Genomic DNA, 115,343 nt, shown 5'->3' with positions numbered 1-115,343 from the left:
AATACATATATGATGTATGTTTAAAAAGTGAAATAAAATTTGATAAATATCTTGATTTAGCCTGTGGTACAGGTAATTTAACAGAAAATTTGTGCACTAAGTTTAAAGATGTGTGGGCAGTGGATATGTCAGAAGATATGCTCTGCGAGGCAGAAGAAAAGTTTAGAAACAAAGGCTTTAAGGCAAAATTTATTTGTCAGGATATATCTAAATTAAGCCTAAATATGAAGTTTGACTTAATTACGTGTTGTTTGGATTCTACAAATTACATAACGTGCGAAAATGATTTGAAAAGTTATTTTAGTCAAGTTGAAAAATCTCTTGAGGATGATGGATTGTTTATATTTGATATAAATTCATGTTATAAATTAACCAAAGTTCTTGGAAATAATACTTTTGATTTTGATAATGATGAAGTTGTTTATGTATGGGAAAATAGTTTGGAAGAAGACATTGTAAATATGTATTTGATGTTTTTTATAAAAAAAGAAGATAGTATTTATGAGCGATTTGATGAGGAGCATCAAGAACGAGCCTATAGTGAATTGCAATTAGACAAATATTTAAATGCAGTAGGACTTTCTGTTATAAAGAAAGTAGATTGTTATGAAGAAAAAGATATAAATGATCATACAGAAAGAATAACTTATATTGTAAAAAAGACAAGAAATATTAAGTAAAATGGAGGCTTTTTTATGGCAGATAAATTAATAAGAGCTGTTGCTAAAAATGGAGAAGTGAGGATAGTCGCAGCCATTACAACAGAACTTGTAAACGAAGCAGTAACTACACATAAATGTGCACCTACAGCATCAGCAGCGCTTGGGAGAATGCTTACAGCTGGATCTCTTATGGGATCAATGCTTAAAGGTGACAAGGATGTTTTAACTTTAAAAATAAATGGTGGAGGAATAGCTAAGGGTGTAACTGTAACTGCGTATAGTGATGCTCATGTAAAAGGATTTGTAGGTAATCCTAATGCTGATTTGCCAGCTAATAATCTTGGTAAGCTTGATGTGTCAGGTATAATTGGAAAACAAGGTAATCTCAGCATAGTAAGAGATATGGGACTTAGAGAGCCATACGTTGGCCAAGTACCTATTTATACAGGGGAAATAGGCGATGATATTGCTTACTATTATGCATCATCTGAACAAGTACCTTCAGCAGTTGGATTAGGAGTGTTAGTGGATAAAGATTTATCAATAAAGGCAGCAGGTGGATTTATAATACAGATGATGCCAGGAGCAGATGAACTTGCAGCAGATTTGATAACATATAGACTTCAAGAAATACCATCTATAACTGAATTCATAAGTGATGGAAAATCAATTGAAGAAATTTTAGAATTTATATTTGAAGGTATGGACTTAAAAATATTAGATGGAAGTTTAGTACCAGAATATAGATGTGATTGTTCAAAAGAGAGAGTTGAAAGAGCACTTATGAGTATAAGTATGAGTGATTTAGAGGAAATATATCGTGATGAGAAGCAAGAAGAAGTAGTATGTAATTTTTGCGATAAAAAATATACTTTCACACATGAGGATATAGGTACACTTATTGAAAAAAAGAGAAAAATTAAGTAAAAGAGTATTGACATGCCAAGATAAGTAATATATAATATTATTTGTCTTGGCAATAGTTTATTGTTAGATATGATTGTGGGCGCTTAGCTCAGCTGGGAGAGCATCTGCCTTACAAGCAGAGGGTCACAGGTTCGAGCCCTGTAGTGCCCACCACAATTTTATGGCTTGGTAGCTCAGCTGGTTAGAGTGCTGGCCTGTCACGCCAGAGGTCGAGGGTTCGATCCCCTTCCAAGTCGCCATATTAATTATTGGCCAGATAGCTCAGTCGGTAGAGCAGAGGACTGAAAATCCTCGTGTCCCTGGTTCGATTCCTGGTCTGGCCACCATTTTGCGGGAGTGGCTCAGTGGTAGAGCGTCACCTTGCCAAGGTGAACGTCGCGAGTTCGAATCTCGTCTTCCGCTCCAATTTTGGCGCTATAGCCAAGTGGTAAGGCAGAGGTCTGCAAAACCTTTACCCCCAGTTCAAATCTGGGTGGCGCCTCCAATTATATAATAGTGTTTTAAAAGTAGCTTATACAGTAACTTGTAAGATGGTTAACTGTATAGGCTATTTTTGCAAATATAGCTTTATTTTAAAGTAGCCTTCTAGAGTAAGTTTATAAGGGTATTTTTATAATAAATTTAATATTTGAATTTATTTTGAAAAATATTGGTATACAGGCATAGCTTGGGTATATTTCATTTAATTTAATAGCGTATTTTTGCTAAAATGGAGCAAACTTATATCGTAATGAAAATTACAAATATTTATTAAGAGGAGGAGTTAACTATGTCATCAAGAAACAGTAATTTAGTACCTGAAGCAAGAGAAGGATTAGATAAATTTAAAATGGAAGCAGCAAAGGAAGTTGGAGTAAATCTTAAACAAGGATACAATGGAGATCTTACTTCAAGAGAAAATGGTTCAGTTGGTGGCCAGATGGTTAAAAAAATGGTTCAAAGTTATGAAAATGGCTTAAAATAATTAAAAAATATTAAAAAATTTAAGATGATTTTGTCAATAAAGGCCGATATGACTTGTTGTCATATCGGTTTTATTTTAATGCTTTGTTTTAAAAATATAATATGCTTCCCCTATCTATTAGTTTACTATCTCTCAAATAAAGTGGCTTTAAGTTATACTTTTTTATAAAGGAAAGTACTTCAGCTCCATATTTGTAATTTTCTAAATTACCGTAAAAGGCTATGGTGTTGTTATCTAAAATACCGCAAGTGCCTCCAATAAATCCGTAGTCGAAATTAGTGAGTTCAATATCACCATTAGGTAAAAGAAGAACATCTAGTCCATTTTTGCTTGCAGCTTGTGATATTCCAGTGTCACTAGTAATTATAGCATTATCGCTTATTATTGCTGTAGAGCATTTTGTATAACCTTGCTTTACGTTAATTAAAGATTTATAAGAAATTTTTTTATAAAGATTATCATCAGTATATTTAAGGTTATGTATAAAAAAGTTTTTTAAATTTACAGCATTGAGTATGATATCATAAGGATATTTGTTTTTAACATCATTTTTAGATTTTATTATATTTAGGTTTAGTTCTTTAAGCTGTTTAATAAACTCGTAAGGCATATTTTTATATACAACAGCAGTATTACTGTTGAGCATACATAATTGAATATCGGGATGACCAGAAATCGCATTATATACGTCTTTGCATGGAGGGACGGTTAATACGTTATATCCATTTTCTAATAGTACATTCTTTTCTTTTATATCTATTCGATAGTCTACAATTACATTTTTCAAATAAAACACCTCCATAAGATTATAGTATAGATAGATTTTAGTTACAAACTAAATAAAATTTTATAGTATTTGACCAATCTTTAAAAGCTGTGAAATCAAAAAAATAATTAAAATTTTTTATAAGGGTGTATAGACTTAAATTTTAAACACATACTAACATTACGAAAGGAGTGCTGAAAATGCTTCTTGAAACTGTAGTATATAATGATAATTTGGATAATATAATAAGCAATATAAATGAAATTAAATATACTTTTGAGAACAGTGATATAACTATTGGAATATCAGAAAGTGTAGAAAATAATTTACATTATGTTAAAATAATATGCAGTGATAAAGATTATAATGAAAAGATAAAAAGTAAATTTTACGTATATTTTAGTGAAGAACTATATAAGTACATTGCCAATGAGTTTTGCAAAAACAAATTAATGAGTTTAGTTAAGGATTCTTACTTTTTTTTAAATGCTGATGAAATTGATGATGTATGTAAAAGATGTAGTGATATTATATTAAATTATACAGTTATCAATGATAAAAATATTTCTTATATTAATATGATAAACAGCATAATAAATAAGATTATTGAGTGCATAAAAGAAAATGATGAAATAAATATAAATGGATTTACAACTTTTAGAATGAAGAACATAGAGAAAGATTTCTCTGATATTATAGATAAAGTTATAGAAAATTATATGGTTGAAAAAGAGTATGATGAATTTATAAAGCTTTTAAAATATTTTGTTGATATACAAGACAGTAAAGTTGATGAACTTAATATATACGTTGATAAAGAAGGAAAATACTTGCTCCAAGACATGAATGGAAATAATGTAGAAAATAAAATGATAGATGAATTATGTGATGTAAATGTTAATGGGGTAAACGTAGATGATGTGCTTATAAGTGGATTAATAACACTTTCCCCTAAAAAAATAGTTATACACTGTAAAGAAAGTTTTAATAATAAGGAAATTATTCAAACTATATTAAATGTATTTGAAAATAAAGTTTTTTTCTGTGATGATTGTAAAATGTGCAGAAAACTAAAAAATAGCTTGATTAGACAATGATTGGAAAGCATATTGACTTATAATAATTTTTGTAATATAATATGCATAACATCTAGATGTTATGCATATAGTTAAAGATTATGATAAGGAAAAGTAAACAAATTACAGTTAAAAGAGATAGAAATCCAAGGCTGAAAGATTTCTTTGATATGAGTTGTTGAAAACCACCTTAGAGTTATATGCTGAACTAAGTAAGCATTTTCGCATATCTGCGTTATGGATTTGAGTGAAAGGTAATACAGGAAAGCATTTGTATTGTACTGCCTTTAAATTGGGTGGAAACACGGTAAGCTCGTCCCATATGGGGATGTGCTTTATTTTTTTGCAAAAATAAATAAATTTATAATTAGGAGGAAAAAACATGATAAAAGTAACACTTAAAGATGGAAAAGTAATGGAATTTGAAAATCCTGTTACTGCTGCTGAAGTTGCAAAAGCAATAAGCCCTAGTTTATATAAAAAAGCAATTTCAGTTAGAATTAATGGCAAAAGGGATGAATTAATGACAACCATTAATGAAGATAGTAACCTTGAAATACTAACTTTTGATGATGAAGATGGAAAATGGACTTTAAGACATACTGCTTCACATATACTTGCGCAGGCAATAAAAAGGTTGTATCCAAATGTTAAATTAGCTATAGGACCGGCAATAGCAGATGGATTCTATTATGACTTTGATGCTGATTTTTCATTTACAGAAGAAATGTTCCCTAAAATAGAAAAAGAAATGGAAAGAATAATAAAACAAAATATAAAACTTGAAAGATTTGAACTTCCAAGAGAAGAAGCAATAAAATTTATGGAAGAAAAGGAAGAACCTTATAAGGTTGAACTTATAAAGGATTTGCCAGAAGGCGAGACTATTTCTTTCTATAAACAGGATGATTTTACAGACCTTTGTGCAGGCCCTCATGTTGAATCTACTGGAAAAGTAAAAGTTATTAAGATTCTTTCAGTTGCAGGTGCTTACTGGAGAGGAAATGAAAAAAACAAGATGCTTCAGAGAATATACGCAACAGCATTTACTAAAAAAGAGGATTTAGATGCTTATCTTAATATGCTTGAAGAAGCTAAAAAAAGAGATCATAGAAAAATAGGTAAAGAACTTGATTTGTTTAGTATACATGAAGAAGGTCCGGGATTTCCATTTTTCCATCCAAAGGGAATGGTTGTAAGAAATATTCTTGAAAACTATTGGAGAGAAGTTCATACTAAGGCAGGATATGATGAAATAAGAACTCCTATTATTTTGAATGAAGAATTATGGCATCAATCAGGGCATTGGGATCATTATAAAGAAAACATGTATTTTACTAAAATTGATGATGAGGATTATGCTATAAAGCCAATGAACTGTCCAGGTTCAATTCTTGTATATAAAAATGGAATTCATTCTTACAGAGAACTTCCAATAAGACTAGGAGAACTTGGTCTTGTTCATAGACATGAAAAATCAGGAGCACTTCACGGACTTATGAGAGTAAGATGTTTTACTCAGGATGATGCTCATATATTCATGACAAGAGAACAAATTACCGAAGAAATATTGGGAGTAGTTAAACTTATAGATTCCTTTTATAAAGTGTTTGGATTTGAATACTATGTAGAACTTTCTACTAGACCAGAAGATTCTATGGGAAGCGATGAAGATTGGGAAATAGCTACAAATGGCCTTATTAATGCTCTTAAAGCTGCAAATCTTGATTATAAGGTAAACGAAGGAGACGGAGCTTTCTATGGACCTAAAATTGATTTCCACTTAAAAGATTGTATAGGAAGAACTTGGCAGTGCGGTACTATACAGCTTGACTTGCAGATGCCTGAAAGATTCGATCTTAATTATGTTGGTGCTGATGGTGAAAAGCATAGGCCAGTTATGGTTCATAGAGTTGTATTTGGAAGTATAGAAAGATTTATAGGAATATTAATAGAACATTATGCAGGGGCATTTCCAACATGGCTTGCTCCAGTGCAGGTTAGAGTTCTCAATATAACAGATACACAAGCTCAATATGTTGATCGTATAGTAGAACAGCTTAAAGATGCAGGGATAAGAGTTGAGAAGGATATAAGAAATGAAAAGATAGGATATAAAATAAGAGAAGCTCAACTTCAAAAAATACCTTATATGATTGTTATTGGAGATAAAGAAATGAATGAAGGTTCTGTAGCTGTTAGAAGTAGAAAAGATGGCGATTTAGGAGCTATGAATTTAGATGATTTCATATTTAAAATTAATGCTGAAGTTAAACAAAAAATAAATTCATTATAATGTTTGACAAATTATAATACTAATGATATAATAAATTCTGTGTTAAGTAGGAACTAGCCGTTTCTCACCTTGCAGCACAGCTAGTAAGGTTATATATGTTAATTATTGTTTAGTATATTACAGAACGGCTTTTTGACCGTTCTGTTTTTATTTTAATGTTGATATTTTAATATTACATAGTTTTCGGAGGTGAAAGTCATAAGTAAGAATAAAAATTTTCTTGTAAATGGAGAAATAAGGGAAAAGCAAGTTAGAGTTATAGGTGATGATGGTTCGCAATTGGGTGTTATAAATACACGTGATGCTTTAAAAATAGCAGAAGAAAAAGAACTTGATTTAGTAGTTATATCGCCTACTGCAGTTCCTCCAGTTTGTAGAATAATGGACTTTGGTAAGTTCGTATATGAACAAACTAAAAAGGAAAAAGAAAACAAGAAGAATCAAAAAGTAGTCAACATTAAGGAAATAAGATTAAGTGCAACTATTGAAGAACATGATATTGAAATTAAAGCAAACAATGCTTCTAAGTTTTTGAGTGCTGGAGATAAAGTAAAGGTTACAGTACGTTTCAAAGGAAGACAAAATGATTATTCCTTTAAAGGAAATGGTATTTTAAATAATTTCTTTAGTAAAGTTGAAGAAGTTGCTGTAATTGAAAAACCAGCAAAATTAGAAGGTAGGAATATGACAATGGTACTAGCACCTAAAAAAGCATAGAAATAGGAGGAGATACATTATGCCAAAAATGAAGACTAATAGAGCAGCTGCTAAAAGATTTAAGCTTACTGGAACTGGAAAGTTAAAAAGAGCTAAGGCTTTTAAGAGTCATATATTGACAAAAAAATCTGCAAAAACTAAGAGAAATTTAAGAAGTGCTACTTATGTATCAGAGACACAAGAAAAAACAATGAAAAAGTTGTTACCATACCTATAGTAGGAAAGGTTTTTAAGGAGGTTTACTAAAATGGCTAGAGTAAAAAGGGCGGTTAATGCTCGTAAATATCATAAGAAAATATTAAAGCTTGCTAAAGGATACTATGGTGGTAAGAGCAAGTTATTTAAAACAGCAAACGAAACTGTTATAAGAGCACTTAGAAATGCTTATGTTGGTAGAAGATTAAAAAAGAGAGATTTTAGAAAACTTTGGATAGCTAGAATAAATGCTGCTACAAGAGTAAATGGTCTTTCTTATTCAAAATTCATGAATGGAATCAAACTTGCTGGAATAGGCATGAATAGAAAAATGCTTTCAGAAATAGCTATAAATGATCCAAAAGCTTTTTCTGAATTAGTTGAAATAGCAAAAAAACAAATTAGTGCTTAATTAAAGTGCAGCCACAGGGCTGCATTTTTGCTAATTATACCAAACTCCATAAAAATAAAAGGGCTTGATGATATGGAAGTAATAAAAAGTAAAGAAAATAGTCTCATAAAAGAAGTAAAAAAGTTAAAAGAGAAAAAATACAGAGATTTAAATGAAAGTTTCTTAATAGAAGGATTTAGATTTGTAGAAGAAGCTCTCAAATCTAATTTTGAAGTGAAATATGTGTTCATTTGTGAGAGACAAAAAGAAAAATTTGAGAAATTAGGGTTTGAGGGTTTAATACATAAAAGTACTAAAAGTTTTATGGTTTCAGATAGTGTTTTAAATGCTATAAGTAGCACGGAGACACCTCAAGGCATAGTTGCTGTAGTTAAAAATAGAATAAGTGATATACAAATTAAAAATGGTTTTTATGTGCTCATAGATAAGGTGCAGGACCCTGGAAACATGGGAACGATAATAAGAAGTGCAAATGCATCAGGAGCGCTTGGTGTAATAATTACAAAAGGGACTGTGGATACATACAATAATAAAACTTTAAGATCAACCATGGGATCTATATTTAAAATTCCAATTATTTTTGAAGATGCTAGCTTCGATATAGTAAAAAAATTAAAGAAAAATAATTTTAAATTAATAACAAGTTCTCTTAATACCGATTATAATTTTTATGATATAGATTTGACAGATAAAGTTATAATTGCAGTTGGAAATGAAGGAAACGGAATAAGTAATGAAGTATTAGAACTTGGTAATATTAGCGTGAAAATACCTATGCCTGGAAATGCTGAATCCTTAAATGTTGGGGTTGCTGCTTCTATAATGATGTTTGAAGCTGTAAGGCAGATTAAGATGAAAAAATTATGTTTTAAATAAATGCAAAAGTCAACACTTATTTAAAGCAAATCTAATAAAAAGCTTGAAAAATATAAAATTGGTGTTATAATACATATTAAAAGTTAAAATATACGAAATTTTGATAGAGAGAGTAAATTTAAAATAGCTTTAAGGGAGAAAAGATCACTGACTGAAAGTCTTTTTAAGCAATTTTTATTTTGAAGTTCACTCTGGAGTTCTGTTTGGGAAATATGTTTATAAAGGGTTATCAAGGTGAAGCTTAATTTATACATGTTCCAAGATGCTAAGTTTCATGGCATTATGGTGTGTATATGTAAATTAATAGTTGAGCTGGTGTAATCTCATAGAGTAGCAAACAGCGGTAGTTCCGTTAAAGAATCAAGTGGGTTTATCCAATTTGGGTGGTACCGCGGAGTTATTCCGTCCCTTTTTATTTAGGGGGCGGTTTTTTTATATTTTAATTTCCAAAAAGTTATAAAGGGCAATCAAGGTGAAACTTAATTTATACATGTTTGAAAATGACAATTTCCAAGGAATTATGATGCATATATGAATTAATAGTTGAACTGATTTCACTAGGAAGGGAGAAAATATTTTATGAAAGAAAAATTAGAAGCAATAAAAAATAGCGCTCTTGAAGATTTAAAAAAAGCTATTAGTAAAACTGAAATTGAAAACATAAGAGTAAAATATCTTGGAAAGAAGGGGGAACTTACTCAAATACTCAGAGGAATGGGAAGCTTAAGTGCTGAGGAAAGACCTGTAGTTGGAAAATTAGCTAATGAAATAAGAAGCAGTCTCGAAGGTTTTATATCAGAAACTTCAAATAAAATAAAAAAAGCGGAAAAAGAAAACAAATTAAAGGATGAAGTTATAGATATATCTATGCCAGGTAAAAAAAAGTTTATAGGGCACAGACATCCAACAGATTTAACGTTAAAAGCAATTGAAAGTATATTTATGGATATGGGTTTTGTAATTGAAGAAGGTCCTGAAGTAGAATATGATAAGTATAATTTTGAAATGTTGAATATACCTAAGAATCATCCAGCAAGAGGAGAGCAGGATACGTTTTATATAAATGATGATATGGTTTTAAGAACACAAACCTCACCAGTACAAGTAAGAACTATGCTTAATGAGAAACCTCCTATAAAAATGATTTCACCTGGAAAGGTTTATCGTTCTGATGCTGCAGATGCAACTCACTCACCAATATTTTATCAAGTTGAAGGATTAGTTATAGATAAGGGAATTAGATTCTCCGATTTAAAAGGGACGCTTGAAATGTTTGCAAAGAAAATGTTTGGAGAAAATACAAAAATGAAATTTAGACCACATCATTTTCCATTCACTGAACCATCTGCTGAAGCTGATGTTACATGCTTTGCCTGTGGAGGAAAGGGATGCAGAGTATGTAAAGGAGAAGGCTGGATAGAATTATGGGGCTGCGGAATGGTCCACCCTAATGTCTTAAGAAACTGCGGAATAGATCCTGAAGTTTACAGTGGATTTGCATTTGGTCTTGGACTTGATAGAATAGTTATGTTAGATCATCATATTGATGATATTAGACAACTTTATGAAAGTGATATGAGATTTTTGAATCAATTTTAGAGGAGGATTAGAAGAATATGAAAGTACCTTATAAATGGCTTAAAGATTACGTAGATGTTGATATAAATGCAAAAGAACTTGGAGATATACTTACTCTTTCTGGTTCAAAACTTGAAGAAGTAATAACAAGTGGAGAGGAAATGCAAAATGTAGTTACTGGTAAAATACTAAAAATAGAGCCTCATCCTGATGCAGAAAAATTAGTTGTATGTCAGGTTGAAGTTGGAAAAGAGGAACCAATACAAATAGTTACAGGAGCTAATAACATGTCAGAAGGGGATATAGTACCTGTGGCTCTTCATGGTTCAACACTTCCTGGAGGAGTTAAAATAAAAAAGGGTAAATTAAGAGGAATAGTATCTAATGGAATGATGTGTTCAGCAGAAGAAATAGGGGTGACAGAAGAAAATCCAGTACATGGTCTTATGATTTTAGATAAAGATACAAAAGTAGGAAAAGATATAAAAGATGTTCTGGGACTTGACAATCCTGTTTTAGATTTTGAAATAACTTCGAACAGACCAGATTGCTTAAGCATAATTGGTATGGCTAGAGAAACAGCAGCAACACTTAATATTAAATATAGAAAACCTAAATTTGATTTTAATGAAACAGCAGAAAATAATATTAAAGATAAATTAACTGTTGAAGTTAAAGATAAACTTTGCAAGAGATATATGGCACGTGTTGTTAAAAATATAAAAATAGAGCCTTCACCAGCATGGATGCAGGAAAGACTTACTCTTGCAGGTGTAAGACCAATAAACAATATAGTTGATATAACTAATTTTGTTATGATTGAGCTTGGTCAGCCAATGCATGCTTTTGATAAGAGAATGATAAGTTCAAATAAGATAGTAGTTGAAAGAGCTAAAGAAGGAGAAAAGTTTACAACTTTAGATGGAACTGAAAGAACTTTAAGTAAAAATCAGCTTATGATAAAAAATGGAGATAAAAGTGTTGCTATTGCTGGAATAATGGGAGGTTTAAACTCAGAGGTAACAGAAGATACAAATGAAATAATATTTGAATCAGCTAACTTTGATGGAACTAATATAAGAGTATCTTCTCAAAAATTAGCACTTAGAACTGAAGCATCTGGAAGATATGAAAAAGACCTTGATCCTAATCTTTGTGAAGAAGCTTTAAATAGAGCATGTAATTTAATACAGGAACTTAACGCAGGAGAAATTGCAGAAGGCGTTACAGATATATATCCTGAAAAGATTACAGAACACTATGTTGAAGTAGATTATAAATGGATAAATGAATTTTTAGGAACAAAACTTTCTAAAGAAGAGATGAAGGGATATTTAGATAGATTAGAACTTGATACTGAAATAAATGGTGATATACTTAAGGTACTGTCTAGAACTTTTAGAAGTGACATAAATATAAGAGAAGATATTGCAGAAGAAGTTGCTAGAATACATGGTTATAATGTCATTGATTCTACAGTTATACAGTCACCAAGTATAAGGATGGGAAAAAGTAGGAAGCAAATAATAAAAGATATGGTTGTTGAAAGTTTACTTGCTTCAGGACTAAATGAATCTATAAGTTATTCATTTATAAGCCCTAAAGTTTTTGATAAAATTCTTATTCCAAAAGATAGTGAGCTTAGAAATGTTGTTAAAATAAGAAATCCATTAGGAGAAGATTTTAGTGTAATGAGAACTACTACTCTTCACTCAATGATGGAAGCTCTTCAGAGAAATTACAGCAGAAGTAATGAATTTGCAAGATTGTTTGAAATTGGAAAAGTTTACATACCAGCTTCAAATGAATGTAAAATTCCAGAAGAAAAAAATGTGATAACTGTAGGTATGTACGGAAACGTAGATTATTTTGATCTAAAAGGTGTAATTGAGAATTTGCTAGAAATACTTGGAATAGAAAATGTATCATATGTTAGAGAAAGTGAAAATCCAACTTTCCATCCAGGTAAAACTGCTTCAGTTATGCTTAAAAATAAATGTCTTGGTATTATGGGAGAAATACATCCAGATGTAGCTGAAAACTATGGTGTTGAGGAAAGATGTTATATAGCAGAGATGAATCTTGACGAACTCATAGAAAATACATCAATCACTAAAGAATACAAGCCAATTCCTAAATTTCCAGCTGTAACAAGGGATATAGCAGTTCTTGTTGATGAAAATATATTAGTGCAGCAAATTGAAGATATAATAAAAAGACAAGGCAGCAGCATACTTGAAAGTTATAAGCTCTTTGATGTTTATAAGGGGAAACAAGTTCCAGAAGGTAAAAAGAGTGTAGCATACTCGATTACTTATAGAGATGAAAATAAAACACTTACAGAAAAAGAAGTTGAAAAAGTTCACAATAAAATTGTAAATACTCTTGAACATTTAATTGGTGCAGAATTAAGATAATAATAAGAAAGTGAAAGTGTTATAAAATTACTTTCACTTTCTTATTTTCCAATACTTAATTATGTGTTAAAATAGTTATAAAAGACTTTTCAGATATATAGTTTTTAAAAAGTTAAGTTTCATGTACTAAGTAAAGAGTTTAACTATATATAGAATTGAAGGTGTTATATATGAATTTAATTACCATAAAAATAAATGGTATGGAATATTGTTTAAGAGGAGAAGAAAAAGAAGAGTACTTAAGGACAGTAGAAAAATATGTTGATAAGAAAATTAAAAATATAATAGAAAATAATGAAAAGTTAAGTACAGCAGATGCTGCTATTTTGACTGCACTGAATGTGGCAGATGATATGTTTAAGACTGGCTATGAAAATGATGAATTAATTGACAAAATTGAAATTTATAAGAAGCGAGAAAGTGATTTGAAAATCGAGCTTCAAAAAGCAAGAGATGAAATTGGACAAATAAAGAAAAAAAATCAGATTGAATATAATAAACTAAATGAAAAGTTGTTAAAGTCTAATAATGAAAAAAATGAACTTTTGACTGAGGTCAAGGAACTTAAGGGTTTAAAAGGAAAAGATACACAAGTAGAAGAACTTACAGAACAGCTTGCAATTATGGAAAACGAAATAAAGAAGTACAAGGGTATGTATGATAAAGTTTCTAGGGAAAATAAGGATCTTAAGTTTACAATACATAGTTTAAAGTATAAGGTTATAGATTTAGAAAATAAGTACCTTGAAAATCAAATAGATTTAGCAAAGACAAGAAAACAAATTGCTGAAAGTCTAAAGGAAAATGCAAAATGATAAAAGCCTATTCAAATGAGTAGGTTTTTTATTTTTTGGTGTTAATGTTGATATTATTTTCATAAGATAGAATGAATAATTATTTTAGGTGGGTTATTATGATATATCTTGATAATGCTGCAACTACTTTTCCAAAACCAGATACGGTTTATGAAGCAGTTATAGAATGTATGAAAAATTATGCTGCAAATCCAGGAAGAGGTTCATACGATATGGCTGTTAAGGCGGCTAAAAAAGTAATGGACACAAGGGAAGAAATTGCTAAACTATTTAATGTACCAAATTTATTTGATATAATTTTTACATCAAATGCTACAGAAGGACTTAATATAGGGATAAAAGGTATACTCAAAAGAGGAGATCATGTAATTACTACTGTTATGGAGCATAATTCTGTACTTAGACCTATAAATTATCTTAGGAAAAAATCTGTAAAAAGCAGTATAGTTGGGGCTGATAAGTATGGTTTTGTAAATCCTAAAAACATAGAAGGGCAAATAAGGTCAAGCACAAAAATGATTGTAGTAAATCACGTTTCAAATGTAACTGGAAGTATTCAAGATATAGAAAGAATAGGAGAAATTGCAAAGAAACATGGAATAATTTTTATGGTTGATGTCTCTCAAAGTGCAGGAACTATAGATATAGATGTAGATAAATGCAATATAGATATTATGGCACTTCCAGGACATAAAGGACTTTTGGGACCACAAGGTACAGGAGTATTGTATATAAAAGAAGGTTTAAAGGTTTCAGAGTTTAAAAGTGGAGGAACTGGCAGCAATTCTTATTCAATGCGTCAGCCAGAGTTTCTTCCAGATAAGTTTGAAAGTGGGACATTGAATACTCCAGGTATTGCAGGCTTGTACGCTGGCGTTAAATTTATAAAAGAAACTGGAATACAAAATATAAAAAAACATGAATTTGAACTTACTGAAGCACTTTTAAAAGAATTGAAACTTAGGGATTATATAATTTTGTATGGAAAAGAAAATATGGAAGATAGAAGTGCCGTTGTTTCATTTAATATAGATGGTATAGATAGTTCTGACACTGCGGCTATGCTTAACTCAAAAGGTATAGGAGTTAGAAATGGATACCATTGTGCTCCTTTAGTACATGAGGTTATTGGAACTAAAAATAAGGGAACTGTAAGGATAAGTCTAGGATACTTTAACACTTTTGAGGAAATAGAACAAGTTGTAAAAGCCTTAGATGAAATTCATGGAGGGATAGATTAATATGAAAGATATGGAGGAATGGATAAGGGATTATGGGATTAAAACTGGTATGACATATGAAGAAATTGTAAAAAAAGCATTAGAATTTTACAAAGAAAGCATAGATAGTAATATGAGTATCAGTGATTATAAAGCAGGAAAAGAATTGAGAAGTTTTCTAAATAAAATAAAGGACATATATAGTGGGACCAGCAGTAGAGTTGCTGCTAATATCAAAGGTGAAAATGTATCACAAAATAAAATTAATAATAATAGTAATAGTAGTAATTCTGATTCAAAAACCAAAGTATTACCTAAGGAAGGTCCTAAGATTAGTTGTGAAGTTATAGAAAAATCGGATGAGAAGGAAAGTTACTTAAAAGGAATACAAAATTTAAATCCAGATTTAATGAATATAATATTAAGTGAAAAAACATATGTTTTAAAGATGCTTCAAAATAAGGCTACTTATGCAACCGCTATAATAAGTTTTGAAAAAGATGAAAAAGATTTTCAGCAGTATGCATTCATACATTACGTAGATTTCTCAGATAACAAATATAAGAAACTTTATTCAAATATAGAAAAAGAAATAGTTGAAATAGCTAAAAAAAACAATGTTAATAATATTGATAGAATAGTAAATGGTGAATATATTGAACAATTTAGAAGTATAGGGTATAAGGAAATGTATAAAAACTATAGTATAAAATTGAATATTGAAAATAGCAGATTAAGAGGAATAAACGAATATGCAAAAAATAGCCGAAACCATGTAAGCAGTAAATGTGTACCAATTTTCAAAATGTGTCCTAAGCGTTTTAAAGAAAATGAAGATCCTAATAGTCTGTACAAGTTTTCAACAAGTTACGGTAAGTTTTACGCAAAAATAACTGTAAAAAATGAAAAATGTTATGCTAAATTGTACTTGGATGAGAACAAAATAAACAGAATAGCATACCTTAAAAATGTATACTACACATTTGTTAATGATTTGTATAAAAATGGAATAAAAATAGTATATACATTAGTAGGTGAAAAGCATATAAATATATTGAAGAGCAACTGTGATGTAGCCATAATAAAGGAATGGACATGGATAAGAAAATCGTTATAAATTTAAGGGGCTGGTATATTGCGTGAAACAAAAGTTTTAGAGAATGAATATCTAGCGGTTTTTAAATCTCAAAATCATGCAATTTATTTATATGGAATATTAGGTAAAAAGGGAATAACAACTAAGATAATTCAAACTCCATGTAAAATTTCTACTTCATGTACTCATAGTATTAGATTTAAGGAAAAATATATGGATACAATAATGGATGAGATAAAAAACAGCGGGATAAAAATAAGAGGTATATATAAAATAACAAATTATAAAGGAAAAAAAGATTATGAAAAAGTTTATTAGATTAAAGATGGTTAAGTACCATCTTTTTTTGTAACAATTTTTTAAAATTACGTATAATGTATACTAGTTAAGGTATATAAGACATTTTAATGATGAGAAGTGATAGAAGATGATATTTAAGATAGAAGATGAAAAAAGATGTATTTTGGATTTGCGTAAAAAATTTCAATATTGTACCAAGCCAGGTGTTTCTATAATAGTTCCAACTAATAAAATAAAGTATATAAAAAATATATTTATGAATTATTTAAGATGCAATTATGAAAATAAAGAATTAATAATAATACTTAACAATAATGAGTTGAATATAGATGACTACATTAAAGAGGCCAGGAAATATGAAAATATTAAGGTATATCAGCTTGATGAAAATATAAGCCTTGGATATTGTATGAATTATGGTGTAGAAGTTTCAAAATATAGTTATATAGCTAAAATTGATGATGATGATTATTATGGTGAAAATTATATTCTAGATGCTGTAAATACTTTTAGATATGTTGATGTTGACATTGTAGGTAAAGCTTCATATTTTATTTACTATGAAAAGTATAATTCTATAGGAATAATGAATGCAGTATACAATAATAAATATACTCCTTATATTGCAGGTTCAACTTTTATTGTAAAAAGAAAAGTATTTGAAAAAGTTAGATTCAGAGATCTAAATTTAGCTGAGGATTCAAGTTTTGTAAATGACTGTATAAAAGCTAATATGAATGTATATTCTGGTAATAGATATAACTATGTTTATGTAAAGCATAAAGAACTATCAGACCATACATGGAAAATAGGGGCTAAGGATTTATATAGAATTACAAAAAAGATAAATTGCAACAATAATTTGAGTATTGTAACAGTATAGAAGGTGAATGCTATGAAGACAAGCATAATTATTTTAACCTATAATGGATTAAAATACTCTAAAAACTGTATAGAGAGTATAAGAAAATATACTGAAAAAGATTATGAAATAATAGTAGTTGATAATAATTCTACTGATGGCACAAAAAATTGGCTTAGTATGCAAAGGGATATAAAAGTAATATATAATAATGAAAATTTTGGATTTCCAATAGGATGCAATCAAGGGATAAGAGCAGCATGTGGTAATGATATTCTTTTATTGAATAATGATGTTATTGTAACTCCTAATTGGCTTAAAAATTTGAGAAAATGTTTATATAGTAGTAAAAACATAGGAGCTGTAGGACCGATTACAAATAAATGTTCTAATAAACAAAGTATAAATTTAAGATATGATTCAATAAATGACATGATAAAGTGGTGTAAAAAATACAATATATCTAATCCAAGTAAATGGGAAAACAGAAGTAAGCTTGTAGGATTTTGCTTCTTTTTTAAAAGAGAAGTGATTAATAAAATAGGTCTTTTAGATGAGAGATTTTCACCTGGAAATTATGAAGATGATGATTATTCCTTAAGAATTAGGAGGGCTGGTTATAAACTTGTGTTATGTAGAGATACTTTTATATATCATTATGGTGGAGTATCTTTTTTCAGATATGATTACTTAAAGCTTCTTAACATGAATAGAGATAAATTTGAAAAAAAATGGGGAGCAAAATATGATGTAATATTTAATGAATATTAATATATATTTGTAAAATGTAAGTATACTTATGCATAACATGTAAGTATGGGATGTGTAAGGAGAGATGAGAATATGATTAATGTAACTAAAACTTATATTCCTTCACTTGATAAATACAATGTCTATTTAAAAAGGATCTTTAGCGGTGGTGTAGTAACAAACAATGGTCAATTTTTAAAAAAGCTTCAAAAGGAATTAGGAGATTATCTTGGAGTTAAAAATATATTGCTAGTTCAAAATGGAACATTGGCGCTGCAAATAGCATATAAGCTTTTAAAACTTACAGGAGATGTAATAACAACACCTTTTACATTTGTAGCTACTGTAAGTAGTCAGGTATGGGAAGGATTAAACCCTAAGTTTGTCGATATTAATAGTGAAACTTTAAATATAGATGAAAAATCAATAGAAAAGAATATAACACCAAAGGTGTCAGGGATTGTTCCAGTTCATGTATTTGGAAATGGATGCGAGGTAGAATATATAGATAAAATTGCCAAAAATTATGGGATTAAAGTTATATATGATGCTGCTCATGCTTTTGGTGTTAAATATGAAAATAAAAGTATACTAAATTATGGTGATATCTCTATAATGAGTTTTCATGCTACTAAAATTTTTCATACTATAGAAGGTGGCGCACTTGTAATTAAGGATGATGAACTTTATAAAAAAGCTTGCCTCATGATTAATTTTGGCATAGATGGAGTAAATAGTATAAGTGAGCTTGGAATAAATGCAAAAATGAATGAATTAGAGGCTGCAATGGGTTTATGTATTTTAGATGATATAGATAAAATAATTGATAATAGAAGAAAAGTATATGAATATTATATGAATCATTTAAAAGGTAATATAATTTTTCAAAAACACAATGAAAAATCTTCGCTTAATTATAGTTACTTTCCAATTATACTAAATAGTGAGGAATGTGTAATTAGAGTGATGAAAATGCTTTCAAGAGAAAATATAAATCCAAGGAGATATTTTTATCCAAGTTTGAGCACTTTATCATATGTCAGAGATAATGCAAATGTACCAGTAGCAAATGATGTATCTAGGAGAATTCTCTGTTTGCCTTTTTATGATTCTATTGAAATTAAGGAACTTAAAACTATAGTAGATATAGTAAATAAAAATATATAAAAATAGATTTGATACGGATTGATTTTAATGTTTTATGGAGGGTAATAAAAGTTGAAGAAAATACCTTGTATCGTTTTAGTTTACTATAATGTTGAAATTATAAAGGAATCGCTAGATTTTTTGCTTAAATGTAGCAATGAACTTGAATTTTTTATAATTGAAAATAAAAGTATAAATACAGAAAACAAAATAAAACCCTATTTAATGAGCCTTTTAAATACAAAGCAAATTTCTATGTATATAGAATTCATGGATAATATAAGTAATAATGCTGTGGAAGAGTTTTTTCAAGCGGATTTAATTGATTTGCATAAATACAAGAATATAGTTATAACAGATGGAGATATAAAAGGTAACTCTTTAGAATGGTTAGATGAAGAAAGAAATATTTTAAACAGGCATAGTGAAGTTTTAGTCTGTGGTGTAGATCTTATAAGTGATAATTTACCCTTGAGGCAATTTAAAGATGCAGTAAATTGGATACCAAAGCCCATAAATATATGCCATGATTATATTGAGTGTCCCACAGGTGCTCATCTATTATTTATGAAAACAGAAGATTTAAGAAAATTTTTAAAGTATATGAATGATAAAAAGTTAAAATTTAGAGACTCTGTAATGTTAGATTATTGTTATAATGTTTTAGGAAAAAGATGGGCAAAAACTAAAGTCAATAAGTTTATTCATTTAACCTGGAATATATATTCTAAGTTAAACAATCCTTATACAAAATACAAACTATCTAAATCACATGATGAATTTTGGAGTCATGATAAATATTGTGATTTTGTTGTGCATACATTAAATAGTGATAAATATATGAAATATAAGGTGATAAAAAATGAATGAAAATATAAAGGTAAGTGTACTTCTTATAACCTATAACAATTCTGAGTTTGTAAAGCAGGCTATTGAAAGCATTTTTATGCAAGTTACTAGTTATAAATTTGAAATTGTTGTAACTGATGACTGTTCTAAGGATTCAACTTTAGAGGTTATAAAACATTATAAAGGCATGTATCCAGAAAAAATAAAGATATTAGATAATAAAAAAAATGTAGGAATAACTAAAAATTATGAAAGAGGATTTAAGGCGTGCAGTGGAGAATACATTGCTCTTTTAGAAGGTGATGATTATTGGGTATCTCCGTATAAACTTCAAATACAAACTGATTTTTTAGATTCTCATAAAGAATATTCGGGAGCACTTAATAGGTACGTAATGTATGATATGGATAGCAATGTATCTAGAAAAACGTATTCCTGTAATAATTTTAAATATATAACTATAAGAACTGAGGATTTGATAAGATCAAATTTAATTGGAAATTTTTCATCATGTATCTACAGAAATGAGGTTATAAAAAGGTTAGACCCAGTGCTTTTTGATATGGAAGTGTATGATTGGATGTTTAATATTGCAATATCTCAAAAAGGACCTATAGCATATTTACCAGAGGTTACTTCTGTTTATAGAATTCACAGTAATGGGGCATGGAATGGAAAAAGTGGAGAGGATAAAATAAAATCAATTATAAAGTCTTGTGATGACTATAATAAATTCTTACGTTACAAGTATAATGATTATTTTTTAGCTAGTAAAGCATCGTATGAAAAGCAGTTACAAGAATTTAATGGTAAGTCTAAAAGTGGGGACTAGAATATTAAAAAGGATATTATGTATCCTTTTTTATTTAATATTGTAAATTATAAAAATCTACTAGCATAACATATAACTATAAGAATAATTTCATAAAGGAATATTTTTGAAATTCAAGGATGAAAAGGTGATAAATGTATGGATAATAATCCTCTTGTAAGTGTGCTTATAGCTACTCATAATAGACCACAATATTTTGAGTTATCTCTTATAAGTGCATTAAGTCAAAGTTATGCAAATATTGAAATAATAATATGTGATGATAGTACAGATTATCGCACAAAAAATATCGTAGAAAAATATATGAAAGTATATAAAAATATTAAGTATTTTTTCAACGGAGGGCAATTGGGTGAACGTGGATTAATTAATATGCACAAATGCTATAGTTTAGCCAATGGTGAATTCATTAATTATTTAAATGATGATGATATATTTGATAGATATAAAATAGAGAAAATGATTCAATGTTTTTATATATATGAAAATATTAAACTAGTGACTTCGCATAGGGGAATTATAGATAAGAATGGGAATTTGCTAGCAGATATTGACGTAACAAAACCGATAGCAAATATGAATCAACCTATAGCTGGGCTCCATGCTATAGGAAAATTAATTCTGCAAGGGAATTTTATAGGGGAACCTACTACAGTTTTATTTAGAAAAAGAGATGTAAGTAAGTTTGGATTGTTAAATGGCAGACAATTTTATGCATTAGTTGATATAGCTACATGGATATCTTTACTTTTAACTGGAAACTTTGTGTATATGAGTGATACTTTAAGCTATTTTAGAATACACGAATCACAAAATACTATGTCACAAGAAATAAGAATAAAAATCTTATTGGAATCTTTGATTTTAGTAGATTATGGCTACAGTATAAGTGTTGTTCCTGCAGATTTTTATTCTCGCTTTTATTCTGAGTGGACTTTACTAGTTAAACCTCTTATACCTATAATAACTTCAATTGAATGTTTTAAGCAATACTGGCCACTACTAAAGAAATTAAAAATGATATAAATTTACTATAGGGTGATAATATGAGTTATAAATTGAGTATATTAATAATAACCTATAACCATGAAAAACACATTGAAAAAGCAATTGAAAGTGTGCGAATGCAAAAATTTTTCTATGATTATGAAATTATAGTGGCTGATGATTCTTCGACGGATAATACGGTAAATATAGTTAGTCGATATAAGGCTATATTTGGAGATAAATTAAAAATATTTAGTAACCCTCAAAATTTAGGTATAACTAAGAATTACAAAAGCGCTTTTAGCAAGTGCAGCGGAGATTTTATAGCTGTTTTGGAGGGCGATGATTATTGGAGTAGTGATATGAAGTTAAAACTTCAAATGGATTTTTTAATAAATCATCCAGAATGCTCAATGGTTTTTAACAAAATTATTGCTGCATTTCCTAATAATTTAAATATACCAATACAACAATTTCCTGATAATGTTATGTATTTACTTTTTAATACTTCTGACTTGGTAAAAAATAACTTTATTCAAAATTTTTCGGGCTGCATGTACAGGGCAAGTGTCATCAGAAATATAGATAATTCACTTTATGACATGCTTGTTTATGATTGGATGATAAATATAGTTGTATCACAATATGGATTAATAGGTTATCTGCCGCAGTCAGCGTCTGTTCATCCTATATTAGATTCTGGTACTTGGAGTGGTAGATCAGAATTTGAGCAGCTAAATACTACTTTAAATTGTATAGATAAATACAATAGTTTTCTTGGATATAAGTATAATAAGGAATTTATAGAAAACAAAAGTAAAATCTGTCGTAGGATTAATGAAATTAAAATAAAAGCAATTTAATAACAAATCTATTTTATTGAAATTTATGTGTACCATAGATATCTTAGTGTATAAGGTATCTTGGTACAATTAAACTTTAAATTTTATTGCATTTATTTATAGAAGGGGAAGGTTATGGAATTTAAGAAAAAAGGAAAAAACGTAACCATATATGAAAAAGCTATAATAATACACCCAGAGAATATTGAAATTGGAGACGATGTTATAATAGATGATTTTGCATTTATATGTGCTAATAAAAGCGTTAAAATAGGCAGCAATATTCATATAACCAGCTTTATCAGTATAACAGGAAATGAAGAATTTGTAATGGAGGATTTTAGTGGGATAGCAAGTGGTACAAGAGTTTTTACTAGTAATTATTATTTTAAGGATGATAAATATTTTGAATACTTTTCAGCTCCTGTTAGACTTGGTAAATTTTCTATAGTTGGATCTAGCAGTGTTATTATGCCGGGAGCTATTTTAAGCGAAGGAACTTTTATTGGGGCTAACAGTCTTATTGAAAGTAATACTATTACAGAACCATTTTCCTTATATGTGGGTACACCTATAAGAAAAGTAAAGAATATGAATAAAGACAAAATATTAAAACTTGAGAAGCTTTATAAGATGAAATATAAAATAAATGAGGTTAAAAAATGATGGTGAGAATATGAGAGAAAAAAAATTAGTTGTAATAGATGATTTTTTCCCGAGCATCGTAAGTAATTTCAGAATAACAGAATTTAATTACTATATGTCAATGTTTCCTAACTGTGAGGTTTATTCTGCATTAATTGGAGCTGGATTTTTGAGCGCATATAATGAATATGTGAGAATTTATCCGCAGTTTGCTGGAAGAGTAAAGCAATTTAATCCATATGTAATGCCTAAGTGTTCTCTTTTCTATACTATGTTTTTAAATAGTGCTTATTTTCTCGTGCCATATTTTGAAAGAGAAAATACACCATTTTTATTTACACTTTATCCTGGAGGTGGGCTGCATTTAAATGATGCAGTTTGTGATAATAAGCTTAGAAGAATATTTTCTTCAAATGTTTTTAAAAGTGTAATTGTAACTCAAGAAATAGTGTATAGGCATATTGTCGATAATAAGCTTATCTCACCGGATAAAATTGATTATATTTATGGTATTGTGGATGATTCAGAATATTTTAGAGTTAATACGCAGAGAAAGAAACAGTATGGAAGGGATAAAAGTACCTTTGATATTTGTTTTGTTGGAGGAAAATATTCTGAAAGAGGGGTGGATAAAGGATATGATACTTTCATAGAAGTGTGTAAGAGACTTAAGAATATATCCGATAAATTTAGATTTCATGTGGTAGGAGGATTTAATAGAGGAGATATTGATGTATCAGCACTAGGAGGAAATATTACTTTCTATGGATATAAAGCAAAAGATTTTTTTGTTAGCTTTTACCCTGGTATGGATATAATTTTAAGTCCTAATATACCTTTTGCAAGATTAGACGGTGAATTTGATGGATTTCCAACAGGATGTTGCGTTCAGGCAGCTTTATGTGGCACGGCTGTATTTTCAACAGATTTATTGAATTTAAATAGAGATTTTGTAGATCGCAAGGAGATAGTAATTGTAAAAAGGAATCTAGATGATATAGTGTCTAAGATAATTTACTATGCAACTAATATGAAAGAACTATATACCTTATCTGAAAATGGAAGAAGTAAATTTATGAAAGTATTTGATACAACAAATCAAGTAAGTAGAAGAATACAGGTATTAAAAAAATATTTGTAATTATTTCAAGGATAAGAAAAAAACAAGCTTTTTAAAAAGGAGGAATAGTATGAAATTTAGAAGTATAGGTAAAAACGTAAAAATATACAAGAGTGCAAGGATAATACACGCTGGCAATATAGAAATAGGAAATAACGTAATTATAGATGATTTTGTATTTATTGTAGCAAAAAAAGGTATAAAAATAGGAAATAATGTTCATATAAAAAACTTTGTAGGGATAACTGGAGATGGGCTTTTGAAGATGGAGGATTTTACGAGTATATCTCAAGGAACGAAAATATTAATGAGTTCAGATGATTATACTAATTCCTATTTAACTAATTCTACTGTTCCTGATGAATTTAAAAATGTATATTCTGCACCAATAACGATAAAAAAGTTTTCCGTAATAGGGGCTAATTGTGTAATACTTCCAGGAGTAACTTTGAGTGAAGGAACCTTTATAGGACCTAACAGTCTTGTAAAGGTAAATACTATTACGGAACCTTATTCATTGTATGAGGGGACTCCAATAAAAAAGGTAGGAGAAATGAGTAAAGAAAAAATACTCTATTTAAAAAATATGTGCAAGTAAAGTTTTTAATTAAAGATGTTTATTCTTAGTGCTAAATTAAGCACATATTTTTTTTACAATCATAATATATGAATATAAGATTAAATATCATGCTATAAGCATGTTTACTATAAGCTTATGTAAGGAGGGAAATGAATAATGTCAAAGTGTTCTTACACAGAAAAAACAAAAGATGAATGTATTATTGCAAACAAAGTGTATGATCAATGTAGACAGCAAGATTGTATTGAAAAATTGGCATATAGTGCATTAGCCCCGGAAGAACCAATTAATCCACCTAACAACGCAGCAGCAGTTATTATAGTTCCAAATACTTTTCGTATTGGTGGGATTTTTTTAGTAAATAAATCTCCTAATTTACTTAGAAGAGGATATTATGATATTGAATTGAAATTTTCGTTTCAATATGAATTGCAGTTTAGAGATGGAAGTGGAAATCCAATAGGAGCTAATGTTCCTGCAAGAAGCTTATTTAACAAAAAGGTTAGTTTATTTGGTTCTACTGGAACTGATGTCAATGTTTATAGTGATTTTGGTGGATTTTCAAATCTTCAAGTAGCACCATTTGTTCTTGTTGAGGCAAGTTCATATCCTCTGGAAGCAACGCTTGGATATACAATACCTATCACCAGTGGAGATAATGCGCCTGTGCCTAATTCTGTTAATGTAACTATAGGATTATTTACTATCATTAAATTATTTAGACTTGTAAATTTAGTTGTTCCTTCTACTGGTTTCTGTAAACCTAAAAAATGCGAAGAAATTTCTGAAGATCCATGCGAGTATTTTAACAATTTAAAATTTCCATTTGATATATTTGATCCTCCACAAAAGGAAGATTTCTTTGGAAATGAAGATGACGATGAACAAGATGATGATGGAGAAAGTACACAAGAATACTTAGAAGAAGATTTAGGTAATGAATAATAAAAATTAAATAATAAAAACTTTACTGCCATTAAGAAATTAATATGGCAGTTTTTTACTTTTCATATTAAACATTTGTATTAATTCTAACTTTATGTATAATTAAATGTATAAATGAAATTGAACAGGAGGATTCCTATGAAAAAAGTTGAACTATTAGCGCCAGCAGGAGGAGTGGAAAGCATTTATGCAGCTGTTCAAAATGGTGCAGATGCTATTTATTTAGGTGGAAGTAGATTTTCTGCAAGAGCATATGCATCAAATTTTACCGATGCAGATATGGAAAAAATAGTGGATTATTGTCATGTATATGGAGTTAAAATTTATGTAACTGTAAATACTTTAATAAAGCAGGATGAAATGAAAGATGTTATGGATTACATAAAATTTTTATATAAAATAGGAGTGGATGCACTCATAGTACAGGATGTTGGGGTTGCAGCACTTATAAAGAAAAATTTTGGTGACTTTGAAATTCATGCTTCCACTCAAATGACAATACACAATGCTGAGGGAGCTCTTTATTATAAGGAATTAGGCTTCAAAAGAATAGTACTTTCAAGAGAGCTTAGTTTAAAAGAAATAAAGTACATATCAAAAGACCTAAATATTGAAACTGAAATGTTTATTCATGGAGCTCTTTGTGTATGTTATTCTGGTCAATGTCTGATGAGCTCTGTAATAGGTGGGAGAAGTGGAAATAGGGGCAGATGTGCACAACCTTGTAGACTTCCATATACTCTTATAAATGAAAATACTATGGAAAGCAAGAAAGGATATTTTTTAAGTACTAAAGATATATGTACTTTAAAAGATATAGAGGCCATAATAAGTTCTGGAACATCATCTCTCAAGATTGAAGGTAGGATGAAAAAACCAGAATATGTTGCTGGAGTTGTATCAGCTTATCGTAAGGCAATAGACAGTGTATATTCAGGTAAAAAATACAATGCTGAAGTTGAAGAAAGAAAGCTTTTAAAGCTATTTAATAGAGAAGGGTTTTCAAAAGCATACCTGTTTGGAAATATAGGAAGTAATATGATGGCGTATAATTTTCCTAAAAATACAGGAATAAGATTAGGAAAGGTTTTGAATGATGGTAATGTGCTGTTAGAGGAAGAAATTAATTTAAAGGACGGCATAAGAGCTGGAGACAAAGGTGCAGTAGTAAGCAAAATAACGAAAAATGGGAAAGAGGTTTTGGAGGCAAAAGAAAAAGATAAAGTTAGATTGTATCCAGAATTTTATAAAAAGGGTGATATCATATATAAGACTTCTGATGAAAAGTTTTTAACCGAACTATCAGGAAGTTATGAAGATAAATATAAAAAGAAAATTGATACGGATGTAGTAGTAGCTTTTAAGTTATCAACACCAATGCATTTAAGAGCTGTTTTAAATAAAGAAATATATGTAGAATATTTTGGGGAAAACGTAGAAAAAGCACAGAGAAAACCAATAACAAGAGAAAAGCTTGAAGAAAACTTAAGAAAAACTGGTAATACACCATTTGAAGTGAAAGATATAAAATTTGAAAATTACGAGGAAGGTTTTTTACCAATATCCTATATAAATTCGGCCAGGAGAGAATTAGTTGAAAGACTTCAGAAATCTATAACAGAAAAATTTAAGCGAAAAACAAAAGATAAGATAGACTTCAATAATGAAGTTAGCAAGGGAAAAGATAAGTTGCCAGAATTTATGATTGGAATATGCTTTGAAAATCAATTTAATGCGGCTATTAAAATGGGCTTTAAAGATATAATTATTGATATGTTTTCTAAAAAGTCACCTAAAAATTTGAATTTATATAATGCTAGGAAACATGCAAACTTATACTTAAAAATCCCCAATATAATAAAGAACGAATTTATTGATGTATGTAAATTAATAGATGAAAATATAGATAATATAAAAGGAATAGTGACAGCAAATGCAGGTATAATAAAGAAATATGGTAGTAGGATAAATATTATTGGAGATTATAAACTTAATATATTTAATGCTTGGGCTGCTTGCTTTTATAAAGATTTAATGGGAATATGTATAAGTACTGAACTTTCAAGGCAAGAAATAAAAAGTATAAGTGAAAAAAGGTTGGTGGAAACTCAATTGCTTGTTTATGGTAAGATTGAAACTATGGTGAGCGAATATTGTCCTATTGGCAGTACCTTTGGGGGCAAATGCTCTGATAGGCAATGTATAGGGGCATGTTTAAATGGGAAGTATGTTTTGAAAGATAGAAAGGGAGTTCCTTTTAATGTGCTTACTGATAAATGTTGCAGAAGCCATATATATAATCCGATACCATTGAATCTTTTAGATAAAATCGAGGAGATAAAAAATATGGGTGTTGATTCTCTTAGAATAGATTTTATTGATGAAAGCGAAGAAGAGGTTAAAAAAGTACTTGGATTTATTAAAAAGAAAGAAAGCTATATTGAAATGAAGAATTATACGAGAGGCAGCTATAAAAGAGGAGTTGAATAAATTGAACGAGAAATCACTCAGAGTTCTTGAGTATTACAAAATAAAAGAAAAAATTAAAACTTATACAATGACAAGTTCTGCTAAAGAAATTGTAGATGAACTTAGACCTTACAGCAACTTATATGAAGTTAAAGAGCATATGGAAGAAACAAAGGAAGCTTTATCACTTACTATGAAAAAAGGAACACCTCCTTTTGAAGGTGCCTATGATGTAAGAGAAGCTGTAGCTATGGCAGAAAAAGGATTTTCATTGATGCCAAGTCAGCTAATTAGAATTGCAAATATGTTAAGGTGTGGAAGGCGATTTAAAGAGTATATAAGCCATAAGGAAGGGGAGGAACAGCACAGGGTTATTGAAGATATATGCGAGGGAATAGTCTCTCTTAAAACTATAGAAGATGCTATATTCAATGCCATAATAGATGAAGAAGAGATTTCTGATAAAGCAAGTCCAGCTTTGTGCAGTATAAGAAGATCTCTTAAGGATAAAAATTCATCTGTTAAAGACAAAGTTAATTCTATGCTTAGAAACTATTCAGCTTATCTTCAGGAAAATTTATATACCATAAGAAATGATAGATATGTAATTCCTATAAAAGCTGAATGTAAAGCTCAGGTTCCAGGGCTTGTCCATGATCAAAGTTCAAGTGGTGCTACATTATTTATAGAGCCAATGGGACTTGTAAATTTAAATAATGAAATAAAAGAATTAATGCTTAAAGAAAAAGCAGAAATTGAGAGGATTTTAAGAGAGCTTTCAGCAAAAGTGTATGGAAGTATAGTTACGGTTAAAAATAATGAAAGAATTGTAACAGAACTTGATTTTATATTTGCAAAGGCCAAATATGCTAGTAGTATTAATGGAGTTGCACCTCATATAAATGATAGCGGAGTTATAGATATAGTTTATGGAAGGCATCCTCTTATAGATCCAGAAAAAGTAGTACCTTTAAGCATATACCTTGGTAGGGAATCTAATTCTATTGTCATAACAGGACCAAATACAGGTGGAAAGACCGTTACGTTAAAAACAGTTGGACTTCTAGAACTCATGGCTTTAAGTGGAATTATGATTCCTGCAAAAGAAAACTCTACAATTAGCTTTTTTGAAGAAGTTTATGCGGATATAGGTGACGAACAAAGTATAGAACAAAGTTTATCTACTTTTTCCTCTCATATGAAAAACATAGTGGAAATTATAAATAATGCAGACGATAAATCACTTGTCTTGTTTGATGAACTCGGTGCAGGAACTGATCCAACAGAAGGTGCAGCTCTTGCAGTTTCAATACTTGAGGATTTAAGAAAAAGAGGCTCAAGATTAGTAGCTACAACACATTATAGTGAACTTAAGGCTTATGCCCTTAAAACTGAAGGAGTTGAAAATGCATCTGTAGAGTTTGATGTTGAAACTTTAAGACCTACATATAGACTTCTTATGGGAATACCAGGGAAATCAAATGCTTTTGAAATTTCCAAAAGGCTTGGTCTTGCAGAGTACATAATTAATAATGCCAGAGAGGGAATATCAAAAGATTCTCTAAAATTTGAAGATCTAATACAAGATTTGCAGGAAAAAACCGTTAAAGCTGAGGAAAATTCAAGAAGAGCTGAGATGTATAAGAACGAAGCAGAGGAACTTAAGTTTAAGTATGAGGAAAAACTTTATTCTATAAAGGATACAAGGGAAAAGGCTCTAATGGAAGGCAGAAGAGAGGCAAAAAGAATCATAGCTGAAGCAAAAGAAGAGGCAGATGCAATACTTAAGGATATGAGAGAACTTGAAAAAATGGGTTATTCTTCTGAAGCTAGAAGAGAACTTGAAAATTCAAGGAGAAGACTTAGAGAAAATCTTGATGCTGCAGAGGAAAAGCTAGCTAGAAAAAATGAACTTAAAGGTGAAGGACTTAAAAAAGTAAAAGAAGGTGAGGAGGTATTTATACCTTCTTTAAACATGAAAGGAACAGTTATATCCCAGCCTGATAGCAAAAATGAAGTCCAAATTCAGGCTGGAATTATGAAGATAAACGTTAAACTTGAGGATTTGAGAAAAGGCAAAAATGAAGGTAGCAAAACAGATAAGACCATAAAGCGCAGAGAAGCAAAATTGAATTTAAGGGCTGTGGCTACATCAGTGGACTTAAGAGGCATGGATGCAGAGGAAGCAATGTACAGTGCTGACAAGTATCTTGATGAGGCATGCATGGCAGGGCTTAATGAAGTCACGGTTATTCATGGTAAAGGCACAGGTGCACTTAGAAATGCAATAACTGACATGCTTAAAAATCATCCACATGTAAGAAATTATAGACTTGGAAATTATGGTGAAGGCGGAACAGGTGTTACTGTTGTAGAGCTTAAGTAAGGTGGTGTAGAGCTTGGATAAAAAAATATTATTGGTTTCGGCTTGTTTATGCGGCATAAATTGCAGATATTCTGGTGACAGCAGTGCTGATGAAAAGATAATGCAGCTTTTAAAAGATGGCGAGGTTCTGCCAGTATGTCCTGAACAGCTTGGAGGACTTGAGACTCCAAGAAAAGCTTGTGAAATTATAGGGGGAGATGGAAAAGATGTTCTGCAAGGTAATGCAATGGTTATTAATAAAGCTGGAGAAGATAAAACGGTTGAGTTTGTAAAAGGTGCCAATGAAGTTTTGAATATTGCAAAAATAGTAGGCAGTGAAAAGGCAATTCTTAAGGCTAAAAGCCCTTCTTGTGGATGCGGAAGAATATATGATGGTACTTTTAGTGGAAATAAAATAACTGGCAATGGTGTGACCGCGCAGCTTCTTCTAGAAAATGGAATAGAAGTAATAACAGAGGCAGAATACAGAGGACGGTGAAGGGTTTTAACTTCACTGTAATTTGCACCATGTCATCTGTACTCTGGTGTTAAGGTGTATAAAAATCCGAATAAATGCCAATAATACATGAATAAGGAGGCATTTATATGGAAAATTTAAAAGCAGAAATTAGAAATAAACACGGAAGATCTGTAAGTAGAAAGGAAAGAAGTTCAGGTAAAATTCCAGGAGTGTTGTATAGTAAGAATGTTGGAAATATAATGTTCGACGTTGATGAGGCTGAACTTAATAATAGAATAAGCATTACAGGTGAGCATGGATTTTTAAACATAGCTTTAAATGGAGAAAATTATAAGGGATTAATAAAGGAAATTCAAAGAGAACCCGTTAATCATAAATTAATTCATATTGACCTTGAAGATTTAAATGGCAGCGGTAAGATTGTAAGTGAAATCCCTGTGATTTTTGAGGGAGAAGATGCAATAAAATCGAAGGGTTGTGTAACTCAAAAGTTTAAAAATAGTATAAAGGTAAAATGTACAGGAGATAACTTACCTAATAACGTGGTTTTTGATATTTCCAATATGACTTCAGGGGATAGCTTAAGAGTATGTGATTTTGAGTTTTCAAAGGAAATAGCAGTAGTAGATGAATTAGATACTATTCTCTTATCAGTTAGTGACTCAGGAAAAAATTATGGTGATGTTGAATTAGAGGATAATGATTCTATTAATGATTAAAAATCAGTGGAATTCTATAAAAGATGAATTCCACTGATTTTTATTTACAAATTTTAAATTTTTACCATAAAATAATTTAAAAAAATTTTTTTTATAGTATAATAATGGTATCTAGATAAAATATCTATATATATTTATAGCAAATCTTTAGGAGGGAATAATATGACTTATAAAGAAAAATACAATTTATGGTTGGATTCTAAATATGTTGATGAAAATGGGAAAAATGAATTGAGAAGTATTAAGGAAGAAAAAGAAATAGAGGATAGATTTTATAAGGAATTGGACTTTGGCACAGGTGGACTTAGAGGAGTAATTGGTATGGGAAGCAATAGAATGAATGTATACACTGTTGGCAAAGCAACTCAAGGTTTAGCTGATTATCTTCATAAGCATTATACAGGAGAAATTTCAGTAAGCATAGCACATGATTCTAGAATAATGTCAAGGGAATTTGCGGAGACAACAGCAGCTGTTCTATGTGCTAATGGCATAAAAACTTATCTTTTTGATTCGTTGAGACCAACTCCTATGTTGTCGTTTACTGTAAGGCATTTTGGAAGTAAAGCAGGGGTTGTTGTTACAGCTTCACATAATCCAAAGCAGTATAATGGCTATAAAGTTTATAATGAAGATGGAAACCAGTTCACTGATGCTGGGGCAGAGGAAATATTTTCATGCATACAAGCTTTGGAGGGCTTATCTAGTGTTAAAACTATGGATTTAGAAGAAGCTAAGAATAAAGGACTTTTAAATATCATAGGAGAAGAAGTAGATAGAGTTTATATTGGTAAAGTAAAAGAACTTACGATAAGAAAAGATTTGGTGAAAGATTATGCAAAAGAGCTTAAAATAATATACACACCTATACATGGTTCGGGTAATATACCGGTAAGAAGAGCATTAAAAGAACTTGGATATGAAAATTTATCAGTAGTAAAAGAGCAAGAGTTACCAGATGGAAACTTTCCTACAGCTCCATATCCAAATCCAGAACAGTCTTCCGTTTTTAACATAGCTTTAGATATGGCGAAATCTATAGAGCCAGATCTTATATTTGGAACAGATCCTGACTGTGATAGAATAGGAGTTGTTGCAAAGGATGGAAGTGGTGAGTATAAAGTTTTAACTGGAAATCAGACTGGGGTGCTTTTGACTCATTATATAATATCATCTTTAAAAGAACTTAATAAACTTCCTAATAATGGAGCTGTTATAAAAACTATAGTTACATCAGAAATGGCTGCTAAAATAGCTGAACATTATGGAGTGAAACTTATAGATGTGCTAACTGGTTTTAAATATATAGGCGAAAAAATAAAAGAATTTGAAAGCACAGGATCCAATACATACTTGTTTGGATTTGAAGAAAGCTACGGTTGCCTTGCTGGAACTTTTGTAAGAGATAAAGATGCAGTAATTGGGGCAGTGCTTATATGCGAAATGGCATTATATTATAAGAAAAAGGGCATGAATCTTTATGATGCACTTAATTCTCTTTATGAAAAATACGGTTTTTATAAAGAAACATTAGTTTCCAAGGAGCTTACTGGAAAAGAAGGACAAGAAAAAATCAAAAAAGCAATTGAACATTTAAGACATTCTAAAATTGAAGTGGTGGATAATGTTAAGATAGTTAAAAAATTTGATTATAAACTTAGAATTGAAAAAAATCTTATTAATAATAGTGAAAGTGAAATAAAACTACCAGTATCTAATGTGCTTAAGTTCGTTCTTGAAGATGGATCGTGGTTTGTTGTAAGACCTTCAGGAACAGAACCTAAGATGAAAATTTATATGGCCGTTGTGGGAAAGAGTTTGGATGATGCTGATAAAAAAAGCCGTCAATTTTCTGAAACTATAATGAATATTATTGATGAAGCTACTAAATAAATTGAAAAAATAGTTTTGATATAGTATATTATTTAAAATGGAAGGTGAAAATCACCTTCCATTTTAAAATTAGAGATATGGTGGTGTATTAATGAGTATAGAACAAGAATTTAAAGAAAAAGTTTCAAAGCTAATATTCCTTGAGTTTAAAAGTGAAAGTGTTTATAAAATATTTAAAGTAAAGTCATCAGAAAATAAGTATTTTCCTTTAAGAGCTGAAAGGGTAATAGATAAAGTTAAAAATAGAGAAAAATTTAAGGATATTCCACTGTCCTTTTTTGTGGAGGGCATGTTTTATGTGTTAGGCGGTGATAAAGCTTTTAAGTTTAATAATTTATATACAAAAATATTGAATGAAAACCTTGAAGAATTTACTAAATATATCAAGGGCATAATATTAGATGAAGTGAAAAATGAAAAATATGAAGATGCATATATAATGCTTAAGGGGCTTATGACAGTTGAAAAAACTAAAGAAAATTTTGATAAGCTAATAGCCTTAAGTGAAACCATAAGAGACAAAAAAGCTGAATTTAAAGAGGAAGAATTATCTATTATAGATGAAGCCAAAAAAATTGAAAATTATGCAAGCCCATATTTGTATGAGGCATTTATAAAGAATGAAAACAAAGATTATGAAGGTGCATGGTATTCTATTAATACTTACATAGAATACGGTGGAAAAGTAGATGAGAAAATCTCAAAATTTAAACATTCCGTTGAAGATGTAAGAAATTATGAAAAAGCTAAGGAAATTATATATGAGAAACCTAAAGATGCACTTAAGATGTTTGTCAAATTAATTGATGAATTTCAAGATGATGCTATTTTGTTTTATTATATAGGTATGACATATAGAATACTTGGAAATTATGAAAAGGCTATATATTATTTAAATGAGGCTTTAGCTCTTGATAATAACATAGTTGAGATTTTTAATGAACTTGGGGTTAATTATGCAGCACTTAATGATTTTGATAAGGCTATATCATATCTTAGAAAGGCTTTTGAGGCTACAAAATCTATAGAGATTTGCACTAATTTAGTTATGTGCTATTTAAATAAAGGGGATAAAGAGCAGGCCAGATTGCACTATGAAATAGCAAAAAAGATGAAACCAGATGATGATGTAGTTAAAGAATTAAGTGCAATGTTTGATTAAGCAAATAAAACTAACTTTTCATTGTCATAAAATGATATAATAATTTAAAGAAGCAAATAACTGCATAAATTATTTGTTTCATATTAATATTCGAAGGGAGTATGCAATTATGAAAGTTAAAAAAGCTATTATACCAGCAGCAGGTTTGGGAACAAGATTTTTGCCAGCAACAAAGGCACAACCAAAAGAAATGTTACCAATAGTGGATAAACCTACTATACAATATATAATAGAGGAGGCTGTAGCTTCTGGAATAGAAGAAATACTTATAATAACTGGAAGAAATAAAAGGGCAATAGAAGATCACTTCGATAAATCAGTAGAGCTTGAAAACGAACTTGAAAGCCATGGAAAAGAAAACTTGTTAAAATTAGTTAAGGATATATCAAATATGGCAGAAATTTATTATATAAGGCAAAAAGAGCCTAGGGGACTTGGACATGCAATTAATTGTGCAAAGACTTTTGTAGGTAATGAGCCGTTTGCAGTTATGCTTGGCGATGATGTTGTAGATGCAGAGAAGCCATGTTTAAAACAGCTTATAGATTGCTATGATGAATATAAAACAACTATATTAGGAGTTCAAAAGGTAGAACATAAAGAAGTCTATAAATATGGTGTTATAAGTGGAATGCATATAGATGGAAATGTTTACAAAGTAAAAGATTTAGTTGAAAAACCTAAAGTGGAAGAGGCTCCATCAGATATAGCTATTTTGGGTAGGTACATAATAACACCTGAAATATTTAATATATTATCTAATACAAAACCAGGTAAAGGAGGAGAAATACAACTTACAGATGCTCTTAGAACTTTAATGCAGTCTGAAGCAATGTATGCATATGCTTTTGAGGGAAGAAGATATGATGTTGGAGATAAGCTTGGATTTTTAGAAGCAACTGTTGAATATGCATTAAAAAGGGATGAACTAAAAGATAATTTTGCTAACTATTTAAATAGCTTAAAAAATAATAGCAAATTTGAAAAATTTTTTAAAAAGGATATAAAATAGGCTTATTAATTAAAGAATTGTATCAAAATAAAATAGATGTCAGTTTTGATACAATTTTTTTTTATTGGTAAATTCTTAGCCTTTAGCAATAAATTCAAAAAAACACTAATTAAGGATTATAAAATGTAATTTATTTAAATAATATAAAAATTATTAGTTAATATTTTATAAAATGCTACGATATGCTATAATGTATACGTAATCCTGTCCTTTTGTGAAGGGAGGTGAATGATATTAGCAGATTAAGGAAGGTAGTAATTGTAGTTGTATTTGCTTTTATAATTATAGCATTGCAACAAAATGTACAAGCAGCAACCAGCTCACAAACAGGACAAGCCAATACTAGTAATCCTAAAATTGTTTCTGTGACTAGAAGTTCGAATCAGGTATTTCAGAATGATGCATTGAAACTAGGAGTGGTATCTAACACTTCTTCCAGCGTACAATATAGATTTTTGATATATTCATATGATACTGGAAGTTGGAAAGATATATTTAATGGATATTCAACCCCTGTCTCTGGAAGCCAAGAATATGATGTTAATGTAAATAATTTAGCTGTTGGCAAGTATAAAATTTCTGTTTGGGTAAAAGCTGCTGGAACTACAGGTACTATTAATAATTCACTTGGACTAGGAAGTTATGATGATTATTATGCTTTTGATGAAATATGCAATCCTAAAGTAACCGTTGAAAGTTTACCTTCGCAGGTTTATCAGGATGATGATGTTAATTTAACAGTCCAAAGTGATATTACTGGAAAAGTACAGTATAGAGTACTAGTTAATAAACTAAACACTAATGAATGGATAGACAAGAGTAATGGATATTCTTCACCTGTTGATGGAAATACGCCATTTAATATTAATATTGGTAAGTTTAATGATTATGGTGATTACAGAATATCAGTATGGGTTAAAAGGTATGAAAGAGATGGAATGTATACCAATAGTTTGGGATTAGGAAATTACGATAATTACTATTGCTTTAAGCAATGTATCAGTCCTGTTCCTCAAATTAAAGATGCACAAGTTGATAACATGACGATAGGATCAAATCCTAATATAAAACTATTGTCAAATGTAAGTGAGAAAGTGCAATATAGAGTTTTTATAAATGATTCAAGTGGCAGTTGGGAAGATGTTACTGGTGGATATACTTCATCAGTTGATGGAGATAATTATTATGCTACTAAATTAAGCAAGACATTAAGCTCTGGAAAATATAAAATATCAGTATGGGTTAAAAATGCTGGAACTGTTGGTAGGATATCTAATAGTCAAGGATTAGGAAATTACGATAGCTACTATGTTTTGGAAAAAGTTTGTAGTCCTACACTTAATGTTACTGCAACCCCATCATCATTGATAGAGGGTGATACGCTTAAATTAAATGTTAGTGCCCCACAATTAGCTAATGCACAATATAGGGTATTAGTATCACCAGCCTCAAGTAATACATGGACTGATGCTACTAATGGATATACTTCCGCAGTAAGTGGAAGTGATTCTTATGAAATTTCAGTAAATCCACCTTTTGCTTCAGGTAAGTATAGAATATCAGTATGGGTTAAAGAAGCAAATACACAGGGGAACATACAAAATGCTCAGGGACTTGGAAGTTACGATAATTATTATTGTTTTACGGAATTTGTTCAGCCAAAGGCAGGTGCAAATACTCAGTACACACAAACTAATTATAATTATACTTTACAGCAGGTTCTAAATATGGAGCTTAATCAGCAGGCAGTATATGAAAATTCAAATGGACAATGGGTAGCTGCTGATAGTAATACTATTCTTAAATATTTAGATCCAGCAAACTATATAAATGATCCTTTTGGGCGATTTGAGTTTTTAAAATTAACATATTATGATGGAATTTCAGCTGATGATATAAATAATGTACTTAAGGGCAAAGGCGTGCTTGAAAATAAAGGAGCCGTATTTTTGCAGGCTGCAGCTGACAGCAATATAAATCCTATGTATTTAGTTTCGCATGCTTTACTTGAAACGGGAAATGGAACGTCAAATCTTGCAACTGGAATTGTGGTAAATGGAGAAACAGTATATAATATGTTTGGAATTGGGGCATATGATGAAAATGCAGACTATTATGGTTCACAATATGCTTACAACCAAGGGTGGTTTTCTGTTGACGCTGCAATTAAAGGTGGAGCTAAATTTGTATCAAGTTCATATATAAATAATCCTCAGTATAATCAGGATACTTTATATAAGATGAGGTGGAATCCTAATAATCCATCCCATCAATATGCAACAGATGTAAAATGGGCAATTAATCAAATATATAATATTAAATCATTATATGATCTTTGTCCGACAGCAAAATTGATTTTTGATCTTCCTATTTATAAGTAAATTTACTTAATGATGCATAATAAAATCCACTTTGTTATAAGTGGATTTTATTTTTAGCATAAAAAACATTGAATAATTTTAAAAATAGTGTAAAATTAAATTTGTCAACAAAGATTAAGGAAGTGTGTATATGCGTAAGGAAAATAGATTTTTTGTTATAAGTGATATTATAATGGTTACAATGTCCCTATATATAGCGTTACTGCTTAAATATGATTTTATGGTGGATACTAGGTATATAAAGTTATTTAAGGTATCTATAGTTCCAGTAATTGTTTTTATGATCATATTTAATAGGATTTTTAATCTTTATAATAATATGTGGAAGTATGCGTCCATAGACGAACTTCTATCTATAGTTTATTCAGTGTCTTTGACTAATATAGTGTTTATTGTTTACAGCTATATATTAAGTCATATGAAGATTACTCAAACTGTATTTTATAGATTTCCATATACAGTTCATGTTATTTTTTGGATGCTTTGTATAATACTTTTAGGAGGAACTAGATTTGCCTATAGAGCATCGTATGAAAGTAAGAAAAATAGAGAGTGCATCAGTGAGAATAGAATAAGATTGCTTATAATTGGAGCTGGTGATGCTGCAGCGACGCTTATTAAAGAGATTAAAAGGAGCAAAAAGTTAAATTATGATATCATTGGACTTATAGATGATGATGATGAAAAATTGGGAAGACTTATATATGGCGTGAAAGTAGTTGGCACTAGAAATGACATAGAGAAGTTTTGTGAAGAAAATTCAATTGGAGAAATTATAGTAGCTATGCCATCGGCACCTGAGAAGGATAGAAAGGAAATCTTTAATATATGCAAAAATACTAAGTGCAAGCTTAGAACTTTTCCAAGCATAAGCGACATAATAGATGGAAAGTTTAATATGAGAAAAATAAGGGATGTAAGTATTGAAGATTTACTTGGGAGAGATGAGGTTAAGTTAAATACAGAAAATATAGAAAAGTATATAAAAGGAAAAAATATTTTAGTTACCGGTGGAGGTGGCTCCATAGGTTCAGAATTATGCAGACAAATATCTAAGTTTAATCCTGCTACTCTTGTGATTTTAGACATATATGAAAATAATGCATATGATCTTCAGATGGAATTAAATTATACTTGCCCTAAATTAAATAAAGAGGTAATAATTGCTTCAATAAGAGATAAAAAGAGACTTGACGAGATATTTGAAAAATTTAAACCTGATGTAGTTTTTCACGCAGCAGCTCACAAACACGTTCCTTTAATGGAAGTAAATCCAATGGAGGCTATTAAAAATAATGTACTTGGAACTTTTAATGTGTTAAAATGCTGTGATGAATATAATGTTAAAAAATTTGTTCAAATAAGCACAGATAAGGCAGTAAATCCTACCAATATAATGGGAGCAACAAAAAGATTTTGCGAACTTATGGTTCAAGCTTTTGATAGAGTTAGCAAAACTGAATTTGTTGCAGTTAGATTTGGAAATGTCTTAGGAAGTAATGGTTCAGTAATTCCTCTATTTAAGAAACAAATTGCACACGGGGGTCCAGTTACAGTAACTCATCCAGAAATCAATAGATTTTTTATGACTATACCAGAAGCAGCTCAACTTGTTATTCAAGCTGGTGCTATGGCAAAAGGTGGAGAGATATTTGTACTTGATATGGGTAAACCAGTAAAAATAGTAGATCTTGCAAAAGATTTAATAACTTTATCAGGTTTTAACCCAGGAGAAGATATAAAAATAGAGTTTACAGGTCTTAGACCGGGAGAAAAACTTTATGAGGAACTTTTAATGAGTGAAGTTGCACTTACAAGTACAGAACATGAAAAAATACATGTTGAAAAACCTATGGATATTGATATGAATTTTATTGAGAGTTCAATTGAAGATTTTAAAGAAGTGCTAAAAGAAAATAATAAAGAAAAAATATATGAAATTATGGCAGAAAAAGTTCCTACGTACAAAAGAAAGAAAAATCAATAATATGGTGACAAAAATTTGACATTGTATTATAATTTAATGGTGTTCTATGTACAGTTATTAGTCAAAGATGTTATTAATATAATATAAAATTTAATAATTAATGTATTTTATCACTAGTTAGATAAGAGCATAAATATGTTTGGAGGTATAAAAATTGTCACAATATAAGGATGAATTAATAGAAAAGCTTAAAAATAAAACAGCTAAATTGGGTGTTGTAGGGTTAGGATATGTTGGACTTCCACTCGCTGTAGAAAAGGCAAAGGCTGGATATAAGGTAATTGGCTTCGATGTTCAGTCACAAAAAGTTGAAATGGTTAATGCAGGCAAAAACTATATTGGAGATATAATTGATAATGAGCTTAAGAATTTGGTTAACAATGGAATACTTAAAGCTACTACAGATTTTAGCTTTGTAAAGGAAGTTGATACTGTTTGCATTTGTGTTCCTACACCACTTGATTTGTATAAGCAACCTGATTTATCATATGTTGAAAGTTCTACAAGGAGTGTAGCAAAGTATTTACACAAGGGAATGCTAGTAGTTTTAGAGAGTACAACATATCCTGGAACAACTGAGGAGGTTTGTAAACCAATACTTGAGGAAAGCGGATTAAAATGCGGAGTTGATTTCTTTCTTGCATTTTCACCTGAAAGAGTAGACCCTGGTAATAAACAATTTAAAACTAAAAATACACCTAAGGTAGTTGGTGGATGTACTGCTGAATGTACTGAAGTTGCTGCAATGTTATATAGAAGTGTTCTTGAAAGTGATGTTAAAGAGGTATCTTCTCCAGCAGTGGCAGAAATGGAAAAAATACTTGAAAATACATTTAGAAATATAAATATAGCTTTGGCTAATGAAATGGCTATGTTATGTAATAAAATGGGTATAGATGTTTGGGAAGTCATAGATGCAGCTAAAACAAAGCCTTATGGTTTTATGCCCTTTTATCCAGGTCCAGGTCTTGGAGGACATTGCATACCACTTGATCCATTTTATCTTGAATGGAAGGCAAAAGAATATGATTTTCATACTAAATTAATCGAAACATCAGGAATAATTAATGATTGTATGCCTGAATTTGTGGTTGAAAATGTAATGAAAGTATTAAATGGAGCTAAAAAAGCACTTAATGGTTCAAAAGTACTTTTAATGGGAGTAGCATATAAAAAGGATATAGATGATATGAGAGAATCACCTGCACTTAAGGTAATAGATAACTTACTCAAAAATGGAGCAGAAGTAATTTATAATGATCCATATGTAAGTTCATTTAAACACAACGGTGTAGAATATAAATCTGTAGATTGGAAAAGTGAAATAAGGAATGCGGACATCGTGGTTATAACTACTGATCACAGCGATTATGATTATGAAAAAGTGGTTGCTGAAGCTAAACTTTTATATGATACAAGAAATGCAACTAAGGATGTTAAGAATAATAGAAATAAAATCAATAAGCTGTAATTTTACGTATACAATATTTAAGTTGCACAAGGTAAATTTTACTTTGTGCAATTTGTGTAATCTATGAAAAAGATTATACCTTGAGATAAATATTTAAACATTAAATACTCCGGAGGTATAGAATATGACATATAAAATATGCCACATATCTACTGTTCATTCATCGGCAGACGTGAGAATATTCCAAAAGGAATGTGTCACTCTAGCAAATGAGGGGTACGATGTATATTTTATTGTTACAAGCGATAAAAGTTATGTGAACAGTAAAGTTAATATAATCCAATTAAGTAAAAAAAATAACAGGATGTATAGAATGTTTATTAAGACTATGGAAGCTCTTTTTAAGGCACTTAAGGTTAATGCTGATTTATATCATTTTCATGATCCTGAACTCATTATTGTAGGAATATTTTTAAAAATTTTTGGAAAGAAAGTTGTCTATGATGTGCATGAGGATGTACCATCTCAAATATTGGCTAAAGATTGGATTAAAATTAAATTCCTTAGAAAAATAATATCTGGCATGTTTAATCTTTTTGAAAAAAGTATTTCTAAACTTTTTGACGGAATAATATCGGTTACACCTGAAATTCTTGAAAAGTTTAAAGTTAGAAAAAAAGCTTTGCTTAGAAATTATCCTATAGTTAATATGATAGAAAAGTCACTTCCTGTATCCAGAAAAGGGAAAAAGTATGTGGTAATATATGCAGGTGGACTTATGAAGATAAGAGGAATAAAGGAAATTGTTGATTCAGTTGCATATTTTAATGGTGAAGTTGAATTTTGGCTTTTAGGAAAGTGGGATAGTAGTGATTATAAAACTGAATGTGAAAAATCAGATGGATGGAAGTATACAAAGTACATAGGCTTTAAACCACTCAATGAAGTGTATTCTTATATGAAAGCAGCAGATATAGGTATATGCACTCTTTATCCGGTGAAGAATTATTTAAAGAGTTTACCAATAAAGGCTTTTGAATATATGGCGTGCGGTATGCCAATTTTGATGTCAGATTTTCCATATTGGAGAGAAAAATTTCAAGATGCAGCCGAATTTGTAGATCCACAGGATCCTAAAGAAATATATAAGAAGATAAAATATTTAATGGAAAATAAACAGGTGATGAAAGAGATTGGCAAAAACGGTATTGAAAGAGTTAAAAAGTACTATAGTTGGGATGATGAAAAAAAAGAGTTATTAAAGCTTTATGATAATATTTTGGGCATTGAAGGAAAATATATGGAGGACTAAATGGTTAACTCAAAGACAAAAAATGTTTTTAAATATAGTGCTATAATTACGGTTATGTTGGTATTAAGCAAGATAACTGGTTTTGCAAGAGAGCTGCTTATAGCTGTTAAGTTTGGAGCAACTAGGGAGTCGGATATATATAAAATAGCAACTACAATGCCTAATGTGTTGTTTAGTGCTGTTTCTGCTGCTATAGTTACAACATTTATACCAGTATTTTCTAATATTAAAAATGACAAAAAAAGGTCTGATGAGTTTTTTACCAATATTGTAAACATAGTATCTTTATTATGTATCGTACTTTCTATTGTTGGAATTTTAATTTCACCTGTATTAATTAAGCTATTTGCAGTAGGTTTTAAGGGAAATGATTTTGCCCAAGCTGTAACAATGACAAGAATTGTGATGCCTACAATATTATTTTTAGGTATTAGCGGTATTTATACTGGATATTTGCAGTCTTATGGTGTATTTATTCAACCAGCCTTAACAGGTATAACTGCTAATATTGTTATTATTATTGGAATAGTTGTTTTTTATAAATTTGGAATAATTTCAGCTATAGTATCAGTGCTTATAGGCTCTATAATGCAAATGTTAGTTCAGCAGCCTTTTATAAAAAATTATCAGTATAAAAAATTTATAATAAATTTTAAAGATGAGCATGTGAAACTTATGTTTAAAATGGCAGTGCCAATTTTAATAACCACAGCGGCTTCTCAGATTAACACTATGGTAGACAGAAGATTTGCCTCTAGTTTTGCGGCGGGCAGCATATCTGTAATTGATTATGCCAATAAAATAAGCACAATTATAAATCAAGTATTTATATCATCTGTTACGACTGTTTTATATCCTATGCTTACAGATAAATTTTCCAACAGAAGTAGAGAAGAGTTTAATTCTTTCTTTGTTAAGTCTGTGAATATAGTATCTGTTGTTGTAATACCACTTGCTTTTTTAATGATGATTTTAAGTATGCCACTGGTGAAATTACTTCTTTTACATGGAAAATTTGATGCTAAATCAGCGGTTATTACAGCAGATTGTTTAAGAATTTTAGCCTTGAGTTCTATAGGGTATTCACTTATAGATATATTAGGTAAAGTATTTTTTTCAACAAAAGATACAATAACACCTATGATTAATGGCTTTATTATAATAACTTTAAATATAGTATTTATTTTTGTTTTTGCACCTAAATTTGGTGTTAGAGGTCTTGCTATAGCAGTTGTTTTTTCTACTATGATTTCAAGTATAATAATGCTTGCAGAGTTAAGACATAAGCTTGAAAATGTCAAGTTGCTTCCAATGGTATCGGTTATACTTAAAGTTATTATTTCAGGAATTGCCATGGCTGGTATAACATATTTTACATATTATAAAGCTTTGAATTTTATAGGAGATAATACTATTGGATTATCATTTAAAATAATCATTTCTGCAGGTTGTGGTTTGGCAATATATTATATTTTGATGGTTTCATTTAAGGTTAATGAAATTAAATTTTTAGTTAATATGAAGAGAAAAAAATAAACGTATTGGGGTTGTCGCACTAAAAAAATTGCGAAGCAATCATAATAGTGAAGGGTTTTAACGTGCAAAGCGAAGTTAAAACCCTTCATTTTAATTAGTTCGTAATTTTTTATATTTAGTGTGACGACCCCTTAGAATATATATCATTATATAAATTTAATATGATTTTAGAGTTGTTTTTCCATAGAGCTTTTTTATGTATAAGTTCAATATTTTTTTCAGCGATTATAGGAAATTTGGAAAAATTTTCAATGCACCAATTTAAAGCTTTTTCTACCTCAACCTCATTTATCGAATTTATTACCAAACCATTTTTTTTGTCTTCTATCCATTCTAGATTTGCAGGTAAGTTTGAAACTATAGGGAAAACACCGCAACACATACTTTCAAGTAAACTTACAGATGTGGAATCAGATGAGGGAATTGAAATAAAAATATCATTTGCAGTAATTAAGTTTCCTAAATCATTAGAATTAAAAGCTCCCCAAAATTTAACATGATTCTCTATTTTTAATGATTTTACTAAGGTCAATAGAGAATTAAATTCACTTCCTGAAGCTGCGATATTTAGATATATATTATCGTGCTTTTTTAAGATTTTAGAAAATCCTTTAATTATTATATCTATATTGTAAATTTTTTCTAACCTTCTATAACTTAATACATTTATTTTACTTTTGCTTGTGCTATATATATGTTTGTAGTTAGTTAATGAAGTTTCAACTCCCATAGGGAATGTAAGTATTTTAGATTTATTCCCACCAAGCTTAATTATTGCTTTAGACATATAATGAGAATCTGATGTGATAAAATAAGAATGCTTTATTACATACTGTACAATTTTTTTCATAATAAATGATTTATTTGGTGCAACTAAAATGTCAGAGCCCCAAGCAGATACTATTGTTTTATAACCCTTTAGGGAGACAGCGTAAAGACCACAGGTATTAACCTGATGTGCGTGTAGTATATCTGGATTTATATTTTTAATTAACTTGTGAACCTTATGTACCATTAAAGGATAGTTTTTTAAGCTATAATTTATATAATGAACCTTTGCACCTTTAATAGGGACGTTTGAGTGAGATATTACATGGACATCATTTCCAAGAGATGCAAAGTAATTTACCCATTTTACAGTATGAGAACTAGCTGAATTTGCAATATAGCATATTTTCATCTGATTACCACCTTAAAGTATTTAAATATAAAACTATGTATTTAGTATGTTAAAAATGACATTTTTAAAGGAGTTAAAGTTTTGCCGTTTGTAGATTTTAAATTACTTATATATAAGCAATATACAGCATTACTAGTATAATTGTTATTAGGTGAAACTACAACAGTTTTTTCATCATTGGATAATTGCAAGTTTGTATTAAATACATTGCCTAAAGCATCTTCTATCCATACAGTACTACTATTTAGAGAATTTTTATCTATAGTGTTGTTGAATTTTATACTCCAAGTTTTGTTTGAGGAAACAAAGTTGTTTGTTTGATTAAAATTGTTAAATTCTAATCGCTTTGATATTTCTTCATTTTGAACGTTTAATACGTCATTTGTTCTAGAGATTGTTGTGAGTTTGTTTCCACCTAAGTCTTGAAAATAATTTTTTTGCCAAGTGTTGAAATCCATGCTTGTGTTGTGGGCATATATAACTAAACCATTAGTTTTGGCATAACAATTATTGCTAAAGGTATTATTGTCTGAGCTATTCATCATTACGACATTATACTCACTGTTTATTGAGCCAAATACATTATTTTTTAATACATTGCTATTTGAATTTTCTTCTAATCTAACATCGTAATTTTTATTACCATAAAAAGAATTTCTATATATAAAATTATGCTGAGCGTTTGTGAAAATTGTAAGACCATAAGCATGATTATTATATATTTTATTGTTTGAGATAGTACAATAACTTCCACCATTAGGTTCACCATAAAATTGTATACCAGAACCTATATTATTATAAATTTCATTTCCATCTATTATGATATGTTTTACGCCATAACCAATGTATATTCCATGATCTCTATCAGATCTATTTGCAGGCAAACTTATATCGTGAATTTTAGAATTTTCAATTGTACAATAAGAAGCATTCCCATCAGCAAAAATACCTTCTGTTCCATTGTTGCCTGTTTGTGGACCATTAATGCCATATATATTTAAATTGCTTAAATTTATATGGTTTACATTATCTCCGCCTTCTCCATTTAGCCATACCCCAGAACCTGTATAATTTGTTATGTTTAAACCTGATATATTCCAATAAGATGAATTATGGAAAACCAATCCATTTCCCATTTCTGTGTCATCTCCATCAGCATATAAAGTTACTGTTTCATTTGGATAATTTTTTATAGTATACCAAGCAGTAGGAGAACCATTTCCATAAATATCGATTCTTTCACGATATGTACCTGCTCTAATTATTAAAGTATCACCAGGTTTCATATAATGGTAAATTGCATTTTTTAGTGTTTTTAATGGATTGTCTATATTTCCTGTGTCACTAGTGGCTTGTGACCAATCACAATCAAATCCATTTGGTGAAACATAATATGTTCTGGCGTATACCTTTGTTTTGCCAGAGAATGCTGTTAATATAAACACTAATGTTGTTGAAAGCAAAAGTAAAAATAGTTTATTTTTATTTCTCATAAGCTCAATTCCTTTCAATTCAATTAAAATAGACAATAAGCATGTACAATTATACAACATAATACAGGAAATTTAAAATTTAATTAATAAAATTTGGTTACAATAAATATTATTTTAATGACAAAAAAATGATGTTGTATTATAATAAGCATTAGATATCTTTAAATACTTAGATTTTGAGGTGAATATTTATGAAAAAACTAAAGTTTGCAATCATTGGATGCGGGAGAATTTCATATAAGCATGTGGAAGCTCTTGTAAATAATAAAGATGAGGCTGAACTTGTTGCAGTATGTGATATAGTAAAAGAAAAAGCCGAAGGTAAGGCTAAAGAATATAAAGATAAAATTGATTTGGATGTAAATATAAAGGTATATACTGACTACAAGGAAATGCTTGATAAAGAAAATATAGATGTTGTTACAATTGCAACTGAAAGCGGATATCATCCAGAGATTGCAATATATTGTATGAATAATAAGAAGAATGTTATATGTGAAAAGCCTATGGCTCTTTCAATAAAAGATGCAGACGAAATGATTAAGGTTTCAAAAAGCAATAACGTAAAATTATGTGTAAGTCATCAAAATAGGTTTAATAAGCCAATTCAGCAGCTAAAAAAGGCGCTAGATGAAGGAAGATTTGGCAATATAATAAATGGAACAGCTAGAATACTTTGGAATAGAAATATGGACTACTATAAACAAGCACCCTGGAGAGGTACATGGAAGCTTGATGGTGGAACATTAATGAATCAATGCATACACAACATAGATTTGCTTCAATGGATGGTAGGAAGTGAAGTCGAAAGCGTATATGCTGAGTGTGATAATTTTATAAGAGATATAGAGGCAGAAGATTTTGGAGCAGTTTTAATTAGATTTAAAAACAAGGCTATAGGAATAATAGAAGGAAGCGCATGCGTTTATCCAAAAAATTTAGAAGAAACACTAAGTATATTTGGTGAAAAAGGAACGGTTGTTATAGGAGGACTTGCTGTCAATAGGATTGAAACATGGAGATTTGAAGATGGCAAGGATAGTGAAGATGATATATTAAAAGCACAGGCTGGTGATCCTGATTCAGTATATGGTTTTGGGCATACACCTTTATTTAGGGACATGATAGATGCTATTAATAATAATAGGGAACCTCTTGTTAGTGGCGAAGAGGGTAAAAAGGGTATGTCAATTATACTGGGTGCTTACAAATCAGCACTTACAAAAATGCCAGTGAAATTTCCTATTGAAGATTTTTCAACATTGGATATGAAATAATTAAGTTTGAATTTTTAGCATTATATGTAATGGGTTTTGGTTGAATTACATGTGTAAGGTTGTAAGTGGAAAGTTAACTTGAGTGTATATTTAAAATATAGATTGAAAAAGAGATAATATGCATGTATAAGTTAGCAAGTAAAATGATTTTACAATAGTTTTATACATGTAATTTTTCACGAAATATTAAAAGTGAATAGAGGTAATTTTATGAATTATATTTCAGACAAAAGCAGTATAGGTGGAAATACTAAGGTTGGTCATTTTGCTGTAATAGAAGATGATGTGGTAATAGGCAAGAATTGTCTTATTGGTAATAATGTTGTTATACACAATGGAAGCAATGTTGGTGATAATGTTAGAATAGATGATAATACAGTTATAGGAAAAGAACCGATGAGATCAGTAAATAGTATCTTTAAGGAAGAAAAAAAATATGAACCATGCATTATTGAAAATGGATGCTTAATAGGTGCGGGTGTGGTAATATACTGTGGCTGTAAAATAGGAGAAAATACATTGGTAGCTGATTTAGCAACTGTAAGAGAAAATGTAACAATCGGCGTTAAAACAATAATAGGTAGAGGAGCAGCTATTGAAAACTATTGTACAGTAGGTTCAAACTGTAAAATAGAGACAAATGTATATATTACTGCTTATTCACAAATTGAAGATTATGTATTTATAGCACCTGGAGTTGTTACTTCTAATGATAATTATGCTGCACGCTCTAAAGAGAGATACAATCACTTTAAAGGGGTAACAGTAAAAAAAGGTGGAAGGATTGGAGCTCAGGCAACTATACTTCCTGGTAAGGTTATAGAAAATGATGGGTTTGTTGCTGCAGGCAGTGTAGTTACTAAGGATGTAAAGAAGGAAAGCATTGTTGCAGGTAACCCAGCAAAGTATTTTAAAAATGTTCCTTTAGACCAACTTTTAAAAAATCAATAAGCGCTTCATAGAACGTCATTTGGGAGGAAAAAAATGCTTGCAATACATAAAAAAAATTATATTTACTTAGTTGTTTTACTGATATTTAGTATAGCTAATGCATTAATAAGTGGTACTTATGTAACGGGAAGTATATTTGTAGTTTGTTCTGCAATTGTAATTTTAATAACAAATCCTGAAGAAATGTATGAAAATCTAGTGTATACACTTATAATTACATCAGTTATGGATTATACATACTATATACACACTTCAAAATTATATGTTTTTCATGTGTTCTTAGTAATAACTACAGTGGTTTCAATTTTTAAATTTATTCAAAATAGAGAAAAAATAGTAAGAAATATAGATAAAAAAATTGCATTGTTTTTTGCTATTTGGTTTGTATATATTTGTTTAAGTGTGACTTGGTCTGCAAGTAGAAGTGCAAATATTAAATACATTGCTATATATTTAATGATGTTTGCATTTGTATTTGATATAGTAATTTACCATGCAGTTGGCAATAGTTTAAATAGAACTATAAAAGTTTTTGGATTTATGGTTTTAGTGTCCGTGATTGTAGGTTTGTTTGAAATTTTACTTGCAAAGCAGTTACCAGTTCAACATTATTATGATGTATATAAACAATATAAGATTCAAAAATCGACTTTGGTTGAATTAAGAAGTAGACCTATAGCCTTTTTCTTTAATACAAATAATTTTGGAACCTTTTTAACTATTGGAATTCCATTTTTACTTACAATAAGTTATTTTGTTAAAAACAGGAAAGTACAAATTTTTTCTGTTATAGCAGGATTTATAAGTTTTGTTGTACTAGTATTAACTGCATCAAGAACTAACTACTCTGTATTAATGTTAATTTTAGCAGTTTATTCAGTTGTTATTTTATATAATAAGAAGAATAAATCTTTTATTTTTACAGCTGGCTTTGGTATTGTTACAATAGCAAGTGCAGTTACAGTAGTATCTTCTAAATTTGGTAAATATGGAGTGCCTATTATGCTGGCGTTTGTTGTGATATATGGCATTTTCTTGATTTTGGAGAAGAAACCCAAAATATTAGTTTTTCCAATTATATTTATTATATTATTTTTTGTCGCTTACAATTATTCATCCGTGCTAAGCGCTAAAAACGATTATAGACAAAAAGTAGCTAATAGTGCAACTGCACTTAAGGATATTGAAAAAGGTACAGGAATAGGTAAGGCTGATTCTGTAAATGAGAGAATAACTGTTGCTTATGATATTATTAACGCAGTTATAAAACAAAAACATTTATTAGGTGTTGGAGTTGGAAATTCATCTTATTATGTAGAAAAAGCAAACAATACTCATAAAACTTACGATCCTCATGGATGGTTTATAGAATTGTTTGGAGATTTTGGAGTTTTATTTTTTGTTTTATATCTTGTGTTTTATGCATATTTACTTAAAAGGCTTTATACTTCATATAAAAATGGAGACAATGCTCAAAAATATATTTCATTATCTTTATTTTTAGCTTTAGGTGGATTTATATTCGGAAGTTTTTCACCAAGTTCAGTAACATACTTTTTGCCTCATTGGCTGCTTTATGGATTATGTATATCATGTATTGACGAGAAAAGAAACATATAGTTATACGAAAGGAATTTGTTGAATGAAGAAAAAAAGTAGCAGCATTATTAAAAGTGTTACAATTATTGCCTTCTTTACATTGTTTGCCAGAGCATTAGGACTTTTAAGGGATATGATAACTGCATCAAAATTTGGTGCTAATAAAGAGTTAGATGCTTATGTTGCAGCATCTAATGTTCCTATGATTATATTTATGACTATTGGAACGGCAATTACAACAACACTTATTCCTTTATATAATGAGAAACTTCAAGAAAGTAAGGAGTCTGCAAATAAATTTGCAAATAACGTTCTTAACTTTTTTGTTTTAGCAACAGGTTTGATATCTATAATTTGTATCATTTTTAATAAACCAATTGTACACATTTTAAATCCAGGTTTTAAGGGAAGCCAAGAAAGTTTAACTGAAGTGCTGACCGTAATACTAGTTCCAACGTTAATTTTTAATGCAGTTATATATATTTTCAACGGAGTGCTGCAGTCGGAAAACAGTTTTACTATCCCTTCATTAGTTTCAATACCACTAAATGCTATTACCATAGTATATCTTTTTATATTTGGTGATAGACTTGGGGTAATGGGGCTTACCATAGCAACATTTGCAGCAACATTTATGCAAATAGTGCCGCAGCTGTTTGCCATAAGAAAAGTTGGATTTAAATACAGTTTTTTTGTGGATTTTAAGGATAAAGCGCTAAGACGTATGGAGTGGATGATAGTACCAGTTATAATAGGCGTAAGTGGGCAGCAAATAAATAGTATGGTAGAGAGAGCTGTTGCTACCAATTATAGTTCCGGAAGCTTAACTGCGTTAACATATTCCTATAGAGTGTTTACGCTTTTTGTTGATGTATTTGTAGTTGCAATTTCAACTGTAATATATCCTATGATGTCTAAACAAACCGTTGAAAATGATTTGACAAATTTAAAAGTTACACTTAAAAAGTATGTAAATATTTTACTGGTGTTAATAATTCCTATTACGGTAATTATAATGTTAGAAGCCAATAGTATTATATATATATTATTTGAAAGAGGAAAATTCAATAGAACAGCTACAATCGCAACAGGAAGCTTGCTTTTAACCTATTCGCTTGGATTGCTGGCATATGGTCTTAGGGATTTTATTTGCAAAGCTTATTATTCCTTTAAAGATACCAAAACACCCATGATTAATAGTGCTATTGGTATGATTATAAATGTTATATTAATATTCGTATGTATAAAATTTATGGGACTTACTGGGCTTGGACTTGCTAATTCAATTTCAACATATATTTGTTGCTTTTTACTTATTTATCAACTTAGGTATAAAATAGGAAAATTCAGTATAAAATCTGGAATTATAACTTTTTTTAAGACTTGTTTAGCATGTACTATAATGGGTTTGTATATAAAAGTTTTAAATACATATTTATTGGTAGGCCTAGATTCAACTATAATTGTTTTATTAAAACTTGTAGTTATATGTGGTTCTGGCTTGTGTATATTTATTTTAGTTTCTTATATCTTAAAAATAAAAGAAATTGGAGTAATTGCGGATATTGTAATTAATAAAATAAAAAAATCTGATAAGTCAGAGGTGAATTAAATGAAAATATTGTATATTACAGCACAAACTCCTTATGGTGATGGGGAACAATTTATTCCACCAGAAATTATAGAAATGATGAATAAGGGTAATGAGGTGCTTGTTATGCCTTTAAGACCTAATCATAATTTATCAAAAGGAGAAGAAATAAGACAAGTGGCTGAACATACTAAATATGTTCCGCTTATTAGTGTTAAGGTTATTCTTAGTGCTGTGCCTATATTCTTTAGACACCCTTTAAAATATTTTAGTCTACTTGGAAATATATTTGTGCATTCGGGAAGTATACTTAAGACTTTAAAGAATTTGCTCCTAATTAGTAAGGGACTCGTTGCTAGTGATTTTGTTATAAAGAATAATATTGAGCATATTCATGCACATTGGGCTTCAACTCCATCGACGACGGCGTTTATTGCATCATATATGTCTGGAGTTCCATATAGTTTTACTTCTCATAGATGGGATATAGCTGAAAATAATATGCTTAGAAAAAAAGCTGAAACAGCTAAGTTCATAAGAGTTATAGATGATCCTGGATTTGAGGAGATGATTGGTTTTATAGGTGAGGATAATAAGAAAAAATGCCATAAAATTCATGTTGGAGTTCAAATTACAGATGCAGAAATAAAGCCTAAAAAGAAAAGAGACTATTTTTATATAGTTACTCCTGCTAATTTTGTTGAGAAAAAAGGTCATAAATATTTAATTGAGGCAATTGAACATCTCAAAAAAATGGGTTATAGTATAAAATGTAGTTTTTATGGAAGTGGACCTTTGGAGAAAGAACTTAATGAATACATAACAAAAATGAAGCTTGATGACTGTGTTAAAATTTGTGGTAAAATAGCCCATGATGATTTGCTTAGGCTATATTTAAATGGTGAGGTTGATTGCGTGGCACTTCCAAGCATAGTTACTAGTGATGGTGAAAAAGAAGGGATACCTGTTTCGCTTATGGAAGCAATGGCGTACAATATTCCAGCTGTTTCAACATATACCGGTGGTATACCGGAACTTTTAGGTGACGACTCAGGAGTTTTGGTTAATGAAAAAAATGTAGATGAGCTTACAGAAGGTATTAAAAAGTTAATTGATGATAAAAATTATAGAGAGAAAATTGAAAGAAATGGATACAAGAGAGTACATGAAGAATTTTATATATCTTCAGTTGTTGATAAAATGCTAAGGCTTATGAAAGATTGATAGGAGTGAATCAGATGAAAATATTGACGGTAGTAGGGGCAAGGCCACAATTTATGAAGGCCGCTGCTGTTTCTAATGTAATCAGGCAAAAGCATGAAGAAATACTGGTACACACTGGACAGCATTATGATGAAAATATGTCAAAAATTTTTTTCGAAGAATTACGAATACCAAAACCAGATTATAATTTAGGTGTTGGTTCTGGAAATCATGGAAAGCAAACAGGAACTATGCTTATAAAGTTGGAAGAAATTTACGAAAAAGAAAGACCTGATTTAGTTTTAGTATACGGAGATACTAATTCAACCTTAGCAGGTGCTTTATGTGCAAGCAAACTTCTTATTCCTGTAGCTCATGTAGAAGCTGGACTTAGAAGCTTTAATATGAATATGCCGGAAGAACAAAATAGAATACTTACTGATCATATTTCAAAATATCTTTTTGTTCCAACAGTTACAGCTGAAAAAAATCTTAAAAAAGAAGGCATTGAAAAAGGTGTCTACAATGTTGGAGATGTAATGTATGATTCAGTTATTCGAATTGGAAAATTGGCTAAGGAAAATTCTGAGGTTTTAGAAAAACTAGATTTAAATGATAATGAATATATTCTTACAACAGTACATAGAGCAGAGAATACTAATGATCCTAAGAGATTGAAAAACATAGTTGAAGCATTGAATGAGAGTGGTAAAAAAATAGTGCTTCCACTTCATCCAAGAACTCATAAGTATATACAAGATTACGGTTTGGCTTTTAGTGGTAATATAAAGGTTGTTGAACCTGTTGGACCAATTGACATGATAGCTTTAGAAATGCACTCATGTAAAATAGTAACAGATAGTGGTGGAGTTCAAAAAGAAGCATTCTTCATGCATAAGCCATGTATTACAATGAGAGATGAAACAGAATGGGTTGAAACTGTTGAAAATGGGTGGAATAAACTTACTGGAACGGATAAAAATGAAATTATAAATGGAATTAATAGTTTTAATCCAACAAATGAGCAAGAAGAAATATTTGGAGATGGAACAGCAGCAAAAAAAATATTAGATATACTAGATCGTTATTAATTCGGGGAGTGAAAGAATGAAAATATTGTTTTTAACTCAATATTGTCCACCGGAAGTTGGAGCGCCACAAAATAGAATTTTTGAAATGGCAAAGCATTTAAAAAAATTTGGACATGAGGTTACTATACTTACAGCGATGCCAAACTATCCTAAGGGTGAAATATTTGATGGCTATAAAGGAAAAAAGCTAGTTGAGGAAGAAATAGATGGAATAAGCATTGTAAGAACAAGTATATATACGTCTAAGGAAAAAACCTTTGTTAAAAGACTTAGAAATTATTTATCTTTTACTTTTTCCTCCATGTTTACAGGTGCTAAAAATGTTGGAGATCAAGATGTGGTAATAGTAGAGTCTCCGCCATTATTTCTTGGCTGGTCAGGATATCGTATAGCAAAGAAGAAAAAGGCTAAGTTCATATTTAATGTGTCAGATTTATGGCCAGAATCAGCTGTTAAATTAGATATGCTTCATAACAAGATGCTTATAAGCTTATCAACAAAACTTGAAGAATTTTGTTATAGAAAAGCAGCTGCAGTAACTGGTCAAACTCAGGGAATAGTAGATAATATAGTATCTAGAGGTTTTGATAAGAATAAAGTTCATGTTATAACCAATGGAATAGATACAGAGTTATTTAAACCAGAAAACAGAGATGAAAAGCTTAGAGAAGAGTGGGGCATTAAAGATAAATTTGCAGTTTGCTATGCTGGAATACATGGTCTTGCGCAAGGACTTGAAGTTATTATTAATGCTGCAGAAATATTAAAGGATTATGGAAATATACAATTTGTATTTGTGGGAGAAGGACCTGAAAAACCAAAGCTTATAAATATGGTTCAAGAAAAGGGACTAAATAATGTTAAGTTTATAGGTCTTCAACCTAAGAAGAATATGCCTAAAATAGTTGCTTCTATGGATGCTGCTATTATACCTCTTAAAAAACTTGATATTTTCAAAGGAGCTCTTCCTTCTAAGATATTTGAGACTCTTTCATCCGAAACAGCTATAGTGTTATCAGCTGAGGGTGAAGCAGAAAGACTTATAAAGTCAGCTGATGCAGGTATAGTAGTAGAACCAGAAAATTCTAAAAAAATGGCAGATGCAATTTTAAAATTATATGAAAATCCTGAGCTTAGAGACAAACTAGGTAAAAATGGAAGAAAATATGCTATTGAAAATTACTCAAGAGTTAATATAACTAAAAAGATGGAAAAGATACTTTTGGATTTAGATAAATGATTTATTTATAATGATAAAACATTATGCATTACAGAATGTTAATATTTTGTAATGCATAATTTAAAATTGATTTTATTAAGCCTAAAATGGCAATAATAAGAGATGGTGATTTTTATGAAGCTCTTGGAAAAATTAATGCTCGGAATTATGTGCATATATTTATTTATATTGCCCATAAATAACTTTAAAGTAGATAAAATAGAAATGTTGTTCTTTGGAATATTAATATTATATAATTTATTATGCTTTATAATAAAAAGTACAAGAGAAAAAGCTATAATGGACTTAATTATGTTTTTTAAAGATTCCTTATGTTTAGCTCTCTTAATTTTTGTAGTTATAATGTGTATATCAGTATCGTATTCTAAAGATAAATCAATTGCGTTAAATGAAGCTATAAGGTTTTTTTCCTATGTTATGATTTTTTACACAATTAAATTTAAATTTAATGAAAAAGGTTATATAAAAAAAATAATAGCAGTGTTGTACTGCAGTGCAGCAGTTGTTGCTGTTGTCGGAATATATCAATATATTACTGGTGGAAAAGGTGTTGCTAAAGAGTTTAAAACTGGCTTTGATTATACTAAAGTTAAGATACCATCAACATTAGATAATCCAAATAGTCTTGCAGCATTCATGGTTATAGCTATTTTTCCTGTTATTATGATGATGATATATGAAAAAAATAAGCTCAAAAAAAGTTTATATGGGTTGTTTACATTAGCTATGTTTTTTAATATAGTCTTCACTTTTTCTAGAAGTTCATATGTTGGGATTGGGGTAGGGTTAATTTGCCTATTGTTTTTTTATTCATTAAAAATGCTTATTGTTTTAGTGCCAGTATTTTTATTTGGCTTTTTTAATTCTAAAGTTCGAGAGAGAATTTTAAATATAGCTAGCAATTCTCAAAATATTACAAGAATTAAATTGTGGAAAATAGCTTTAAAGATGATTAAGGACCACCCTATACTCGGTGTTGGAAATGGAAACTATGTTACAAGATATGATGAATATGTGAAGCGATATCCTTATTTGGAATATGGATACAGTCATTTTCCAGTTCACAATTCGTATCTTAAAGTATTTAGTGAACTTGGAATAATTGGAATAGTTAATTTTATCTCTATAATAATATTAGCGATTATTCATGTAAAAAGGTTTATAGATATGACAAATGATAAGTTCTTTAAATATTTTTTTACTGGTTTTTTAGCAGCGACAATTGCATTTTTAGTAATGAATACTGTAGACAATTTATTTTTCGTTCCCAAAGTAGCTACTTTTTTCTGGGTACTTTTAGCTTTATCAGAAGCGGCATATCTAAGAGAGAGAAATTTATAATATAAGGGAGTAGGTTATTAGATGGATAATGATATTGTAATAGATCCTATAAAAGATATTAAAAATAAAAAAGTCCACTTTATAATAAAAAGATTTTTTGATTTTATTCTTTCTTTAATTGGTATAGTAATACTAAGTCCTATACTTTTAATCTTGTTTATTGCTATAAAATTAGATTCAAAGGGACCAGCAGTATTTAAGCAAGTTAGAGTTGGAATAAATGGTAGAGAATTTAAAATATATAAATTTAGAACTATGATAGTGAATGCAGAAAAAAAAAGAGCCCTAGATATAGATCCTGAAAACTTAGGTAAGTTTGTATTTCAAAGTAAAAGCGATAATAGAATAACAAAAGTTGGAGGCTTTTTAAGAAAGACTAGCCTTGATGAATTACCTCAGCTTTTTAATGTTCTAATTGGAAATATGAGTTTAGTTGGACCAAGACCAGAAATACCAGATGTGGTTAAATTTTATCCAGAAAATTATAAACAAAGACTTATGGTTGTGCCTGGCATCACAGGTTTAGCACAAGTCAGCGGAAGAGGAGAAATTGAACTTGGAAAAACTATTTTTTATGATTTAACCTATATTAAAAATTTTTCAGTGATTTATGATTTCAAAATTTTACTTAAGACATTTGTATCTGTATTTAAGCATGAAGGAGCATTTTAATCTATAAAGAGGGTTGAACCAGTGAAAAAGCTTATTAAGAGTGTAATTAAATTAATTTTATGCATTAATATATTTATAATTAAATTTAAAGCTAAGATTTTAGGAGATTATGTTATAAATAGATATATTGAAAATTGTAGTGAACGCTTTCTGGCGTTCTCCATGCAAAAGTTTGGGGTACACATTGCTTTAAATGCTAATATTAAAAGAGGTTTAATACTTGATAATACATATCGCCAATATACTAAGTTGCATATTGGTGATAATTGCTTTATAGGCAGAAAAGTTTTTCTTGATCTTGCTGATGAAATTTTCTTGGAAAAAGATTCTGTTGTGTCTGAAGGAGTAAGTATAATTACCCATCAAGATGTTGGCAAAAGAATGATTAGCAAATTCTATAGGAGAAAGCAAGCTAAAGTTTTAGTAAAAGAAGGAGCATTTATAGGTACGAATGCTACTATTTTATGCGGTATAACTATAGGTAAGTGTGCGGTAGTAGGTGCAGGTGCAGTAGTAACTAAGGATATTCCTGATTATACTGTTGCAGCAGGTGTTCCAGCAAAATTTATAAAGAAACTTGAAGGTTGAATTTTAGAGGGATTGTAAATCTCATATGGAGGACTGATTATGTCTGTAAATATACTTGGTTATGAAATATACAGTGACACAAAAAATAGGCTGCTAAGAGATATTAGCAATATGAATAAAGTTAATATAATTTCTGGAAATCCAGAGGTGCTTTATAATGGTCTTAATAGCAAATTCTTATTTGATAATTTTACAAATAAAAATTCTATAATAATACCTGATGGTGTGGGTGTTGTACTTGCCTCTAAACTCATAGGTAAGCCTGTCAAGGAAAAAATTGCGGGTATAGAAGTTATGGAAGAAATAATAAAAAAGTGCGAAGCTGAAAATAAGGGTATATATCTTGTTGGAACAAAGCAGGAAATACTTGAAGCTTGCGTACAAAATATACAAAAAAAATATCCCGAGTTAAAAATAGCAGGTTTTCGCAATGGTTTTTTTGATTTAGATAATTGCGACGATATTATTGAAGATATAAAAGCATCTAAGCCGTATGCTATTTTTGTTGCTATGGGAAGTCCAAGACAAGAAAGGTTTATAGTTAAGTACATGGATGAACTTCCGTGCAGTATTTATATGGGCGTCGGTGGAAGTTTTGATATTTTCGCAGGAGTTTTAAAAAGAGCACCAAAATGGATGATTAAATTAGGACTTGAATGGCTTTATAGGGTTATTAAAGAGCCATATAGGATAAAAAGATTAGGTGCGATACCTGTTTTCTTAATTAAAGTCTTAATAAATAAATAAAAGCATAGTTAGTATTTTTAAATATGCTTAAGAGGAAGGTAGAAATGAATAAAGTAGCTAAGAATTTTTTGTTTGTAAGCGTATCTAATTTATTAGCTCAAGTTATGGTTTTTTTTACGGGAACTCATTATGCAAAAATAATAGGAAAGTCTGCGTTTGGAGATATTACAACGGTTCAAGCGATAATGACGTATTTAACTATGTTTGTTTTGTTTGGACTTCAAACTTATGGGACAAGAGAAATTGCAAAGGATAAAGATAATACACCTTATATTGTAGGGGATACCTTTGCATTTAGAGCAATACTTATTATTCTTGTAGCTATAATAATATTTTTTATTTATGAGCTATTTGGTATTAATGAGAAAAATAGTTCCTTAAGAGTGCTGTTACTAGTATATGGAATTACGCTGATTCCAGCAGGCATGAATATAGATTGGGTATATAATGGAATTCAAGAAATGAAGTACAATGCAGTGTATAATATAATAAAAAATATTATACCTTTTATTTTAATATATGTTTTTTTAAAAAGTAAAAGCCAAATTTATTATATACCGTTATTTACATTTATAGCTTTAGTTCTTGGAAGTGTGTATCAATTATATATTTATTTTTTTAAAGTGAAATTTAAGCTTAAAATTAATTTAAACAGAGAAAAAGTAAATAACTATGTTAATTTTGGTTTTCCATTCTTAGTGTCTGGCATTTTAGCTATGATAAATGGAAATGTAGATAAAATTATAATAGAATTTACTAGAGGAAATACTGAAGCAGGTATTTATTCCTCTGCTTATTACATTATTAATTTTTTAATGAATGTGGAGACTATGATCTTTACAGTTGTATTCCCACTTTTTATTAGCTATTATAACAATAAAGATACAAAATCCTTGAATAAAATAGTAGATAAAACCTCAAAGATTATTATAGCAGTAGTTATGCCTCTTGTTTTGGGTGGCCTCATACTTTCAAAGGATATTATGCTTATTTTCTTTGGTGAAAGTTATGCTGAAGCATATGCTCCTTTTTCTATACTTTTAATATACATATTAATTCTTTTTATAAGGGAAATATATGGATATGGACTTAACGCTTGGAATATGGAAAAGAAGTATTTAAAAGCTGTTACGGTTTCCTCGTTTTTTAATTTAATAATGAATCTTATTTTGACACCTGTATATGGAATGAATGTTGCTGCGTTTATAACCGTTATTTCAGAGGTTATAAATCTTTATTTAATGAGGAAGTATTCATCCAGTGTTGTTAAGGTTTCTTCATTAAAGTATATTTTAAGAATATTAATACCATGTATTGCGATGTGCATTGTAACTGTGGAATTAAAAATTTTTATGGTTAATGCTATAATAAATATAATAGCTAGTGCTTTAGTTTATTTAGCTTCAGTGTTCTTATTTAAATATATCACTTTAGATGAAATAAAGGATTTCTTACTTAGAAAGAATGGTGTATGATGAGATATTGTGTTTTATATCCAAAAACAGAAAATGTACATTTGACAAAGGATGTTGGAATGATTGCATATAAATTAAATAAACTATACGGATATGATGCGTTTGTAGCAACTTATAAAAATGGAGAATATCCATATTTAAAAGATGAAGTTAAGGGACTAAAAATTGACTTTATAAAAAAAGAGCATGGTCACTTTAAGGATATATACTTGTATGTAAAAAAAAATGCTCATATAATAGATGTACTTCAAATATTCCATATGACTTTGAATTCTGTATTTTATGCCTTTATATATAAAATGTTTAATAAAAATGGAATCATATTTTTAAAGTTAGACTGTACAAAGGTTCTTGTAGATAAAATTAAGAAAATGAATATGGTACAGAGGCAGATATTAAATGTATTTTTAAAAAGAGTAGATATTATAGGTGTAGAAAAAAAAGAAATATTTAACGAGCTTAAAAGTGAATTAAGGTTGCATAAAACAAAATTATTAAACATATCTAATGGTTTGGATTTTGATAGGGGAGAAGTCAAACTTAAAGCTAAATTTGATGATAAAGAAGATATAATTTTGAGTGTTGGCAGAATAGGAAGTCCTGAAAAGAATTCTAAAATGTTAATGGACGCTTTTGCTAATATAGATGAAAATAAGCTTGGAAATTGGAAACTTGTTTTTGTAGGACCTATAGAAGAAAAGTTTGAAGAGGAAATAGATAACTATTTTAAGAGGTATGAATATCTTAAGAAAAAAGTAATATTTAAAGGACCAATATATGATAGAAAAGAACTTTATAATGAATACAGGAAGGCTAAAATATTTTGCCTTACTTCTAAATTTGAAAGTGTCGGAATAGCACTTATTGAAGCTGGAGCTATGGGTGATGTTATTATTTCTACTAATGTAGGTATAGCAGATGAAATTGTAAATGGTGATAATGGAATTTTAATAGAAGTAGGTGACATTTCAGCACTTACTGACGGCATTAATAAATTAATTGAAAGCAAAAATTTATCTCAGGCATCTTATGCAACAGAAAAGTTTTGTAGGGAGAATTATGATTGGGACATTATAGTTAAAAAACTTCACAGCAAAATAATAGATATAAAGGAAAATGATATATATGAATGAACCTAAAGTTTTTATTATAATACTAAATTATAATACAATTAATGATACTTTAGAATGTATCAAAAGCTTAAAAAATATACATTATAGTAATTATGAGATAGTAGTTGTAGATAATTCGGAAGCTATAGATTGCTATAATTCGCTTAAGCTTAAGTTTAGTGAATACAAAATAATAAGAGCTGATCAAAACCTTGGATATGCCAATGGAAACAACATAGGGATAAAATATGCTTTAGATAATGGAGCAGATTACATATGTGTTTTAAACAATGATGTAGTTGTAGAGGAAGATTTTTTGTCTAAAATAGTTAAGGTGCTAAATGCAAATAAATGTGTGGGAATTGCAGGACCATGCATATGCGAATATAAGGATAAAAGTAAAGTACAGTGTGCAGGTGCTAATATAAGTTTGTATACAGGTCTTACTAAACGCATAGGTATGGGAGTGACCTATGATAATTCAAATAAGGGAAATAGCACTGTTGATTTTCTTGGAGGAGCCTGCTTTGTATGTAAAAGAGAGGTTTTTGAGAAAATAGGTTTAATACCTGAAAATTATTTTTTGTTTTTTGAAGAAACAGAATTTTGTATTAGAGCACAAAAAAATGGATACAAGTTGTTATGTGTATATGAAAGTAAGGTTTATCATAAAGGTTCAGCTACAATTTCTAAGTTTGGTGGGCTTAGTTATTATTTTCTAAATAGAAATAGAGTTGTTTTTATAAAAAGAAATTCTAATGCAATTCAAAAGCTTGTGTTTTCAATTTATATTTTTATTGAAGCAATTGGAAGAATTATAATAAGAAAAGAACCTAAGCAGCTTATAAAGAACTTAATTTGTGGGTTTAAAGCGGACATAAATTTGGTTGATTTGAAGGAAATAAGCTATTTTATTAAATGAATAGGCTATGGTTTAAATAAGTATAAAAGGGAGCATTTATTTATAACAAAACCAATGAATAAAAACCTAGTTTTTGAACACTCTATATGTAAGGAGTGTGATTTTTTATGGATTTTTATGAAGTTATAAAAAAGAGAACTAGTATAAAAAAATTTAAAAATACGCCAATTCCTGATGGAAAATTAAATAATATAATAAACGCGGCCATGATGTCCCCTTCATGGAAAAATAAAACTTCATATAGCTTTATAATAGTAGATGATGAGCAAAAGAAAAATGAGATAGCTGAATGTGTTTTAAATGACACTGGTGAAGCAGCAGAAGCTTTAAAAGAGGCTCCGATAGTTGCGGTTGTTGTTGGTGATCCAGAGGATTCTGGAAAAATAAATGGAAAAGAGTATTATCTAGTGGATAGCGCAATAGCTATGGAACATTTTATACTTGCAGCGGCAAACGAAGGATATGGAACTTGCTGGATAGCTTCACTAGATGAAAATAAGGTGAAAACTTCACTTAGGATACCAGAAAAGTATTCTGTTGTAGCAGTAACACCAGTTGGTGAGTTTGCAGAATCAAAATCTCACAATGAACCTAAGGACTTACGTGACCATGTCTATAAAAATTATTGGAGTATGGATTATAGTGACAAAAAGCATTTTGCTATAACTAGATAATAAATTATCATTATATAATTTAGAAAGAATCTAATTAAATTCAAGAGCTGATAAAGTTCTCTTGAATTTAATTGAGTTGGTTTCGCTGGAAACATATCTAAGTTTCAGAGGTTCAATGCTTTCTGAAATCTTATTTAGAATATGCTAAAACCATTATGTTTTGCTAAGTTGATTAATGAATTTATTGATTGTATAATAAATTTATTGAAATTACAAAACAGTGATTTAGCACTAAAAGAAAGGAAGAAAATAAAATGATGCAAAACTTAACAGTTGAAGAGTTTTTAAGTAAGCTTGCATCTGCAGCACCAGCACCAGGAGGTGGTGGCGGTGCTGCACTTGTGTCAGCTATTTCGGCTGCGTTAAATAGCATGGTATTTAATCTTACAGTAGGAAAAAAAGCATATGAGAATTATTCAGATGAAATTAAAGAACTCATAAAGCGTAGTTTAGAGGAGTCGAACGAACTTATAAAATTTTTTACATTGTATATTGATAAAGATGCGGAAGCTTTTTTAAAACTTATGAATTCTTATAAATTACCTAAAGAAAATGAAGAACAAAAAATTGCAAGAAAACTAGCCATAGAAAACTGTACTAAAGAGGCAGCTAAAATTCCAATGATAGTAGCGGAAAATGTTTATAAATTGTATCCTATAATATGGACTGCATGTAATTATGGAAATAAAAATTTAATATCTGATGCGGGTGTTGCAGCAGTCTTGGTACAAGCTTCTCTGGAAAGCTGTATTCTTAATGTTAAAGTTAATTTAAACTATATAAAAGATGAGAAGCTAAAACATGATATGGATAAAAAATGCATGGATTTAAGTGCTAAGGGCGAGGAATGGAAGAGCAAAATTATGAGATTTATATATGAAAGTATTTAAGTTCACATTTTTAGGATGGAGGCAATATGCAGCAAAATTTTGTGAGTGAAATTTATAAATTGTATGATACAATTGAAAATTCCAATAACCTTGAAGATAAGCTTTTAAAAATAAATACTGTAAGACAAAAATATAGCATAGATGATGAATTTTCAAATATTTACTATGAATATATATCATTAAATAGAGAAAAAGGGGTTGTATACACGCCTCCCCAAATTGCAGAATATATAGTTAAAAATACTATAAAATATGAAGATATAATAGAGAATCCGTTCATAAAAATAGTTGATCCCGCGTGTGGAAGTGGTAATATCATACTTCCAGCTTTTAAATATTTAAGAGAAATTTATAGACAAAATTTACATGAGATAAACAAAAAAAACAACTTAAGTTTAGATGAGGCAAACTTAAATTATCACATAGTTAAAAATAATTTATTTGGCTTTGATATAGATGAAACGGCAATAAAGATACTAGTTTTAGACTTGTTTTGTGAGTCATTATGTTTTACAAATAACTTTTTAAGAAAAGACTTTTTGATTGAGAAAATAGATGATAAATACGACATATTTTTAAGCAATCCACCTTATATTGGACTTAAAGCTATGGATAAAGATTATTCTTTAAGTTTAAAAAGGTTGTACTGTACATATAAGGATAAGGGAGATATATCTTATTGCTTTTTTCAAAAGTCCATAGAATCTATTAAAGAAAATGGAAAATTAGGATTTATAACTTCTAGGTATTTTTTAGAGGCCTTAAGCGGTGAAAAGCTAAGAAAAATTTTAAAACAGTTTTCTTCTATATATAAAATTGTAGATTTCTATGGCATAAGACCATTCAAAAATGTCGGAATAGATCCAATAATGATTTTTTTAATGAAAAAATGTTCGAGTAATAATTATATAAAGGTAATAAAACCTTGTTATGTTAAGGGTAATAATAAGAAGCATTTTTATGATTCTATTTTTTCGAATGGTACAAACAACATAAATGAATTTTTAGTAAAACAATCTTCTCTCGATGATAGCGGGTGGATACTTATAAATGATGATGAAAAGAATATAATAAGGAAAATCGAGCAAGGCAGCTGCAGTAGACTATATGACATATGTGATAGCTTTCAGGGAGTAATAACTGGTTGTGACAAGGCATTTATAGTTGATAATGAAACCATAGAAAATGAGTATATAGAAAGAGAACTTATTAGACGGTGGATTAAAAGCAAGGTTATAAGAAAAAATTATGTAGAAGCTGAGAATAAATATATTATATATACTGATGGAATTAAAAATATAGAAGCATATCCTAATGCATTAAAGCATTTAAGTAATTTTAAGGAAAAATTATTACTGAGAAGAGAATGCATAAAAGGAATAAGAAATTGGTATGAACTTCAATGGGGAAGAAATAGAGGTATATTTGAAAACGAAAAAATAGTTTTCCCATTTAAATCTTCAAGTAATAGATTTGCACTTGATTATGGAAGTTATTTTAGTGCAGATATATACTCACTTATACTAAAAGATAAAATTCATTTTACTTATGACTATTTATTATATATACTAAATAGTAAGGTATATGAATTTTATTTCAAGACATTTGCTAAAAAACTTGGAAATGATTTGTATGAATATTACCCAAATACAATTATGAAATTATATATACCAGCTATGAGTAATTTTAATGGTAATTATACGGAAGAAAATATGTATAAAGTGTTTAACTTTACAGAGACTGAAGTGCATATAATTGAAAACGGCGTTAATAAAGAATAAATTAGTAAAATAAGATTTATTAACAGCATGGTTTAACTGTAATCATGCTGTTTTATGTTGTATTTTGGAAATTTTATAAGTAAACTTAAAAATATAATTATTTTAGTGAATATTATATATGCAATGTGTCAATAATTGAAATATAAAACATTTATAATAAATAAAGGAAAACATAATGAATTGCAGAATACATATAAAGAATAAATTTTGAGGGGATGCTTTATATGAATTTGGAATTTGAAATTAAAAATGATAAGCTAATAATAGCTATTATAGGTGAATTAGACCATCATAGTTCTGATGAAGTTAGAAATAAAATAGACGATAGGATAGAAAGAGGAGGATGCAAAAAAGTAATTTTAGATTTTTCAAATGTTACTTTTATGGACAGCTCTGGAATTGGAGTTATTATAGGTAGATATAAAAAGTTGAAATTGCTTAATTCTAACTTATGTATTGCAAATGTCAATAAGTCTATAAAGAAAGTCTTCGAACTATCAGGTATATACAAAATAATAGAAGTTTATAGCAGTCTTAAAGAAGCTGTTGAAAGTTTTTAATGGGGGGATTTTAATGTCTAATAATAAAATGAAGCTAGAATTTTTAGCTAAATCTGAAAATGAAGGTTTTGCAAGAGTTACGGTGGCAGCATTTGTATCTCAACTTGATCCAACGATTGATGAAATTGAAGATGTTAAAACTGCTGTATCAGAAGCTGTTACTAATGCTATTATTCATGGTTATGAAGGCAATGAAGAAGGAATAGTACAAATCATGGCATCTATAGATGGTAACGAGTTTACAGTTGAGATTATAGATAAAGGTATAGGAATTGCTGACATAGAAAAAGCTAGAGAACCATTGTATACATCTAGACCTGACTTAGAAAGGTCTGGAATGGGCTTCACTATTATGGAAAGTTTTATGGATAATATAAAGGTGGAATCTGAATATAAAAATGGTACAAAGGTCTCAATGAAAAAAATATTCTATTCAGTTAAAAAATAAAAGTAGTTACTTAACTGCCATTATGGCTAGGAGGAGGGAAAAAGCGGGAAATCCGTAATTTATGGAAAGTGAAAATGTTGTCAAGAAGGAAGAATATAACTACGATGATAATAGAAAGCTAATAAAATATGCAAAAGAAGGAAGTAAAGAAGCTTTAGATAAATTAATAAAAAATAATCTTCCACTTGTTTCGGCGATAAGCAGAAAATTCTTAAATAGAGGGTATGAATACGATGATATATTTCAAATAGGATGTATGGGACTTGTAAAAGCTGTAAATAATTTTGAAAGTAAATACAATGTTAAGTTTTCAACTTATGCAGTTCCAATGATTATGGGTGAGATTAAAAGGTTTTTAAGAGATGATGGGCTAATTAAGGTTAGTAGAAGTGTAAAAAATACAGCAAGAAAACTGCATTATGATAGAGAAAAATTAGTTAAGAAATTGAACAGAGAACCTACTATAGAAGAATTGTCCGAATTTTCAGGAATAAATACTGAAGAAATTGTTTTCGCTACAGAGTCTACAGTAAATACTCAATATTTATATGATGTAGTACATCAAGATGATGGTTCTCCAGTACTTTTAATTGATAAAATAAGTAAAACTGTAGATGAAGATACAGAGGTTATAGATAAAATAGTCTTAAAAGAGGCTATAAATAATTTGGATCCTAAATCCCGCCAAATAATAATATTAAGATATTTTAAGGATAAAACACAGATACAGGTCGCAAAGATGCTTGGCATAAGTCAAGTCCAGGTTTCAAGAATTGAGAAAAGAGTATTAAAATTAATGAAAGAAAAATTAATTAAGTAGATGCACTTAAAAAAGTGTGTCTTTTTTTTGTATATATAGACAGCTTGAAATATGGAAATTGCATATGTCAAGTGTATTTTTATAAATTAGAATTTGTAACAGTGCACAATTCACAGTTAAGGACTTAAAATTTATAATTTTCAAGTTTTACGTTTTCTATCTATATTTATAAAAAGTCATGTATGGATAAAATTATTATACGCATAATAAAGTTAAGCTATTAATAAAAAATTTATTAAGTAAATTTAAGGAGTGAAGCTTATGAAAGTGAGCGAGGAAAAGGTAAAAAAAGACTTTAAAACTTTATCTCAAAATTCAAAACCTAAGCCTAAAATTGTAAAAAATTGCATTAATGCCTTTATAATCGGGGGATTAATATGTGATGTTGGTCAATTTATTTCTAATATTTTTATGAGGTTTGGTTTACCCAAGGAAATGGGTGCAAATTATACAACGATAGCAATGGTTTTTATTGGGGCTTTTTTAACTGGTATAGGAGTATATGATAAAATAGCTAATGTTGCGGGAGCAGGAAGCATTGTGCCTATAACTGGTTTTGCAAATTCTGTTGTAGCGCCTGCAATTGAATTTAAAAAAGAAGGATTTGTGTTTGGAGTTGCAGCCAAAATGTTTACCATAGCAGGTCCAGTTCTTGTCTATGGAATAGGTTCTTCTGTCATCGTAGGAATATTATATTATTTTTTTGTAAGGTAGGTGATTGAAGCATGAGTAAAAGAGTAGGAAGTCAAACAGTTAGGTTTGATACGAAGCCTAAAATAATAAAAACTGTGTCTATAGTAGGGCCTAAAGAAGGTGATGGACCGCTTAAGGATTATTTTGATATTATACTTAATGATGATATGAATGGTGAAAAGAGTTTTGAAAAAGCTGAAAGTAGTATGGTATATAATGTTATAACCGAAGTTATAAAAAGGGCAAAGCTTACAGAAAAGGATATAGACTTTTTATTTGCAGGAGATCTTTTAAATCAATTATCTTCTTCAAATTTCGCTGCAAGAGAACTTGAAATACCTTTTTACGGACTTTATGGCGCATGCTCTACTATGACAGAATCACTTGGTATAGCAGCAATGGCAATAGAAGGTGAGTTCGCGGATCATGTTATTGCAGCAACCTCATCTCATTTTTCTTCATCTGAAAGACAATTTAGATATCCTCTTGAATTTGGTTCTCAAAGAAAGCCAAATTCCCAATGGACAGTAACAGGAGCGGGAGCTATGCTGCTTAGTAAAAATGGAAAATTTCCATGCGTTACTTATGCAACAACAGGAAAAGTAAAAGATTATGGTGTAAGCAGTCCAGATAGTATGGGAGAGGCTATGGCACCAGCAGCAGTTGATACGATAAAACAGCATTTTAAGGACACAGGAAGAAAACCATCATACTATGATCTTATTGCTACAGGAGATCTTGGTAAGGTTGGAAGACAAATAACTCAGGAACTTTTGAAAAAGGAATATGGCTATGATATAAGCAGTATTTACATGGATTGTGGTGAGAAAATTTATGATTGTGAAAAGCAAAATACAAATTCAGGAGGAAGCGGTTGTGGTTGTTCAGCAGTTGTAGATTGCGGGTATATATATAAAAATATGCTTAAAGGTAAATATAAAAAAGTACTTTTAATTTCTACAGGAGCTTTGATGAGTACAACATCAAACCTTCAAGGAGAATCAATACCAGGAATTGCTCATGCTGTTTCCATAGAATTCGGAGGTGCTACAAATGACTGATTACATAATGTCTTTTTTAGTAGGGGGCGCAATGTGCTTAATTGTTCAAATAATAATAGATAAAACCTCAATTACCCCAGGAATAATTCTTGTGAGTCTTGTGACCTTAGGAGTAATACTTGGCGCTTTTAATGTATACGATTTTTTAATTAAATACGGAAAAGCAGGTGCTACAGTACCACTGCCTGGATTTGGAAATGCGCTTGCAAAATCTGCTATAAAGGAAGTAAAATCAAGTGGACTTATAGGTGCATTTACGGGCGGAATAAAAGGAACAGCTGGAGGAATAACCGCATCGATATTTTTTGGATATATCATGGCTTTAATATTTAATTCAAAGACGAAGGGATGAAGCGCAATTGAATAGAAAGGTCATAATTGTAACAGACGGTGATTCAATAGCTCAAAAGGTTATTGAAAGAGCAGCTGCTAAAACAGGATGTAGAACCTTATCTATATCAAGCGGGAATCCTACAAAAATTACAGGTAATGAAATGGTAAGACTTATTGAATGTGTAAAGAATGACCCCGTAATAGTTATGGCAGATGATAGAGGAGACACAGGAAGGGGCAATGGCGAAAAAGTTATAGACTATTTGATTAAAAGCAGAGAAATTGATGTGATGGGAATAATAGCCGTTGCTTCTAACACGAAAAACGCCAGTGGTATAAAAGTAAATTGTTCAATTAATAGAGATGGTAAGATATCTGAAAACTCTGTAGATAAACATGGAAATATAACTATGTCAAAGGTACTAATAGGAGATACAGTTAACACTATAAATCCTTCAAGTGTTAATTATGTGATTGGAGTAGGAGATCCAGGAAAAATGAGGTGCAACGATGATATAGAAAGTGAATGTTTTATTTTAACTAAAGCTATAAATATAATTATAAGTAAATATGACAATAGAAAAAATAAAATATTTAATTAATTATAAAAATACATCTAGAATGAAGAGTTTATTGTATTATCTTCATCCTAGATGTATTTTTAATGTTTAATTTGATTATTTGAGGTGTCATTACCTGTATTGTCATCATTTGAAGAATTGTTACCACTATTATTTGTGCTGTTAGAAGGATTAGTGTTATTTCCAGGTGCAGTAGTATTAGTATCACCATTTGTGTTAGACGGTACGTTATTATTGTTTTGAGGTAAAGTTGAGTTTTGATTATTATTATTATTAACAGTTGGTGCGCTTTCATTATTAGTATTGTTTTGTTTCTGGGTAGCAGTATCATCTGGTGTTAAGTTTGAAGGTTGAGTACCGTCAATAAACACATCGTTGCCTACCTGTGAAACACCACTAGGCATAACTATATCTTTAATTGGTTTGCCTTTATTAGCGATGGCCATTATTTGTCCCCAAATACCAGCCACATCGTTACTATAAACATTAGGTGAAGAATTATCATCATTTCCAACCCATACTGCTGCAGAATAATATGGTGTAAGTCCGCAAAACCATAGATTTCTGAAATCTGTAGTTGAACCTGTTTTACCGCCTGCTGGCATATCCCCAAGTTCAGCTCTAGCATTAGTACCCGTTCCATTATCGCTCATTGGAGCTCCAAGCAGATTATACATAACATAAGCAGCCTGTGGTGAAATAACCTTACGTGTTGAATAATTGCTTTGAAGAAGAATATTTCCTTTTTTATCAACAACCTTTGTATAAAGTCTTGGAGTACTATATAGACCATTATTTCCAAATACACCATAGGCAGCGGCCATAGTAAGTGTATTTGTACCATGGATTTCACCTAAAGACATAGCAGCTATACTTGATTTATCCGTCTGGTTAAGACTTAAACCAAATTTTTCAGCGTAAGCAGCTCCGTTATCAAGACCTATCTTATCTTCTAGTTTAACTGCAACTAAATTAGAAGATATTTTTAATGCATCTCTTATAGTCATTGGTGCATTTGTTGGTGTCTCTACATCAGTAGGATTATAGCCTCCATACTTTTTTTGTAATTCCTCTGAAAGAGGAGAATCAGCTACGGTAGATTGAGCTGTTGCAATTTTAAGATCGATAGCAGGAGCATAAACAGTAAGTGGTTTAATGCTGGAACCTGTCGGTTTTAAATAGTTATTTGAATAAGCTCTGTTATAAGAAGTAGGAGGTTGCTCGCCTCTTCCACCTACCATTGCTTTTACTTCTCCAGTACGATAGTCATAAACAACAGCAGAGGCTTCAGGCTGAATTATTCCATTTTTATCTGCTTTGGATTTCCAACGTAAATAACTTGTATTATTAAGTGTATCTCGAACAGAATTTTCTAAATTAGTATCCATAGTAGTATATATCTTAAGATTCCCATCACGAAGTAGGCTATCCACCTCTTCATCTGTATAGTGATATTGTGATTTTAAATCTTTTTTGACCTCATTAACTGCAGGAAGTGAAAACCATTCATAAGTATATTTATTCGATATTTTTTGAGCAGCTAAGTTTAATTTATTATTATTCAAATCGTTTAATGCATTTTGATATTGAGAATTGGTTATGTAATTATTGTCTTTCATTTTAAATAACACAAGTTTGGTTCTATTTAAATATATGTTATGATTTTTAGCTGCAGTAGGTGAAAAAGGATAATATGCAGATGGACTTTGTGCTAAACCTGCAATAAAGGCACATTCTATCAGATTTAAATCTTTAGCATCCTTACTAAAGTATTGTTCTGCAGCTGCTTCTACTCCATTAGCTTGACCACCTAAAAATATAGTATTCATATAAGCTTCTAATATTTGCTTTTTTGTTAAGACCTTTTCAAGCTTTAAAGAAAGGTAAGCCTCTTGAATTTTTCTCTTTAAGGATAACCTGTTTTCAAGCGATGAAGTAAGAAACATCCTACTTTTTATAAGCTGTTGAGTTATTGTGGATGCACCTTGAATGTTATTTTGTTTGTTAACTTTTGATTTAATATCATTATAAAATGCGCCTGCAATTCTTTTTAAATCTATACCCTTATGTTTATAAAATCTTTCGTCCTCTATGCTGACAAAGGCATTTGCCAAATTACTTGGTATTTCATTCATTGAAATGACAAATCTTTTTTGACTTGTTATTACTGTATCCATTTCATTTCCTTTATCGTCATATAATTCAGAAGGTTGGTCAAGATTTAATATAGTTCCATCAACATCTAAGGCTGGGGCTGCTTTTATTGTTGCAAAAGCAAATCCAGCAGTTGCTACAGAAGTTAATAGAAGTATAAAAAACAATAAAAGAAGTATAGTTTTTAAAATCCTAAAACGCTTTTTTTTATTTTTTGATTTTATATTCCCTGTTTTTTTTGTTTTAACATTTCCGGACATAAATTTCCTCCTTATGTAATCACTATGTTGAATAATTATAGCATATAATAAAGAATTAATAAATCCATATTTATACATAATCTACATAAAATCCTATTATAATAATAATAAATTTGATTTATACATATTATTATAATGTAAAAAACAATAGGTTTAAAGTAGATTGTAAATTAGAATTTTAGAAGGTGATAAATATTAATAATAAGAAAAAAATAAAAATATGGATATTAATAATATTTACATTTATACTAATAATATTCAATATATTCCTATATGCTCTTGATAAAGTAGTGACCCCTACTGTATTGGCAGCTGGTGACATTGAGATACGTGAGAAAGTAATTTCAATTATAAATGAAGTTTTAATAAGTAATTATAGTAATAATTTAAATTATGATGATATAATTAAAGTAGAAAAAGATGATTATGGAAACATTTCTCTTATTAGAGCAAATACTCTTAAAATGAATAAGGTTGCTTGCGATGTTTCTCTAGATATCCAAAACAATATAAAAAGAATGGGTGAATTAGGGGTAAAACTTCCGATAAGCTATATTTTTAAAAATAATTTGTTTTCATATTTTGGACCTAAGGTCACTATAAAAATGGAGCCTATAGGCAATATTGAAACTAGGTATAGGTCAGTATTTGAAAGTGCTGGAATTAACCAAACAAAGCTTAGTATATATGTAAATGTTAGAACTAAGGTGAGAATTATTATTCCAACTGATTATAATGATATAGAGATTAAAAATCAAATACCAATATCTGAAACTGTAATTGTTGGAAAAGTGCCGGATTCCGCGTTTCAACTTGACTTAAAAGATGCAGGGTTTAAGCTTCCAGAAAAGGATAAGTAAGATGTTTACAATAATGAGTTTCTAGTATACAATTATATGGAATTTACAAAGCCATAAAATATTGATGAAAAGAGGTTAATGTTATGGTATTAGGAAATAGTGAAGGAGTTAGAACTTCTATTTTAAAGGAGCTTGAAAAGATATATGATATGGAGGTTCCAAAATCAAATATTATAACCTTTGAGATTATAAAGTTAATGAGTGAAATTTCTAATTTTATTGATAGAGAAATAAGTGTAGCAATAAATAGAAAGGGAAAGGTAGTAAGTGTTTCTATTGGTGACAGTACTACTGTTGAAATGCCATTAGTGGATGTTAGAGATAAAAAGCTCTCTGGCATAAAAGTGATACACACGCACCCAAATGGTAATCCTAAACTTTCTGCTGTAGATATGTCAGCATTATTAAAATTAAGATTAGACTGCATAGTTTCAATAGGAGTTCTAGATAAAAATATAACTGGCTTCTGCTTGGGATTTTGCAGTATTGAAAATGATATATTGACTTCAGAAGAAATAGGACCTATAAAATTAGAAGAAATTCTTGAATTTAATTATCTGAATAAGGTTGATTATTTAGAAGATGCACTAAAGAAAATAGACGAAGTAAAGGAAGAAAATGTTGAAAGAGCTATACTTGTAGGTGTAGATAGCGAAGAAAGTATTAAAGAATTATCTGAGCTTGCAAAATCTTGTAATGTAGAGCCTGTTGCTAATGTTATGCAGAAAAGAGATAAGATTGATAGTGCATACTATATAGGAAAAGGAAAGGTTGATGAAATAGCTCTTTTGAGGCAGGTTAAAAGGGCTAATGTAGTTATATTCGATGATGAGCTTTCAGGGTCACAGGTGAGAAATTTAGAGGAGAATATAGGAGTAAAGGTAATAGATAGAACTACTTTAATATTGGATATATTTGCAAGAAGGGCTAAGAGCAAAGAAGCAAAAATACAGGTTGAGCTGGCACAATTAAAATATAGAATTCCTAGACTTCAGGGACTGGGAAGTGTACTTTCTAGAACTGGTGGAGGAATAGGAACAAGAGGACCTGGAGAAAAAAAATTAGAGACAGATAAAAGGCATATAAGGGAAAGGTTATATGACCTTGAAAAAGAACTTAAAAGAATTAGTAAAACGAGGGAAATTCAAAGAGAAAAAAGAAATTCGGGCAATTTACCTCAAGTATCACTTGTAGGATATACAAATGCGGGCAAGTCTACACTTAGAAATTTGATTTGCGAAATTGCAGCACCAAAGGAATATTCAAGCAAGGAAAGTGTTTTTGAAGCAAATATGCTATTTGCAACTTTAGATGTAACTACAAGAGCTATACGACTTAAAAATAATAGATTAGTAGCACTTACTGATACAGTTGGCTTTATAAGAAAACTTCCTCATAGCCTTGTAGAATCTTTTAAATCTACACTTGAGGAAACTATATATGCTGATTTACTTATTCATGTTATAGATAGCTCGTCAGAGACAGCAATAGCTCAAATTAATGCAGTAAATAGTGTGCTTGAAGAGCTTGGGGCAATAAACAAAAATATGATCGTTGCACTTAATAAAATAGATAAAGTTACAGATGAAAGAATAAACGAATTAAGAAGTTACTGTGCAGAATACGATGTTGTTGAAATTTCAGCTAAAGAAAAAATAAATATAAATGAATTATTGAGTGAAATTGAGGCTAAGATTTCAAGCAAAGCAAAGGAAGTAGAGTATTTAATTCCTTACGATAATCAGAAGCTTGTAGCATATATACATAAAAATTCTAATGTTGAAGTTGAAGAGTTTAAAGAAAATGGTACTTATCTAAAGGTAATAGTTGATGAGAAAACCTACAACAAGTGCAAAGAGTATATGATTGGTGATTTTTAAGGAGTGATTTGTGCTATGGAAAAAACTATTTTGCAATATCAAAAAGCATATTTATCCACAATTGACAAACTGAAGTCAAATAAAAGTGTTCTTGCAGTAATGGTATTTGGAAGTATGATATCGGGAGATCTATGGGATGGGTCTGATATAGATTTTTTTGTAATAGTAGATGAAGAGCTTAAGGTTATAAAAAATATTTATACAGAAGAAAATGATATTTCAGTTCATATAAAACTTATAGGAAAAAGTAAATTTTTAATGCTCAATGAAAGTGACCTTAAAGGGGGGTTTTTCCATAGAATATTTGCTTCTTCAAAGCTTGTTTTTTCAAAGGATATGGAAATAACTGCAAGGTATGATAGTGGAAGATATTATCCTGACATTGATAGAAAAAAGTGGAATGTTGTTTATTTAGGAAAGGCTATTAAAAGTATGGATAATTGTAAAAAAAGCCTTATAAGTGGAAGTATATACACTGCTTATTGTGAAGTTTTTAAATGTATAGGTGAGTTTTCAAAACTCTATGTGAATTATTCCGGATATATGATAAATAATGATGCAGTAAGTATGCTTACAAATGCTGATGAAAAGTTTAAAAAGTGTATTGATGCATTATTGTTTGAAAAAGAAAATATAGAAGAAGCTATTAAAAGTACAATTAATTATATAGAAACAATGATTAATTCAAATATTAAGGAAATATCTGACATACTAATTGATTACATGAGAAAAAAAGATTGCTTTTTAAGTGAAGAGGATATAAATAGTGATCCTCTCTTTAAGGGGTTTGATATAAATTCAGAAGAAATTTTAAATAAACTTTGGCAGCTTAACATAATAAAGAAAAAAAGCAGGGAATACAAATTGAAAAACAATGTATGTTTGATAAATGAAAATGTGTATTATATATAGGTGAACTTATGGAAAAATATAATATGGATTTTGAAGAAGAAATCCCAAAATATATTCAAATTTCAAGACATATAAAATCACTTATTGATAATGGAAAAATAAGAAATGAAGAAAGGCTTCCAACAATAAGAGTACTTGCAAAGGCGCTTAATGTGAACAACGATACTATAATAAGTGCATACAGAAAACTTAAAAATGAAGGATATGCATATATAAAAATGGGAAGTGGAACTTACGCTAAAACAAAAGATGCATATATAAAATTGAAAAAAGATTATTCTGATTTGTTTAAAAAAATGGATAAGAAAAAATCAGATATGTATATAGATTTTGCAGAGGAAAATCCATGTGGAGAATATTTCCCTATTCAAAACTTCAAAAGCGTGGTAAATGAGGTCTTAACAAGAGACGGGCTTAATGCGCTTGTTTATCAAGAGACATTAGGATATGAAGGACTTAGAAACAGTATAAGTAAATACCTATGGGATGGAGCAATTGATGAGGATAAAATAATTATAGTATCAGGTGCACAGCAGGGTATAGATATAATATCTAAAGCAATTGTCAATATAAATGATAATGTTGCTCTTGAGAAGCCTACTTATAGTGGAGCTTTATCTGTATTTAAATGGAGAAGAGCTAATATTTTTGAAATTGACTTAAATGATGATGGTATAGATCTAAATCAATTTGAAAAAATACTTAAAAAGAATTATATAAAGTGCTTTTATACCATGACTTATTTTCAAAATCCAACTGGCATATCTTATAGCACTGAAAAAAAGAAGGAAATACTAAAATTAGCAGATAAATATGATTTTTATATTATTGAGGATGATTATCTCTCAGAAATTCAATATAAAGATAATTTTGGATATGTAAGTTTTAAAAGTTTAGATACTAAAGATAGGGTAATATATATTAAAAGTTTTTCAAAAATATTTCTTCCAGGAATCAGAATAGGGTATTTAATAATGCCAGATTTGCTTGTAGAGCAGATAGAAAATTCAAAGATGACTACGGATATATCTACATCAAGTCTTATGCAAAGAGCTTTAGATTTATATATTAAAAATGGATACTGGAGAAGCTATATAAGCAAAATAAATAGTTTATTTAAAAACAGATACTACTATATGCATGATAAACTACAGGATATACTTGGGGACAAGGTAGAAGTTAATGACCCAGGTGGAGGTTTTACTTTTTATTTAAAGATAAACGATAAGATAAATTTAAATTGTACTGATTTGTTTTATAAATGCAGACAAGAAAAAGTTTTAATAACTCCAGGTGTATTTTTTTATAAAAATAATGATGATGGATTAAAGTATTTTAAAGTTGGATTTTCTAAGACTGATGAAGGTAAAATATTAAAAGGCATTAATGTAATAAATGATATTTTATAGTGGAGTGTAGATTAATATGAGTTATTTTACGATAATAAAAGAATCCTGTGTACAATTTGAAGAAAGAAAATCTATTTTTATTGGTCATGCAAAACGCGTTGAAACAGAAGAAGCGGCAAAAGAGTTTGTAAATAAAATAAAAAGTGAGCACAAGGATGCTACACATAACGTATATGCATATATAGTTGGAGAAAATATGCTTATACAAAAGTGTACTGATGATGGAGAGCCGCAGGGCACAGCAGGAGTTCCAGTTTTAGATGTTATCAAGAAGAACGGTATAACAGATACAGCAATAGTCGTAACAAGATATTTTGGTGGAATACTTTTAGGAACGGGAGGACTTGTTAGAGCATATTCAAAAGGGGCCTCGGAAGCAGTAAATGATAGTGGAATAGTAGAAAGAGTTAAAGGTTCAGCAATTAATATAATTACAAGTTATGAACTTCTTGGAAAAATTCAATATCACTTTTCCATTAAGAATTGGCATATTGAAAATATAGAATATACAGATAAAGTTAAAATAGTATTCATTTGTGAAACCCAATATTTAGAAGCTATAAAAAGAGATTTACTAGAGCTTTGCTCTGGAAAATGTGAATTCAAAATTGAAGAAGAAAAATATTACTTTAAAGCAAAGAATAGATTGGTAATGGAATAATTGAACTTAAAACTATATTTGTGTTATAATATTAATCGTGACTGTGAATATGTTATACATATTTGTAATATATAGATGTGCGTTAGGAGGAAAAAGTATGTCAGGACATTCAAAGTGGCATAATATTCAAGCTAAAAAAGGTAAGATCGATGCTAAAAGAGGGAAAATATTTACAAAATTAGGTAAGGAAATAGCTGTTGCCGTTAAAACAGGTGGAGCTAATCCTGACGGAAATTCAAAATTAAGAGATTGTATAGCTAAGGCTAAAGCAGCTAATATGCCTATGGATACAATAACAAAAGCAATAAAAAAAGGTTCAGGTGACATGGAAGGTGTAACTTATGAGGAAATAATGTATGAGGGATATGGACCAGCTGGAGTTGCTATACTTGTTAATGTTTTAACTGATAATAAAAATAGAAGTGCAAGTGATGTAAGGTGTTTATTTGATAGAAATGGTGGAAACTTAGGAGCTAATGGCTGCGTTTCATGGATGTTTCAAAGAAAAGGTCAGATAGTAATGCAGAGGCAGGATGGTATGGACGAAGATGAGCTCATGATGAAAGTGTTAGAATTTGGAGCTGAAGATTTTGCAGCTGAAGAGGAAGTTTTTGTAATTACTACTTCTCAAGAAGATTTTTCAAGTGTAAGAGAAGCACTTGAAAAAGAAAATTTTGAGTTTGAATCTGCAGAAATAACTATGATACCTGATAACACAGTAAACTTATCAATGGAAGATGCAGAAAGAGTTCAAAAATTAGTTGATAAACTTGAGGATAATGATGATGTTCAGGATGTTTGGCATAATGCTGAATTCCCTGATGATTTTGAAGAATAGTTTTTATAAAATAAAATTCTATTAAATGCTTTCATAAAATATATTCATACATATATTTTCTGAAAGTGTTTTTTTTATTTGCGAATGACGTTGCTTTAAATAAGTGTAAAAATAGCGCTTGTATAAAATAAAATCTTATAAATAAATGGGGGAATAAAAATGATAAAAAAATATAAATACCATATGTTTCTTATACTTGCTGCTTTGATATGGGGGTTTGCGTTTGCTTTTCAAAGAGTTGGTATGAAATATATAGAACCATTTGCTTATAATGGTATAAGATTTGGACTTGGAGCAATTTCATTATTGCCTATGATAATTTTTCAAGGCAAAAGCACTAATAAAGAAAAAGTTGCTAGTAGAAGCACTTACCTTATTTATGGAATAATTGCGGGAATTTTGATTTTTGCTGGTTCATCTTTTCAGCAAGTAGGTTTAATAAATACAGAAGCAGGAAAAGCTGGTTTTATTACAGATTTATATATAGTAATTGTTCCTATAATGGGAATAGCAATATCAAAAAGTAAAATAAAAATTAATTCTATAATGGGAGCTTTAGTTGCAGCTGTTGGTTTATATTTTTTGTGCGTAAATAAGAAATTCTCTGTATCTCAAAGCGACTTTTTGGTATTTGCAAGTGCTTTTTTCTTTGCACTTCATATTTTGTTTATAGATTATGTATCCAAAAAAGTAGATTCATTAAAACTTGCATTTCTTCAGTATTTTACTTGCTCATTTGTAAGTATAATAATTTCTCTTATTACGGAGAGAGTAAATGCTCAAAATATATTGAGTTCTTCAGTTCCAATTATATATGGCGGAGTTTTCTCTGTTGGCATAGCGTATACTTTACAAATTATGGGTCAAAAAGGTGTGGAACCAACTAGTGCGTCAATTATACTTAGTCTTGAGTCTGTGTTTGCTGCTGTAGGTGGATTTCTAATTTTAGATGAAAGACTTGAGGAGAAAGCTGCAGTAGGGTGCATATTAATGTTTTTAGGAATTATTATATCTCAAATAAAAATTAATTATACTGATGAGTCTAAAATTACAATAAATGATAATAAATGAAGTATATGTTAAATAATATGCTATAAGGTCAATTTAGTTTGTAATTATAGAATTTTACATTTTAAAATATGAGTTGTAATATTTAGGTGATGTAATAAATTGTATAATTTGGATATGGAGGATTGTCTTATGGCTAATTTAGATTTTTTATGTGATTTTAAAGAAAACATTGTTGACCAGTACGAGAAATGTAAAGCGTATAAAGTAATATGCGAAAGTCAAAATTATAATCCTAAAGTAGATATTTCAGATGAGAGCAGTATAGAAAAAGTTCCATTTTTAGTTACGACTGTTTTTAAAAAATCTGCCAATATGTTTTATGATCTTTTAAGAATATCTCCTGATAAACTTGATAAATGGACAGTTTCAAGCAGCACTAGTGGAGATCCAAGTATAGTTGGTAGAAGGAATGAGGACATCAACAAGTTAAAGGAAGTATTTGCACTTGATAATCAAATACTTGATCCATATTGTGATTATAACTGTGTCTTTTATCCTACACCATATGATATGAAACACTATAAAAGTATAAGAATAATGGACAAGCCAACTGAATCCTATATAGGAAACATACTTGGTATACTTATGGATATATTTGATTTCAAATACAAGCCAGTATTTTTACTTAAACCTTATGAGGAAGAGTTTAAAATTGATGTTGATGCTTTTGAAAATTTTATAAAAACACATGATGGCAAAAATGACCACCTCGCATTAAGGGGATCTACAATACTTATTTACAATGCAGTCCAATATCTTAAAAAATACATGAAGCCGGTGAAACTCGGAGCGAAAGCTTTAGTGCACACAGGAGGTGGTGGATGGGATGGAAAAAAAGGAAGTATATCTACCGGAAGTAAAATAGAAAGGTGGAGATTTGTAGAGGAAGTTTCAGAATTTTTAGGTATTCCACAGGAAAATTTTGTTGATACGTATTCCTTTACTGAAAATAGTTTCCCAATAACAGGTCATTATTCTCCTAAATTTAAAAGTTACCTTTTCCATATTCCTAAATGGGGAAGAGTTATTATAAGGGATGTAAAAACTTTAAAGCCACTTCATAATGTTCATGACAAGGGTCTATTACAAATGCTAAATGCTTACGGTACATCATCCTTTGCTGGTGCTTCTGTACTTGTAGATGATCTTGCAGAAATAGTTTCAAATGACAGATGCCCAGAATGCGGAAGAGAAGGGATGGTCATTAAAATACTTGGAAGAGTTAAAGGCTCTGAGGCAAAAGGCTGTGGTGCAACTCTTAATGTAGGGGGGAATAAAAGTGAAAATTAATTATGAATGTGGTAGTGAAGTAGTAAGTAAAAATTTTAATGGCTTAAAATTAGAGTTAAATATGTCAAAGAAACAGGATGTTTTAAAAGAAATAGAAAGGCTTAATAAAAATAGGACAATGATTCATGAAACCGATACTGAGTCCACAATTGATTTACTTGATAAATGTGCGAAAAAGTGGCTTGATAGGGAATATTCAAGGAGAAGTGCAGAAATATTATCTAAAATAACTAATCAGAGTGTTCAACTTATAGAATATGAAATGCAAAACAACATGAGGATGCTGCTTAAAGAAAACATAGAAAAAACTATTGAAGAGGAATTAGGCGATTTAAACATAATGGATAAATGGATAAAAACCAGTTATGGGTATGCACATAGGCAGCCAAGAGGATTGATTTTTCACAATATATCTGGTAATGCATTTGTAGTTGTTATTATGAGCATTGCAATGGGTTTATTATCTAAAAGTGTAAACTTAGTTAAGGTATCAGGAGACGAACCTTATTTTTCATATGCATTTTATAAAAGTTTATGTGAAATTGATTCAACTGTAAAAGATAGACTTTCAATTGTTTATTTCGATAGTAAAGAAGAAAATATATACGAAAATATAGTAAGTAAAAGCGATTGTGTCATACATTGGGGTGGAGAAAGATCAAGTGAAATAATGGCAAATTTATGCTCGAAATATAATAAACACATAATAATGCATGGCGCTAAAATTAGTTTTGAGGTCATTGATAGAGCAGAGGATATATTAAAATGCACTAACGCTATTGCTAAAGATATTGTATGTTGGGAGCAAAAGGCGTGCTTATCTCCTAGAATAGTATTTGTAAATGAAAATATAAACTTAGAGGAATTTTCACAGAAGCTTTCAGATAATTTAAGAGAAATGACAAACACTGTGCCAAAGCTATACTTAAATGCTTGGAATTCTATTAAGACAATTCAAGATAGACAATACTGTATGATTAAACATAGCTTAAGGGAAGATAATGCAAAATTATATTCATCCTACAATGCTGATTACACTGTAATATTGACTAAGGATATGCCCGATAAAGAAGATATAAATAGATGCTTTTATAGATTTGTTTTTGTATGTCCATACTCGAATGATAATGAAGTGTATAAATATGTAAAAGAAAACATTGCAGATTATCTTCAAACTATGGGGTATAGTGGAGATAATCAAGAATTTATTGAAAAAATGACTTTGCTTGGTGTTAGTGCAGTTACTAGACCTGGATATATGACATTGCACTATCCTGGAACATCTCATGATGGTATTCATAATCTTTATGATATGACCTTACTAGTAAGTAGGCAAGTTTAATTATGGATGAGCAACTTGGAATTTTAAAATTATAAATTCCAAGTTGTACATCTATAGAAAAAGTGTGAACTTTATTTTACATAAAATATATTGTGTTGCAATTTTATATATAGTTGATATATAATATACACCAGAGTGCAATGTTTCACTATATAGATAAAGCTATTTAGAATGTTATTTATAAAAATATATTGATGATGAATAAAAATAAAAAAAATGTCAATACTATCCAATAAAGAGGAGGGATAGTATGACATTACGTAAAAAAATTGCAATTGTATGTATAATTTTATTTGTTGTTTTTTCTACTTTTTTTTGTGTCGGATATAGAAATAATATAGCTCAAAAGTTGTCATATGGAAAAGGTAAAATAGGAAATATTATAAGTGAAATAACAGGTAAAAAGCAAGTTAAAAAGTCAAAGTATGTTTCAACTGGAAATAGTAATAAAGGCGTTGGTGATTCATTTGTAATATTAAAGGAAGAGTTTAATGTTACATTTAATCCTAATGATGAAACAAAAAATAGTGTCTTAAAATTTAGTGAAGAGACGAATGCTAAGCATGAAAACAAACAAAATATGTCCAGAGAAGAACTTGCTGATAGTTATGAAAAACAGGGATATACTGTAATATGGGACAATGATAGGAAAGTTGAAGTTATAAAAAATAATTATATAAATAATCCTGAAGTTGATGGGGTTTTTGTATTGATGCCAAGTAAAAATGATAATCTTATACATGTATATAAGGTAGATAGTGGTGGCAAACTTCAGGATACTAATGTTGTTGCATATAAAAAGGTAAGTGATTTAAAAGCAGAAACTATTTTGCAGCTTAAAAAAGGCTTATTGGTTTTTGGATCTAAAAATGATGCTAAAAAACTTGCAGGCTATGATTAGTCTGTAGGTTTTCTTTTGCTATTGCATTACATAAGCATGAATTTTCGCAGGATTGTTTTTTAGTTCATGTAAAAAGGATGTGTTGAACGTGTACGAATATATAAAAGGAAAATTTGTAGGTATAAATAAAGATTACATAATTGTAGAAAATAACGGAATAGGGTATAAAATATTTACGTCGGGCAATACTATGGCTAATATGCCAAAAATTGGTGAGGATACACTTATTTATCTTATGCAAATAGTGAGGGAAGATTTTATAGGTCTTTATGGATTTGTGACGGAGTCAGAGCTTGAAATGTTTAATAAACTTATAACTATAAATGGAGTTGGAGCAAAAGCATCATTATCGCTTTTATCAATATGTAGTGTTGATAAGCTTAAATATTCAATTATAATGAAGGATGAAAAGATGCTTGTTAAAGCTCCCGGTATAGGCAAGAAGATGGCACAAAGAATAATTCTTGAGTTGAAAGATAAAATAAGTTCACAGGAAATGGATATAGAGAACTTGGATAAAGATAATGAAAATTACAATAGCGAAGAATTTGATAAGAATAAGAAAATTTCGGATGCCAAACTTGCACTTATTTCACTGGGATATTCTGAAAAAGAGGCGGATAAAGCTGTTAATATGGTGGACAAGAATGAAAGTATAGAAAATATTATTAAAGGCTGTTTGAAATTTCTAATGAATTGATGGTGATTAATTATGGAAGATAGAATTCTGACAGCATTAAATTTGGGTGAAGATTCTTCTGAATATAGTTTAAGACCTCAAAATTTAGAAGAATACATAGGTCAGGATAAAGTAAAAGAAAAAATGAATATATTTGTCACAGCTGCAAGAAAAAGAAAAGAGGCATTAGACCATGTTTTGTTGTATGGTCCACCTGGTCTTGGAAAGACAACCTTAGCTAATATAATAGCCAGAGAAATGGGAGGAAATCTTAAAATTACGTCAGGACCTGCTATTGAAAGAGCTGGAGATTTAGCGGCAATACTTACAGGTCTTTCTGAATTTGATGTGCTTTTTATAGATGAAATACATAGGCTTAATAGAAGTGTTGAGGAAATACTTTATCCAGCAATGGAGGATTATGCTCTTGATATAATACTAGGAAAAGGTGCTGCTGCTAAATCAATAAGATTAGACTTGCCTAAATTTACATTAATAGGAGCTACTACTAGGGTTGGACTTTTAACATCTCCTTTAAGAGACAGGTTTGGAGTATTATGTCCTATGGAGTTCTATACCAGTGAAGAACTTAAGGAGATTATAATGAGATCTTCTTCAATTTTAAATATTGAAATTAAGGAAGAAGCTGCTTATGAGATATCAAGACGTTCAAGAGGAACGCCTAGAATAGCAAATAGGCTTTTAAAAAGAGTAAGGGATTACTCTGAGGTTAAAGGTAAAGGTATTATAGATTTGGAATCTTCAAAAAAGGCTCTTGAACTTTTAGAGGTTGATAAAGAAGGCTTTGATAGTATTGATAATAAGATAATTGAAGCAGTAGTAGATAATTTTAATGGAGGACCTGTTGGCATAGAAACCCTAGCTTATTTTATAGGTGAAGAACTGGATACAATTGAAGATGTATATGAACCATATCTTTTGCAGAAGGGGTTTATTGTTAGAACTCCTAGAGGAAGGGTTGCAACTGAAAAGGCATATAAACATTTAAATAAACCTTATATAAAGAATATTGATGGAAGACAATGTTCAGTATTTGATAAAGAAAAAAATTAATATTAATAAACCACTTCAACTATCAAAATTTAAGTACCTAAAATGCCTTAATGCGTGGCATCTTGGTACAATTAAATTTTAAGTTTCAGGGGGTTTATCTTTACATATGAATGAAAGGAAGTTTGAACTTTGGAATTAAAGGATTTTGATTATTATTTACCAAAGGAGTTAATTGCCCAGCATCCATCAAGTGTAAGAGATGAATGTAGGCTTATGGTACTTGATAAAAAAACAGGAGAGATTGAACATAAAATTTTTAAGGATATAATAGACTATTTGAATCCAGGAGATTGCATGGTATTAAATGATACTAGGGTTATGCCAGCAAGATTAATAGGCTCTAAAAAGGAAACAGGTGGGAGAATCGAATTTTTGCTTCTTAAAAGGCTTGAAGGAGATAATTGGGAAACACTTGTTAAACCTGGTAGAAGAGCAAAGGTAGGAACGGTTTTCACATTTGGAGATGGAAGTTTAGAAGCTGAGGTAAAAAAAATAAGTGATGATGGAAATAGAGTTATAGAATTTCATTATGAAGGAATTTTTGAGGAAATTCTTGATAGACTTGGTGAAATGCCACTTCCACCATATATAACTGAAAAATTAGAGGATAAAGAACAGTATCAAACAGTTTATTCTAAAAATGAAGGCTCAGCGGCTGCACCTACTGCAGGACTGCATTTTACAGAGGAATTATTAAATAAAATACAAGATAAAGGAATAAAAATTGTATTTTTAACTCTTCATGTTGGTCTAGGTACATTTAGACCTGTAAAAGTTGATAGGATTGAAGAACACCATATGCATTCAGAATATTATATTTTATCAAAGGAAAGTGCAGACATTATAAATGCAACTAAGAAAAATGGTGGAAGAGTAATTTCAGTTGGCACAACATCAACAAGAACTTTGGAAACAATAGCAAGTGAAGATGGAAGAGTTAGAGAACAATCTGGTTGGACAGATATTTATATTTATCCAGGATATAAATATAAGATTGTCGATGCCCTTATAACTAATTTTCATTTACCTGAATCTACTTTAATAATGCTTGTAAGTGCACTTAGTACAAGAGAAATAATACTTAATGCTTATGAAAAAGCTGTTAAAGAAAGATATAGATTTTTTAGTTTTGGGGATGCTATGTTTATAAAATAGCTTGAGGAGGAAGAAAAAGTTGTATAAACTTTTGAAAAAAACAGGAAAAGTAAGAAGAGGAGAATTTATAACGCCTCATGGAGTTATAGAAACACCTGTTTTTATGAATGTAGGAACTTTAGCTGCCATTAAGGGAGCTGTATCATCAGAAGATTTGGAAAAAATAGGATGCCAGGTAGAACTTTCTAATACATATCATTTGAGTTTAAGACCTGGAGATGAAATTGTAAAAAAACTTGGTGGACTTCACAAGTTTATGGATTGGAATAAGCCTATTCTCACAGATTCTGGTGGTTTTCAAGTATTTTCACTTGCGAATATAAGAAAAATTAAGGAAGAAGGAGTTTACTTTAATTCTCATATAGATGGAAGAAAGATTTTTATGGGACCTGAAGAAAGTATGAGAATTCAAAGTAATCTTGGATCCACGATTGCCATGGCATTTGATGAGTGTATAAAAAATCCTTCACCTAAAGATTATGTTATAAAATCTGTTGAGAGAACAACAAGGTGGCTTGTTAGATGTAAAAATGAAATGGATAGACTTAATTCACTTGAAGATACTATAAATAAAAAACAGATGTTATTTGGAATAAATCAAGGTGGAGTTTATGATGACATAAGAATAGAGCATGCGAAGGAAATAGCTAAAATGAATCTTGATGGCTATGCTATAGGTGGTCTTGCGGTTGGAGAAACTCATGAAGAGATGTATAGAATAATAGATTCCGTTGTTCCATACCTTCCACAGGATAAGCCTATATACCTTATGGGGGTTGGTCTTCCAAGTAATATACTTGAGGCAGTGTCAAGAGGGGTAGACTTTTTTGATTGTGTTTTACCAGCTAGAAATGGAAGGCATGCACATGTATTTACTAAGTATGGAAAGATAAATTTAAATAATGCTAAGTATGAGCTTGATGATTCACCTATAGATGAAGGTTGTGATTGTCCAACATGCAGAAGATACACAAGGGCATATATAAGACATTTGTTTAAGGCAAAAGAAATGCTTGCAATGAGACTTTGTGTTTTACATAATCTCTATTTTTATAACAAACTTATGAAGGATATAAGAGATGCTATTGATGGAGATTATTTTGAGGAATTTAAAGAAGAAAAATTGAGACTTTGGAATGGCAGAGCTTAATAGGATTGCCGACTCAATTATTAAGTTATGTATGCATCATAATGTCTTAAATATGTTGTTTTTGAAGCATGTATAACTTAAATTTCGTTATGGTAACTCTTAAATATTAGCTTATGAAACTTTAATCTTTAATAAAATTCAATATGTTAGTCCTATTGAATTTTATTAAAGAGATAAATAATTATATAATAAAAAGGAGTGATATTATGTCAGCAACAGCAATGACAATTATCTATTTTGTAGTTATACTTGGAATTTTTTATTTAGCTTTGTGGGTTCCGGAATCTAGGAGAAAAAAGAAATTTAAGCAAATGATGGATTCACTTAGAATAAATGATGAAGTTGTTACACGTGGAGGAATATTAGGTAAGATTGTAAATATACAGGACAATTATTTAGTTATTCAAAGTGGTCCAGACAAAACTAGGTTAAAAGTTCAGAAAAGTGCAATAGGAAATGTATTAACTAAAAAAGCTGAGGAGACTAAATAGAATATAATCTTTAGTAATAAAAGATCTCTTGTCTACATAAATAATATTATAGATAAACCGTTTCAAGTTTCAGGGTGGTTTATCTTTAGAAACATATAAAAATCTGTTTCTATTAATTGGACAGGGGGTGTTTTATTAGTGGACAATGTAAAAATATGTGTTTCAGCATCACTTGGAGTTTTAAGGGCATTTGTAATTACGCTTATTGTAATTCTAATATTTGCTTTTATATCAACTAAGATTCATTTCTCAGATGGCATAACAAATATGGTAATTATGGTTTCTACACTTATAAGTATAATGTATGGTGCTATTTATGCTTCTAAGAAATCTGGTGAAAAAGGATGGCTTAATGGACTTTTGGTAGGCATTCTTTATATTGTTATTTTTTATATTGTATCCATAATATGTGGTTCAAGTAGTAAACTTGAAGTTAGAGATTTTATAAGGGTTGTTTTAGCAGTTTTAGTTGGTACTCTTTCTGGAATGCTTGGTATTAATATTTAACATTTATTTAAGATTAATTAGCAATACTTTATTTAAAGTGCAAATTATGTTATAATCATACGGAAAACTTTATGAATGGAGGAATTATAAATGAAACATATAAAAAGTATTAATAAATCTAACATAAGGGAAAGTTTAAAAAAACCTGGATGCAGAGAGTGTGCAAATTCATGTCAATCAGCATGTAAAACTTCATGTACTGTTGCAAATTTAGCTTGTGAAAGTAAATAATTTTTATTTAAGATGAGGACAAACTACTTAGAACATTAAGTTCGATTAACTTATGATATCTTAATATGTGATGTTTTGAGGTGATCAATTTTTAAGTTTTAGGTGTTTTAACTAAAGATAAACCACCTTGAAACTTGAAATTTATTTGTAACAAAATGCCGTCTTCTGGGCATTATAGTGCACATAAATTTCAATAGTTGAAGCGGTTTATCTATACTTAAAATTTATTATATATTTTCATAATGTAAAAGGTTGTAAGGATTGAAAGGGCTTTTAGTCCTTTCAATTTTCATTTGTTACAGATAAAATAAAAGTTATTAGGAGGAAAATAAATTGGCATTAATACATAAATTTATTCAAGATAATGACATGTACGTAATAGATGTTAATTCTGGTTCTATTCATTTAGTTGACAGTTTAGTTTATGATATGCTTGATGAAGACGGATTTAAAACAAAAAATGAATTAATAAATAGATTAAAGGATAAGTATGATGAAAACCAAGTTTCAGAAGCTTATGATGAAATACAGGAACTTATAAAAGATGAAAATCTTTATTCTAAGGATTTATATGATAATATAGCAGGTAAAATATCACAGGGTCCATCATTTATAAAAGCATTATGTTTAAATATAGCACATGATTGTAATTTGAGATGTAAGTATTGTTTTGCAGATGAAGGAGAATACAAAGGCTGTAGAGAAATAATGTCTGCTGAAGTAGGAAAAAAAGCTATAGATTTTGTAATTAAACATAGCGGACCAAGAAAGAATATAGAAGTGGATTTGTTTGGTGGAGAACCACTTATGGCATTTGATGTTGTTAAAGAAATAGTAGAATACGCTAAAGTAAGAGAAAGAGAAGAAAATAAGAACATAAGATTTACAATGACTACTAATGCAACTCTTTTGACAGATGAAATAATGGATTATCTTGATAAAAATATGGGAAACATTGTGTTGAGTATAGATGGAAGGAAAGAAGTAAACGATAAAGTAAGAGTAAGAGTTGACGGAAGTGGATGTTATGATTCTATTCTTCCTAAAATTAAAAAGATGGTTAATATGAGAGATAAGTCAAAACAATACTATGCAAGAGGAACATTTACTAGGAATAACACTGATTTCTTTGAGGATATAAAACATCTTGCAGAAGAGGGATTTGATGAAATATCCGTAGAGCCTGTAGTTTTACCTGAGCAACATCCATTATCTTTAAGAGAGGAAGACCTTCCACAAATTTTTGAACAATATGATAAGCTATATAACGAAATGCTCAAAAATCATAAGGAAGGAAAAGAGTTTAAGTTTTATCATTTTAACATAAATATAAATGGAGGACCTTGCGTTTATAAAAGAATTTCTGGATGCGGTGCTGGTCATGAATATGTGGCAATAACACCATCTGGAGATATTTATCCATGCCATCAATTTGTAGGTAATAAGGAATTTATAATGGGAACAGTATTTGAAGATAATTTAGATACAAAGATTTCAAATGAGTTTAAAGAGGCTAATATATACAAAAAGCCTAAGTGTATGGAATGTTGGGCTAGATTTTACTGCAGCGGAGGGTGTCAGGCTAATAACTATAACTTTAATAAGGACATGCATATACCTTATGAATTAGGATGTAAAATGCAGAAAAAAAGAATAGAATGTGCAATTGCATTAAAATCTAAAATTATGGAAGAACAGAATATATAATGTATTGACTGCATTTAACATAAGAAGTATAATTAAAAAGTATGTAAATAGTTGTAAAATACTAGTTTAGATTAATAATTGAAGAACTTATGTCACATAATTATATTTACCTAATGAAGGGGGATAAACATGAAGAAGAAAAGTGCGATATTGCTTATACTTAGTGTATTAGTAATAGGAATTTTAGCTTATGTTGGAGCTTTCGGTCTTAATGTTGGTGATTACAGAGTAAAATCTTTTAATCAAATGTTAAATAAAGGTCTTGATTTACAGGGCGGAGTTTCTGTTGTAGAGGAAATTCAGGGGAAAGCTGATAATACGGCAATAGAAAAAACTATAGAGCTTATAAATCTTAGAATTAATAAGCTTGGAGTTAGTGAAACTTCAGTTACAAAAGAGGGAAGTAATAAAATAAGAATAGATGTTCCGGGAAAGTTTGACAAAGATGAGGTTATAAATCTTATAGGAAAAACTGGAAAATTAACTTTTAAAGATCCAAATAGTAAAGTTATACTTACAGGTGATGATGTAAAGGATGCTAGTGCATATATAAGCCAGGATACTCAAAAGCCTACTATAAGCTTGGAACTTAAACCTTCAGGAACAAAAAAGTTTGCGGCAGCCACTCAAAAGTATTTAGGACAAAAAATAACGATTTACATGGATGATCAGAAGCTTACAGATCCTACTGTAGATGCAGTAATAACAAATGGTCAGGCAATTATAGAAGGAAGTGCGAGTCTTGAAGAGGCAAAAAGCAGAGCTGATATAATAAAATCTGGTGCACTGCCAGTAAAGCTTAAGGTAGTGCAATCACAAACTGTAGGAGCATCTCTTGGAGCAGATGCACTCCCTAAAAGTATATTTGCAGGGGGAGTTGCTATAGCAGTGATATTTTTCTTCATGATTCTTGTATACAGAATGCCGGGTCTTATGGCAGATCTAGCTTTGGTTCTATTTACAGTGCTTGTGTTATTTGTATTTGTAACTATAAAGGCTACACTTACCCTTTCTGGTATTGCAGGACTTATTCTTACTATAGGTATGGCTGTAGATGCTAATGTACTTATATTTGAAAGATTTAAAGAAGAACTTAAGCTTGGTAAGTCTGTTCGGTCAGCTTTTGAAGCAGGATTCCATAGAGCGATGTCTTCAATAGTTGATTCAAATGTCACTACAATTATTGCAGGTGTTGTACTTTATGCTCTTGGAAGTGGTTCCGTAAAAGGTTTTGCACTTACACTTGTCATAGGTACTCTTATAAGTATGTTTACTGCAATTGTTGTGTCAAAACATTTAATAAGTTGGGCTATTAATGTTGGACTTATAAATAAGGCTTCACACTTTGGAGTAAATCTAAGGGGGGATAACAATGCTTAAAATTATTGAACGTACTAAAATTTGGTTCGCAATATCTTTATCCATAATAATATTAGGATTTGGTTTTATGGTATACAGAACTTCAACCACAGGCGCTCCCCTCAACTTTGGTATGGATTTTGCTGGAGGAAATGATATACAGATTAACATTGGCAAGGCTTTTAGCAAAGATGATGTACAAAAAATAGTAAATAAATATGTTAGTGATGGTACTGTAACTAAAATTGATGGAAACAAAGGTGTAGAAATTAAAAGTGGTCAGATGACAGATGCGCAGCAAACACAAGTGTTTAATGATGTGAAGAAAAAATATAATTTAAAAACAAAAGCACCAACTTCTACTGAAAGAATCAGCGGATCTGTAGGAAAAGAACTTGAAAAAAAGGCAATGTACGCTTTGATAGTTGCAAATATTTTTATGCTTTTATATATAGGATGGAGATTTGAATTTAAATTTGGCGCAGCTGCATTAATTTCACTTCTTCATGATGTGCTTATTACTCTTGCTTTTTATTCTGTTTTCAATAGGCCTGTTAATTCGCCATTTATAGCAGGTATGCTTACAATAATAGGTTATTCTATAAATGATACTATAGTTGTATTCGATAGAATAAGGGAAAATCAGAGAAAGAGTAGAAGAATGACTAATGCTGAACTTGCCAATACAAGTATTACTCAAACAATGACAAGATCAATATATACTGTTTTGACAGTAGTTATAGCAGTTACTTCGGTGCATATTTTTGTTCCTTCTATAAGAGAATTTACAGAACCATTGTTAGTTGGAATTATATCTGGATGTTATTCTTCTATATTTATAGCAAGTCCTTTATGGGTAATATTTAAGAATAGATCTGATAAGAAAAAAGCACTTAGAAAAGTGGCGGTTTCAAAATAAAAAAACAGCTTAAAGCTGTTTTTTTATTTGTATAAAACTGATTTGGCAAAAAATATGCTATTAATGGGCTTTTTTATTAATATAAAAGTTAAATAAGTTTTAAAAAAGTATTTGTAAAATGTTCCGAAATACATTATAATATATTTGTTTTCTACAAATTCGGAGGAATAAAAATGGAAAAAGCAGAAGAGATTTTACATTACTTTGAAGTGGATAAAATGTATAATCCATTTCTACTTAAAGGAATGGATCATACATTAAAAAGAATAGTTAGAGCCATTAATAATAGAGAAAAGATTGTTTTATACGGATATTATGATGTAGATAGTATAATAAGCATGTCTATAATTATGCTTGTATTAAAATATTTAAATGCTGATGTGGAATATTTTATACCAGATCACTTTAGTGAGAATTTTGAAATTAGTCCGCAATATATAAATAATAGTATAAAGTATCTTGGAGCTGATTTGCTTTTAGCCATAGGATGTGGAACAAATTCGGAAGATGGAATTTGTTTGTGCGAAAAGCTTGGCATTGATGTTATCATTGTTGATTATCATATGCAGCACAAAAAAATTAACAATGTGCTTATAGTTAATCCCAATCAAGATGGATGTAAATATCCATTTAAAGGGTTAGTTGGATGCGGAATTGTTTTTAAGCTATGTCAGGCAATTTCCACTTATTATGACATGAAGTGTATCAATAAGTACTTAGATTTAGTTGCTGTTGGAGTAATATCAAAGACGCAAAGGCCTTATAATGAAAATAAAATATTGATTGAAGAAGGTCTAAAAAGATTAGTAACTACTAATAATTATGGAATAAACGCATTAATAAAATTAAAGGGCATAAAAAAAATAGACTATGCAGCTATAAAAATTATTTCTACTTCTGTTGAACCAACTTTAAATGCTGTTGGAAGAATGGACAATGCTAAAATTGCTGTTGAACTATTTACCACCTCTGATAGTTATAGAGCACTTCAGATAGCAAAGTATTTAAATAATGAAGTTAATGGTAAACAGCGTATTGTTAATGTTTATTAACAAATTGTTTGCATATATATATTGTAATTATGATATTATACATATTAAAATTAAATAGTGTTAAGGATATATTTATAAAAATGTCTAAGGGGGAAGTTTGATGGATTTAAAAAGTAAAATAAGAGTTATAGAGGGTTTTCCTAAAGAAGGAATAAGTTTTAAGGATATTACAACTTTAATAGATGACAAAGAAGCATATAAATATACCATAGATTCGTTGGCAGAATATATTAAAGATAAAAATGTTGATGTAGTAGTTGGACCAGAAGCTAGAGGATTTATATTTGGAGCTCCACTAGCATATAAAATTGAAGCATCATTTGTTCCTGTAAGAAAGAAGGGAAAGCTTCCATGTGAAACAGTAGCAGTAGAATACGACCTTGAGTATGGAAAAGATTCTTTAGAGATACATAAGGATGCTATAAAACCAGGTCAGAAGGTTGTTATAGTCGATGATTTATTGGCCACAGGTGGAACAATTGAAGCAGTTGCAAAATTGATCGAAAAGTTAGGCGCAGAACTTGTAGGAATTGAGTTTGTTATAGAGCTTACAGATTTAAAGGGAAGAGATAAATTAAAAAATTACGATGTAATGTCATTAGTTAAATATAATGTTTAAATATATTGTATTAATAACTTTACAAGTAATAAATTAGAATGTATACTAATGTATATAATATTAGAAAATAGGTGGCTGGTTTTTTGACCAGCCTTTGATTTTAGGAGAGTATGATAGATGGCAGAGTTATCCGATTTGATAGAAAAAATAAATCAAAATTGTAACAATGTAGATAAAAATTTTGTCACAAAGGCATATGATTTTGCTCTTAAAGCGCATGAAACCCAAAAAAGAGAATCAGGTGAGCCATATATAAATCATCCTGTTGATGTAGCATGCATATTAGCGGAAATGGGCATGGATACAAGTACTATAACAGCGGGAATTCTTCATGATGTTATAGAAGATACAAACTATAGTTATGAGGATATAGCCAACATATTTAGCAAAGAGGTTGCTGATTTAGTTGAAGGAGTTACTAAACTTGAAAAGATAACTTATAAAACCAAAGAGGAACAGCAAGCTGATAATGTTAGAAAAATGCTTCTTGCAATGGCAAAGGACATAAGGGTAATAATAATTAAGCTTGCAGACAGACTTCATAATATGCGTACCCTCAAATATAAAGCTGTACAAAAGCAAAAACAAAAGGCTAAAGAAACTCTTGATATATATGCCCCTCTTGCTCATAGACTTGGTATGTCAAAAATAAAATGGGAACTTGAAGATTTATCCTTTAGATATTTAAAACCAGAAGAATATTACTCATTAGTAGAAGCTATTGCTGAAAAAAGAGTAGAAAGGGAAGAATACACAAAAAAAATTTTAGAGCAGCTTAAAGAAAATTTAGCTAAATCGGGAATAGAATCTGATATAGATGGTAGACCGAAGCATTTTTATAGTATATATAGAAAAATGGTTAATAAAAGTAAGACTATAGATCAGATTTTTGATTTGACTGCAGTAAGGATACTAGTCAATACGGTTAAGGACTGTTATGCAGCTTTAGGAATAGTTCATACAATGTATAAGCCTATGCCTGGACGATTTAAAGATTATATTGCCATGCCAAAGCCTAATATGTATCAATCACTTCATTCCACAGTAATAGGTCCAGAAGGAAAGCCATTTGAAATTCAAATAAGAACTCACGATATGCATAAGACAGCTGAATATGGTATAGCAGCTCATTGGAAGTACAAAGAGGGAATAGTTGAAACTCCTCAGTCAAGTGCTAAAGAAGGGGAAAGCAGTGACACAAAACTCACATGGATAAGAGAAATGCTTGATTGGCAGAGAGAAACTCCAAATGCTGAAGAATTTATGGAGAACTTTAAAATAGACTTGTTTTCAGATGAGGTATTTGTTTTTACACCTAATGGAAAAGTTATAAACTTGCCATATAATGCTACCCCAGTTGATTTTGCATATAAAATACATACAGATGTTGGAAATAAGTGCGTAGGCGCAAAAATAAATGGAAAAATAGTTCCACTTGATTATAAACTAAAAACAGGAGAGATAGTAGAAATACTTACAACATCACTTCCTAAAGGACCAAATATAGAATGGCTTACATATGTTACAAGTAATCAAGCTAAGAGCAAAATAAGAGCGTGGTTTAAAAAGGCTAAAAGAGATGAGAACATTGCCAAGGGGAAAGAAATGCTTGAAAAAGAGGCTAAGAAGCGTGAGTTTAACTTTGGAGAAATGGCTAAGGGAGAAATACTTGATATAATACTTAAGAAGTATAATATGAATTCTATTGTGGATATATACGCCAATGTTGGAATTGGCTCTGTAACAGCTGCTATGATAATTGACAGATTTAAGGAAATTTATGATAAATCTAGAAAAGATGCTAATAAAGCTTCAAATGAAGAGATACTAAAAGATGTAAAGGAACAAATAAATAAAGATAACAGAAATAGAAAAGAAGTTGGAGCTTCACAAAAACTTGGCATAACTGTAAAAGGAGTTTCTGATGTTTTAGTTAGATTTGCAAAATGTTGCAATCCTGTGCCTGGAGACGCTATCATAGGATACATAACTAAAGGAAGAGGAGTATCTGTTCATAGAACGGACTGCTCAAATATGAATAACCTTATAAAAGAGGATAGTTCAAGGATTATAGAAGTAAATTGGGGAAAAGCAAAGAATGAAAGTTATATAGCAGAGCTTGAAATAAGAGGCGATGATAGACAGGGACTTTTAGCAGATGTAGTTGAAGTTATAACTGCTATGAATATATCTATGGATTCAATTAATGCAAAAACTTCAAAAAATAATTCTGCTTTTGTAAATGTAAAAATGAAAATACAGGATGTTGAGCACCTTGCTATATTAATGAAGAAGATAAAAAAATTAAATGGCATAACTGATGTGTATAGAACAAATAGTTAGGGTTTGAGGTGATATTTGTGAGAGCAGTTATTCAAAGAGTAAATTTTTCGTCGGTTGAAGTTGACGGGAAAGTTGTTGGAAAAGTAGAAAAAGGTCTTAATGTTCTCCTTGGAATAACCAAGGATGATTCTGAAGAAGATATAAAATACCTAAAGGACAAAATAGTAAACCTTAGAATTTTTGAGGATGAAAAGGATAAAATGAATAAATCCTTAAAAGATGTAAGTGGAGAACTTCTTATAATATCTCAATTTACACTTTATGGAGATTGTAGAAGAGGTAGAAGACCTAACTTTATGAGTGCACTAAATGGAGAAGAAGCGAAAAAGCTTTATGATGAATTTGTTAACCAGTGCAAAGATGAAATAGACAAGGTGGAAACTGGAATATTTGGAGCAGATATGAAGGTCTCTATTGAAAATGATGGCCCTGTAACTATTATTATAGATAGCAAAAAGGCTTTTTAAGGAGGGGATTATAATGAAGATAGGTATAATACCTGTAGGAAGTTACATGACTAATTGCTATATTGTTATAGATGAAATTACTAATGAAAGCATAATAATAGATCCTGGAGATGATGCTGAGAGGCTTTTAGATGAATTTAACAAAACCGGTTCTCATCTTAATTTTATAATTCTTACTCATGGTCATGCGGATCATACTGCTGCTGTGGCTGAGTTTAGAAGTAAATATGCAGTTGATGTATATATGTCAAAAAAAGATTCTGAACTTATAGAAAAAGAAGAGTATATGTTTGGCGAAAAGAATGAAAATGCAAACAAGTTTATTAAGGACGGCGATGTTTTAAAGTTTGGAAGCAAAAATGTAAAGTGTATAGAAACTCCAGGACATACACCAGGTGGAATGTGCTATCTCATAGAAAACAGTTTGTTTTCTGGTGATACTTTATTTAATAATTCAGTTGGAAGAACAGATTTCCCTGGAGGGGATTATGCTGCCATAATAAGTAGCATTAAAAATAAGCTTATGAAGCTTGATGATAATATAAAGGTTTATCCAGGGCATGGTTCAGAAACAACAATAGGATTTGAAAGACGATCAAATCCGTTTTTGTAGGAAGCAGGCTGTATAATGATAAAAATTAAACTAAATAATGATCTCTATTCATATGATGTCTATCACATATCAAATTTATTTTTTGATTCTATAGAGTTAATTGACTCAAATGATTGGAACTATAGTGTAAGAGTCGAAGAAAATTCAGTTTATATAACTTCTAGTGAGAAAGTTGAAAGTTATAAGTTTGATAAGGAATTAAAGGATAAATCTAATGTGAAAATTGCAGTTTTTAAGTATTTTACAAAACTTACAGGAAAAATGCTTCCATGGGGAACCTTAATAGGTATACGACCTAGTAAAATAGCTTTAAATCTTATGGAAGAAAAAAAGACAGATAAAGAGATAATAAATTATTTTAAACATCATAGTTTAACAAAAGAAAATAAAACTAAATTGTGTATAGAAGTTGCTAAAAGAGAGAAAAAAATTGTAAATGATGATGTAAGAACCGTCAGCATTTATATTGGTATGCCGTTTTGTCCAACAAGGTGTCTTTATTGTTCTTTTATATCGGATACTATAGCAAACTGTAGGGGGCTTGTAGATGGCTACCTTGAGGCTATGATATACGAAATAGAAAAAACAGCAGATTTTATACATAAGAAAGGTCTCACTATTGAAAGCATATATTTTGGTGGGGGAACGCCTACGTCTGTAGATAATAATCAGTTTGAATATGTTATGAAAAGTATATATGACAATTTGCTTAAGACTAAGGTAAAAGAATTTACTGTCGAATGTGGAAGACCAGATAGTATAACTTATGAAAAACTTATATCAATGAAGAGATATGGGGTAAACAGGATAAGTATAAATCCTCAAACTATGAATGATGATACCTTAAAGCTAATAGGAAGAAACCACTCGGCAAAGGACGTAATTGATAAGTTTAATTTGTCAAGAAAAGTAGGATTTGATAATATTAATATGGATATTATTATAGGACTTCCAGGTGAAAATACTTTAAAAGTTAAAAACACCTGCAGCGAGATAATAAAATTAAGGCCTGAAAGCATTACTGTTCATGGGCTTGCACTTAAACGAGGCTCTAAAATGTTTGAAAATGTGCTTAATAATGTAAAAATGAAGCTTCCAGATCAAAATGAGTTAAACGACATGCATGATACAACTTTAGATTGTGCTTATACCTTGAATATGAAGCCTTACTATATGTATAGGCAAAAAAATATGGTTGGAAATCTTGAAAATGTTGGTTACTCTATTGATGGAAAAGAATGTATATACAATGTTGAAATGATAGAAGATAAGCAAACAATAATAGCTATAGGCTCCAATGGGGTATCAAAGATAATATTTAGAGATACCAATAGAATAGAGAGATATGGTAATTTGAAGGATGTAAGAGAATACACTAGAAGAATCGAAGAAAAGGTTGATGGAAAGATAAAATTTCTTGAAACCTTATATAAGGCATCTTCAAAAAAATAACAAGTCCATCTAGCGGCTAATTTTGCGTAATATTTCGTCAACTGAATCCGCTAAGACTACTTAGTATTAACGGAACCAGTTTCCTCGTATTACACAAAATTATTTCGCAATATGGAAGTGTGATTTTATTTCAGATGCCTAAATAACTAAATTTTTAGGAGGAATAATAAATGGGAGAATCTTTAAGAGGACTAAAGAGAACTACCATGTGCGGTGATCTTAGAGAAAGCCATATTGGAAATGTAGAGACTGTTATGGGATGGGTTCAAAGAAAGAGAAATCTCGGAGGACTTGTTTTTGTTGATTTAAGGGATAGAGAAGGAATACTTCAAGTTGTATTTGGAGAAGAAATTAATAGTGAAGCTTTTAAAAAAGCAGACCTTGTTAAAAGTGAATACTGCATTGCTGTTACAGGTAAAATTGTTAAAAGAGAATCACCAAATGAAAACATGCCAACAGGTATGGTAGAACTTCAAGGAGAAAACGTAAAAATATTATCTGAAAGTGAAACTCCACCAATATACATAAAAGAAGACTTAGATGCTGCTGAAAGTATAAGACTTAAATACAGATATCTTGATCTTAGAAGACCAGATATGCAGAGGATATTTAAAATAAGACATAAAACTGCCAAAGTAATTAGAGAGTTCCTTGATGAAAAAGGATTCTTAGAAATGGAAACACCTATGCTTACTAAAAGCACACCTGAAGGAGCAAGAGATTATTTAGTTCCAAGTAGAAATTTTCCGGGAAAGTTTTATGCACTTCCTCAATCTCCACAGTTATTTAAGCAGCTTTTAATGGTATCTGGATACGATAAATATTTTCAAATAGTAAAATGTTTCAGAGATGAAGATCTAAGAGCAAATAGACAGCCAGAATTTACTCAAGTTGATATGGAACTTTCCTTTGTTGAAGAAGATGATGTAATTGCAGTAAATGAAGAACTTATAAAAAGGGTATTCAAAGACGTTGCAGGAGTTGATGTTAAGCTTCCAATAGAAAGAATGCCATGGAAAGTTGCTATGGAAAAGTATGGCTCAGATAAACCAGATTTAAGGTTTGGCATGGAAATAAATGATATAACAAAAGCTATTGAAAGTTCTGATTTTAAAGTATTTAAATCTGCAATAGAAGTAGGTGGAAGTGTTAGAGCTATTAAAGTTCCAAACTCTGCTGGAATGGGCAGAAAGCAGATAGATAAGCTTGGCGAATTTGTAAAGACTTATAAGGCAAAGGGGCTTGCATGGATAGCTTATAAAGAAGATGAAATAAAATCACCTATAGCAAAATTTCTAAAGGAAGATGAATTAAATGCTATATTGAAATCAATAGACGCTAAAGTTGGAGATTTAATCTTAATTGTTGCAGATAAAGATTCTGTAGTTCTTCAAGCTTTAGGTGCACTTAGACTTCATATGTGCAAAGAACTTGATCTTTTAAAGGATAACAAAGAATTTAGATTTGTATGGGTTACAGAATTCCCATTGTTATCTTATAATGAAGAAGAGGGAAGATTTCAGGCTGAGCATCATCCATTCACTATGCCTATGGATGAAGATATTCAATATCTTGAAAGTGATCCTGGAAGAGTTAGAGCTAAGGCTTACGATATAGTTTTAAATGGAGAAGAGCTTGGAGGAGGAAGTGTAAGAATACATGATACGGCACTTCAAGAAAGAATGTTTAAAGTCCTTGGATTTACAAAAGAAAGTGCATGGGAAAGATTTGGATTCCTTCTTGAGGCCTTTAAGTTTGGACCACCACCACACGCAGGTTTAGCATATGGCTTTGATAGAATGATAATGTTCCTTGCTGGAACTGAAAATATAAAGGATGTAATAACCTTCCCTAAAAATCAAAATGCATATTGCCCATTAACTGAAGCACCAAATGTAGTAGACGAAAAACAGCTTTGCGAACTTGGAATCAACATAACTAAAGAAGAAGAAAAGCAGTAGAAGTTTTAGATTGTTATTATTAAAGTTTTATAAGTAATATTTTTTTAGTGCACAATGCACAGTTCACAGTTAAGGATGATTTATCTTTCCTACGTCAGATAAATCTTAAAACTTAATGATGTTCAGCTACTGTGCATTGTGCACTGATTTTATAAATAATATTTTTGGAGAGTGAATTTTTTGGAAAGTAAAGAAGAAAAAAATAAAAGGGATTTAATAATAAGGCTTAGAAAAATTGAGGGGCAAGTAAAAGGTATAGAGAAGATGATTGAAAATGGAGCCTCTTGCAAAGATGTAGTTGTACAAATTGCAGCTGTTAGAGCAGCAGTAAATAAAATAGGTGGACTTATGCTTAAAAGCTATGCTAAAAATTGTGTGTCATACGATAATATATGCCTTATTGAAGATGATGATAGAGAAAAAAAGGTCGATGACCTTATTTCTACTCTTATGATGTTTGTAAAATAAATTACTATCTTTTTAGTAATACCTTTCTTAATTTTATTAATTTTGTTATCGATGAAACAAAGACTATGGCAACAGCTATGGAGCCAGCATACATAAAGGTCTGAAATCCCCAGTGAGCTGCCTTTGTAAGATTACCACTTATGGTTTCATACATTGTGTAATACATTCCATTTCCAGGTACTAAAGGTATTATTCCACATAATATAAAAACAGTAACTGGTTTCTTAAGTATTCTAGCCATTGCCTCTGAATATATAGAGACAGTTATAGATGCAGCAAATAAAGATACAGTTACAGAGTTGTTGTAATGAATTGATATAAGATATACAAACCATCCCAAACCACCACCTATAGCTGAAAAAATCATGGCCTTACCTTTTATGTGATACAATACGGCAAAAGCAAAGGATGCCATAGTTGCATAAATAGAATTCAATATCATATGTTTATTCCTCCAAAGAAAGCAATCCAAATTTTAAATACAATACCAGTACCGACAGCAATTCCGACAGCAGTGAGAAATGCCTCAAGACCACGTGTAACTCCAGATACAAGGTCTCCAGCTATAGTATCTCTAACGGCATTTGTAATAGCAAGTCCAGGAACTAAAAGCATTATAGAACCTATTATGCTTTTGTCAACGGAATGTATTACTCCTAACTTATAAAAAATTAAGGCTGTGAGAGCTGAAATAGAGCCGCCTATAATGTTAACGAAAAAATCGTTTAGATTTATTTTTGAAAAAACAATTGAAACATACTTTATTAAAAAACCTATAATTAATGACACAAAAAAATCAGTCAAACCTCCGCCAAAAATAAGAGTGAAAAAAGCTGCGCCTATGCCAGCAAAAAAAATCATTGTAAGATTTGAATAACTCTTATCACTTTCAATTACTTTTAACTCTTTTTCAACGTCATCTATAGATAATCTGCTTTTTTGTATTGTTCTAGATAAATTATTTATTTTTGATATTTTTTCTAAATTTACAGTTCTGCTTTGAACTCGTCTTACAGCAGAGACTATTTCACCATTGTTACATGTAATGGAAAGCATTATACCTGTAGGGGTTACAAAACTATCAGCATCCTTTATATCAAAGGCTGTACAAATTTTCACCATGGTTTCTTCAACTCTGTAGGTTTCAGCCCCATTTTCAAGTATTATTTTACCAGCATGTGCTGCTAGGTTTAAAACTTTGTTTTCTTGCATAAATATTCATACCTTTCTAAAGACAAATACAGAAACCATTATAACATAAACTTTTATTTGAATTCCATAATATTTTGTTATATAATTTACACATAATTAAAGTTATATTTAATCATTAAAATTAATAGAACCAGGGGGCCTACAAAATGGATTTTGAAAGTATAAAAAATGGAGATTCTGAAGTTTATTCAATAATAAATGAAGAACATGAAAGACAAGAGAATAATATAGAACTTATAGCATCTGAAAACTTTACAAGTAAAGCAGTTATGGAAGCTATGGGATCATTTTTAACAAACAAGTATGCTGAAGGGTATCCAGGAAAAAGATATTATGGCGGATGCTATGTTGTAGATAAGGTTGAAGATCTTGCAAAGGATAGACTTAAAAAGCTTTTTGGTGCAGAACACGTTAATGTTCAACCTCATTCAGGTTCACAAGCAAATATGGGGGTTTATTTCGCTGTTCTTCAGCCAGGAGATACAATAATGGGAATGGACTTGAGTCACGGTGGTCATTTAACACATGGAAGTCCTGTTAATTTTTCTGGAAAACTTTTTAATGTTGTATCATATGGGGTTAGTAAGGAAACAGAACAAATTGATTATGAAGAATTGAGAAAAAAAGCACTTGAATGCAAACCAAAGATTATAGTTGCGGGAGCAAGTGCATATCCAAGAACTATTGATTTTGCCAAATTTAGAGAAGTATGTGATGAAGTAGGAGCTTATTTAATGGTCGACATGGCTCATATTGCTGGACTTGTAGCAGCAGGACTTCATCCATCACCAGTTCCATATGCAGATTTTGTTACAACAACTACACATAAGACTTTAAGAGGACCTAGAGGCGGGGCAATACTTTGTAAGGAAAAGTATGCTAAAGCTATAGATAAGACTATCTTCCCAGGAATGCAGGGAGGACCTTTAATGCATATAATTGCAGCTAAAGCAGTATGTTTTGGTGAAGCTTTAAAGGATGATTTTAAAGATTATTCAAATCAAATAGTTAAGAATGCTAAAGTGCTTTCTGATGAACTTAAAAAATATGGTTTCAGATTAGTTTCAGGGGGTACAGACAATCATCTTATACTTGTAGATTTAACTAATAAATATATTACAGGAAAAGATGCAGAACATCTTCTTGATTCTATAGGAATTACTGCAAATAAAAATACAATACCTTTTGAAACAAAGAGTCCTTTTATAACAAGTGGGATAAGAATAGGAACCCCAGCTGTTACAACAAGAGGATTTAAAGAAGAAGAAATGAAGCAGATAGCTTATTTTATAAATTATGCTATTGATAATAGAGATAAGGATTTAAGTGATTTAAGAAGCAAAGTTACAGAACTTTGTAATAAATTTCCAATATACAAGTAAAAAATAATGCACAATTCACATTTCACGATGCACAATGAAGGATGATTTATCTTCCTCTCGTCAGATAAATCTAAAATTATATAAAAACACAATGTGATGTTCAGCTGGCTGAACGAACTAATAGGGCTTTATCTCAATTTCGTGTTAGTTATAAGTTTTAGATTTTCTGTAGTGAAACGGAAGAAAATCATCCTTCATTGTGAACTGTGAATTGTGCATTGTGAACTGATAAGGGGTGTGTTGCTCATGAGCTTGAGATTTATCTATGGAAGAGCCGGCAGCGGAAAAAGCCAATTTTGTATAGAAAGTATAAATAAGAGAGTAAATGATGGAGGCGATAAGCCTCTTATTTTCATTGTACCGGAACAATTCTCATTTCAATCTGAAAAAAATATATTGAATGTTATAGGTGAAAGAGCAGCTCTTAGAGTAAAGGTACTTAGCTTTAAAAGATTAGCGTATAAAGTATTTAATGAAGTTGGGGGAGTAACTAGAAAGCACTTAGACCCTGCAGGAAGAAACATGCTTATATATCATATAATGGATGAGCATAAAGATGAACTCAAAACATTTAGTGCAGCGGCTCGAAAGCAAGGCTTTGTAGATACTGTCTCAGAAAGTATAAGTGAATTTAAAAAATATGAAGTTACTCCAGATATATTAATTAATGCATTAAACAAAATAGACAATACAGAGCTTAAAAATAAGCTTTATGATTTAAGCTTTATTTACAAAGAGTTCGATAACCTTATACAAAAAAATTACATAGATCCAGATGATGATCTCACTCTACTAAAAGAAAAGATTGATTACACGAATGCCTTTAATGGGGCTGAAGTATGGATAGATGAATTTTCGAGTTTTACGGTGCAGCAATATAGCATAATAGAAAAACTTGTAAAAAAGTGCTCAAGGGTGAATATTACTTTATGCATGGATGGAGAAAAAAAGTTCACGGGATCGGATGTTTTTTTAATAACGGAAGCTACAGAAAATAGAATACTTAAAATAGCTTCTGAAAACAATATAAAACTTGAAAAACCTGTATTTCTCAATGAAAAACCGTTTTATAGGTTTAGGGAAAATAAAGAACTAGCATTTCTTGAAAATAATTTATATGCTTTTCCTTATGAAATATTTAAAGAAAAAACAACTAAAATAAAGATATGTAATTCAACTAATAGTTTTTCTGAACTAGAAAGTGTTGCAAGAGAGATAATATCTCTTTGTAGGGACAAAAATTATAGATTAAATGATATTGCTGTGGTTACAGGCAATCTTGATAGTTATGAGAAGATAATTTCAGTTATTTTTAAGGAATATGGAATACCATATTTTATAGATCAAAGAAGAAGTATAGAAGATAATAATCTGGTAGTCTTAGTAAATTCTATAATGGAGGTATTTATTAAAAATTGGTCTTATGAAGCTGTATTTAGGTATCTTAAATCTGGTTTTTCAAACATAGAAACAGAGGATATAGATTTAATAGAAAACTATGTGCTCGCTGCAGGAATAAAAGGCAGAAAAAAATGGGTTTTAGAAGATAAGTGGCATTATAATATTTATGGCAATAGTTTTAATGAAGAGATTTCAGAAGAGGATAAAGAAAAACTAGTTAGAGTTAATGATATAAGACAGAGGATAATTGAGCCGTTTAAAAAATTTAGAGAGAAAATAATGAGAAAAAATACTGCATCTGAAATATGCAGTGCTTTATTTGAATTCCTATATGAAATAAATGTACCAGAAAAAGTTGAAAGGCTTGTAGATGAATTTAAAGAAGAAGGAAAGCAGGTACTTGCCAATATCTACAGCCAAATTTGGAATGTGATAATGGGACTCATGGATCAAATTGTGGAGGTTATGGGTGACGAGAAGGTAAACCTTGAGAAGTTTTCTAAGATACTTCTAATGGGTATTAAAGAACATGAGATGGGACTTATACCTTCCTCAGTGGATCAAGTAATAGTTGGAAGTGTGAGCCGTTTAAAAAGCCACTGTATTAAAAATTTATTTATAGTTGGTGTAAATGATGGGATTTTTCCGTCAGCAGGTATTGAAGAAGGTATACTTACAGATAATGATAGAGGTATACTTTTAGAAAAAGGAGTTGAACTTGCAAAGGATACAAAAACAAGAGCTTTTGAAGAACAATTTTTAGTGTATACAACACTTACTAATTGCTCAGATCATCTAATTGTAAGTTACCCAATGGCAGATATTGAGGGGAAATCTCTAAGACCATCTATGGTGATAAATAGGCTAAAGACTTTATTCCCATTAATAGATATGGAAAGTGATATTCTAGAAAATGAAGACGATGAAAAAAATATGAATTTAATATCTTCTGAAGTGCCAACTTTTAATGAAATGGTGTCTGCTTTTAGAAAAAATATTGATGATAACTATAAAAGCGAACTTTGGAGGGATGTGTATAGATTCTATTCAAAAAATGAAAAATGGGCGAGTACTTCTGAAAATATTTTCTCTGGAATGTTCTATACAAATCAGGTTGATTCTATAAGTAGGGAAAAAGCAGAGAAACTTTATGGAACAGATCCTAAAATGAGTGTATCTAGGTTTGAAAAATATATATCATGTCCATTTGCATATTATGTTCAATATGGATTGAAGCTTAAGGAAAGAAAGCTGTTTAATTTGACGGCGCCGGATATTGGATCTTTTATGCACAAAGTAATAGATGAATTCTGCATAGAAATAAAGAAAAGCAATATGAAGTGGGAAGATATAGATGAAGGAATTAGAAAAAAGCTTATAACTGATATTGTTGATAAAGAAATAGGTAATAATGTTAATTCAATATTCAGCAGCTCTCCTAAGAATGCTTATTTTACAGGAAGAATTAAAAAAGTTTTATTAAAGACTTCTGAAATAGTTACAGAGCATTTCAAAAGGGGGAATTTTGAACCAGTAGGTTATGAGGTTTCCTTTGAAAATGGAGGTAATTATCCACCTATAATAGTTGAGATTGAAAATGGAAGGAAAGTGGTCTTGACAGGCAGAATTGATAGGATAGATATGCTTGAAAAGGATGATAAAACCTATATAAGAATTATAGATTATAAATCTGGAAACAAGATTTTTAAGTTATCCGATGTATATTATGGTCTTGAAATTCAGCTTTTACTATACCTTGATGCAATAATGGAAAATGAAGGAGAAAATACATTTCCAGCAGGAGCACTTTATTTAAAAATGGATAATCCTGTTATAAAAGATAAAAAGAATATGACAGATGAAGAAATAAGAGAAGAAATACTAAAAAGTTTTAAAATGAAAGGACTTTTACTTTCAGATCCAGATATAATAAAAGAAATGGATAAAGAAATGGAAGGGAATTCTGTTATTATACCAGCATCAATAAAGAAAGATGGAAATTTGGGAAAATCTTCAGCTATTAGTGATAATCAATTTGATCTTTTAATGAGGCATGTGAGAAATATAATAATGGAAAATTGCAATAAACTTATAAATGGAAATATAAAAATAAACCCTTACAAAAAGAAGGAAAACACTCCTTGTGAATATTGCATTTATTCATCAATTTGTAGATTTGATATGAATTTTGAAGACAATAATTACAGATATATAGAAGATAAAAAAGATGATGAGGTTTGGAAGCTTATTGAAAATGAAAAAGGAGGGGAGGAAGATGAGTAAGAACATGTGGACAGATGAGCAGCTTGAAGCCATAAATTCAAGAGACTCTAATCTGCTTGTAGCAGCGGCTGCGGGTTCAGGAAAAACTGCTGTGCTTGTTGAAAGAATAATAAGGATTATAATGGATGAAGAGAATCCTGTTGATATAGATAGACTTTTAGTAGTTACTTTTACAAATGCAGCGGCATCAGAAATGAGAGAAAGAATAGGAAAGGCGATATCAGAAAAACTTTATAAAAATCCTAATTCTAAAACAATTCAAAGACAGTTTGCACTTTTAAATAAGGCGAAAATAACGACTATACACTCTTTTTGCTTGGATGTAATAAAAAACAATTTTCACTATATAGACATAGATCCAGACTTTAGAGTTGGCGATGAAACAGAAATGGTTCTTTTGAAGAGTGAAACCCTTGATGCATTATTTGAAGAAAAGTATTTAGAAGTACAAAGAAATGGAGATTCAACGTTTTTAAGACTTTTAGAAAGTTATTGCAATAATAGAGATGATTCTGCCTTGTTTGAAACTGTAATGAGTTTGTACAACTTTGCCATGAGTAATCCTTGGCCATATGAATGGATTAATTCTATGGTAGAAAAATTTAATATAGATGAAAACTTTGAGTTTGGAAATTCAGAATGGGCAAAAGTTTTGCTTAATAGTATAAACATACAACTGATTGGAATGAAAGAATCAATCGTTAATGCTCTAAGAATAATAGAAAATGAGCCAACACTTGAAAACTATATTGAAAACTATAAAGAAGATGCTGATATGCTTGATGACATTATAATGAGCTGCAGTGATTACAATAAGCTTTATAAAGCTCTAAATGATGTCTCTTTTAAAACTTTAAAAAGATGCGGCAAAGACGTAAATAAGGAAAAACAAAAACTAGTTAAAGATGCAAGAGATAGCGTAAAGAAAAAGCTAAGTGATATAGCTGTGAATATAACATCAAAGAACGAAACTTCAATAAAAAATGAAATGAATGAGCTATATCCACTTATGAAGTCGCTTGGAGAGCTTGTAATTGAGTTTAATGAAAAATATAAATTAAATAAAAGTAGAAAAAATATAATAGACTTTAATGATTTTGAGCATATGTGCCTTGAAATTTTAACTGAAAAAGATGAGGAAAATAATATAAAGCCTTCTAAGGCAGCTCTTGAAATAAGGGAAAAATATGACGAAATATTAATAGATGAATATCAGGACAGTAACCTTGTACAGGAAGTAATAATGGGAACAATATCAAGAAAGTATACAGATAACCCTAACCTGTTCATGGTTGGAGATGTTAAACAGAGCATTTATAGATTTAGAAAGGCAAATCCAAAATTGTTCCTTGAAAAGTATAATACCTATGAAAAAGGTGAAAAAGCTAAAAACAGAAAGATACTTCTTTATAAGAATTTTAGAAGCAGAAAAGAAATACTAGATGGCGTTAATTTTATCTTTAAGCAGATAATGTCATTAACTGTAGGAGAAATGAATTATACTAGTTCGGAGTTTTTAAATCCTGGTGCTAAGTATAAAGATTTAGATTCAGAAAGCGAAGGGACAAATAACAATATAGAACTTTATGTTGTTGAAAAAAATAAAGAAGAAACAGAAGTAGAAGAGGAAGAAGATATTTCTGATATAATGCTTGAAGCTAGAGTAGTTGGAAAAAGAATACTTGATATGACGCAAAATGATGATGAAAATAAAAATTTTTATGTATTTGATAAGGAAAGTGAAGGCTACAGAAAAGCCCAATATAAAGATATAGTTATACTTCTTCGTTCAACTAAGAAGTGGTCTGGGGTTTTTTATGATGAACTTAAAAAAATGGGTATACCTGTATTTGCCGATTCAAATTCGGGTTATTTTGAAAGTTCAGAAATAAAAACTATGCTTTCTTTTTTACAAGTGATAGATAACCCAATGCAGGATATTCCATTTGCGGCGGTGTTGAAGTCACCTATAGGTGGATTTTCAGTTGAAGAGTTAATAGATATAAAGTGCTTTGAAGGAGATACTTTTTATGAAAAGCTTAAAAATGGCATGAAAAAATGCTGTGGGGAAAATAAAAACAAACTTTGCATAAAAATGTTCTACTTTATTGAGAAACTAAACAGGTGGAGAAAAGAATCGCTGCATATGCCTATAGATGAATTTATATGGCATTTGTATACTGAAACTGGGTATTATGGATATGTAGGAGCAGTAAAAGGAGGAATGCAGAGACAGGCAAATTTGAGATTGCTTTTTCAAAAGGCTAAAATTTATAATGAAACCAGTTATAAGGGATTATTTAATTTTATAAACTTTATAAATAAAATCAAAGTAAGCAGTGGTGATATGGGCAGCGCAAAGATACTTGGAGAAAATGAAGATGTTGTTAGAATAATGAGTATACACAAAAGTAAGGGACTTGAGTTTCCTATAGTGTTTGTATCTGGTACAGGTAAGAATTTTAATTTAATGGATATGAATAAAGCTATACTTTTTCATAATGAACTTGGTTTTGGCCCAGATTATGTTGATTTGGAAAAAAGAGTTTCATATGGGACTCTTATGAAGGAAGCAATAAAAAATAAAATAAAATTGGAAACATTATCGGAAGAAATGAGAATACTTTATGTTGCTTTTACTAGAGCAAAAGAAAAACTCATAATAACTGGACTAGTGTCTAGTATTGAAAAAGCTGCTCTAAAATGGGCAAGTGCAATTAATAGCAGTGGTGAAAAAATTTCAGAGGATGTAGTAATCAAAGCAAAAAGCTATCTAGATTGGATATGTACTTCAATTATAAGGCATAAAGATGCTTCAACTTTAAGAGAGCTTATAGGTGAGGAAACAGAAAATGGCAAGTTAATTGAGGATGAATCCAAATGGGATATATCATTTTTAAAGAGACAGGAAGTCATAGAATTATGGCATAAAGAGGAAAGCGAAAGCTTAGATAAGATGGATTTGTTTTATAGTGAGCTTGAAAAAATCAGAAATTCTCCATATGAAAGTAGTCATTCCGGCGAAATAGAAAGAAGACTTAGCTACAAATATAAATATATGAAGGCATCTAAGCTTCCTTCACTGCTTTCTGTTACAGAATTGAAAAGACAATTCTTGGAAGATGATGAATATGGAACAAGGATGTTTATGCCAGCACTTTCTAAAAAACCGAAATTTCTGGAGGAAATTAGAGGACTTACAGCTGCAGAAAAGGGTACAGTATTTCATTCTGTAATGCAGCATTTAAATTTTTGTTCTGATAGTGGTAAAATAAATATAGAAAATATAAAAATGCAAATTGACAATATGGTATTAAGTGAAATAATAACTGATAAACAAGCGGAAACTGTAAGTGCTAAAAAGATACTTGCATTTTTGAATAGCGATATAGGAAAAAGAATTACTAATGCACTTAATGTATATAAGGAGTTTCCATTTCAGATTAGATTTAAAAGTACAGATATATATAATGATTTAGAAAAAAGTTTATATGAAAATGAAGATATAATTGTTCAAGGTATAATTGATTTGTACTTTGAGGAAGATGATGGAATTGTACTTTTAGATTATAAGACTGATTATGTTAAGGACGATAAAGTAGATGCCATAAAAGAGCGATATAGAGCACAAATAGATTACTATAGTGTTGCACTTGAGACTATAACAGGTATTAAGGTTAAAGAAAAGTATCTATATTTGTTTTATAATGGAGTAACTGTAAAAATGCAATAATTGACTTTATGATTGGAGGAGTATTTTTGGAAAAAAAGACAATAAATCAATTTAAATCTGGTAATAGAATTGAAGGATTTTTTATAATAAAATCTGTAGAGTGTAGAGTTTCTTCTAATAATAAAAAATATCTTGATATTACTTTTGGAGATAAAACAGGAGATATTAACGGAAAACTGTGGGATGTTCAAGGAGAAGATGAAAATAAATATGCTGCTAATGCTTTAGTTAAGGTAAGGGCAGCAGTGATTGAATGGCAAAATAATCTTCAACTTAAGGTTGATAAAATAAGAGAAGCAGTTCAGGAAGATAACGTCCAAATATCTGATTTTGTTCCATCAGCACCATATACCTCTGACGATATGTATGGACTTATACTTGGATATACTGATAAAATCAAAAATGATGATATAAAAAATATTGTATTTCAAGTTATTGATGAAGCTGGAGATAAATTGATGTATTGGCCAGCAGCTAAAAAAAATCACCATTCAGTGAGGGCTGGATTATTATATCATACAACTACTATGCTTAAAGCAGGAGAAAAAATTTGTGAAGTATACACGTTTTTGAACAGTGATTTAATATTTGCAGGAGTAATACTCCATGATATGGCTAAGCTTGAAGAAATGATATCCTCAGAGCTCGGAATAGTAACTGATTATAGTACGGAAGGGCAGCTTTTAGGACACATAATTCTTGGAGTTGAGAAGGTAAAAAAGGCGGCTGAAAAGGTTGGGGCAGATAAAGAAATTTCAATGATGCTTGAACATATGGTTTTATCACATCATTATGAGGCAGATTATGGAAGCCCTAAAAAGCCAATGTTCCCTGAAGCTGAGGTGCTTCATCATCTTGATGATATGGATGCATCTATGTTTGATATGCAGAAGGCTCTTGAAAATACTGAAGCTGGAGCTATGTCAGATCCAGTATGGTCTCTTGATAAGAGGAGAATATATAAATCGAAATTTGACAAGAAATAATAGTGAAGGGTTTTAACTCACAATGTTCGTTAAAAGACTAATTTTTTCGCTGTGCGAAAAGTGAAGGGTTTTACCTTCGGTAAAAGGTTAAGGTTGATTTTCCTATGTGTTACTACGGAAAATCTTTAACTTAATTATTTTTCCGCAGCAAAGCGGAAGAAAAATCACCTTAACTTTTGGCTTTAGCCGAAAAGTTCACTTTTGACAAGCGAAGCTATGTCAAACCCTTCACTTGTAATGTAAGTGAAAAAGTTAGTCTTTTAACGAGCAGAGCGAAGTTAAAACCCTTCGCTCATCTTTATTTTTTGAAGAATTCAAGTATTTTATCGCATACATAGTTTACTTCATCTAAAGTAAGTTCAGGATAGATAGGAAGTGCAAGAATTTCCTTTGAAACTTTTTCAGCTATAGGAAAATCTCCTTTCTTATATCCGAGGTAATCAAAACATTTTTGAAGATGAAGAGGCATTGGATAATATACGCTGGTTCCAATCTCATTTTCTTTAAGGAAAGAAGCGAGTTCATCTCTTTTGTCTGTTAATATATTAAATACATAATAAACAGGAGATTGGTTTCCTTTAATTTTAGGGAATCTTATATGCTCGCATTCAGAAAGTCTTTCTTTATAAACATCAGCAATTTTTGCTCTTTTATTTATAGCATCTTTTATATACTTTATTTTTACAAGAAGTATAGCAGCTTGAATTGTATCTAATCTTGAGTTATAGCCCAAATTATCATAGTGATATTTTTTTGAAGCTCCATGAACTCTATATTGTTTAGCAAGCTCAGCTAATTTATCATCGTTAGTTACAATCATGCCACCATCGCCATAGCAGCCAAGTGTTTTTGTTGGGAAGAAAGAAAATACTCCAAAATCTCCTATAGTTCCTGAGTGCTTCATGGAAGTTCCTTTTCCTTGCCACCTCATTCCAAATGCTTCAGCAGCATCTTCAAGTACTTTTAAATTATGGGTTGAAGCAATTTCCATTATTTTATCCATATCAGATACTTGACTGAAAAGGTGGATAGGAAGAATACCAACAGTGTTCTTAGTTATTTTTTCCTCTATTTTATTAGCATCAATACATATAGTATCCTCATCTATATCTACAAATACAGGTTTACCACCGTGTCTTGCAATACATGAAGCAGAGGCAAGGAAGGTAAATGGTGAAGTTATGACTTCTTTTCCATCTTTAAAACCAAGTATGTCAGAAGTTAAAACTAAGGCATCTGTACCTGAGGCAACACCAATTGCATGTTTCGCACCTGTAAATTCTTTAACAGCTGATTCAAAATCTTTTACTTGCTGTCCTAAGGTTGATATTCCATCTTTTAGAACATCATGAATAGCAGTATCAAATTCATTTTGTTTCTCGGCATATTCTCTTTTTGACGTATAAAATCCTACTTTCATAGTTATAAAACTCCTTTTAAATTATTTTACTTTTTCAACAGCTTTTATTACTTCACTTATAATATATTCTGCAGTTTCAAGTGAGAGTGTAGAATATAAAGGAAGAGTAATTTCATTTTTGTATTGATCAAATGTATTTGGATAATCAGAAATAGAATACCCAATTGACTTGTAA

102 protein-coding genes, 5 tRNA genes and 2 other annotated features (2 of these 109 cut by a window edge) are annotated in these 115,343 nt (G+C 30.1%); of the genes, 99 read left to right on the top strand and 8 right to left on the bottom strand.

Annotated elements, in window-relative coordinates:
• The 8 genes from LQK79_RS01735 to LQK79_RS01700 all read left to right on the top strand — a co-directional run.
• A protein-coding gene (locus LQK79_RS01735) for a class I SAM-dependent DNA methyltransferase (RefSeq protein ID WP_053243266.1) crosses the window boundary here: on the top strand, window positions 1-680 show its 3' portion. Its footprint begins 76 nt before the window's first position; 680 of the gene's 756 nt are visible here — the last part of the coding sequence; the start codon falls outside the window, past its left edge; it ends in the stop codon at window positions 678-680.
• A gap of 15 nt (window positions 681-695) precedes the next feature.
• On the top strand, window positions 696-1,589 hold the full coding sequence (gene hslO / locus LQK79_RS01730) for an Hsp33 family molecular chaperone HslO (RefSeq protein ID WP_053241102.1): 894 nt from the start codon (window positions 696-698) through the stop codon (window positions 1,587-1,589).
• Between the two features lie 77 nt (window positions 1,590-1,666).
• Window positions 1,667-1,742, top strand: a tRNA-Val gene (locus LQK79_RS01725).
• 9 nt (window positions 1,743-1,751) lie between these two features.
• A tRNA-Asp gene (locus LQK79_RS01720) sits at window positions 1,752-1,828 on the top strand.
• A gap of 11 nt (window positions 1,829-1,839) precedes the next feature.
• Window positions 1,840-1,915: transfer RNA gene (locus tag LQK79_RS01715), tRNA-Phe, on the top strand.
• Window positions 1,916-1,919: 4 nt separating this feature from the next.
• Window positions 1,920-1,994, top strand: a tRNA-Gly gene (locus LQK79_RS01710).
• Between the two features lie 5 nt (window positions 1,995-1,999).
• Window positions 2,000-2,073: transfer RNA gene (locus LQK79_RS01705), tRNA-Cys, on the top strand.
• 285 nt (window positions 2,074-2,358) lie between these two features.
• Window positions 2,359-2,553, top strand: a complete 195-nt coding sequence (locus LQK79_RS01700) for an alpha/beta-type small acid-soluble spore protein (RefSeq protein WP_053241101.1) — start codon at window positions 2,359-2,361, stop codon at window positions 2,551-2,553.
• 88 nt (window positions 2,554-2,641) lie between these two features.
• Here the strand turns inward: LQK79_RS01700 and LQK79_RS01695 are convergent, their stop codons facing one another.
• A complete protein-coding gene (locus LQK79_RS01695; RefSeq protein ID WP_053241100.1) occupies window positions 2,642-3,340 on the bottom strand; it encodes a DUF6873 family GME fold protein in 699 nt (232 codons plus the stop codon).
• Between the two features lie 179 nt (window positions 3,341-3,519).
• On the opposite strand from LQK79_RS01695, the gene ytxC reads away from it, so the two are divergent.
• The 35 genes from ytxC to murJ (LQK79_RS01520) all read left to right on the top strand — a co-directional run bounded on the left by ytxC (window position 3,520) and on the right by murJ (LQK79_RS01520) (window position 44,603).
• The gene (gene ytxC, locus LQK79_RS01690; protein WP_231015252.1) at window positions 3,520-4,416 is read left to right on the top strand and encodes a putative sporulation protein YtxC; all 897 of its coding nucleotides are present in this window, start codon (window positions 3,520-3,522) and stop codon (window positions 4,414-4,416) included.
• 71 nt (window positions 4,417-4,487) lie between these two features.
• Window positions 4,488-4,719, top strand: a binding site (T-box leader).
• 58 nt (window positions 4,720-4,777) lie between these two features.
• Complete coding sequence (thrS, locus tag LQK79_RS01685; protein WP_053241099.1) at window positions 4,778-6,691, top strand: threonine--tRNA ligase; 1,914 nt, start codon at window positions 4,778-4,780, stop codon at window positions 6,689-6,691.
• A 38-nt stretch (window positions 6,692-6,729) separates the two neighbouring features.
• Window positions 6,730-6,845 (top strand) — a sequence feature (ribosomal protein L20 leader region).
• Window positions 6,846-6,880: 35 nt separating this feature from the next.
• Window positions 6,881-7,408, top strand: coding sequence for a translation initiation factor IF-3 (gene infC, locus LQK79_RS01680; RefSeq protein WP_053241098.1), 528 nt, complete (start codon window positions 6,881-6,883; stop codon window positions 7,406-7,408).
• A gap of 19 nt (window positions 7,409-7,427) precedes the next feature.
• Window positions 7,428-7,625, top strand: coding sequence for a 50S ribosomal protein L35 (gene rpmI, locus LQK79_RS01675; protein ID WP_053241097.1), 198 nt, complete (start codon window positions 7,428-7,430; stop codon window positions 7,623-7,625).
• 30 nt (window positions 7,626-7,655) lie between these two features.
• Window positions 7,656-8,015: a 50S ribosomal protein L20 gene (rplT, locus tag LQK79_RS01670; protein ID WP_053241096.1), complete on the top strand. Its 360-nt coding sequence runs from the start codon at window positions 7,656-7,658 to the stop codon at window positions 8,013-8,015.
• A gap of 72 nt (window positions 8,016-8,087) precedes the next feature.
• Window positions 8,088-8,891, top strand: coding sequence for a TrmH family RNA methyltransferase (locus LQK79_RS01665; protein ID WP_231015250.1), 804 nt, complete (start codon window positions 8,088-8,090; stop codon window positions 8,889-8,891).
• 579 nt (window positions 8,892-9,470) lie between these two features.
• A complete protein-coding gene (gene pheS, locus LQK79_RS01660; RefSeq protein WP_231015249.1) occupies window positions 9,471-10,490 on the top strand; it encodes a phenylalanine--tRNA ligase subunit alpha in 1,020 nt (339 codons plus the stop codon).
• Window positions 10,491-10,507: 17 nt separating this feature from the next.
• A complete protein-coding gene (pheT, locus tag LQK79_RS01655) occupies window positions 10,508-12,886 on the top strand; it encodes a phenylalanine--tRNA ligase subunit beta (protein WP_053241095.1) in 2,379 nt (792 codons plus the stop codon).
• Between the two features lie 170 nt (window positions 12,887-13,056).
• Complete coding sequence (locus tag LQK79_RS01650; protein ID WP_231015247.1) at window positions 13,057-13,701, top strand: cell division protein ZapA; 645 nt, start codon at window positions 13,057-13,059, stop codon at window positions 13,699-13,701.
• A 98-nt stretch (window positions 13,702-13,799) separates the two neighbouring features.
• Window positions 13,800-14,942 (top strand): aminotransferase class V-fold PLP-dependent enzyme, encoded by a 1,143-nt coding sequence (locus tag LQK79_RS01645; RefSeq protein WP_053241094.1) that lies wholly within the window; start codon window positions 13,800-13,802, stop codon window positions 14,940-14,942.
• 1 nt (window position 14,943) lies between these two features.
• Window positions 14,944-16,038, top strand: coding sequence for a hypothetical protein (locus LQK79_RS01640; RefSeq protein ID WP_231015246.1), 1,095 nt, complete (start codon window positions 14,944-14,946; stop codon window positions 16,036-16,038).
• Between the two features lie 18 nt (window positions 16,039-16,056).
• Complete coding sequence (locus tag LQK79_RS01635; RefSeq protein ID WP_053241091.1) at window positions 16,057-16,335, top strand: DUF3343 domain-containing protein; 279 nt, start codon at window positions 16,057-16,059, stop codon at window positions 16,333-16,335.
• Window positions 16,336-16,444: 109 nt separating this feature from the next.
• On the top strand, window positions 16,445-17,200 hold the full coding sequence (locus tag LQK79_RS01630) for a glycosyltransferase (RefSeq protein ID WP_053241090.1): 756 nt from the start codon (window positions 16,445-16,447) through the stop codon (window positions 17,198-17,200).
• 12 nt (window positions 17,201-17,212) lie between these two features.
• A complete protein-coding gene (locus LQK79_RS01625) occupies window positions 17,213-17,950 on the top strand; it encodes a glycosyltransferase family 2 protein (protein WP_231015245.1) in 738 nt (245 codons plus the stop codon).
• A gap of 72 nt (window positions 17,951-18,022) precedes the next feature.
• Complete coding sequence (locus LQK79_RS01620) at window positions 18,023-19,096, top strand: DegT/DnrJ/EryC1/StrS family aminotransferase (RefSeq protein ID WP_231015244.1); 1,074 nt, start codon at window positions 18,023-18,025, stop codon at window positions 19,094-19,096.
• Between the two features lie 51 nt (window positions 19,097-19,147).
• On the top strand, window positions 19,148-19,945 hold the full coding sequence (locus tag LQK79_RS01615; RefSeq protein WP_053241088.1) for a hypothetical protein: 798 nt from the start codon (window positions 19,148-19,150) through the stop codon (window positions 19,943-19,945).
• The gene (locus LQK79_RS01610; RefSeq protein WP_053241087.1) at window positions 19,938-20,756 is read left to right on the top strand and encodes a glycosyltransferase; all 819 of its coding nucleotides are present in this window, start codon (window positions 19,938-19,940) and stop codon (window positions 20,754-20,756) included. Before LQK79_RS01615 ends, LQK79_RS01610 begins: the two co-directional genes overlap by 8 nt.
• A 138-nt stretch (window positions 20,757-20,894) precedes the next feature.
• Window positions 20,895-21,782: a glycosyltransferase family 2 protein gene (locus LQK79_RS01605; RefSeq protein WP_231015243.1), complete on the top strand. Its 888-nt coding sequence runs from the start codon at window positions 20,895-20,897 to the stop codon at window positions 21,780-21,782.
• Window positions 21,783-21,802: 20 nt separating this feature from the next.
• A complete protein-coding gene (locus LQK79_RS01600) occupies window positions 21,803-22,606 on the top strand; it encodes a glycosyltransferase family 2 protein (RefSeq protein WP_053241086.1) in 804 nt (267 codons plus the stop codon).
• Window positions 22,607-22,720: 114 nt separating this feature from the next.
• Complete coding sequence (locus LQK79_RS01595; protein ID WP_231015242.1) at window positions 22,721-23,251, top strand: acyltransferase; 531 nt, start codon at window positions 22,721-22,723, stop codon at window positions 23,249-23,251.
• 10 nt (window positions 23,252-23,261) lie between these two features.
• Window positions 23,262-24,371: a glycosyltransferase family 4 protein gene (locus LQK79_RS01590; protein ID WP_231015241.1), complete on the top strand. Its 1,110-nt coding sequence runs from the start codon at window positions 23,262-23,264 to the stop codon at window positions 24,369-24,371.
• Between the two features lie 49 nt (window positions 24,372-24,420).
• Window positions 24,421-24,948, top strand: a complete 528-nt coding sequence (locus tag LQK79_RS01585; RefSeq protein ID WP_231015239.1) for an acyltransferase — start codon at window positions 24,421-24,423, stop codon at window positions 24,946-24,948.
• 138 nt (window positions 24,949-25,086) lie between these two features.
• Window positions 25,087-25,875: a hypothetical protein gene (locus tag LQK79_RS01580; protein WP_053241084.1), complete on the top strand. Its 789-nt coding sequence runs from the start codon at window positions 25,087-25,089 to the stop codon at window positions 25,873-25,875.
• A gap of 138 nt (window positions 25,876-26,013) precedes the next feature.
• Window positions 26,014-28,365: a DUF3656 domain-containing U32 family peptidase gene (locus LQK79_RS01575; RefSeq protein WP_231015238.1), complete on the top strand. Its 2,352-nt coding sequence runs from the start codon at window positions 26,014-26,016 to the stop codon at window positions 28,363-28,365.
• A 1-nt stretch (window position 28,366) separates the two neighbouring features.
• The gene (locus LQK79_RS01570) at window positions 28,367-30,730 is read left to right on the top strand and encodes an endonuclease MutS2 (RefSeq protein WP_231015236.1); all 2,364 of its coding nucleotides are present in this window, start codon (window positions 28,367-28,369) and stop codon (window positions 30,728-30,730) included.
• A 25-nt stretch (window positions 30,731-30,755) separates the two neighbouring features.
• Window positions 30,756-31,208 carry a DUF523 domain-containing protein gene (locus LQK79_RS01565; protein WP_231015289.1) on the top strand — a complete coding sequence of 151 codons (453 nt, stop codon included), beginning with the start codon at window positions 30,756-30,758 and terminating at the stop codon, window positions 31,206-31,208.
• Window positions 31,209-31,315: 107 nt separating this feature from the next.
• Window positions 31,316-31,909 (top strand): 50S ribosomal protein L25, encoded by a 594-nt coding sequence (locus LQK79_RS01560; protein WP_053241082.1) that lies wholly within the window; start codon window positions 31,316-31,318, stop codon window positions 31,907-31,909.
• 162 nt (window positions 31,910-32,071) lie between these two features.
• Complete coding sequence (locus tag LQK79_RS01555; protein ID WP_231015234.1) at window positions 32,072-33,802, top strand: phospho-sugar mutase; 1,731 nt, start codon at window positions 32,072-32,074, stop codon at window positions 33,800-33,802.
• Between the two features lie 91 nt (window positions 33,803-33,893).
• Window positions 33,894-34,964, top strand: a complete 1,071-nt coding sequence (locus LQK79_RS01550) for a tetratricopeptide repeat protein (protein WP_053241080.1) — start codon at window positions 33,894-33,896, stop codon at window positions 34,962-34,964.
• 109 nt (window positions 34,965-35,073) lie between these two features.
• Window positions 35,074-35,976, top strand: coding sequence for a UTP--glucose-1-phosphate uridylyltransferase GalU (gene galU, locus LQK79_RS01545; protein ID WP_231015233.1), 903 nt, complete (start codon window positions 35,074-35,076; stop codon window positions 35,974-35,976).
• A 224-nt stretch (window positions 35,977-36,200) separates the two neighbouring features.
• The gene (locus LQK79_RS21025) at window positions 36,201-38,357 is read left to right on the top strand and encodes an N-acetylglucosaminidase (protein ID WP_053241079.1); all 2,157 of its coding nucleotides are present in this window, start codon (window positions 36,201-36,203) and stop codon (window positions 38,355-38,357) included.
• A gap of 130 nt (window positions 38,358-38,487) precedes the next feature.
• Window positions 38,488-40,344, top strand: coding sequence for a polysaccharide biosynthesis protein (locus LQK79_RS01535; RefSeq protein WP_053241078.1), 1,857 nt, complete (start codon window positions 38,488-38,490; stop codon window positions 40,342-40,344).
• 154 nt (window positions 40,345-40,498) lie between these two features.
• Complete coding sequence (locus tag LQK79_RS01530) at window positions 40,499-41,815, top strand: nucleotide sugar dehydrogenase (protein WP_053241077.1); 1,317 nt, start codon at window positions 40,499-40,501, stop codon at window positions 41,813-41,815.
• Between the two features lie 124 nt (window positions 41,816-41,939).
• Complete coding sequence (locus LQK79_RS01525) at window positions 41,940-43,067, top strand: glycosyltransferase family 4 protein (RefSeq protein WP_231015231.1); 1,128 nt, start codon at window positions 41,940-41,942, stop codon at window positions 43,065-43,067.
• Window positions 43,068-44,603 (top strand): murein biosynthesis integral membrane protein MurJ, encoded by a 1,536-nt coding sequence (murJ, locus tag LQK79_RS01520; RefSeq protein ID WP_231015230.1) that lies wholly within the window; start codon window positions 43,068-43,070, stop codon window positions 44,601-44,603.
• Window positions 44,604-44,718: 115 nt separating this feature from the next.
• On the opposite strand, the gene LQK79_RS01515 is transcribed toward murJ (LQK79_RS01520), so the two are convergent.
• Both LQK79_RS01515 and LQK79_RS01510 read right to left on the bottom strand, forming a co-directional pair.
• Window positions 44,719-45,783 carry a glycosyltransferase family 4 protein gene (locus LQK79_RS01515; protein ID WP_053241071.1) on the bottom strand — a complete coding sequence of 355 codons (1,065 nt, stop codon included), beginning with the start codon at window positions 45,781-45,783 and terminating at the stop codon, window positions 44,719-44,721.
• Between the two features lie 41 nt (window positions 45,784-45,824).
• Window positions 45,825-47,276, bottom strand: a complete 1,452-nt coding sequence (locus LQK79_RS01510; RefSeq protein WP_231015229.1) for a right-handed parallel beta-helix repeat-containing protein — start codon at window positions 47,274-47,276, stop codon at window positions 45,825-45,827.
• Between the two features lie 191 nt (window positions 47,277-47,467).
• Between LQK79_RS01510 and LQK79_RS01505 the strand changes: the two genes are divergently transcribed.
• The 24 genes from LQK79_RS01505 (at window position 47,468) to LQK79_RS01390 (ending at window position 70,947) form a co-directional block, all read left to right on the top strand.
• Complete coding sequence (locus LQK79_RS01505; protein ID WP_053241069.1) at window positions 47,468-48,553, top strand: Gfo/Idh/MocA family protein; 1,086 nt, start codon at window positions 47,468-47,470, stop codon at window positions 48,551-48,553.
• 210 nt (window positions 48,554-48,763) lie between these two features.
• Window positions 48,764-49,504, top strand: a complete 741-nt coding sequence (locus tag LQK79_RS01500; protein WP_053241068.1) for an N-acetyltransferase — start codon at window positions 48,764-48,766, stop codon at window positions 49,502-49,504.
• 33 nt (window positions 49,505-49,537) lie between these two features.
• Window positions 49,538-51,124 carry an O-antigen ligase family protein gene (locus LQK79_RS01495; protein ID WP_231015228.1) on the top strand — a complete coding sequence of 529 codons (1,587 nt, stop codon included), beginning with the start codon at window positions 49,538-49,540 and terminating at the stop codon, window positions 51,122-51,124.
• 22 nt (window positions 51,125-51,146) lie between these two features.
• A complete protein-coding gene (murJ, locus tag LQK79_RS01490; RefSeq protein ID WP_231015226.1) occupies window positions 51,147-52,715 on the top strand; it encodes a murein biosynthesis integral membrane protein MurJ in 1,569 nt (522 codons plus the stop codon).
• The gene (locus LQK79_RS01485) at window positions 52,716-53,918 is read left to right on the top strand and encodes a glycosyltransferase family 4 protein (protein WP_231015225.1); all 1,203 of its coding nucleotides are present in this window, start codon (window positions 52,716-52,718) and stop codon (window positions 53,916-53,918) included.
• 14 nt (window positions 53,919-53,932) lie between these two features.
• Entirely contained in the window at window positions 53,933-54,988 is a 1,056-nt protein-coding gene (wecB, locus tag LQK79_RS01480; protein ID WP_231015224.1) for a non-hydrolyzing UDP-N-acetylglucosamine 2-epimerase, read from the top strand.
• Between the two features lie 16 nt (window positions 54,989-55,004).
• Complete coding sequence (locus LQK79_RS01475) at window positions 55,005-56,228, top strand: glycosyltransferase family 4 protein (protein ID WP_231015223.1); 1,224 nt, start codon at window positions 55,005-55,007, stop codon at window positions 56,226-56,228.
• Window positions 56,229-56,342: 114 nt separating this feature from the next.
• Complete coding sequence (locus tag LQK79_RS01470) at window positions 56,343-57,569, top strand: O-antigen ligase family protein (protein ID WP_231015221.1); 1,227 nt, start codon at window positions 56,343-56,345, stop codon at window positions 57,567-57,569.
• Window positions 57,570-57,590: 21 nt separating this feature from the next.
• Window positions 57,591-58,241 carry a sugar transferase gene (locus LQK79_RS01465; protein WP_053241059.1) on the top strand — a complete coding sequence of 217 codons (651 nt, stop codon included), beginning with the start codon at window positions 57,591-57,593 and terminating at the stop codon, window positions 58,239-58,241.
• 21 nt (window positions 58,242-58,262) lie between these two features.
• On the top strand, window positions 58,263-58,829 hold the full coding sequence (locus tag LQK79_RS21020; RefSeq protein WP_331000622.1) for an acyltransferase: 567 nt from the start codon (window positions 58,263-58,265) through the stop codon (window positions 58,827-58,829).
• A 39-nt stretch (window positions 58,830-58,868) separates the two neighbouring features.
• Window positions 58,869-59,576 carry a WecB/TagA/CpsF family glycosyltransferase gene (locus LQK79_RS01455; RefSeq protein ID WP_053241056.1) on the top strand — a complete coding sequence of 236 codons (708 nt, stop codon included), beginning with the start codon at window positions 58,869-58,871 and terminating at the stop codon, window positions 59,574-59,576.
• 44 nt (window positions 59,577-59,620) lie between these two features.
• Window positions 59,621-61,051, top strand: coding sequence for a flippase (locus tag LQK79_RS01450; RefSeq protein ID WP_231015220.1), 1,431 nt, complete (start codon window positions 59,621-59,623; stop codon window positions 61,049-61,051).
• Window positions 61,048-62,184 carry a glycosyltransferase gene (locus tag LQK79_RS01445; RefSeq protein ID WP_331000621.1) on the top strand — a complete coding sequence of 379 codons (1,137 nt, stop codon included), beginning with the start codon at window positions 61,048-61,050 and terminating at the stop codon, window positions 62,182-62,184. Before LQK79_RS01450 ends, LQK79_RS01445 begins: the two co-directional genes overlap by 4 nt.
• Window positions 62,177-63,085 carry a glycosyltransferase family 2 protein gene (locus LQK79_RS01440; protein WP_053241054.1) on the top strand — a complete coding sequence of 303 codons (909 nt, stop codon included), beginning with the start codon at window positions 62,177-62,179 and terminating at the stop codon, window positions 63,083-63,085. Before LQK79_RS01445 ends, LQK79_RS01440 begins: the two co-directional genes overlap by 8 nt.
• A gap of 107 nt (window positions 63,086-63,192) precedes the next feature.
• Entirely contained in the window at window positions 63,193-63,759 is a 567-nt protein-coding gene (locus LQK79_RS01435) for a nitroreductase family protein (RefSeq protein ID WP_053241053.1), read from the top strand.
• Between the two features lie 254 nt (window positions 63,760-64,013).
• A complete protein-coding gene (locus LQK79_RS01430; RefSeq protein ID WP_053241052.1) occupies window positions 64,014-64,649 on the top strand; it encodes a cyclodeaminase/cyclohydrolase family protein in 636 nt (211 codons plus the stop codon).
• Between the two features lie 26 nt (window positions 64,650-64,675).
• The gene (locus LQK79_RS01425) at window positions 64,676-66,430 is read left to right on the top strand and encodes an Eco57I restriction-modification methylase domain-containing protein (RefSeq protein WP_231015219.1); all 1,755 of its coding nucleotides are present in this window, start codon (window positions 64,676-64,678) and stop codon (window positions 66,428-66,430) included.
• Between the two features lie 224 nt (window positions 66,431-66,654).
• Window positions 66,655-66,990: an anti-sigma F factor antagonist gene (gene spoIIAA / locus LQK79_RS01420; RefSeq protein WP_053241051.1), complete on the top strand. Its 336-nt coding sequence runs from the start codon at window positions 66,655-66,657 to the stop codon at window positions 66,988-66,990.
• A 13-nt stretch (window positions 66,991-67,003) separates the two neighbouring features.
• On the top strand, window positions 67,004-67,438 hold the full coding sequence (gene spoIIAB, locus LQK79_RS01415) for an anti-sigma F factor (RefSeq protein WP_053241050.1): 435 nt from the start codon (window positions 67,004-67,006) through the stop codon (window positions 67,436-67,438).
• A gap of 61 nt (window positions 67,439-67,499) precedes the next feature.
• Complete coding sequence (sigF, locus tag LQK79_RS01410; protein ID WP_231015217.1) at window positions 67,500-68,258, top strand: RNA polymerase sporulation sigma factor SigF; 759 nt, start codon at window positions 67,500-67,502, stop codon at window positions 68,256-68,258.
• 261 nt (window positions 68,259-68,519) lie between these two features.
• Window positions 68,520-68,972, top strand: a complete 453-nt coding sequence (gene spoVAC, locus LQK79_RS01405) for a stage V sporulation protein AC (protein ID WP_231015215.1) — start codon at window positions 68,520-68,522, stop codon at window positions 68,970-68,972.
• An 11-nt stretch (window positions 68,973-68,983) separates the two neighbouring features.
• Window positions 68,984-70,012, top strand: a complete 1,029-nt coding sequence (gene spoVAD / locus LQK79_RS01400) for a stage V sporulation protein AD (RefSeq protein ID WP_231015214.1) — start codon at window positions 68,984-68,986, stop codon at window positions 70,010-70,012.
• Entirely contained in the window at window positions 70,005-70,364 is a 360-nt protein-coding gene (gene spoVAE, locus LQK79_RS01395) for a stage V sporulation protein AE (RefSeq protein WP_053241047.1), read from the top strand. Before spoVAD ends, spoVAE begins: the two co-directional genes overlap by 8 nt.
• A gap of 7 nt (window positions 70,365-70,371) precedes the next feature.
• Window positions 70,372-70,947, top strand: a complete 576-nt coding sequence (locus tag LQK79_RS01390; RefSeq protein ID WP_053241046.1) for a stage V sporulation protein AE — start codon at window positions 70,372-70,374, stop codon at window positions 70,945-70,947.
• A 59-nt stretch (window positions 70,948-71,006) separates the two neighbouring features.
• Here LQK79_RS01390 and LQK79_RS01385 read toward each other — a convergent pair whose 3' ends face one another.
• Window positions 71,007-73,340 (bottom strand): transglycosylase domain-containing protein, encoded by a 2,334-nt coding sequence (locus LQK79_RS01385; protein WP_231015212.1) that lies wholly within the window; start codon window positions 73,338-73,340, stop codon window positions 71,007-71,009.
• Between the two features lie 185 nt (window positions 73,341-73,525).
• On the opposite strand from LQK79_RS01385, the gene yunB reads away from it, so the two are divergent.
• The 28 genes from yunB (at window position 73,526) to LQK79_RS01245 (ending at window position 102,751) form a co-directional block, all read left to right on the top strand.
• On the top strand, window positions 73,526-74,200 hold the full coding sequence (yunB, locus tag LQK79_RS01380; protein ID WP_231015209.1) for a sporulation protein YunB: 675 nt from the start codon (window positions 73,526-73,528) through the stop codon (window positions 74,198-74,200).
• Between the two features lie 83 nt (window positions 74,201-74,283).
• Window positions 74,284-76,080 (top strand): GTPase HflX, encoded by a 1,797-nt coding sequence (gene hflX / locus LQK79_RS01375; protein ID WP_231015208.1) that lies wholly within the window; start codon window positions 74,284-74,286, stop codon window positions 76,078-76,080.
• A 15-nt stretch (window positions 76,081-76,095) separates the two neighbouring features.
• The gene (locus tag LQK79_RS01370; protein WP_231015207.1) at window positions 76,096-76,992 is read left to right on the top strand and encodes a nucleotidyltransferase domain-containing protein; all 897 of its coding nucleotides are present in this window, start codon (window positions 76,096-76,098) and stop codon (window positions 76,990-76,992) included.
• 8 nt (window positions 76,993-77,000) lie between these two features.
• A complete protein-coding gene (gene pdxR, locus LQK79_RS01365; RefSeq protein WP_231015205.1) occupies window positions 77,001-78,401 on the top strand; it encodes a MocR-like pyridoxine biosynthesis transcription factor PdxR in 1,401 nt (466 codons plus the stop codon).
• A gap of 16 nt (window positions 78,402-78,417) precedes the next feature.
• Window positions 78,418-79,062, top strand: coding sequence for a YigZ family protein (locus tag LQK79_RS01360; RefSeq protein WP_231015204.1), 645 nt, complete (start codon window positions 78,418-78,420; stop codon window positions 79,060-79,062).
• 97 nt (window positions 79,063-79,159) lie between these two features.
• On the top strand, window positions 79,160-79,900 hold the full coding sequence (locus LQK79_RS01355) for a YebC/PmpR family DNA-binding transcriptional regulator (protein WP_231015203.1): 741 nt from the start codon (window positions 79,160-79,162) through the stop codon (window positions 79,898-79,900).
• Window positions 79,901-80,059: 159 nt separating this feature from the next.
• On the top strand, window positions 80,060-80,971 hold the full coding sequence (locus LQK79_RS01350; protein ID WP_231015202.1) for a DMT family transporter: 912 nt from the start codon (window positions 80,060-80,062) through the stop codon (window positions 80,969-80,971).
• A gap of 129 nt (window positions 80,972-81,100) precedes the next feature.
• Complete coding sequence (locus LQK79_RS01345) at window positions 81,101-82,261, top strand: LuxE/PaaK family acyltransferase (protein ID WP_231015201.1); 1,161 nt, start codon at window positions 81,101-81,103, stop codon at window positions 82,259-82,261.
• Window positions 82,251-83,603, top strand: a complete 1,353-nt coding sequence (locus LQK79_RS01340; RefSeq protein WP_053241040.1) for an acyl-CoA reductase — start codon at window positions 82,251-82,253, stop codon at window positions 83,601-83,603. Before LQK79_RS01345 ends, LQK79_RS01340 begins: the two co-directional genes overlap by 11 nt.
• 250 nt (window positions 83,604-83,853) lie before the next feature.
• The gene (locus tag LQK79_RS01335) at window positions 83,854-84,504 is read left to right on the top strand and encodes a hypothetical protein (protein WP_231015200.1); all 651 of its coding nucleotides are present in this window, start codon (window positions 83,854-83,856) and stop codon (window positions 84,502-84,504) included.
• 88 nt (window positions 84,505-84,592) lie between these two features.
• Window positions 84,593-85,204, top strand: a complete 612-nt coding sequence (gene ruvA, locus LQK79_RS01330) for a Holliday junction branch migration protein RuvA (protein ID WP_053241039.1) — start codon at window positions 84,593-84,595, stop codon at window positions 85,202-85,204.
• A 12-nt stretch (window positions 85,205-85,216) separates the two neighbouring features.
• Window positions 85,217-86,257, top strand: coding sequence for a Holliday junction branch migration DNA helicase RuvB (gene ruvB / locus LQK79_RS01325; RefSeq protein WP_231015199.1), 1,041 nt, complete (start codon window positions 85,217-85,219; stop codon window positions 86,255-86,257).
• A gap of 129 nt (window positions 86,258-86,386) precedes the next feature.
• Window positions 86,387-87,412 carry a tRNA preQ1(34) S-adenosylmethionine ribosyltransferase-isomerase QueA gene (gene queA, locus LQK79_RS01320; protein ID WP_231015198.1) on the top strand — a complete coding sequence of 342 codons (1,026 nt, stop codon included), beginning with the start codon at window positions 86,387-86,389 and terminating at the stop codon, window positions 87,410-87,412.
• A gap of 19 nt (window positions 87,413-87,431) precedes the next feature.
• Complete coding sequence (tgt, locus tag LQK79_RS01315) at window positions 87,432-88,562, top strand: tRNA guanosine(34) transglycosylase Tgt (RefSeq protein ID WP_053241037.1); 1,131 nt, start codon at window positions 87,432-87,434, stop codon at window positions 88,560-88,562.
• Window positions 88,563-88,768: 206 nt separating this feature from the next.
• Complete coding sequence (yajC, locus tag LQK79_RS01310) at window positions 88,769-89,053, top strand: preprotein translocase subunit YajC (RefSeq protein ID WP_053241036.1); 285 nt, start codon at window positions 88,769-88,771, stop codon at window positions 89,051-89,053.
• A 138-nt stretch (window positions 89,054-89,191) separates the two neighbouring features.
• The gene (locus LQK79_RS01305) at window positions 89,192-89,560 is read left to right on the top strand and encodes a TIGR04086 family membrane protein (RefSeq protein ID WP_231015197.1); all 369 of its coding nucleotides are present in this window, start codon (window positions 89,192-89,194) and stop codon (window positions 89,558-89,560) included.
• Between the two features lie 90 nt (window positions 89,561-89,650).
• A complete protein-coding gene (scfA, locus tag LQK79_RS01300; protein ID WP_053241034.1) occupies window positions 89,651-89,791 on the top strand; it encodes a six-cysteine ranthipeptide SCIFF in 141 nt (46 codons plus the stop codon).
• 333 nt (window positions 89,792-90,124) lie between these two features.
• Complete coding sequence (scfB, locus tag LQK79_RS01295) at window positions 90,125-91,498, top strand: thioether cross-link-forming SCIFF peptide maturase (RefSeq protein WP_231015196.1); 1,374 nt, start codon at window positions 90,125-90,127, stop codon at window positions 91,496-91,498.
• A 129-nt stretch (window positions 91,499-91,627) separates the two neighbouring features.
• The gene (secD, locus tag LQK79_RS01290) at window positions 91,628-92,878 is read left to right on the top strand and encodes a protein translocase subunit SecD (RefSeq protein ID WP_231015195.1); all 1,251 of its coding nucleotides are present in this window, start codon (window positions 91,628-91,630) and stop codon (window positions 92,876-92,878) included.
• Window positions 92,871-93,776: a protein translocase subunit SecF gene (gene secF / locus LQK79_RS01285; protein WP_231015194.1), complete on the top strand. Its 906-nt coding sequence runs from the start codon at window positions 92,871-92,873 to the stop codon at window positions 93,774-93,776. The genes secD and secF overlap by 8 nt, the downstream gene beginning before the upstream one ends.
• A gap of 173 nt (window positions 93,777-93,949) precedes the next feature.
• Entirely contained in the window at window positions 93,950-94,828 is an 879-nt protein-coding gene (locus LQK79_RS01280; RefSeq protein ID WP_231015193.1) for a DHH family phosphoesterase, read from the top strand.
• Between the two features lie 100 nt (window positions 94,829-94,928).
• Window positions 94,929-95,447, top strand: coding sequence for an adenine phosphoribosyltransferase (locus tag LQK79_RS01275; protein WP_231015192.1), 519 nt, complete (start codon window positions 94,929-94,931; stop codon window positions 95,445-95,447).
• Window positions 95,448-95,564: 117 nt separating this feature from the next.
• Complete coding sequence (locus tag LQK79_RS01270) at window positions 95,565-97,790, top strand: RelA/SpoT family protein (RefSeq protein ID WP_231015191.1); 2,226 nt, start codon at window positions 95,565-95,567, stop codon at window positions 97,788-97,790.
• A gap of 17 nt (window positions 97,791-97,807) precedes the next feature.
• On the top strand, window positions 97,808-98,257 hold the full coding sequence (gene dtd, locus LQK79_RS01265) for a D-aminoacyl-tRNA deacylase (protein ID WP_053241028.1): 450 nt from the start codon (window positions 97,808-97,810) through the stop codon (window positions 98,255-98,257).
• 13 nt (window positions 98,258-98,270) lie between these two features.
• Window positions 98,271-98,870 (top strand): MBL fold metallo-hydrolase, encoded by a 600-nt coding sequence (locus LQK79_RS01260; RefSeq protein WP_231015189.1) that lies wholly within the window; start codon window positions 98,271-98,273, stop codon window positions 98,868-98,870.
• A gap of 12 nt (window positions 98,871-98,882) precedes the next feature.
• Window positions 98,883-100,322: a coproporphyrinogen III oxidase gene (locus LQK79_RS01255; RefSeq protein ID WP_231015288.1), complete on the top strand. Its 1,440-nt coding sequence runs from the start codon at window positions 98,883-98,885 to the stop codon at window positions 100,320-100,322.
• A gap of 170 nt (window positions 100,323-100,492) precedes the next feature.
• Window positions 100,493-102,283 (top strand): aspartate--tRNA ligase, encoded by a 1,791-nt coding sequence (gene aspS, locus LQK79_RS01250; protein ID WP_231015187.1) that lies wholly within the window; start codon window positions 100,493-100,495, stop codon window positions 102,281-102,283.
• 180 nt (window positions 102,284-102,463) lie between these two features.
• The gene (locus tag LQK79_RS01245; RefSeq protein ID WP_053241026.1) at window positions 102,464-102,751 is read left to right on the top strand and encodes a metal-sensitive transcriptional regulator; all 288 of its coding nucleotides are present in this window, start codon (window positions 102,464-102,466) and stop codon (window positions 102,749-102,751) included.
• A gap of 4 nt (window positions 102,752-102,755) precedes the next feature.
• Here LQK79_RS01245 and LQK79_RS01240 read toward each other — a convergent pair whose 3' ends face one another.
• Window positions 102,756-103,193 (bottom strand): threonine/serine exporter family protein, encoded by a 438-nt coding sequence (locus LQK79_RS01240; RefSeq protein WP_231015184.1) that lies wholly within the window; start codon window positions 103,191-103,193, stop codon window positions 102,756-102,758.
• The gene (locus LQK79_RS01235) at window positions 103,190-103,963 is read right to left on the bottom strand and encodes a threonine/serine exporter family protein (protein ID WP_231015178.1); all 774 of its coding nucleotides are present in this window, start codon (window positions 103,961-103,963) and stop codon (window positions 103,190-103,192) included. The genes LQK79_RS01240 and LQK79_RS01235 overlap by 4 nt, the downstream gene beginning before the upstream one ends.
• 146 nt (window positions 103,964-104,109) lie before the next feature.
• Between LQK79_RS01235 and glyA the strand changes: the two genes are divergently transcribed.
• The 4 genes from glyA (at window position 104,110) to LQK79_RS01215 (ending at window position 113,748) form a co-directional block, all read left to right on the top strand.
• Window positions 104,110-105,345, top strand: coding sequence for a serine hydroxymethyltransferase (gene glyA / locus LQK79_RS01230; protein WP_231015177.1), 1,236 nt, complete (start codon window positions 104,110-104,112; stop codon window positions 105,343-105,345).
• A 246-nt stretch (window positions 105,346-105,591) separates the two neighbouring features.
• The gene (gene addB, locus LQK79_RS01225; RefSeq protein ID WP_231015176.1) at window positions 105,592-109,029 is read left to right on the top strand and encodes a helicase-exonuclease AddAB subunit AddB; all 3,438 of its coding nucleotides are present in this window, start codon (window positions 105,592-105,594) and stop codon (window positions 109,027-109,029) included.
• Window positions 109,022-112,762 (top strand): helicase-exonuclease AddAB subunit AddA, encoded by a 3,741-nt coding sequence (addA, locus tag LQK79_RS01220; protein WP_231015175.1) that lies wholly within the window; start codon window positions 109,022-109,024, stop codon window positions 112,760-112,762. Before addB ends, addA begins: the two co-directional genes overlap by 8 nt.
• Window positions 112,763-112,788: 26 nt before the next feature.
• Complete coding sequence (locus LQK79_RS01215; RefSeq protein WP_231015174.1) at window positions 112,789-113,748, top strand: 3'-5' exoribonuclease YhaM family protein; 960 nt, start codon at window positions 112,789-112,791, stop codon at window positions 113,746-113,748.
• Between the two features lie 298 nt (window positions 113,749-114,046).
• On the opposite strand, the gene LQK79_RS01210 is transcribed toward LQK79_RS01215, so the two are convergent.
• Both LQK79_RS01210 and LQK79_RS01205 read right to left on the bottom strand, forming a co-directional pair.
• Window positions 114,047-115,168, bottom strand: a complete 1,122-nt coding sequence (locus LQK79_RS01210; RefSeq protein ID WP_053241022.1) for a DegT/DnrJ/EryC1/StrS family aminotransferase — start codon at window positions 115,166-115,168, stop codon at window positions 114,047-114,049.
• 21 nt (window positions 115,169-115,189) lie between these two features.
• Window positions 115,190-115,343: the 3' end of a DegT/DnrJ/EryC1/StrS family aminotransferase gene (locus tag LQK79_RS01205; RefSeq protein ID WP_231015172.1), read on the bottom strand. It continues 1,025 nt past the right edge of the window; only the last 154 of its 1,179 coding nucleotides appear in the window; its start codon lies beyond the right edge, outside the window; the stop codon is at window positions 115,190-115,192.

Source organism: Clostridium guangxiense, assembly GCF_021043395.1.
In the GTDB taxonomy this organism is placed as follows: domain Bacteria; phylum Bacillota; class Clostridia; order Clostridiales; family Clostridiaceae; genus Clostridium_S; species Clostridium_S guangxiense.
The sequence above is the reverse complement of the archived record's forward strand: the minus strand, read 5'-3'. Positions and strand labels throughout refer to the sequence as shown.

What these genes read in the sequence shown, in the direction of transcription:
- hslO (WP_053241102.1), top strand. Translation starts at nt 696, where the DNA reads ATGGCAGATAAATTAATAAGAGCTGTTGCTAAAAATGGAGAAGTGAGG.
- LQK79_RS01700 (WP_053241101.1), top strand. Translation starts at nt 2,359, where the DNA reads ATGTCATCAAGAAACAGTAATTTAGTACCTGAAGCAAGAGAAGGATTA.
- ytxC (WP_231015252.1), top strand. Translation starts at nt 3,520, where the DNA reads ATGCTTCTTGAAACTGTAGTATATAATGATAATTTGGATAATATAATA.
- thrS (WP_053241099.1), top strand. Translation starts at nt 4,778, where the DNA reads ATGATAAAAGTAACACTTAAAGATGGAAAAGTAATGGAATTTGAAAAT.
- rpmI (WP_053241097.1), top strand. Translation starts at nt 7,428, where the DNA reads ATGCCAAAAATGAAGACTAATAGAGCAGCTGCTAAAAGATTTAAGCTT.
- rplT (WP_053241096.1), top strand. Translation starts at nt 7,656, where the DNA reads ATGGCTAGAGTAAAAAGGGCGGTTAATGCTCGTAAATATCATAAGAAA.
- LQK79_RS01665 (WP_231015250.1), top strand. Translation starts at nt 8,088, where the DNA reads ATGGAAGTAATAAAAAGTAAAGAAAATAGTCTCATAAAAGAAGTAAAA.
- pheS (WP_231015249.1), top strand. Translation starts at nt 9,471, where the DNA reads ATGAAAGAAAAATTAGAAGCAATAAAAAATAGCGCTCTTGAAGATTTA.
- pheT (WP_053241095.1), top strand. Translation starts at nt 10,508, where the DNA reads ATGAAAGTACCTTATAAATGGCTTAAAGATTACGTAGATGTTGATATA.
- LQK79_RS01650 (WP_231015247.1), top strand. Translation starts at nt 13,057, where the DNA reads ATGAATTTAATTACCATAAAAATAAATGGTATGGAATATTGTTTAAGA.
- LQK79_RS01645 (WP_053241094.1), top strand. Translation starts at nt 13,800, where the DNA reads ATGATATATCTTGATAATGCTGCAACTACTTTTCCAAAACCAGATACG.
- LQK79_RS01640 (WP_231015246.1), top strand. Translation starts at nt 14,944, where the DNA reads ATGAAAGATATGGAGGAATGGATAAGGGATTATGGGATTAAAACTGGT.
- LQK79_RS01630 (WP_053241090.1), top strand. Translation starts at nt 16,445, where the DNA reads ATGATATTTAAGATAGAAGATGAAAAAAGATGTATTTTGGATTTGCGT.
- LQK79_RS01625 (WP_231015245.1), top strand. Translation starts at nt 17,213, where the DNA reads ATGAAGACAAGCATAATTATTTTAACCTATAATGGATTAAAATACTCT.
- LQK79_RS01620 (WP_231015244.1), top strand. Translation starts at nt 18,023, where the DNA reads ATGATTAATGTAACTAAAACTTATATTCCTTCACTTGATAAATACAAT.
- LQK79_RS01610 (WP_053241087.1), top strand. Translation starts at nt 19,938, where the DNA reads ATGAATGAAAATATAAAGGTAAGTGTACTTCTTATAACCTATAACAAT.
- LQK79_RS01605 (WP_231015243.1), top strand. Translation starts at nt 20,895, where the DNA reads ATGGATAATAATCCTCTTGTAAGTGTGCTTATAGCTACTCATAATAGA.
- LQK79_RS01600 (WP_053241086.1), top strand. Translation starts at nt 21,803, where the DNA reads ATGAGTTATAAATTGAGTATATTAATAATAACCTATAACCATGAAAAA.
- LQK79_RS01595 (WP_231015242.1), top strand. Translation starts at nt 22,721, where the DNA reads ATGGAATTTAAGAAAAAAGGAAAAAACGTAACCATATATGAAAAAGCT.
- LQK79_RS01590 (WP_231015241.1), top strand. Translation starts at nt 23,262, where the DNA reads ATGAGAGAAAAAAAATTAGTTGTAATAGATGATTTTTTCCCGAGCATC.
- LQK79_RS01585 (WP_231015239.1), top strand. Translation starts at nt 24,421, where the DNA reads ATGAAATTTAGAAGTATAGGTAAAAACGTAAAAATATACAAGAGTGCA.
- LQK79_RS01580 (WP_053241084.1), top strand. Translation starts at nt 25,087, where the DNA reads ATGTCAAAGTGTTCTTACACAGAAAAAACAAAAGATGAATGTATTATT.
- LQK79_RS01575 (WP_231015238.1), top strand. Translation starts at nt 26,014, where the DNA reads ATGAAAAAAGTTGAACTATTAGCGCCAGCAGGAGGAGTGGAAAGCATT.
- LQK79_RS01560 (WP_053241082.1), top strand. Translation starts at nt 31,316, where the DNA reads ATGGAAAATTTAAAAGCAGAAATTAGAAATAAACACGGAAGATCTGTA.
- LQK79_RS01555 (WP_231015234.1), top strand. Translation starts at nt 32,072, where the DNA reads ATGACTTATAAAGAAAAATACAATTTATGGTTGGATTCTAAATATGTT.
- LQK79_RS01550 (WP_053241080.1), top strand. Translation starts at nt 33,894, where the DNA reads ATGAGTATAGAACAAGAATTTAAAGAAAAAGTTTCAAAGCTAATATTC.
- galU (WP_231015233.1), top strand. Translation starts at nt 35,074, where the DNA reads ATGAAAGTTAAAAAAGCTATTATACCAGCAGCAGGTTTGGGAACAAGA.
- LQK79_RS01535 (WP_053241078.1), top strand. Translation starts at nt 38,488, where the DNA reads ATGCGTAAGGAAAATAGATTTTTTGTTATAAGTGATATTATAATGGTT.
- LQK79_RS01525 (WP_231015231.1), top strand. Translation starts at nt 41,940, where the DNA reads ATGACATATAAAATATGCCACATATCTACTGTTCATTCATCGGCAGAC.
- murJ (WP_231015230.1), top strand. Translation starts at nt 43,068, where the DNA reads ATGGTTAACTCAAAGACAAAAAATGTTTTTAAATATAGTGCTATAATT.
- LQK79_RS01515 (WP_053241071.1), bottom strand. Translation starts at nt 45,783, where the DNA reads ATGAAAATATGCTATATTGCAAATTCAGCTAGTTCTCATACTGTAAAA.
- LQK79_RS01510 (WP_231015229.1), bottom strand. Translation starts at nt 47,276, where the DNA reads ATGAGAAATAAAAATAAACTATTTTTACTTTTGCTTTCAACAACATTA.
- LQK79_RS01505 (WP_053241069.1), top strand. Translation starts at nt 47,468, where the DNA reads ATGAAAAAACTAAAGTTTGCAATCATTGGATGCGGGAGAATTTCATAT.
- LQK79_RS01500 (WP_053241068.1), top strand. Translation starts at nt 48,764, where the DNA reads ATGAATTATATTTCAGACAAAAGCAGTATAGGTGGAAATACTAAGGTT.
- LQK79_RS01495 (WP_231015228.1), top strand. Translation starts at nt 49,538, where the DNA reads ATGCTTGCAATACATAAAAAAAATTATATTTACTTAGTTGTTTTACTG.
- murJ (WP_231015226.1), top strand. Translation starts at nt 51,147, where the DNA reads ATGAAGAAAAAAAGTAGCAGCATTATTAAAAGTGTTACAATTATTGCC.
- LQK79_RS01485 (WP_231015225.1), top strand. Translation starts at nt 52,716, where the DNA reads ATGAAAATATTGTATATTACAGCACAAACTCCTTATGGTGATGGGGAA.
- wecB (WP_231015224.1), top strand. Translation starts at nt 53,933, where the DNA reads ATGAAAATATTGACGGTAGTAGGGGCAAGGCCACAATTTATGAAGGCC.
- LQK79_RS01475 (WP_231015223.1), top strand. Translation starts at nt 55,005, where the DNA reads ATGAAAATATTGTTTTTAACTCAATATTGTCCACCGGAAGTTGGAGCG.
- LQK79_RS01470 (WP_231015221.1), top strand. Translation starts at nt 56,343, where the DNA reads ATGAAGCTCTTGGAAAAATTAATGCTCGGAATTATGTGCATATATTTA.
- LQK79_RS01465 (WP_053241059.1), top strand. Translation starts at nt 57,591, where the DNA reads ATGGATAATGATATTGTAATAGATCCTATAAAAGATATTAAAAATAAA.
- LQK79_RS01455 (WP_053241056.1), top strand. Translation starts at nt 58,869, where the DNA reads ATGTCTGTAAATATACTTGGTTATGAAATATACAGTGACACAAAAAAT.
- LQK79_RS01450 (WP_231015220.1), top strand. Translation starts at nt 59,621, where the DNA reads ATGAATAAAGTAGCTAAGAATTTTTTGTTTGTAAGCGTATCTAATTTA.
- LQK79_RS01445 (WP_331000621.1), top strand. Translation starts at nt 61,048, where the DNA reads ATGATGAGATATTGTGTTTTATATCCAAAAACAGAAAATGTACATTTG.
- LQK79_RS01440 (WP_053241054.1), top strand. Translation starts at nt 62,177, where the DNA reads ATGAATGAACCTAAAGTTTTTATTATAATACTAAATTATAATACAATT.
- LQK79_RS01435 (WP_053241053.1), top strand. Translation starts at nt 63,193, where the DNA reads ATGGATTTTTATGAAGTTATAAAAAAGAGAACTAGTATAAAAAAATTT.
- LQK79_RS01430 (WP_053241052.1), top strand. Translation starts at nt 64,014, where the DNA reads ATGATGCAAAACTTAACAGTTGAAGAGTTTTTAAGTAAGCTTGCATCT.
- LQK79_RS01425 (WP_231015219.1), top strand. Translation starts at nt 64,676, where the DNA reads ATGCAGCAAAATTTTGTGAGTGAAATTTATAAATTGTATGATACAATT.
- spoIIAA (WP_053241051.1), top strand. Translation starts at nt 66,655, where the DNA reads ATGAATTTGGAATTTGAAATTAAAAATGATAAGCTAATAATAGCTATT.
- spoIIAB (WP_053241050.1), top strand. Translation starts at nt 67,004, where the DNA reads ATGTCTAATAATAAAATGAAGCTAGAATTTTTAGCTAAATCTGAAAAT.
- sigF (WP_231015217.1), top strand. Translation starts at nt 67,500, where the DNA reads ATGGAAAGTGAAAATGTTGTCAAGAAGGAAGAATATAACTACGATGAT.
- spoVAC (WP_231015215.1), top strand. Translation starts at nt 68,520, where the DNA reads ATGAAAGTGAGCGAGGAAAAGGTAAAAAAAGACTTTAAAACTTTATCT.
- spoVAD (WP_231015214.1), top strand. Translation starts at nt 68,984, where the DNA reads ATGAGTAAAAGAGTAGGAAGTCAAACAGTTAGGTTTGATACGAAGCCT.
- spoVAE (WP_053241047.1), top strand. Translation starts at nt 70,005, where the DNA reads ATGACTGATTACATAATGTCTTTTTTAGTAGGGGGCGCAATGTGCTTA.
- LQK79_RS01385 (WP_231015212.1), bottom strand. Translation starts at nt 73,340, where the DNA reads ATGTCCGGAAATGTTAAAACAAAAAAAACAGGGAATATAAAATCAAAA.
- hflX (WP_231015208.1), top strand. Translation starts at nt 74,284, where the DNA reads ATGGTATTAGGAAATAGTGAAGGAGTTAGAACTTCTATTTTAAAGGAG.
- LQK79_RS01370 (WP_231015207.1), top strand. Translation starts at nt 76,096, where the DNA reads ATGGAAAAAACTATTTTGCAATATCAAAAAGCATATTTATCCACAATT.
- pdxR (WP_231015205.1), top strand. Translation starts at nt 77,001, where the DNA reads ATGGAAAAATATAATATGGATTTTGAAGAAGAAATCCCAAAATATATT.
- LQK79_RS01360 (WP_231015204.1), top strand. Translation starts at nt 78,418, where the DNA reads ATGAGTTATTTTACGATAATAAAAGAATCCTGTGTACAATTTGAAGAA.
- LQK79_RS01355 (WP_231015203.1), top strand. Translation starts at nt 79,160, where the DNA reads ATGTCAGGACATTCAAAGTGGCATAATATTCAAGCTAAAAAAGGTAAG.
- LQK79_RS01350 (WP_231015202.1), top strand. Translation starts at nt 80,060, where the DNA reads ATGATAAAAAAATATAAATACCATATGTTTCTTATACTTGCTGCTTTG.
- LQK79_RS01345 (WP_231015201.1), top strand. Translation starts at nt 81,101, where the DNA reads ATGGCTAATTTAGATTTTTTATGTGATTTTAAAGAAAACATTGTTGAC.
- LQK79_RS01335 (WP_231015200.1), top strand. Translation starts at nt 83,854, where the DNA reads ATGACATTACGTAAAAAAATTGCAATTGTATGTATAATTTTATTTGTT.
- ruvB (WP_231015199.1), top strand. Translation starts at nt 85,217, where the DNA reads ATGGAAGATAGAATTCTGACAGCATTAAATTTGGGTGAAGATTCTTCT.
- yajC (WP_053241036.1), top strand. Translation starts at nt 88,769, where the DNA reads ATGTCAGCAACAGCAATGACAATTATCTATTTTGTAGTTATACTTGGA.
- scfA (WP_053241034.1), top strand. Translation starts at nt 89,651, where the DNA reads ATGAAACATATAAAAAGTATTAATAAATCTAACATAAGGGAAAGTTTA.
- secD (WP_231015195.1), top strand. Translation starts at nt 91,628, where the DNA reads ATGAAGAAGAAAAGTGCGATATTGCTTATACTTAGTGTATTAGTAATA.
- secF (WP_231015194.1), top strand. Translation starts at nt 92,871, where the DNA reads ATGCTTAAAATTATTGAACGTACTAAAATTTGGTTCGCAATATCTTTA.
- LQK79_RS01280 (WP_231015193.1), top strand. Translation starts at nt 93,950, where the DNA reads ATGGAAAAAGCAGAAGAGATTTTACATTACTTTGAAGTGGATAAAATG.
- LQK79_RS01275 (WP_231015192.1), top strand. Translation starts at nt 94,929, where the DNA reads ATGGATTTAAAAAGTAAAATAAGAGTTATAGAGGGTTTTCCTAAAGAA.
- LQK79_RS01270 (WP_231015191.1), top strand. Translation starts at nt 95,565, where the DNA reads ATGGCAGAGTTATCCGATTTGATAGAAAAAATAAATCAAAATTGTAAC.
- LQK79_RS01260 (WP_231015189.1), top strand. Translation starts at nt 98,271, where the DNA reads ATGAAGATAGGTATAATACCTGTAGGAAGTTACATGACTAATTGCTAT.
- aspS (WP_231015187.1), top strand. Translation starts at nt 100,493, where the DNA reads ATGGGAGAATCTTTAAGAGGACTAAAGAGAACTACCATGTGCGGTGAT.
- LQK79_RS01240 (WP_231015184.1), bottom strand. Translation starts at nt 103,193, where the DNA reads ATGATATTGAATTCTATTTATGCAACTATGGCATCCTTTGCTTTTGCC.
- LQK79_RS01235 (WP_231015178.1), bottom strand. Translation starts at nt 103,963, where the DNA reads ATGCAAGAAAACAAAGTTTTAAACCTAGCAGCACATGCTGGTAAAATA.
- glyA (WP_231015177.1), top strand. Translation starts at nt 104,110, where the DNA reads ATGGATTTTGAAAGTATAAAAAATGGAGATTCTGAAGTTTATTCAATA.
- addB (WP_231015176.1), top strand. Translation starts at nt 105,592, where the DNA reads ATGAGCTTGAGATTTATCTATGGAAGAGCCGGCAGCGGAAAAAGCCAA.
- addA (WP_231015175.1), top strand. Translation starts at nt 109,022, where the DNA reads ATGAGTAAGAACATGTGGACAGATGAGCAGCTTGAAGCCATAAATTCA.
- LQK79_RS01210 (WP_053241022.1), bottom strand. Translation starts at nt 115,168, where the DNA reads ATGAAAGTAGGATTTTATACGTCAAAAAGAGAATATGCCGAGAAACAA.